Origin of the sequence: Kribbella sp. VKM Ac-2568 (assembly GCF_004345365.1) — a bacterium.
Taxonomy (GTDB): domain Bacteria; phylum Actinomycetota; class Actinomycetes; order Propionibacteriales; family Kribbellaceae; genus Kribbella; species Kribbella orskensis.
The window spans coordinates 566,077-677,348 of the sequence record NZ_SLVF01000003.1 but is presented as its reverse complement, the minus strand read 5'-3'; the positions used below and the strand labels follow the sequence as shown (position 1 = coordinate 677,348).

113 protein-coding genes and 2 tRNA genes (1 of these 115 running past the window's edge) are annotated in these 111,272 nt (G+C 68.3%); 62 read left to right on the top strand and 53 right to left on the bottom strand.

Translation table 11 applies throughout. The features are described from left to right. From EV648_RS10685 to EV648_RS10670, 4 genes are all read right to left on the bottom strand, one after another. A protein-coding gene (locus EV648_RS10685; RefSeq protein ID WP_241995027.1) for a phosphoenolpyruvate carboxykinase (GTP) crosses the window boundary here: on the bottom strand, nt 1-1,107 show its 5' portion. The gene continues 786 nt to the left of window position 1, outside the view; 1,107 of the gene's 1,893 nt are visible here — the first part of the coding sequence; its start codon is at nt 1,105-1,107; its stop codon lies off the left edge, out of view. 398 nt (nt 1,108-1,505) lie between these two features. Further along, nucleotides 1,506-2,720, bottom strand: coding sequence for a hypothetical protein (locus EV648_RS10680; protein WP_132288374.1), 1,215 nt, complete (start codon nt 2,718-2,720; stop codon nt 1,506-1,508). Continuing rightward, entirely contained in the window at nt 2,717-3,295 is a 579-nt protein-coding gene (locus EV648_RS10675) for a hypothetical protein (RefSeq protein ID WP_132288371.1), read from the bottom strand. The genes EV648_RS10680 and EV648_RS10675 overlap by 4 nt, the downstream gene beginning before the upstream one ends. Nucleotides 3,296-3,560: 265 nt before the next feature. Next, complete coding sequence (locus EV648_RS10670) at nt 3,561-3,974, bottom strand: hypothetical protein (protein WP_241995026.1); 414 nt, start codon at nt 3,972-3,974, stop codon at nt 3,561-3,563. Nucleotides 3,975-4,159: 185 nt separating this feature from the next. Between EV648_RS10670 and EV648_RS10665 the strand changes: the two genes are divergently transcribed. After that, nucleotides 4,160-4,232: transfer RNA gene (locus EV648_RS10665), tRNA-Arg, on the top strand. Between the two features lie 164 nt (nt 4,233-4,396). On the opposite strand, the gene EV648_RS10660 is transcribed toward EV648_RS10665, so the two are convergent. Beyond that, on the bottom strand, nt 4,397-5,128 hold the full coding sequence (locus EV648_RS10660; RefSeq protein WP_199234525.1) for a site-specific integrase: 732 nt from the start codon (nt 5,126-5,128) through the stop codon (nt 4,397-4,399). Between the two features lie 362 nt (nt 5,129-5,490). Between EV648_RS10660 and EV648_RS10655 the strand changes: the two genes are divergently transcribed. Beyond that, nucleotides 5,491-5,730: a hypothetical protein gene (locus EV648_RS10655; RefSeq protein ID WP_241995025.1), complete on the top strand. Its 240-nt coding sequence runs from the start codon at nt 5,491-5,493 to the stop codon at nt 5,728-5,730. A gap of 1,753 nt (nt 5,731-7,483) precedes the next feature. Here EV648_RS10655 and EV648_RS10650 read toward each other — a convergent pair. Continuing rightward, entirely contained in the window at nt 7,484-8,290 is an 807-nt protein-coding gene (locus EV648_RS10650; RefSeq protein ID WP_132288362.1) for a hypothetical protein, read from the bottom strand. Between the two features lie 341 nt (nt 8,291-8,631). Between EV648_RS10650 and EV648_RS10645 the strand changes: the two genes are divergently transcribed. Beyond that, a complete protein-coding gene (locus EV648_RS10645; RefSeq protein ID WP_132288359.1) occupies nt 8,632-9,174 on the top strand; it encodes a YciI family protein in 543 nt (180 codons plus the stop codon). Here the strand turns inward: EV648_RS10645 and EV648_RS10640 are convergent. Next, nucleotides 9,171-9,545 (bottom strand): hypothetical protein, encoded by a 375-nt coding sequence (locus EV648_RS10640; protein ID WP_241995024.1) that lies wholly within the window; start codon nt 9,543-9,545, stop codon nt 9,171-9,173. The genes EV648_RS10645 and EV648_RS10640 overlap by 4 nt on opposite strands. 92 nt (nt 9,546-9,637) lie before the next feature. Here EV648_RS10640 and EV648_RS10635 point away from each other — a divergent pair, with 92 nt between their 5' ends. Beyond that, nucleotides 9,638-10,123: a hypothetical protein gene (locus EV648_RS10635; protein ID WP_199234524.1), complete on the top strand. Its 486-nt coding sequence runs from the start codon at nt 9,638-9,640 to the stop codon at nt 10,121-10,123. A gap of 80 nt (nt 10,124-10,203) precedes the next feature. Further along, the gene (locus EV648_RS10630) at nt 10,204-11,094 is read left to right on the top strand and encodes a DUF72 domain-containing protein (protein ID WP_132288356.1); all 891 of its coding nucleotides are present in this window, start codon (nt 10,204-10,206) and stop codon (nt 11,092-11,094) included. Nucleotides 11,095-11,136: 42 nt separating this feature from the next. Here the strand turns inward: EV648_RS10630 and EV648_RS10625 are convergent, their stop codons facing one another. Next, nucleotides 11,137-12,027, bottom strand: coding sequence for a carbon-nitrogen hydrolase family protein (locus tag EV648_RS10625; protein WP_241995023.1), 891 nt, complete (start codon nt 12,025-12,027; stop codon nt 11,137-11,139). Nucleotides 12,028-12,575: 548 nt separating this feature from the next. On the opposite strand from EV648_RS10625, the gene fgd reads away from it, so the two are divergent. From fgd to EV648_RS10610, 3 genes are read left to right on the top strand one after another with little or no spacing between them, the layout of a single operon-like run. Next, nucleotides 12,576-13,580, top strand: coding sequence for a glucose-6-phosphate dehydrogenase (coenzyme-F420) (gene fgd / locus EV648_RS10620; RefSeq protein ID WP_132288350.1), 1,005 nt, complete (start codon nt 12,576-12,578; stop codon nt 13,578-13,580). Nucleotides 13,581-13,607: 27 nt separating this feature from the next. Then, nucleotides 13,608-14,201, top strand: a complete 594-nt coding sequence (locus EV648_RS10615; RefSeq protein ID WP_132288347.1) for a GNAT family N-acetyltransferase — start codon at nt 13,608-13,610, stop codon at nt 14,199-14,201. A 9-nt stretch (nt 14,202-14,210) separates the two neighbouring features. Then, entirely contained in the window at nt 14,211-14,612 is a 402-nt protein-coding gene (locus EV648_RS10610) for a VOC family protein (RefSeq protein WP_132288344.1), read from the top strand. Between the two features lie 6 nt (nt 14,613-14,618). On the opposite strand, the gene EV648_RS10605 is transcribed toward EV648_RS10610, so the two are convergent. After that, nucleotides 14,619-15,158, bottom strand: coding sequence for a GNAT family N-acetyltransferase (locus tag EV648_RS10605; RefSeq protein ID WP_132288341.1), 540 nt, complete (start codon nt 15,156-15,158; stop codon nt 14,619-14,621). Nucleotides 15,159-15,244: 86 nt separating this feature from the next. Here EV648_RS10605 and EV648_RS10600 point away from each other — a divergent pair, with 86 nt between their 5' ends. Further along, nucleotides 15,245-16,012, top strand: coding sequence for an SDR family NAD(P)-dependent oxidoreductase (locus EV648_RS10600; protein WP_132288338.1), 768 nt, complete (start codon nt 15,245-15,247; stop codon nt 16,010-16,012). Nucleotides 16,013-16,089: 77 nt separating this feature from the next. On the opposite strand, the gene EV648_RS10595 is transcribed toward EV648_RS10600, so the two are convergent. The 5 genes from EV648_RS10595 to EV648_RS42540 all read right to left on the bottom strand — a co-directional run bounded on the left by EV648_RS10595 (nt 16,090) and on the right by EV648_RS42540 (nt 20,410). Then, on the bottom strand, nt 16,090-16,692 hold the full coding sequence (locus EV648_RS10595; protein ID WP_132288335.1) for an FMN reductase: 603 nt from the start codon (nt 16,690-16,692) through the stop codon (nt 16,090-16,092). Next, nucleotides 16,689-17,819, bottom strand: coding sequence for an LLM class flavin-dependent oxidoreductase (locus EV648_RS10590; protein WP_132288332.1), 1,131 nt, complete (start codon nt 17,817-17,819; stop codon nt 16,689-16,691). Before EV648_RS10590 ends, EV648_RS10595 begins: the two co-directional genes overlap by 4 nt. Before the next feature lie 1,015 nt (nt 17,820-18,834). Next, on the bottom strand, nt 18,835-19,179 hold the full coding sequence (locus EV648_RS10585; protein ID WP_132288329.1) for a tetratricopeptide repeat protein: 345 nt from the start codon (nt 19,177-19,179) through the stop codon (nt 18,835-18,837). 97 nt (nt 19,180-19,276) lie between these two features. Then, on the bottom strand, nt 19,277-20,152 hold the full coding sequence (locus tag EV648_RS10580; RefSeq protein ID WP_132288326.1) for an aldo/keto reductase: 876 nt from the start codon (nt 20,150-20,152) through the stop codon (nt 19,277-19,279). Nucleotides 20,153-20,242: 90 nt separating this feature from the next. Further along, nucleotides 20,243-20,410: a hypothetical protein gene (locus tag EV648_RS42540; protein WP_158293958.1), complete on the bottom strand. Its 168-nt coding sequence runs from the start codon at nt 20,408-20,410 to the stop codon at nt 20,243-20,245. On the opposite strand from EV648_RS42540, the gene EV648_RS10575 reads away from it, so the two are divergent. Beyond that, on the top strand, nt 20,409-20,891 hold the full coding sequence (locus EV648_RS10575; protein ID WP_132288323.1) for a GNAT family N-acetyltransferase: 483 nt from the start codon (nt 20,409-20,411) through the stop codon (nt 20,889-20,891). The genes EV648_RS42540 and EV648_RS10575 overlap by 2 nt on opposite strands. Here the strand turns inward: EV648_RS10575 and EV648_RS10570 are convergent. After that, nucleotides 20,856-21,584, bottom strand: a complete 729-nt coding sequence (locus tag EV648_RS10570; RefSeq protein ID WP_132288320.1) for a phosphotransferase — start codon at nt 21,582-21,584, stop codon at nt 20,856-20,858. The two genes, EV648_RS10575 and EV648_RS10570, sit on opposite strands and share 36 nt — an antisense overlap. An 89-nt stretch (nt 21,585-21,673) precedes the next feature. Here EV648_RS10570 and EV648_RS10565 point away from each other — a divergent pair, with 89 nt between their 5' ends. After that, nucleotides 21,674-22,165: a hypothetical protein gene (locus EV648_RS10565; RefSeq protein ID WP_132288317.1), complete on the top strand. Its 492-nt coding sequence runs from the start codon at nt 21,674-21,676 to the stop codon at nt 22,163-22,165. Between the two features lie 42 nt (nt 22,166-22,207). On the opposite strand, the gene EV648_RS10560 is transcribed toward EV648_RS10565, so the two are convergent. Together EV648_RS10560 and EV648_RS10555 are read right to left on the bottom strand one after the other, a co-directional pair. Next, complete coding sequence (locus EV648_RS10560) at nt 22,208-23,647, bottom strand: diguanylate cyclase domain-containing protein (RefSeq protein ID WP_241995022.1); 1,440 nt, start codon at nt 23,645-23,647, stop codon at nt 22,208-22,210. A gap of 407 nt (nt 23,648-24,054) precedes the next feature. Continuing rightward, nucleotides 24,055-26,067, bottom strand: coding sequence for a DUF1906 domain-containing protein (locus EV648_RS10555; RefSeq protein ID WP_132288314.1), 2,013 nt, complete (start codon nt 26,065-26,067; stop codon nt 24,055-24,057). Between the two features lie 464 nt (nt 26,068-26,531). Between EV648_RS10555 and EV648_RS10550 the strand changes: the two genes are divergently transcribed. Beyond that, complete coding sequence (locus tag EV648_RS10550) at nt 26,532-26,816, top strand: helix-turn-helix domain-containing protein (protein ID WP_132288311.1); 285 nt, start codon at nt 26,532-26,534, stop codon at nt 26,814-26,816. Nucleotides 26,817-26,930: 114 nt separating this feature from the next. Further along, nucleotides 26,931-27,689 (top strand): collagen-like protein, encoded by a 759-nt coding sequence (locus tag EV648_RS10545; protein ID WP_132288308.1) that lies wholly within the window; start codon nt 26,931-26,933, stop codon nt 27,687-27,689. Between the two features lie 216 nt (nt 27,690-27,905). On the opposite strand, the gene EV648_RS10540 is transcribed toward EV648_RS10545, so the two are convergent. The 5 genes from EV648_RS10540 to EV648_RS10520 all read right to left on the bottom strand — a co-directional run bounded on the left by EV648_RS10540 (nt 27,906) and on the right by EV648_RS10520 (nt 32,770). Continuing rightward, complete coding sequence (locus EV648_RS10540; RefSeq protein ID WP_132288305.1) at nt 27,906-28,664, bottom strand: sugar phosphate isomerase/epimerase; 759 nt, start codon at nt 28,662-28,664, stop codon at nt 27,906-27,908. Between the two features lie 78 nt (nt 28,665-28,742). After that, complete coding sequence (locus tag EV648_RS10535; RefSeq protein ID WP_132288302.1) at nt 28,743-29,558, bottom strand: sugar phosphate isomerase/epimerase; 816 nt, start codon at nt 29,556-29,558, stop codon at nt 28,743-28,745. Beyond that, entirely contained in the window at nt 29,555-30,730 is a 1,176-nt protein-coding gene (locus EV648_RS10530) for a dihydrodipicolinate synthase family protein (protein ID WP_132288299.1), read from the bottom strand. The genes EV648_RS10535 and EV648_RS10530 overlap by 4 nt, the downstream gene beginning before the upstream one ends. Next, nucleotides 30,727-31,890, bottom strand: coding sequence for a Gfo/Idh/MocA family protein (locus tag EV648_RS10525; protein WP_132288296.1), 1,164 nt, complete (start codon nt 31,888-31,890; stop codon nt 30,727-30,729). Before EV648_RS10525 ends, EV648_RS10530 begins: the two co-directional genes overlap by 4 nt. Before the next feature lie 139 nt (nt 31,891-32,029). Next, nucleotides 32,030-32,770, bottom strand: a complete 741-nt coding sequence (locus EV648_RS10520) for a cupin domain-containing protein (RefSeq protein WP_132288293.1) — start codon at nt 32,768-32,770, stop codon at nt 32,030-32,032. Between the two features lie 240 nt (nt 32,771-33,010). Between EV648_RS10520 and EV648_RS10515 the strand changes: the two genes are divergently transcribed. The 4 genes from EV648_RS10515 (at nt 33,011) to EV648_RS10500 (ending at nt 37,479) form a co-directional block, all read left to right on the top strand. Beyond that, nucleotides 33,011-34,495 (top strand): threonine/serine exporter ThrE family protein, encoded by a 1,485-nt coding sequence (locus EV648_RS10515; protein ID WP_241995021.1) that lies wholly within the window; start codon nt 33,011-33,013, stop codon nt 34,493-34,495. Between the two features lie 188 nt (nt 34,496-34,683). Then, complete coding sequence (locus EV648_RS10510; RefSeq protein ID WP_132288290.1) at nt 34,684-35,145, top strand: STAS domain-containing protein; 462 nt, start codon at nt 34,684-34,686, stop codon at nt 35,143-35,145. Beyond that, nucleotides 35,132-36,505, top strand: a complete 1,374-nt coding sequence (locus EV648_RS10505) for a PP2C family protein-serine/threonine phosphatase (RefSeq protein ID WP_132288287.1) — start codon at nt 35,132-35,134, stop codon at nt 36,503-36,505. Before EV648_RS10510 ends, EV648_RS10505 begins: the two co-directional genes overlap by 14 nt. Beyond that, nucleotides 36,493-37,479, top strand: coding sequence for a B12-binding domain-containing protein (locus EV648_RS10500; protein ID WP_132288284.1), 987 nt, complete (start codon nt 36,493-36,495; stop codon nt 37,477-37,479). Before EV648_RS10505 ends, EV648_RS10500 begins: the two co-directional genes overlap by 13 nt. 18 nt (nt 37,480-37,497) lie before the next feature. On the opposite strand, the gene EV648_RS10495 is transcribed toward EV648_RS10500, so the two are convergent. Beyond that, on the bottom strand, nt 37,498-37,662 hold the full coding sequence (locus EV648_RS10495; protein WP_241995020.1) for a hypothetical protein: 165 nt from the start codon (nt 37,660-37,662) through the stop codon (nt 37,498-37,500). A 212-nt stretch (nt 37,663-37,874) separates the two neighbouring features. Between EV648_RS10495 and EV648_RS10490 the strand changes: the two genes are divergently transcribed. The 3 genes from EV648_RS10490 to EV648_RS10480 all read left to right on the top strand — a co-directional run bounded on the left by EV648_RS10490 (nt 37,875) and on the right by EV648_RS10480 (nt 40,605). After that, entirely contained in the window at nt 37,875-39,083 is a 1,209-nt protein-coding gene (locus EV648_RS10490; protein WP_132288281.1) for a riboflavin synthase, read from the top strand. Nucleotides 39,084-39,233: 150 nt separating this feature from the next. After that, nucleotides 39,234-39,641 (top strand): cyclic nucleotide-binding domain-containing protein, encoded by a 408-nt coding sequence (locus EV648_RS10485; RefSeq protein ID WP_132288278.1) that lies wholly within the window; start codon nt 39,234-39,236, stop codon nt 39,639-39,641. Further along, complete coding sequence (locus EV648_RS10480) at nt 39,622-40,605, top strand: adenylate/guanylate cyclase domain-containing protein (protein WP_241995019.1); 984 nt, start codon at nt 39,622-39,624, stop codon at nt 40,603-40,605. Before EV648_RS10485 ends, EV648_RS10480 begins: the two co-directional genes overlap by 20 nt. Before the next feature lie 3 nt (nt 40,606-40,608). Here the strand turns inward: EV648_RS10480 and EV648_RS10475 are convergent, their stop codons facing one another. Beyond that, entirely contained in the window at nt 40,609-41,058 is a 450-nt protein-coding gene (locus EV648_RS10475) for a MarR family winged helix-turn-helix transcriptional regulator (RefSeq protein WP_132288275.1), read from the bottom strand. 53 nt (nt 41,059-41,111) lie between these two features. Between EV648_RS10475 and EV648_RS10470 the strand changes: the two genes are divergently transcribed. After that, the gene (locus EV648_RS10470) at nt 41,112-42,131 is read left to right on the top strand and encodes a bifunctional NAD(P)H-dependent oxidoreductase/GNAT family N-acetyltransferase (RefSeq protein WP_132288273.1); all 1,020 of its coding nucleotides are present in this window, start codon (nt 41,112-41,114) and stop codon (nt 42,129-42,131) included. A gap of 9 nt (nt 42,132-42,140) precedes the next feature. Beyond that, nucleotides 42,141-42,860: a GNAT family N-acetyltransferase gene (locus tag EV648_RS10465; RefSeq protein WP_241995018.1), complete on the top strand. Its 720-nt coding sequence runs from the start codon at nt 42,141-42,143 to the stop codon at nt 42,858-42,860. A gap of 16 nt (nt 42,861-42,876) precedes the next feature. Here EV648_RS10465 and EV648_RS10460 read toward each other — a convergent pair whose 3' ends face one another. Beyond that, nucleotides 42,877-44,121: a hypothetical protein gene (locus EV648_RS10460; RefSeq protein ID WP_132288270.1), complete on the bottom strand. Its 1,245-nt coding sequence runs from the start codon at nt 44,119-44,121 to the stop codon at nt 42,877-42,879. After that, nucleotides 44,118-44,453 carry a PadR family transcriptional regulator gene (locus EV648_RS10455; RefSeq protein WP_241995017.1) on the bottom strand — a complete coding sequence of 112 codons (336 nt, stop codon included), beginning with the start codon at nt 44,451-44,453 and terminating at the stop codon, nt 44,118-44,120. The genes EV648_RS10460 and EV648_RS10455 overlap by 4 nt, the downstream gene beginning before the upstream one ends. Before the next feature lie 185 nt (nt 44,454-44,638). Here EV648_RS10455 and EV648_RS10450 point away from each other — a divergent pair, with 185 nt between their 5' ends. After that, nucleotides 44,639-45,571, top strand: coding sequence for an AraC family transcriptional regulator (locus EV648_RS10450; RefSeq protein WP_132288264.1), 933 nt, complete (start codon nt 44,639-44,641; stop codon nt 45,569-45,571). Between the two features lie 14 nt (nt 45,572-45,585). Here the strand turns inward: EV648_RS10450 and EV648_RS10445 are convergent, their stop codons facing one another. Continuing rightward, nucleotides 45,586-47,934 carry a glycoside hydrolase N-terminal domain-containing protein gene (locus EV648_RS10445; RefSeq protein WP_132288261.1) on the bottom strand — a complete coding sequence of 783 codons (2,349 nt, stop codon included), beginning with the start codon at nt 47,932-47,934 and terminating at the stop codon, nt 45,586-45,588. A 53-nt stretch (nt 47,935-47,987) separates the two neighbouring features. Beyond that, entirely contained in the window at nt 47,988-49,958 is a 1,971-nt protein-coding gene (locus EV648_RS10440; protein WP_132288258.1) for a Xaa-Pro dipeptidyl-peptidase, read from the bottom strand. Between the two features lie 148 nt (nt 49,959-50,106). Between EV648_RS10440 and EV648_RS10435 the strand changes: the two genes are divergently transcribed. The 3 genes from EV648_RS10435 to EV648_RS10425 all read left to right on the top strand — a co-directional run bounded on the left by EV648_RS10435 (nt 50,107) and on the right by EV648_RS10425 (nt 53,226). Next, the gene (locus tag EV648_RS10435; protein ID WP_132288255.1) at nt 50,107-51,120 is read left to right on the top strand and encodes a LacI family DNA-binding transcriptional regulator; all 1,014 of its coding nucleotides are present in this window, start codon (nt 50,107-50,109) and stop codon (nt 51,118-51,120) included. Nucleotides 51,121-51,154: 34 nt separating this feature from the next. Continuing rightward, nucleotides 51,155-52,069 (top strand): 1,4-dihydroxy-2-naphthoyl-CoA synthase, encoded by a 915-nt coding sequence (locus tag EV648_RS10430; protein WP_241995016.1) that lies wholly within the window; start codon nt 51,155-51,157, stop codon nt 52,067-52,069. Between the two features lie 179 nt (nt 52,070-52,248). Then, complete coding sequence (locus tag EV648_RS10425; RefSeq protein ID WP_132288249.1) at nt 52,249-53,226, top strand: teichoic acid biosynthesis protein C; 978 nt, start codon at nt 52,249-52,251, stop codon at nt 53,224-53,226. A gap of 56 nt (nt 53,227-53,282) precedes the next feature. On the opposite strand, the gene upp is transcribed toward EV648_RS10425, so the two are convergent. Next, nucleotides 53,283-53,924 (bottom strand): uracil phosphoribosyltransferase, encoded by a 642-nt coding sequence (upp, locus tag EV648_RS10420; RefSeq protein ID WP_132288246.1) that lies wholly within the window; start codon nt 53,922-53,924, stop codon nt 53,283-53,285. 189 nt (nt 53,925-54,113) lie between these two features. Here upp and EV648_RS10415 point away from each other — a divergent pair, with 189 nt between their 5' ends. The 5 genes from EV648_RS10415 to EV648_RS10395 all read left to right on the top strand — a co-directional run bounded on the left by EV648_RS10415 (nt 54,114) and on the right by EV648_RS10395 (nt 57,331). Continuing rightward, nucleotides 54,114-54,284: a hypothetical protein gene (locus EV648_RS10415; RefSeq protein WP_199234523.1), complete on the top strand. Its 171-nt coding sequence runs from the start codon at nt 54,114-54,116 to the stop codon at nt 54,282-54,284. A 181-nt stretch (nt 54,285-54,465) separates the two neighbouring features. Further along, a complete protein-coding gene (locus tag EV648_RS10410; protein WP_369410616.1) occupies nt 54,466-54,969 on the top strand; it encodes a tRNA adenosine deaminase-associated protein in 504 nt (167 codons plus the stop codon). Between the two features lie 28 nt (nt 54,970-54,997). Beyond that, nucleotides 54,998-55,432 (top strand): tRNA adenosine(34) deaminase TadA, encoded by a 435-nt coding sequence (tadA, locus tag EV648_RS10405; protein WP_132196425.1) that lies wholly within the window; start codon nt 54,998-55,000, stop codon nt 55,430-55,432. 13 nt (nt 55,433-55,445) lie between these two features. Next, nucleotides 55,446-55,536 (top strand) — tRNA-Ser (locus tag EV648_RS10400). 286 nt (nt 55,537-55,822) lie between these two features. Then, complete coding sequence (locus tag EV648_RS10395) at nt 55,823-57,331, top strand: potassium/proton antiporter (RefSeq protein ID WP_132288771.1); 1,509 nt, start codon at nt 55,823-55,825, stop codon at nt 57,329-57,331. Nucleotides 57,332-57,393: 62 nt separating this feature from the next. Here EV648_RS10395 and EV648_RS10390 read toward each other — a convergent pair whose 3' ends face one another. Together EV648_RS10390 and EV648_RS10385 are read right to left on the bottom strand one after the other, a co-directional pair. Then, nucleotides 57,394-57,957: a LytR C-terminal domain-containing protein gene (locus tag EV648_RS10390; protein WP_132288240.1), complete on the bottom strand. Its 564-nt coding sequence runs from the start codon at nt 57,955-57,957 to the stop codon at nt 57,394-57,396. Nucleotides 57,958-57,979: 22 nt separating this feature from the next. Then, nucleotides 57,980-58,273, bottom strand: coding sequence for a type II toxin-antitoxin system VapB family antitoxin (locus tag EV648_RS10385; protein ID WP_132288237.1), 294 nt, complete (start codon nt 58,271-58,273; stop codon nt 57,980-57,982). A gap of 374 nt (nt 58,274-58,647) precedes the next feature. Between EV648_RS10385 and EV648_RS43975 the strand changes: the two genes are divergently transcribed. Both EV648_RS43975 and EV648_RS10375 read left to right on the top strand, forming a co-directional pair. Beyond that, nucleotides 58,648-59,097, top strand: a complete 450-nt coding sequence (locus tag EV648_RS43975; RefSeq protein WP_241995015.1) for a L,D-transpeptidase — start codon at nt 58,648-58,650, stop codon at nt 59,095-59,097. A 141-nt stretch (nt 59,098-59,238) separates the two neighbouring features. Beyond that, nucleotides 59,239-60,798 (top strand): helicase HerA-like domain-containing protein, encoded by a 1,560-nt coding sequence (locus EV648_RS10375; RefSeq protein ID WP_132288234.1) that lies wholly within the window; start codon nt 59,239-59,241, stop codon nt 60,796-60,798. 84 nt (nt 60,799-60,882) lie between these two features. Here EV648_RS10375 and EV648_RS10370 read toward each other — a convergent pair whose 3' ends face one another. Further along, a complete protein-coding gene (locus EV648_RS10370; RefSeq protein WP_132288231.1) occupies nt 60,883-61,485 on the bottom strand; it encodes a TetR/AcrR family transcriptional regulator in 603 nt (200 codons plus the stop codon). Nucleotides 61,486-61,562: 77 nt separating this feature from the next. On the opposite strand from EV648_RS10370, the gene EV648_RS10365 reads away from it, so the two are divergent. The 5 genes from EV648_RS10365 (at nt 61,563) to EV648_RS10345 (ending at nt 66,739) form a co-directional block, all read left to right on the top strand. Then, nucleotides 61,563-62,600 (top strand): hypothetical protein, encoded by a 1,038-nt coding sequence (locus tag EV648_RS10365; protein ID WP_132288228.1) that lies wholly within the window; start codon nt 61,563-61,565, stop codon nt 62,598-62,600. Between the two features lie 311 nt (nt 62,601-62,911). Then, a complete protein-coding gene (locus tag EV648_RS10360; RefSeq protein ID WP_132288225.1) occupies nt 62,912-64,234 on the top strand; it encodes a diguanylate cyclase in 1,323 nt (440 codons plus the stop codon). A 125-nt stretch (nt 64,235-64,359) separates the two neighbouring features. After that, nucleotides 64,360-64,893, top strand: a complete 534-nt coding sequence (locus EV648_RS10355; protein ID WP_132288222.1) for a SigE family RNA polymerase sigma factor — start codon at nt 64,360-64,362, stop codon at nt 64,891-64,893. Next, nucleotides 64,890-65,741, top strand: a complete 852-nt coding sequence (locus EV648_RS10350) for a hypothetical protein (protein WP_132288219.1) — start codon at nt 64,890-64,892, stop codon at nt 65,739-65,741. The genes EV648_RS10355 and EV648_RS10350 overlap by 4 nt, the downstream gene beginning before the upstream one ends. A 98-nt stretch (nt 65,742-65,839) precedes the next feature. After that, nucleotides 65,840-66,739 carry a hypothetical protein gene (locus tag EV648_RS10345; protein WP_132288216.1) on the top strand — a complete coding sequence of 300 codons (900 nt, stop codon included), beginning with the start codon at nt 65,840-65,842 and terminating at the stop codon, nt 66,737-66,739. A gap of 56 nt (nt 66,740-66,795) precedes the next feature. Here EV648_RS10345 and EV648_RS10340 read toward each other — a convergent pair whose 3' ends face one another. Then, the gene (locus EV648_RS10340; protein ID WP_132288213.1) at nt 66,796-68,004 is read right to left on the bottom strand and encodes a hypothetical protein; all 1,209 of its coding nucleotides are present in this window, start codon (nt 68,002-68,004) and stop codon (nt 66,796-66,798) included. A 181-nt stretch (nt 68,005-68,185) separates the two neighbouring features. Between EV648_RS10340 and EV648_RS10335 the strand changes: the two genes are divergently transcribed. Both EV648_RS10335 and EV648_RS10330 read left to right on the top strand, forming a co-directional pair. Further along, nucleotides 68,186-68,704 (top strand): SigE family RNA polymerase sigma factor, encoded by a 519-nt coding sequence (locus EV648_RS10335; protein WP_132288210.1) that lies wholly within the window; start codon nt 68,186-68,188, stop codon nt 68,702-68,704. Further along, nucleotides 68,701-69,687, top strand: a complete 987-nt coding sequence (locus tag EV648_RS10330) for a hypothetical protein (protein ID WP_132288207.1) — start codon at nt 68,701-68,703, stop codon at nt 69,685-69,687. The genes EV648_RS10335 and EV648_RS10330 overlap by 4 nt, the downstream gene beginning before the upstream one ends. A gap of 44 nt (nt 69,688-69,731) precedes the next feature. On the opposite strand, the gene EV648_RS10325 is transcribed toward EV648_RS10330, so the two are convergent. Both EV648_RS10325 and EV648_RS10320 read right to left on the bottom strand, forming a co-directional pair. Then, on the bottom strand, nt 69,732-70,238 hold the full coding sequence (locus EV648_RS10325; protein WP_132288768.1) for a DinB family protein: 507 nt from the start codon (nt 70,236-70,238) through the stop codon (nt 69,732-69,734). Next, nucleotides 70,238-71,029: a helix-turn-helix domain-containing protein gene (locus EV648_RS10320; protein ID WP_132288204.1), complete on the bottom strand. Its 792-nt coding sequence runs from the start codon at nt 71,027-71,029 to the stop codon at nt 70,238-70,240. Before EV648_RS10320 ends, EV648_RS10325 begins: the two co-directional genes overlap by 1 nt. Nucleotides 71,030-71,146: 117 nt before the next feature. On the opposite strand from EV648_RS10320, the gene EV648_RS10315 reads away from it, so the two are divergent. Then, nucleotides 71,147-71,515, top strand: coding sequence for a nuclear transport factor 2 family protein (locus EV648_RS10315; RefSeq protein ID WP_132288201.1), 369 nt, complete (start codon nt 71,147-71,149; stop codon nt 71,513-71,515). A gap of 1,093 nt (nt 71,516-72,608) precedes the next feature. Here the strand turns inward: EV648_RS10315 and EV648_RS10310 are convergent. The 3 genes from EV648_RS10310 to EV648_RS10300 form a co-directional block, all read right to left on the bottom strand. Beyond that, nucleotides 72,609-73,856 carry an acyl-CoA thioesterase/bile acid-CoA:amino acid N-acyltransferase family protein gene (locus tag EV648_RS10310; RefSeq protein ID WP_199234522.1) on the bottom strand — a complete coding sequence of 416 codons (1,248 nt, stop codon included), beginning with the start codon at nt 73,854-73,856 and terminating at the stop codon, nt 72,609-72,611. A 70-nt stretch (nt 73,857-73,926) separates the two neighbouring features. Next, nucleotides 73,927-74,799, bottom strand: coding sequence for an aminoglycoside phosphotransferase family protein (locus EV648_RS10305; RefSeq protein ID WP_132288198.1), 873 nt, complete (start codon nt 74,797-74,799; stop codon nt 73,927-73,929). 22 nt (nt 74,800-74,821) lie between these two features. Further along, complete coding sequence (locus EV648_RS10300) at nt 74,822-75,649, bottom strand: SAM-dependent methyltransferase (protein WP_132288195.1); 828 nt, start codon at nt 75,647-75,649, stop codon at nt 74,822-74,824. Nucleotides 75,650-75,821: 172 nt separating this feature from the next. Here EV648_RS10300 and EV648_RS10295 point away from each other — a divergent pair, with 172 nt between their 5' ends. Then, on the top strand, nt 75,822-76,604 hold the full coding sequence (locus EV648_RS10295) for a methyltransferase domain-containing protein (protein WP_132288192.1): 783 nt from the start codon (nt 75,822-75,824) through the stop codon (nt 76,602-76,604). Here the strand turns inward: EV648_RS10295 and EV648_RS10290 are convergent. After that, nucleotides 76,601-77,218 (bottom strand): TetR/AcrR family transcriptional regulator, encoded by a 618-nt coding sequence (locus tag EV648_RS10290; protein ID WP_132288188.1) that lies wholly within the window; start codon nt 77,216-77,218, stop codon nt 76,601-76,603. The genes EV648_RS10295 and EV648_RS10290 overlap by 4 nt on opposite strands. Nucleotides 77,219-77,276: 58 nt before the next feature. On the opposite strand from EV648_RS10290, the gene EV648_RS10285 reads away from it, so the two are divergent. Both EV648_RS10285 and EV648_RS10280 read left to right on the top strand, forming a co-directional pair. Then, nucleotides 77,277-78,038, top strand: a complete 762-nt coding sequence (locus EV648_RS10285; protein ID WP_132288185.1) for an oxidoreductase — start codon at nt 77,277-77,279, stop codon at nt 78,036-78,038. 455 nt (nt 78,039-78,493) lie between these two features. After that, nucleotides 78,494-79,252 carry a hypothetical protein gene (locus tag EV648_RS10280; protein ID WP_132288182.1) on the top strand — a complete coding sequence of 253 codons (759 nt, stop codon included), beginning with the start codon at nt 78,494-78,496 and terminating at the stop codon, nt 79,250-79,252. Between the two features lie 171 nt (nt 79,253-79,423). On the opposite strand, the gene EV648_RS10275 is transcribed toward EV648_RS10280, so the two are convergent. From EV648_RS10275 to EV648_RS10265, 3 genes are all read right to left on the bottom strand, one after another. Beyond that, nucleotides 79,424-79,738: a hypothetical protein gene (locus EV648_RS10275; RefSeq protein WP_132288179.1), complete on the bottom strand. Its 315-nt coding sequence runs from the start codon at nt 79,736-79,738 to the stop codon at nt 79,424-79,426. Next, a complete protein-coding gene (locus EV648_RS10270; RefSeq protein WP_132288176.1) occupies nt 79,735-79,935 on the bottom strand; it encodes a hypothetical protein in 201 nt (66 codons plus the stop codon). Before EV648_RS10270 ends, EV648_RS10275 begins: the two co-directional genes overlap by 4 nt. Nucleotides 79,936-80,336: 401 nt before the next feature. Beyond that, entirely contained in the window at nt 80,337-81,629 is a 1,293-nt protein-coding gene (locus EV648_RS10265; protein ID WP_132288173.1) for an MFS transporter, read from the bottom strand. Nucleotides 81,630-81,816: 187 nt separating this feature from the next. Between EV648_RS10265 and EV648_RS10260 the strand changes: the two genes are divergently transcribed. Then, entirely contained in the window at nt 81,817-82,236 is a 420-nt protein-coding gene (locus tag EV648_RS10260) for a helix-turn-helix domain-containing protein (RefSeq protein WP_132288170.1), read from the top strand. Beyond that, nucleotides 82,233-82,520 (top strand): GNAT family N-acetyltransferase, encoded by a 288-nt coding sequence (locus EV648_RS45155; RefSeq protein WP_132288167.1) that lies wholly within the window; start codon nt 82,233-82,235, stop codon nt 82,518-82,520. The genes EV648_RS10260 and EV648_RS45155 overlap by 4 nt, the downstream gene beginning before the upstream one ends. Here the strand turns inward: EV648_RS45155 and EV648_RS10250 are convergent. Continuing rightward, nucleotides 82,454-83,692, bottom strand: a complete 1,239-nt coding sequence (locus EV648_RS10250) for an MFS transporter (RefSeq protein ID WP_132288164.1) — start codon at nt 83,690-83,692, stop codon at nt 82,454-82,456. The two genes, EV648_RS45155 and EV648_RS10250, sit on opposite strands and share 67 nt — an antisense overlap. Before the next feature lie 64 nt (nt 83,693-83,756). Here EV648_RS10250 and EV648_RS10245 point away from each other — a divergent pair, with 64 nt between their 5' ends. Together EV648_RS10245 and EV648_RS10240 are read left to right on the top strand one after the other, a co-directional pair. Next, a complete protein-coding gene (locus tag EV648_RS10245; protein WP_132288161.1) occupies nt 83,757-84,242 on the top strand; it encodes a helix-turn-helix domain-containing protein in 486 nt (161 codons plus the stop codon). A gap of 167 nt (nt 84,243-84,409) precedes the next feature. Continuing rightward, the gene (locus EV648_RS10240; RefSeq protein ID WP_132288158.1) at nt 84,410-85,186 is read left to right on the top strand and encodes a GNAT family N-acetyltransferase; all 777 of its coding nucleotides are present in this window, start codon (nt 84,410-84,412) and stop codon (nt 85,184-85,186) included. Nucleotides 85,187-85,490: 304 nt separating this feature from the next. Here the strand turns inward: EV648_RS10240 and EV648_RS10235 are convergent, their stop codons facing one another. The 3 genes from EV648_RS10235 to EV648_RS10225 form a co-directional block, all read right to left on the bottom strand. Then, a complete protein-coding gene (locus EV648_RS10235; protein ID WP_241995014.1) occupies nt 85,491-88,052 on the bottom strand; it encodes a Tex family protein in 2,562 nt (853 codons plus the stop codon). A 125-nt stretch (nt 88,053-88,177) separates the two neighbouring features. Next, on the bottom strand, nt 88,178-89,674 hold the full coding sequence (locus EV648_RS10230; protein ID WP_132288155.1) for a DHA2 family efflux MFS transporter permease subunit: 1,497 nt from the start codon (nt 89,672-89,674) through the stop codon (nt 88,178-88,180). A gap of 57 nt (nt 89,675-89,731) precedes the next feature. Then, nucleotides 89,732-90,367, bottom strand: a complete 636-nt coding sequence (locus EV648_RS10225) for a YesL family protein (RefSeq protein WP_132288152.1) — start codon at nt 90,365-90,367, stop codon at nt 89,732-89,734. A gap of 93 nt (nt 90,368-90,460) precedes the next feature. On the opposite strand from EV648_RS10225, the gene EV648_RS10220 reads away from it, so the two are divergent. The 10 genes from EV648_RS10220 to EV648_RS42535 all read left to right on the top strand — a co-directional run bounded on the left by EV648_RS10220 (nt 90,461) and on the right by EV648_RS42535 (nt 97,835). Next, nucleotides 90,461-91,537, top strand: coding sequence for a LacI family DNA-binding transcriptional regulator (locus EV648_RS10220; RefSeq protein WP_132288149.1), 1,077 nt, complete (start codon nt 90,461-90,463; stop codon nt 91,535-91,537). A 43-nt stretch (nt 91,538-91,580) separates the two neighbouring features. Beyond that, nucleotides 91,581-91,844 (top strand): hypothetical protein, encoded by a 264-nt coding sequence (locus EV648_RS10215; RefSeq protein ID WP_132288146.1) that lies wholly within the window; start codon nt 91,581-91,583, stop codon nt 91,842-91,844. Next, the gene (locus EV648_RS10210; protein WP_132288143.1) at nt 91,844-92,257 is read left to right on the top strand and encodes a hypothetical protein; all 414 of its coding nucleotides are present in this window, start codon (nt 91,844-91,846) and stop codon (nt 92,255-92,257) included. Before EV648_RS10215 ends, EV648_RS10210 begins: the two co-directional genes overlap by 1 nt. Before the next feature lie 251 nt (nt 92,258-92,508). After that, a complete protein-coding gene (locus EV648_RS10205) occupies nt 92,509-93,480 on the top strand; it encodes a hypothetical protein (RefSeq protein ID WP_132288140.1) in 972 nt (323 codons plus the stop codon). 326 nt (nt 93,481-93,806) lie between these two features. Further along, nucleotides 93,807-95,087, top strand: coding sequence for an extracellular solute-binding protein (locus EV648_RS10200; protein WP_132288137.1), 1,281 nt, complete (start codon nt 93,807-93,809; stop codon nt 95,085-95,087). Next, entirely contained in the window at nt 95,084-96,028 is a 945-nt protein-coding gene (locus tag EV648_RS10195; protein ID WP_132288134.1) for a carbohydrate ABC transporter permease, read from the top strand. Before EV648_RS10200 ends, EV648_RS10195 begins: the two co-directional genes overlap by 4 nt. Next, on the top strand, nt 96,021-96,926 hold the full coding sequence (locus EV648_RS10190) for a carbohydrate ABC transporter permease (protein ID WP_241995013.1): 906 nt from the start codon (nt 96,021-96,023) through the stop codon (nt 96,924-96,926). Before EV648_RS10195 ends, EV648_RS10190 begins: the two co-directional genes overlap by 8 nt. A 335-nt stretch (nt 96,927-97,261) precedes the next feature. Continuing rightward, nucleotides 97,262-97,444 (top strand): hypothetical protein, encoded by a 183-nt coding sequence (locus EV648_RS10185; protein WP_132288131.1) that lies wholly within the window; start codon nt 97,262-97,264, stop codon nt 97,442-97,444. Beyond that, a complete protein-coding gene (locus tag EV648_RS45150) occupies nt 97,390-97,662 on the top strand; it encodes an endonuclease/exonuclease/phosphatase family protein (RefSeq protein ID WP_370452704.1) in 273 nt (90 codons plus the stop codon). Before EV648_RS10185 ends, EV648_RS45150 begins: the two co-directional genes overlap by 55 nt. After that, a complete protein-coding gene (locus tag EV648_RS42535) occupies nt 97,659-97,835 on the top strand; it encodes a hypothetical protein (protein WP_158293957.1) in 177 nt (58 codons plus the stop codon). The genes EV648_RS45150 and EV648_RS42535 overlap by 4 nt, the downstream gene beginning before the upstream one ends. Here the strand turns inward: EV648_RS42535 and EV648_RS10180 are convergent. Further along, nucleotides 97,832-98,383, bottom strand: coding sequence for a TetR/AcrR family transcriptional regulator (locus EV648_RS10180; RefSeq protein WP_132288128.1), 552 nt, complete (start codon nt 98,381-98,383; stop codon nt 97,832-97,834). The genes EV648_RS42535 and EV648_RS10180 overlap by 4 nt on opposite strands. A gap of 78 nt (nt 98,384-98,461) precedes the next feature. On the opposite strand from EV648_RS10180, the gene EV648_RS10175 reads away from it, so the two are divergent. The 3 genes from EV648_RS10175 (at nt 98,462) to EV648_RS10165 (ending at nt 101,070) form a co-directional block, all read left to right on the top strand. Beyond that, entirely contained in the window at nt 98,462-99,124 is a 663-nt protein-coding gene (locus EV648_RS10175) for a 1-acyl-sn-glycerol-3-phosphate acyltransferase (RefSeq protein WP_132288125.1), read from the top strand. A 137-nt stretch (nt 99,125-99,261) separates the two neighbouring features. After that, entirely contained in the window at nt 99,262-100,200 is a 939-nt protein-coding gene (locus EV648_RS10170; protein WP_370452709.1) for a nitroreductase/quinone reductase family protein, read from the top strand. 63 nt (nt 100,201-100,263) lie between these two features. Next, nucleotides 100,264-101,070, top strand: coding sequence for an MBL fold metallo-hydrolase (locus EV648_RS10165; RefSeq protein ID WP_132288119.1), 807 nt, complete (start codon nt 100,264-100,266; stop codon nt 101,068-101,070). Here EV648_RS10165 and EV648_RS10160 read toward each other — a convergent pair. The 4 genes from EV648_RS10160 to EV648_RS10145 all read right to left on the bottom strand — a co-directional run bounded on the left by EV648_RS10160 (nt 101,059) and on the right by EV648_RS10145 (nt 105,097). After that, on the bottom strand, nt 101,059-101,562 hold the full coding sequence (locus EV648_RS10160) for a nucleotidyltransferase domain-containing protein (protein WP_132288116.1): 504 nt from the start codon (nt 101,560-101,562) through the stop codon (nt 101,059-101,061). The genes EV648_RS10165 and EV648_RS10160 overlap by 12 nt on opposite strands. A 254-nt stretch (nt 101,563-101,816) precedes the next feature. Continuing rightward, nucleotides 101,817-103,199, bottom strand: a complete 1,383-nt coding sequence (locus EV648_RS10155) for a sugar ABC transporter substrate-binding protein (RefSeq protein WP_199234521.1) — start codon at nt 103,197-103,199, stop codon at nt 101,817-101,819. A gap of 10 nt (nt 103,200-103,209) precedes the next feature. Further along, nucleotides 103,210-104,166 carry a carbohydrate ABC transporter permease gene (locus EV648_RS10150; protein WP_158293956.1) on the bottom strand — a complete coding sequence of 319 codons (957 nt, stop codon included), beginning with the start codon at nt 104,164-104,166 and terminating at the stop codon, nt 103,210-103,212. Nucleotides 104,167-104,176: 10 nt separating this feature from the next. Next, nucleotides 104,177-105,097, bottom strand: coding sequence for a carbohydrate ABC transporter permease (locus EV648_RS10145; protein WP_132288114.1), 921 nt, complete (start codon nt 105,095-105,097; stop codon nt 104,177-104,179). 185 nt (nt 105,098-105,282) lie between these two features. Between EV648_RS10145 and EV648_RS10140 the strand changes: the two genes are divergently transcribed. Beyond that, nucleotides 105,283-106,464 (top strand): ROK family protein, encoded by a 1,182-nt coding sequence (locus EV648_RS10140; protein ID WP_158293955.1) that lies wholly within the window; start codon nt 105,283-105,285, stop codon nt 106,462-106,464. 86 nt (nt 106,465-106,550) lie between these two features. Here the strand turns inward: EV648_RS10140 and EV648_RS10135 are convergent, their stop codons facing one another. Beyond that, a complete protein-coding gene (locus tag EV648_RS10135; protein ID WP_132288108.1) occupies nt 106,551-107,969 on the bottom strand; it encodes an FAD-binding oxidoreductase in 1,419 nt (472 codons plus the stop codon). A gap of 107 nt (nt 107,970-108,076) precedes the next feature. Further along, nucleotides 108,077-111,271: a BTAD domain-containing putative transcriptional regulator gene (locus EV648_RS10130; protein ID WP_132288105.1), complete on the bottom strand. Its 3,195-nt coding sequence runs from the start codon at nt 111,269-111,271 to the stop codon at nt 108,077-108,079. Between the last annotated feature and the right edge of the window lies 1 nt (nt 111,272).

The window sequence follows — 111,272 nt, the reverse complement described above, 5'->3', positions numbered from 1 at the left end:
GTTGGTGAAGAGCGAGTTGCCCTTCTCGATCGTGCGCATCGCGTTCGGGTTGGTCTTCCAGCCGGTGCCCGGGGCAACACCGAACAGCCCGAACTCCGGGTTGACGGCGTACAAACGCCCATCTGAACCGAAGCGCATCCAGGCGATGTCGTCGCCGAGCGTCTCGACCTCCCAGCCCTCCAGCGTCGGGTCGAGCATCGCCAGGTTGGTCTTGCCGCAGGCGCTCGGGAACGCGGCCGCGATGTAGTGGACCTTCTTCTCCGGCGAGATCAGCTTCAGGATCAGCATGTGCTCGGCCAGCCAGCCCTCGTCGCGGGCCATCGCCGAGGCGATCCGCAGCGAGTAGCACTTCTTGCCCAGCAGCGAGTTGCCGCCGTAGCCCGAGCCGTACGACCAGATGGTCCGCTCCTCGGGGAACTGCACGATGTACTTCTCGTCGTTGCACGGCCACGGCACGTCCTTCTGCCCCGGCTCGAGCGGCGCGCCGACAGAGTGCAGACACGGCACGTACTTCGCGTCCGTGCCCATCTTCGCCAGTACTTCGGAGCCGGTGCGCGCCATGATCCGCATCGAGGCGACCACGTACGCCGAGTCGGTGATCTCGACCCCGAACATCGGCTTCTCCGCCGTCAGCGGGCCCATGCAGAACGGCACGACGTACAGCGTCCGGCCCTTCATGGAGCCCCGGTAGAGCTCCGTCATCAGGGCCTTCATCTCGGCCGGCGCCATCCAGTTGTTGGTCGGGCCGGCGTCGGCCTCGTCGACCGAACAGATGAAGGTGCGCTGCTCGACCCGCGCGACGTCGGACGGGTCGGTGCGGGCCCAGAAGGAGTTCGGCTTCTTCTCGTCGTTCAGCCGGACCAGCGTGCCGCCGGCGATCAGCTCGTCGGTGAGCACCTTGTACTCCGCGTCCGAGCCGTCCACCCAGTGGATCCGGTCGGGCTGGGTGAGGTCGGCGACCTCGGCGACCCAGGCCAGCAGGCCCGCGTGCTCGGTCGGCGCGTTACTCAGGTCGAAGGTCGTGGGGGTGGTAGCTGCGGCCTCGGCGCTGAGGCCAGCCGTTGCGGATACGGATTCGGTATGGGCAGGGCTGGCGGTGGTCGTCATCGGCGGCTCATTCCCTCTCGCGATCGACCGACGGCTTGGACCCTCGACGCTGAGGGGGTACGACGTCGGCCGCCGGGGTCTCCGGCGGTTCGATTCAACTGGCTGGCGGTGTGATCTGTCGCATACCAGTATGCCTAGTGGGCGTATACCAGTGTGCAAGTGGTACTAACCGTACGCGACCGCGGAGGGTGCTGAAAACCGTTCAGACGTGAGGCCCGTCACAGATTTCCGCCGACAAGGGCTTTCCCAGCAAAAAAGACCGGCCGCGCGATGATCGCGCGGCCGGTTTCCGGTCCCAGCTGGTCTGAAAGCAACTTCTGTTGCTGGTGGGGCTCGTGATGAGCCCGACGCAGGCCTGTCGGGCGGTGCCGAAGTGGGTCGGTGGTGCTGGCGGTGCGTTACTGCGTCTGGCGCCAGATGTCGTTGAGGACTCGCTGGGTGGCGGGCTCCTCGCCGGTCAGGCCGGTCACCGTCACGCCGACCAGCCACGATCGGCCGGCGCTGGTGTAGGCGTGCGTCATCGTCAGCGTGTACGGCGACCCGTTGCGCACGGTCACCCAGGTCCGCGCGTCCTTCGCGGTGGCCGGCATCGGCGTCTTGAAGGCGGTCGTCCATTCCTTGTCGAACGCCGCCCGCTCGGCCAGGCACGTCGCCAGGTCCTTGCACGGCTGAACCGCGATCCGCGCGTCCAAGGTGGACTGGGTCGGGGTCTTCTCGGTCAGCACCCGTCGGTAGAGCACCGACGACGACTCGCCCAGATCGATCGTGATCGGCGGCCGCGGCCAGCCGAACGCGAACGGCAGCCCGACGTCTCCGACCACCTGTACATCGGCTCCGCGCTCGTACGTCGCGCCGACCAGACCCACCGCCGGGACTGGTGGCGCATAGGCAGCGGCCTCGGCCTTCGGAACACCCGGCAGGAGCGCCGGCGAGGGGAGTGGACCCGGGCTCACGGGTGCGGCAGCGGGGCCTTCCACCGGTGGCTGCTCCTTGACGGCACTACCGATCGCGGCACCCACGGAGTACAGGACGGTGAAGACGAGGAGCACGATGAGAACGACGACCAGGTAGGTCCACCGGCCGATCTTGCGCCGAACCTGCCTCGCCAGCTCGATCTTGTTCACCGGAGCCGCCGCTGCCATTTGGTCCACGGTCTCCGGCCTCTTTTGGTCTGTGGTCTCCGGCCTTGGCGCGTACGACGGGACGTCGGCCGGTTGATCCGCCGGCGGCAGGGGCACAGCGCCGTACTGGGCCAACTGACTTCGTACCGCGGCCAGCGACTCCTCGTCGTTCCCCAGGAGTCCGTCGAGTGAATCCAGTAGTCGTTCGGCGCCGGACTGGCCGGGGACCAGTTGGGTGATTGCGTATGGCCTGTCGGTGCTGAGGTTCGCCGCCCAGAGCGGGGTCTCCTGCTGGCCGGGTCGGAGCGCGGCGCCGCGGCTGGCCAGGTCGAGGCGGTCGCGGACCTGCGGATCAGCCGAGCCGGCCTCGCTCAGCACGAGCGCGACGACCTCCATGCCGGTGAACGAGCGGCCGCGCCAGATCTCCGCCAGCGGGTGGCCGAGCAGTCGCTGGTCGAGCTCGAAGCCGTTGATCTGCGGGGTGGGGTTCACTTCGCCTCCCAGATCGCCCGGTCGGCGAGGACCAGCGCTGCCTGCTCGGCGACGGCCCCGTCGATCGGGTGCGCCGTGTAGTCCACCTGGACGATGATGTCGGCCCGCAGTTCCAGCACCGAGATCCGCCAGCCCTGTCGGCTGAGGTCCCCCCGCTTGTCCAGCTTGGTCGGAAAGGGCCGGTCCTTGACGTCCTGCCAGGACTTGCGCTGGAAGGTCTGCCGGGCCACGGTGGCCGGCGTGAACGGCGGTTGACCCGCGCCCGCGGCCTTGCCGGCGTACGGGGTGATGTGGATGCTCACCGCTGCGGCGGTGTGGGTGGGCTGCGTCTGCTCGTCCGCCTTGGCGCTGCAGTTGACGGTCGACGTACCGGTCTGGACGAGTGTGGGTTTGGTGGCCTTCGGCAACAAAGTGGAGACGTCGCCGATCCGCGCGCACAGATCCGCCGGCAGTTTGCGCGCGGGGAGGATGTCGTCCGGACTGACCGGTTCCCCCAACGCGTATCCGATCCCGAGGCCCGCGATCGCGGCCACCCCGCAGGCGATCGCAGTACCCCGGACCAGTCGACTCGCCATACCCGCGACCCTAGCCACGCAAAGGTCCTCCCCTACCAATCAACGGTCACCCACGCGCGACCCGGCGCCTTGGACGTCACACACCCCCCGCCTGGTTCCGTAGATCTCCAGACGCAGGGCAGCAGTGCGTCCGTGGAACTGAGTCAGCACTCATTCGTGGATCCGTGTTGTTGGTAATCGTTTGCGTAACACCGCGATCCACGACTGGGCGGCCTGTGCTGCCGTTCGGCGTATGAGGGAGGCGTGGTTCAGCTGATCAGGGTCTTCACGGAGCCGCCGACTGGGTCAGCTTGGTGCCGAGGCCTGCGAGCGCCTCGCCGACGTTGGCGAGGATGCCGGACAGGTCCCGCAGGTTGCCCGCGAGGCTCTCGATCTCCGACGCGACGTCGCCGATCATGCCGCTGCCGTCGTTCAGCCGCTTGGCCGCCGCGTCGCCGATGCCGGGGATCTTGTCGAGCTCGCCCGCGAGGCCGGCCAGCATCCCGGCGGCGTCCTTGAGCTTGTCCCTGGCCGAGTTCATCAACTCCGGCAGCCGCCCGATGTACCCGAGCGCGTCGTCCGGCACACCCCGAACCAGCTTGAGGATCCTCTCGAAGTCGTCCGAGTTCTCCATCACGAACCCGACCGCCTTCTTCACATCGCTGAGATCCCGCCCGCCCAGCAAATCCCCGATATCCATCCCCGGATGCTATTGCCCACACCCCCTCCCCCACCTACTTTCCACCCCCACCCACCCCGGCGCGTCGCCCTCTCAAACCCCGGATCCCGACGCCCCCAGACCGCAGTACAGCCCGCCCAAACCCCACCCAACCCCCGATTGGCACCCAACCCCCCAGCCCGTGTATCGTTACCCAACGTTGTCCGGCGCTCGTAGCTCAACGGATAGAGCATCTGACTACGGATCAGAAGGTTGGGGGTTCGAATCCCTCCGAGCGCGCAGACGAAACCCCAGGTCATGAGGTGGATGACCTGGGGTTTCTTCTTGTCTGAGGCTGTTCTTGCTAACACTTCTGCTAACACGGCATCACCGCTGACGGGTCTGGTCCGTCGTCTTCGTCATCCTGGTCCTCGTCGACGTGGTCAGCAGCAGCAGCGAACACATCAGCGATTCCGGCCGCGTGGCGAACGGATCACATGGGCGTACACCCGGAGCGTGATCGACGGGTCGGCGTGCCCCAGCGGGTCCGCGACGACGTGCACCGGTACACCCGCGACCAGAAGCAAGGTCGCGTGCACGTGCCTCAGATCGTGCAGCCGAGCATGTGGCAGCGGGACCTCTGGAGCATCACCGTCGTCGGCAGGCTCGTTGTAGGCCTTGATCGTCTTGGCCATGAGCTGGCTCACGGTGTCCGGGTAGATCGGCTGGCCGAACCCAGTCGTGAAGACGTGGCCGGTGTCGACCCAGGACTCACCAGCGAGCCGAAGGTCCTCCAGTTGGCGGCGGCGGTGAGCCCGGAGCACTTCGACAGTCCCAGCGTCCAGGCTGACGACCCGCTCACGACCACCCTTGGTTGTGCCTTCGACCCTTGCGCCGTCGACCATGCCCACCGGCCCGCGAATCCGCAGAGCTGGTGCCTTCCAGTCAACGTCAGGCCAGCGGAGGTTCAGCAGCTCCCCGCGCCGAGCACCCGAGTAGGCAGCCAGGCGGTAGAACGCGAACAGCCGGTGATCACTCATCAGGTCGAGGAAGCGGCGCAGCTCGTCGGCGGTCCAGATGTCGACTGGTCCACGGTGCTCACGCCGAGGCCGCTTAGCCCGCTCAGCCGGGTTCGACGAGAGGAGTTGCTCCGACCGGACGGCATCGTTGAGAGCCTTGCGCAGAACGGCATGCACATAGTCGACAGTCCGTCGAGACAGCGGTGCCCCGTTCCTCCCTCCACTGGCGAGGCTCTGTTCCAGCGGAAGGCGACCGATAGGCATCAGCCTCAGCCCGACGCGGCGATCACGGAGCTGGCGCACGACCTGCCGACCCAAAGCCAGCCGGAGACCTCAGCTCGCCGGGCGCGGATCACTCTCATTCCGTCATCGCCTGACGCCGTCCAACTGGCTGGGCATCAACGGCAGCATGGAATGCTGGAGGGATCTTTGGCTCTTGAAGGGTGTCCATGTCCAACGTGCCGGTTGCTCGCCCGAAGATCGTTTGTCTGTGCGGTTCCCTCCGCTTCAGCAGGGAGTTTGCGACCGAGCGCACGCGCTTGACGCTCGATCTGGCGATCGTCCTGGCTCCGGAGGCCACCGAGGCGCCTGTGCTGGACCCTTTGCTCGTGCGGGCCTTGGGCGAGCTGCACCTCCGCAGGATCGACCTCGCAGATGAGGTACGAATCGTGAACCCGGGTGGCTACATCGGGGAGGCCACCCGCCGCGAGATCGCGTACGCCGACGCATTGGGCAAGCCCGTCACGTACTTCCACGAACTGGCGATGGGGGACAGCTAGTCGGTTTCTCTGACCCGACCGGCAGTACATCACCTAGTGTCGCGGATCTCCTGGCGGATCACACCCTCCCGCCGATCCCAGTTGCCGAATTTGGCTCTTATGGATCAAGGCGCGGACGTGCGCATGCGGCCCCCGGCCGTTCACCGCCCGCGCCCGCTCTCGGTGTCTTTCCTCAGTATCAAGGGGCATTGCCTCCGGAGGGGGGGCCTCACGACTCCGGGATGACGGGTCGATTTGGCCGGCTAGGGCGGAGGCGGGGCGGGTGCGTCTTCCCGTCTGCCGCTCAGCCCAGTCAGAGACCATCAGGAGCCACCAGCGGGGTCAAGGTCGTTCGTCCAGCGGGGCGCTCCACCTTGACTCCTCTGGTGGCTCCTGATCGCGCTACGCGTGGGCTGAACGGCAGACGGGAAGACGCCAGGCAGGAGTTGTGCGCGGAGGCGCTTTGCTAACGGGCTTGCTAACAGCGGCCACGGATCGGACCGGACACCCCTGGACAATCCACTAAATCGGTGTGTGTCCTCACGCGTGCTGTGGTCAACGATGGACGCCTCGAACCCGACTACGGATCAGAAGGTTGGGGGTTCGAATCCCTCCGAGCGCGCCAGCAAAACCTCAGGTCAGCCAGGTGGATGCCCTGGGGTTTTCGCGTTCCCGAGGTTGGTTGACTCAACGGTGTCAATTTTCACCTGCCGTCGACAAACGGCTGGTCCCCACGTCACTCGCCGTCCTGCTGGCCTGGGTAGGCAGCTATCAGGGGACGTCGCAGGTGCGGTGGCGACGCCGTCATGGCGCGCGATAGTGAGGAGCTGACTGCAAGCTGAGAGGGCTGTAGCCAGGGTCGAGATGAATGTGCCTCCGTCTGGTACCGATGGGTCCGACAGTGAGAGAAACCAGCGCGCCGGATCACGAAGACCAGCGGGCGCGCCAGACAGTCGGAACGCACCATCGACGACCTCGACGTGCACCGTCCCGCCCTAGACAGGTGCGACGACTCCGACATCTCGGCGATAGCGCGGAACCGACAGAGAGATCTCATCCACCGCGACAGTATGGCTCGCCGGCGGCGCGGACCGACGATCCGTGAACTCTGGATGACCGCTTCGAGTTCCAGGCGGCCCGGGCTGGTCCAGCTCGGACGCAGGGCCGCACTCCTCCTCAGCCGCTATTGACCAGATCCGCGACGCTGGACGAAGCGGCCGCCTGGGCTGCGGTGGACCCGAGGCGAGCCCTTAGGCGACAGAACCGCCTTGAATGCCGTGACCCTGCCGAGTTGACCCCTTATGGTCAAGGCGCGCGCGCCGGCCCAACGGGCAGAATGCTTCCTCCGGTTACGCATGACCAACTATCTCGAGCGACCTGTTCGGCATCTGATCGTCGGCCGGTAGGCCACGTCCCCTGGCCGCTCGATTGCCCAGCCTTCACGACACAGGTCAAGAGCGCAGAGCGTCCCGACGGGATCGAACAAGTGCGACCCTTGACCTGCGCCGCGCTGATCTGGGCTTGTAGCTATCAGGGAGACAGGGCAGGAGTGGACGGGTGTGTCACCTCGCAGTTGGGGAGGGCTTTGCCTTGGAATCTGGTTTCGAGCGCCCGCGCGCGGCGCGCCGTTCCTCGGCGTTCTTGGCTACCGCGCGTAACACGCGTTGATCAGCTCCCATGGTCCTGAGTACCTCTTGATAGAGAGCTGCTGCTTCATCCGCTGAGTACGTCTTATCGCCCATGCTGACCCCTCCCAGCTGGTTCTAATGCGAGGCTAGCGTCCATTGACAAGCTCGGCGAGGCCTGCCGCCGTGTCGTTGACGACGACTTTCACCGGTTGGCTGTCCAATAGGATCTTGTGCTGGCTCTGGTCGTCGTAGATGCGGTCGACCGCCAGACACCCTATGAAGTCACCGGTAGGACCCTTGATCGGCATTGCGAAGACCTCCGCGTATTTGCCAACCACTTCAATGAACTCCTGGCGACTGAAGCCACACTTGGTCCCGTCAGGGATCTTCGACCATTGCTCCTCGGTGATCTCCTTGGAGGCCCACCGGCGCGAACGTGGGAACAAGTCGACATGCTCGGGACGGTTCGAGTCCCAACACTTTCCGATCGCACCTTTTCCCCTGGCAAATCGCACCGACGATGGTTGTGGATAGTCGGACAGTCTCACTCGCTCGATGCGGTGTAGACGGGCCTCGCGTCCCACACGTAGGCCACTCCGGACGAAGCCTTTCCTTACCACGTAGACGTTTCCCCCGAGCTCCGTCACCTTCTCGTCGATGACGATCGAGAGCGCAACCAGCATCCCAAGGACCGGCTTGTGTACCGCTAGACGCCTTTCGTTGAGTGCAGGTCGCCTGAATTCCGTTCTGGCCTTAAGGACGCTGTCTATGCACACCAACGCCGCCGTGGCGACCAGCGTCCACGTGAGTACGCCCTTCACTGGGGGCCACTTAGCGTCTGTTAGAACCTTCTGGTCGTATAGCACCTTGAATACCGCGGCGATAAATACCGCCACCGCCACGGCCGCGGGACGCGTCCACCGCCAAGCGTGCCACCATTTTTTTTCGATCATCTGTCCCCCCCCGAGCCTATGTGTAGCGGAGAGTCGACGATCGCGCTACCCCTTGTTAAGGCGGCAGCACGATTTGTGAGGATTTTGGTGCTGAGGGTGTCCTCGAGCCGCTCAATCGGCGCAGTATCCGCTGCGACCACCAGTCACTCAGTGCGATCAGCGCGCGACTTGCATCCGGTGCTAGCCCAAGCTTCCACCTGGTGAGCCAGGTGCCTTGCTACCAGCCCGCCAACAGCGAGTTGGAGTAGATCGGACAACTGTGGACGTTGGGCAGTGTCGACGGCAGCCGTGAGTCAGGCGACGGCGCTGGTCGATCTCCTGACGCCGATTAGGGTGCGGGAATGGAGTTCTTTGTTTATGGGCGGGATCGGGTTGCGGCGGCTGGGCTCAAGGGGAGGTTGACCGGGGAGCACTGGGATTTTATGGATAGGTATGGGGAAGTGTTGGTTGCTCGGGGGCCGACGTTGACTGGGCAGGGGGACGAGGCTGAGTCGACGGGGAGCATGCACATCGTCGAGCTTCAGGATGTGGGGGCTGCTCGGGCGTTTGCCTATGAGGAGCCGTACTACCTGGGCGGGGTTTTTGAGTCGGTGTTGTTGTGCGGGTTTCGCAACGTGTCGGGGCGGACCATGTGGGACTTCGCCGACGCGGTTGATGGGTATGGGCGGTTCCTGGTGATCAGGATGGATGCGGGTGAGATCGCGCCGGTGGTGTCGGAGCACGTGATCTTGTACGGCGAACTGCTCGAGCTCGAGGGTGACGGGCGGCTTGGGTGGGCGGCGCTTGTGGAGGCGGCGGACATGGAAGACGCAGCGGCGGTGCTACCGGGCGGTGACGGCCGTACGGAGGTCCATCACTGGTGCTTCGGGGGTAGGTCCTCTTAGGTGGGGATCCAGGTGGGCCACCAGGGAGGGACGTTGCCGGGGCAGATGCCGGGCGACGAGGCCGGCGTACCGGCCCAGGAGTACAGAGCCAGGTCGGCGATCGTGATTGCGATGGCGGCGGCGAGAAGCGGGCTGAAGAAGCCCTTGCCGCCTCTGGTGAGGCGGTAGACGAGGGTGAACAGGGCGACGTTCACCACCACCGCGACGGGGAGCCCGACGTAGAGCAGGGTGGGCCCGTTGGCGACCTTGCCGATGTCGACCTGGCACGCGTCCCAGCTCCGCCGCGTCAGCGTCAGCAGCGCGATCGCCGCGCCGCCGCCGATCACCCAGGCCAGGAACGTCTCGCCGCGGCTGCCCTTCGAAATCGCCATGCGGTCACGGTAAGTGCTCTCGGGTTCCTCGGCCCGCTTGAGCGCGCCGGGCGGGTTGACCTTCGAGTTGGTCGAAGGCCGAGCATCGAGGGGTGACGGACGCACAGGCGACTCAGGCGTTGATGGAGCAACTGGCGGCCGCGGTCGAGGTGGGGCGTGGCGGGGATCGCGGAGCGGCGCGTGATCAGCTCGAGGCGCTCTGGGCTGACGTGGGCGAGGATGCGTTCGGTCGCTGCACGGTTGCGCACTACCTGGCTGATCTGCAGGAGACCACCGAGGACGAGTTGGACTGGGACCTGCGCGCTCTGCGGGCGTCCGAGGAGTTGACGGGCGAGCACGCGGGTCTGCAGGTGGAGGCGTTCCAGCCGTCGTTGCAGCTCAACCTGGCCGACGACTACCGGCGGCTCTCGCGGACGGACGAGGCGCGCCACCATCTCCGCCTCGCGCGTGAGCGGCTCGCAGTACTGGGTTCGGATGCGTACGACGACCTGATCCGCGGTGCCGTGGATCGAGTGGGTGAAGCCCTGGACTCCGGCTCGACCGAGCCTCTGCCGACCAACCCCTCCACCGTCGGCTAGCAGCCTGTACGGCGAACGTGGTGCCGGCCGAGACCGCGGTGTTGCGGGACGTCGGCGAGGGGCACTGGCAGAGTGTGCGCATGGATCGTTGGGTCGCCTCGCCGTTCCGGGTCGGGATCTCCGGGTGGAGGTACCCGCCCTGGCGCAAGGTGTTCTACCCGGACGGCTTGCCGCAGCGCGCGGAGCTCGAGTACGCCTCGCACCGGTTGAACTCGATCGAGATCAATGGGTCGTTCTACTCGCTCCAGCGGCCGTCGTCGTACCAGAAGTGGTACGACGAGACGCCGCCCGGGTTCGTCTTCACGGCCAAGGGGCCGCGGTTCGTCTCGCACATGAAGAAGCTCGCCGACGTGGACGCCCCGCTGGCCAACTTCTTCGCCTCCGGGGTGCTCGCGCTCGGCGAGAAGCTCGGGCCGATCCTCTGGCAGCTGCCGCCCACCCTGGGCTACGACCCGGACCGGCTCGCCGCGTTCTTCGAGTTGTTGCCCAGGACAACGGCCGAGGCCGGCGAACTGGCCGCCAAGCACGACGAGCGGATGAACGATCGGGCCTTGCTCCACAGCCCTGTGGACATCCCCATGCGCCACGCGATCGAAGTACGGCATCCTTCCTATGAGAAGGCGGAGTTCGTCGAACTACTGCGGGAACACGACATCGCGCTGGTCTGCGCAGACACTGCGGGCAAGTGGCCGATGCTCGACGACGTCACCTCGGACTTCGTCTACGTCAGGTTGCACGGCGCCGACGAGTTGTACGTCAGCGGTTACACCGACGACGAGCTCGACCGCTGGGCCGCGAAGATCCAGACCTGGCAGAAAGGCGGTACGCCGACCGACGGCCGCACGGTGGCTCCGCCTGCGCGGCGCAAGCGCCGCGACGTCTACGTGTACTTCGACAACGACGTGAAGGTCCACTCGCCGTACGACGCCGAGGCGCTCGCCGCCAGGCTCGGCGTCAACCCGCTGACCTGAGGCGGGGAACCCACGCTGCCGGATTCCCCGCCCAAGCCAAGATCAGAAGCCGGTGCGAACAGTACTGCGATCGTCGGCCAGCGGTACGTCGCTCAGACCCGCGCGGGTCTTGTTGCGCCAGGTTCGGGCGAGTGGTGAGAACGGGTGGTCAGCCGTGCGCCCCATATCGAGCACCGCGATGGACGAACTGCCGTCCGTGACGCACTGCGCGGCCCATTCGCCGTAGGGGTTGATCACGCCGGACGGGATCGCCGGGCTGTGATTGGCGATGACGGCATAGCTGATCCAGTAGGTGTTGGTGGCAGCGTGCCCTCGGGCCTCGGTGGGGGTCCCTGTGTTGGGCTCGGTCCCGGCGGTGTTGTGCGACACCAGGACACAGTCGACGTCGAGGCGCTCGTACGCGTGGAACAGCTCCGGGAAATGCACGTCCATCCCCAGCGCACAGCCGAACCGGAACCCATCGACCTCGAAGGTCACGGGCGCCGAGCCCGGGGTGTACATGTAGGTGATCTTCGTGTTCGACAAGGTGCGCTCGTCGTACCGCGTCGCGACCGCTCCCTGGTCGGAGATCACGTACTGGCTGTTGTGCGGCCTGGTCGGTTCGGTCAGGCGGTGGACCGAGCCGAGCACGGTCCACAACTTGAGCTCACCGGCCAGCGCTGCGATCGAGGCGAGCTCTTCGCGGAGCACGTCCCATTCGAAGCGGCTCCAATCGGCGTCGCCGACCTGGTCGGGTCCGTCGACGGACATCACGTACTTGCTGGGGAAGCAGGTCGCTCCCTCGGTGAAGTGCACGACCCGAGCGCCGGCGGCGCTGGCCTGCCGCATGAGCCGCCGCAGTTCGTTGCCGCTGGCGCGGAGTTGATCGATGTCGCGCGGGTCGTCGTAGCTGCTCGTCTGAGCGACGGCCAGGCGCAGGGTGGATTCCGGCATCACGTCTCCTGGTGGAGTCGGCCGGAAGTGCCTCAGAGCAGTCGTGTAGGACTCGCCGGTCTTGGCGGCACGGGCTCGAACCCGTCGCTTGAAATTCCCGTTGGCTGTCATCTGGCCTTCCACGTCCCGAACGGCAGTTCCCCAGCAACCACGCCCGAGACGATCGGACCATGACAATGACCTGAGACGGCAGTCCCTTTGCCTCCCGATGGACCGCGCTGGGGACGATCGCCGGAGGTGACGCGGAGGACACGCGCGCGACCATGCTGCCTACGCCCCCACCCCGCCGTCAAACCAACACGCCCACGAACCCGGTACTCCGAAGGCCGCGCCGCCTGCGGTCCGCAGTACGGCGCGCGCCCGCGTCCGGAGTACGGGGGCGCGCCGCGTCCGGAGTACGGGGCGCGCCGCGTCCGGAGCACGGGCGGGGATTCTTTTCGGGGCGGGTGCGAGTCTCAATCGGGGGCGGTCGGGTGGAACATCCGCCGGCGTGATCGGGTTGGGCTGAGAGAGTGGGGTTGACGGTTCGTGACGAGTTGGGAGTTCAGGTGAGCATTCGCGTCGGGTACAAGGCGTCCGCGGAGCAGTTCGGGCCGCGGGAGCTGGTGGAGTACGCGGTCCGGGCCGAGGAGCTCGGGCTCGACAGTGTGACGGTGTCGGACCACTTCCTGCCGTGGCGGCACGAGGGTGGGCACGCTCCGTTCGCGCTCGCGTGGATGGCGGCCGTCGGGGAGCGCACGAACCGGGTGCTGATCGGCACGTCCGTGCTGACGCCGACGTTCCGGTACAACCCGGCCGTGATCGCGCAGGCCTTCGCGACCATGGGCGTGCTCTACCCGGACCGGATCATGCTGGGTGTCGGCACCGGTGAGGCGCTGAACGAGATCGCCGTCTCGGGCCGCGAGTGGCCCGAGTTCAAGGAGCGGTTCGCGCGGCTGCGGGAGGCGGTCGACCTGATCCGCAACCTGTGGACCGAGGAGGGCGTCAGCTCCGACGGGCCGTTCTACAAGACGGTCGACGCGTTCATCTACGACCGGCCCGAGACGCCGCTGAAGATCTACGTGGCCGCCGGTGGACCGCTCGTCGCGAAGTACGCGGGCAGGGTGGGCGACGGGTTCATCGCGACCTCCGGCAAGGGCATGGACCTGTACACGGAGAAGCTGATCCCCGCGGTCAAGGAAGGCGCCGAGAAGGCCGGGCGCACCTTCGACCAGGTGGACCGGATGCTCGAGGTGAAGCTGTCGTACGACCGGGACCCGGAGCAGGCGCTGGAGAACACCCGGTTCTGGGCGCCGCTGTCGCTGACGTCCGAGCAGAAGCACAGCGTGCACAGCGCGACCGAGATGGAGCGCCTCGCCGACGAACTCCCGATCGAGCAGGTGGCGCAGCGGTGGATCGTCGCGTCCGACCCGGAGGAGGTCGTCGCGCAGCTTCAGCCGTACCTCGACGCCGGCTTCAACCACCTCGTGATGCACGGCCCGGGCAACGACCAGGAGCGGTTCCTCACCCAGTTCTCGGCGGACGTACTGCCGCTGCTGCGCAAGCTCGGGTGAACCCGGGCCTGCAGGACAACCGGCTGGATGCCTGACTTCGAGTTCGTTCGCGACGACGATCCGCGCCGCGCAGTACTGGAGCAAGCCGGCTACACCGTGGTCGGTGAGTCGTGGGGCGCGCGTTTGCGCGACCCCGATCGTGCGCTGCTGGAAGCAGCCGTACTCCGGGCTGCCGCGGCCGGGTTGTCCGTCCGCGAATTAGGCCCGGAGTACGCCCAAGCCCTGCGCGACTTGGAGACGACGAACGCGGCGGACTACCCGTACACGCCCGCGACAGCCCACACCGCACGGGACCTCGCTGGCACACAGGACCTCTGGCTTGAAGGCGGCCGAGTCTTCGGAGCCCTCGACGGCGAGCGGTTGGTGGGCGCAACGGTCATCCGGGCCGTCGAGGATCGCGCCGAGACGGCATTCACCTCTGTCTTGCCCGAGTACCGCGGCAAGGGCATCGGCCAAGCGGTCAAGGCCGCCTCGATCCTCGCCCTCCTGGCCGACGGCTGCACCCTCTTCGGCACCGGCGGAGCCGGCCTGAACGCCGCCAGCCTCGGCGCCAACGAAGCCCTCGGCTACACCGTCGAAGAACGCTGGTACAGCTACGCGCCACCAGGCGCGAAACACTAGCCTCGGACGATGCCGGACAACTCCCGTACTCCGCAGTCCTACGCGCAGGGTGAACTCGTCATCGTGGTCGACGTAGCCGATCTGAAGCGGGCGGCCGACTTCTGGACGCAGGTGCTCGGGTTCGTCCAGGAGGGCGATTCGAGTGGGCGTTATCTGAGTCTGCTCCCGGCGGACGGCAACGGCATCGAGGTGCTGCTGCAGAAGGTCGACGACAAGAAGCACGGCAAGAACCGGCTGCATCTCGATCTGCGGACGCACGATCTCGATGCGGAGGTCGACCGCGTCTGTGCTCTGGGTGCGTCCCTGATGACCGAGGAGCCGATCGTGGAGTCCTGCTGGACCTGGCACGTGCTCGCCGATCCCGACGGCAACGAGTTCTGCGTGCTTCAGTCGCCGTCCCAGCAGACCTGAACGGTCTCAGGTGGTGATGGTCACCGGGCGCTGAGGAGTCTGGAGCGGGTCAGAGGCCAGGCGGGCGTGGCGTTCCACGTCGAACCGGGTGCCGTCGTACGCGAGGCGCTGGCGCTCGAGGCCCTCGAACAGGAAGCCGGCGCTCGCTGCGACGCCGCAGGAGGCCGGGTTGTTCGTGCGGTGGCCGAGCTCTAACCGGTAGAGCCCGGCGTCGTGGTGGGCCCAGTCGACGAGAGCCCGCAGGGCATCCCGAGCGACTCCTTGGCCGCGGATGTCCGCGATGGTCCAGTACCACGTCCAGCCGACCTGGTGGCGGTCGATGTTGGTCACCGCCACACAGCCGATCGGGTGATCGTCGGCATCGGCGACGGCGTACACGTGTCCGTTGTCGAGGTCCGCGACCCGCCCGATCCAGTCGACCGCGGACGCGGTGTCGCGGATGCCGCCCTGGTTGATCATGTCGGGATCCTGATGAGCGGCGGTCAGCCGTAACGCGTCCGCCACGCGCCAGCGGCGCAGATCAAGCCTCGCCAGGTCATACCCCATTCAACGAGGCTACCGCCGCGCTCGCGCCGCGAAACCTCCAGACGGCGCGTACGCGATGACGCAGAGTGGCCCCATAGGGTTGGGGCATGACTTTCCTCGATTTCACGAATCAGGTTGTTCTTGTCACCGGAGCGAGTAGTGGGATCGGGGCCGCGGCCGCGGTGGGTTTCGCGGAGACCGGAGCCACTGTCGCGTTGCACTACCACCACAACGAGGAGGGTGTCCGGCACACGCTGAACGCGGTCGCGAGCGCGGGCGGGCAGGCGACGATCCACCAGGCCGATCTGGCGAACCCGGACTCGGCCGGCGCCCTCGTCGACGAGGTGCTCGCGCGGCACGGGAAGATCGACCTCCTGGTGAACAACGCCGGCGACCTGGTCAAGCGCGCGCCGGTGGTCGACGTACCGGACGAGGAGTTCCGCCGGATCATGGACGTGAACCTGACCTCGGTCTTCGCGATGAGCCGCCGGATCGTGCCGGTACTGCGGGCCCAGGGCGGCGGCGCGATCGTCAACGTCACCTCGATCGCGGGCCGGCACGGCGGAGGCGGCGGCTCGGTCGTCTACGCCACCAGCAAGGGCGCGGTGAGCACGTTCACCCGCGGCCTCGCGAAGGAGCTGGCGACCGACAACATCCGCGTCAACGCGATCTCGCCGGGCGTCATCAAGACCCCGTTCCACGACCGCCACACCGGCGAGGAGCAGATGCAGGGCATGCTCGCCACCATCCCGATGGGCCGCGCCGGCACCCCGCACGAATGCGTCGGCACCATCCTCTACCTGGCCTCCGACTCCATGAGCAGCTACGTAACCGGCCAGATCGTCGAGGTCAACGGCGGCCAGCTGATGCCGTAGTACAGGCCGCTTGCAGCTCCGAAGCCAGTACGCCGTACCGCGGTTAGACGGTACGGCGTACTTGGTGCGGCGAGTTGTCAGCCGTTGAGGAGGTCTTCGAACGGGGTCGGGGTGGTGTAGGGGTCGACCGAGGCGGTTTGGTCGTTGCTCATGGTGTTGACCAGTTCGTTGGCGGCTCGTTCGATGCGGGCGTGAAGCTTGGTTGCTCCCGCGCCCCAGTCGGTCGAGGCGGCGTAGACGCCGGTCGGGATCGGATTCGCTTGCAGGTAAGCGAAAAGCGGACGCAGTGCGTAGTCCAGCACCAGCGAGTGGCGCTCCGTCCCGCCCGTTGCCGCGAGCAACACCGGCTTGCCGGCCAGGGCCTTGTCGTCGACCACGTCGAAGAACATCTTGAACAGCCCGTTGTACGACGCGCTGAAGGTCGGCGTCACCGCGATCAACGCGTCGGCCGCGACGACGGTGTCCAGGACCTTGCGCAGGCTCTCGGTCGGGAACCCGGTCAGCAGGTTGTTCGTCAGGTCGTGCGCGTGGTCGCGCAGCTCGATGATCTCGACCTTGTACGGCGTCCCGCGGCCGTCCAGGGCATCCCGGACGGCGGCGGCCAGCTGGTCGGCAAGCAGCCGGGTGGACGACGGGACGGTCAGTCCGGCCGTCACCACGGCGATGATGCGTTCCTTCATCGGGTCCCCTCCAGCCCCACGACCTCCGGGCTCACGGTCTCCAGTTCGCGGGCCTGCTCGGCGGCCGCCTTCAGTGAAGCATGGGTCGGCGCCTCCGGCACCTGGGCCGGGCGCTTCGCCTCGAACTCCTTACGCAGGACCGGAACGACCTCGGAGCCGAGGATGTCCAGCTGCTCCAGCACCGTCTTCAGCGGCAGGCCGGCGTGGTCCATCAGGAACAGCTGCCGCTGGTAGTCGCCGAAGTGCTCGCGGAACGACAGTGTCCGCTCGATCACCTGCTGCGGGCTGCCCACGGTCAACGGGGTCTCCCGGGTGAAGTCCTCCAGCGAGGGCCCGTGGCCGTAGACCGGCGCGTTGTCGAAGTACGGGCGGAACTCCTTGACGGCGTCCTGCGAGTTCTTCCGCATGAACACCTGTCCGCCGAGTCCGACGATCGCCTGGTCGGCGGCGCCGTGCCCGTAGTGCTCGAAGCGGCGGCGGTACAGGTCGATCATCTGCTTGGTGTGCGAGATCGGCCAGAAGATGTTGTTGTGGAAGAAGCCGTCGCCGTAGTACGCGGCCTGCTCGGCGATCTCGGGGCTGCGGATCGAGCCGTGCCACACGAACGGCGGTACGTCGTCCAGCGGCCGTGGCGTCGAGGTGAAGCCCTGCAGCGGGGTGCGGAACTTGCCTTCCCAGTCGACCACGTCCTCGCGCCACAGGCGGCGCAGCAGCGCGTAGTTCTCGACCGCCAGGGCGATGCCGTTGCGGATGTCCTGCCCGAACCACGGGTAGACCGGGCCGGTGTTGCCGCGGCCCATCATCAGGTCGACCCGGCCGTCGGCCAGGTGCTGCAGCATCGCGTAGTCCTCGGCGATCTTCACCGGGTCGTTCGTGGTGATCAGCGTGGTCGAGGTGGACAGGATGATCTTCGACGTCTGCGCCGCGATGAAGCCCAGCATCGTCGTCGGCGAGGACGGCACGAACGGCGGGTTGTGGTGCTCGCCCTGGGCGAAGACGTCCAGGCCGACCTCTTCGGCCTTGACCGCGATGGCGACCATCGCCTTGATCCGCTCGGCCTCGCTCACGGTCCGGCCGGTGGTCGGATCCTGGGTCACGTCGCCGACGGTGAACACACCGAACTGCATCTGAGCTCCTTGGTCTCTTTCAGTGACTATTCAAGATTAAACTATCTTGCCCTCCTCAACGGCAACCCGGGGTGCGGTATTCCATCCTCGCGTACCGGCCGACCGGCCCCGACCTCTTGTCAGATCCCGGTCCACCTGGTGAAACTAGGTCCCGCCACGCGAAACCTCACCGTCCCGAGGAGCATCACCCATGCCACAGAACCACCCCAAGCTCAGCCGCCGCCTCCTGCTTGGCCGGGGATGTCGCCGGGACGCGGGAGTACGACTGGCCGACGAAGGCGCCGCAGCTCACGACCGGGTCGGGTGGTCAGTACATCCAGTACGCGACCCTGCAGTGGCCGGTGCGGATCGAGGCTGTGCTCGGTGATCGATTGGTGAGGTTGGCCCAGCCGGTGCGGTACGACCTGCGTCCGGCCTGGCCGTCGCGGCTCCGGGAGATCGGGCCGACGGTGCACGACGTCGGGGTGGAGTCGCTGACGATCCGCAATGAGCTCCGGCCGATGACGATCCACAACCGCCATCCAGGGTCGAACGGCCTTTGTTTCCAGGCGGTTCACGACTGCTGGGCCGACGACGTCCGGGTGGAGAACTGCGATCTCGGCTTCGGTTTCACCACCACCAAGGCCGTCACGCTGACCGATGTCGTGGTCGGCGGCCGGTCCGCGCACCACAGCTTCGCCTGCCGGATGCAATCACACGACAATCTGGTGGACGGCTTCGAGATCGAGCAGTTCACCGTCCCGCTGCCGACCGGGGCCCTCCATCACGGGTTGAACCTGGAGGGCCTGTCGGCCGGCAACGTCTGGCGCCGCGGCCGGATGGCCGAAGGCACCTTCGACACCCACCGGGCGATGCCGTTCGAGAACGCGCGGACCGACATCACCCTGGTCAACAACGGCCGCGTCGGCGGTTCAGCTGCCTCCGGCCCGCTGTTCGGCGCGCGGATCGCCCACTGGAACGGTCGCCGACCTGGAGGCCGCCCAACGAGCCCGTCGCCAGGACTGACGGACTGGGCTCAGAGGCTCTGGGAGGCCAGGAGGGATTCGTCGCCGGTCAGGGCGGCGGCGATCCGGCGGTGCTTGGTGGCCTCGTCGGCCCGGGAGAGGCGTTCGAGGGTGCGGGCCATCAGCAGGTGGGCGTAGGACTCGGTCGGCGCACGGTCGAGGATCTCGACCAGGTGCTCCTCGGCGGGCTTGAGGAGGGCGGAGTGGAAGTAGGCGCGGGCCAGGAGCAGCCGCGTGCCGATGTCGTCCGGGGTCTCCTCGACGATGGGGAGCAGGGCCCGGATCGCGCCCCGGTAGTCCCGCTCCTCGAAGTACTGCTGGCCGAGGCCGTAGCTCAATGCGCGCATGTCTTCCATGGTCAAACCTCCGTCTCGGCTGAAGAACAACGGCAGCCGTAACGCCCCGCAGTACCGGCCTATTCCACCGGTACTGCGGGGCGTGGGGCAGAGGTGATCAGGCGGCGTCGAGGGCGGCGACCTGGTCCGGGGTCAGTGTCACGTCGATCGCGGTGTAGGAGTCGCGGATGGTCTCGGGACGGCTCGAACCGGGGATCGGGATGACGTGCGGCGACTTGGCCAGCATCCAGGCCAGCGTGAGCTTCTGCGGGCTGATGCCGAGCTCGGTGGCGATGCGGTGGAAGGCAGGGTGCTTGTCGCCCAGGTCGCCGGCCTTGCTGATGCCGCCGAGCGGGGACCACGGGAGGAACGCGATGCCGAGCTCGTCACACAGCTCCAGCTCGGGCTCGCTGGACCGGAAGGCCGGCGAGAACTGGTTCTGGACCGAGACGAGCCGGCCGCCGAGGATCTCGTTGGCCTGGCGGATCTGGTCCGGGTTCGCGTTCGAGATGCCGGCCATCCGGATCTTGCCCGCGTCGAGCAGGTCCCGGATCGCGCCGATCGACTCCTCGTACGGCGTCTTCGGGTCCGGCCGGTGGAACTGGTAGAGGCCGATCGCGTCGACCCCGAGTCGCTTGAGGGACGCCTCGGCCGCCTGCTTGAGGTAGTCGGGCGAGCCGTTCAGCGTCCAGGAGCCGTCGCCCGGACGGAGGTGGCCGCCCTTGGTCGCCACCAGCACGCCGGACGTGTCGCCGCCGTACGTGGCGAGTGCCTTGGCGATCAGCGTCTCGTTGTGGCCGTCGTCGGTCGCGGTCAGGTGGTACGCGTCGGCCGTGTCGATCAGCGTGATCCCGGCGTCCAGCGCGGCGTGGATGGTCGCGATCGACCGGTCCTCGTCGGGCCGGCCCTCGATCGACATCGGCATACCGCCGAGCCCGATCGCGCTGACCTCGACATCGCCGATCCGGCGGGTCTTGTTCGTTTCAGATGCCATGCGTCTAGCGTTGCGCGGCGCGAATCAGTATTCCAACAGGAAAAAACACTAAGAGTCAGTGCTGTTGACGATGAATGCTTCCGGGGAGGCTCAGGCGAGGTGCACGTGCGGGTTGCGGTCCTCGACCACGTAGGTCGCTCGGGTGCTGATCGGCGCATCCGGCTGGCTCACGAACGGAACGACCCGGAAGTCCGAGCGCCAGCGGTGCTGGTCGACGGTCACCCGGACGTAGCCGCGACACGGCAGGATGGGGCGCATGCAGAACGATGAGCGGATCCGCCGGGCCCGGCCGGACGACGTACCGGCGATCGTCGACCTGGTCTACGGGCTGGCGGAGTACGAGCGGGCGCCGCAGGAGTGCCGGTTGACCGCGGAGCAGTTGCAGGGGGCCTTGTTCGGCGACAAGCCGGCCGTCTTCTGCCATGTCGCGGAGACCGGTGGCGAGGTGGTCGGCTGCGCGCTGTGGTTCCTGAACTTCTCCACCTGGCGCGGCGTGCACGGCATCTATCTGGAGGACCTCTTCGTCCGCCCGGAGCAACGGGGTTCCGGCCTCGGCAAAGCCCTCCTCATCGCTCTCGCCCAGGAGTGCGTCAGCAACGGCTACGAACGCCTCGAGTGGTCCGTCCTCGACTGGAACACGCCCGCCATCGACTTCTACAAGTCCCTCGGCGCTCTGCCCCAGGACGAGTGGACCACCTTCCGCCTAACCGACACCGCCCTGACGCAGCTCGGCAGCTAGTACTGCGGAGTTGGTGCGGGTCCACTCCTCGGTCTGGCGGAGCTGGGCTGGGATGTCCAGGGCGACAAGGCGGGCCTTTGCCGGGTTGCCCTCGGCCGCCTCGGTCTCGATCCCGGTCCAGGTGCGGTGTTGCCACCAGAGGATCGTGTCGATCAGGTCTGACGTGTCGGCCGGGCCGTAGGCGTCGAGCAGGGCGCGCCATTGGGTGGCGACGTGGGCCGGGCTGCCGGGAGTGGAGTACTGCCAGCAGATGAAGGCGATGTCGTGGATGCGGCGGCCAGGGGCGGCGATGTCCCAGTCGATGAAGGCAATCGCCTCGGCGCCGTCCGCGGAGTACACGGTGTTCTTCGGGGAGAGGTCGTTGTGGCAGACGACCTCCTGGTCGCCCGCCAGCGCAGTACCGGCGGTGAGGTCGTGGAACTCGCGGACCAGGCGGCCGACGGAGCGCAGTACCGGGTCGGTGGAGATCGCGGGCTTGTGCGGCTCCTGCCAGGCGACGTACCCGTCGATGAAGCTGAGGATCTCCCGGCCCTCGTCGTCGATCCCGAGGAACCGCGGGGCGCCGGGCCACTCGTCGAGGGCCCGGAGCAGGTCGTGCACGAAGGCGGCCCGCGCGGCCGGCTCGCGCCGTACGGTGTCGCCCTTGCGGATCACCACGGTCACGAATCCACCCGGCAGCGGTTGCTCGTCCACCGCACCACCCTCTCCCAGCCGTGACGTTGACCGCACTTCCTTTCTCCCCCGGTACGCCGAACCGGGCCGGCCGTGATCTAGTCGGACCCGTGGAACGACCTGGGAACGAGATGAGCCAGCAACTGATCAGCCGGATCGCGCAGGTGCTGTTCTGGCTGGCGCTGGGTGGAGTCGTCGTCGGCTACCTGATCGACACCCAGGGGCCGGAGCCGCTGATCCTCGGGATCGCCGCTCTGGTCGTGGCGCTGAGCGCTTTCCTGGCGCTCAGGAGCTTCCGGATGGGCGTGCGGTACGGAGCTGAGGGGATCGAGGTCCGCGGCTTGGTGCGGAGCCGGCGGATCCCCAGGGACCGGATCATCCGGATCACCGACTTCCCGGCGGTCCGCTGGCAGTCGGCCATCGGCAAGGCCCGCTGGACCCCGATCTTCGCGTTCTACGGAGTCGGCCAGCTCGCCTCGATCGAGCGCTACAACCAGTTCTGCATCCTCCGCCTCAAGACCTGGGACGACGATCGCCACAGCAAGCCCCGCCCCAACCCCAACAACCCTCGCCGCCCCCGCAAACCCCGTCGCGACAAGTAGCCGCCGACGGCCGGGGCCCACGTCTCCCGCGCCGCCTCGTTGTCAGCGGCGGTGGCGTTTTGCTTCGTACATGGCGTTGTCGGCGGTGCGGAGGAGTTCGTTGAGGTCGGAGGCGTAGGGGCTGACGATGGCGGTGCCGATGCTGGCGGTGACCGCGACGTCGACGCCCTCGAGCGGGCGGCTGATCGCCTCCTCGAGGCGGTTCGTCAGCATGTCGAGGGCGTCGCCGTCGATGTCCTCGGCCAGGATCGCGAACTCGTCGCCGCCCAGTCGCGCCACGGTGTCGCCGTGCCGGACCTCGGTGAGCAGGCGGTCGGCGATCTCGCGGAGCGCCTTGTCGCCGGCCTCGTGCCCGTACTTGTCGTTGACCTGCTTGAAGTGGTTCAGGTCGCAGAACAGCAGCGCCCCGCGCCGCCCGGTCTGCCGTGATCTCTGCAGCGCCGAGGTGAAGTGGTGCTGCAGCAGCCGCCGGTTGGGCAGGCCGGTGAGCGGGTCGTGCGCGGCGTGGTGCCGCAGCTCGCGCTCCTCGTCCTTGCGCGCGGTCACGTCGTCGATCTGGATCAGGATGATCCGCGGCTGATCCTTGCCCTGGTCAACGATCGCGGCGGTGCCGCCCAGCCAGATGTCGTTCCCGTCGGTCCGCCGGAAGGTCCGCTCGAACCGGTACGGGCCCTTGCCGGTGCTGAGGTGCTCGATCTCGCGCTCGGTCTGGTTCGAGTCCTCGTCGCGCAGGTAGTCCACGAAGGTGGTGCCGACCAACTGGCCGGGGGTGTACCCGGTGATCCGGCAGAAGGCGTCGTTGACCCGCAGTACGCGACCGGCCTCCGGGCCGTCGAAGGCAATCGTCGCCATCCCGTTGCCGGCGCCCTCGAAGACGAGCCGGAAGGTGGTCTCGCTGGCCTCCAGCCGGGCCTTCTCGGCGAGCAGCTGGTCCGTCAGCCGGGCCTTGTCGATCGCCAGTCCCGCCTGGGTCGCGAAGATCTCCAGCAGTTCGCGGTGGATCGGCCCCGGGCGGCGCTGGTCCTCCGGCAGGTCTACCGCGAGCATGCCGACGAGCTCGCCGTTCGGGGAGTACAGCGGCGCGAACAACGCGTCCAGCGGATGCCAGGCGGCGGGATCCTCCGAGACCGGGATCTCCGGCACCCAGCCGATCACCTCGCCCTCGGGCAATCGCTCGTGCGGGACGAACCGGAGCCCGCCCCACTTGTCCGCGATCTCGAACTCGGCGTCGAAGATGTCGGCGGCGCTGACGGTGCCGAGCAGGGCCTCCCGGGCTTCGGGCGACCCCGCGACGGCGATCACCTCGAACTTCCCGTCGGGGTGGCGCAGGTTCAGCACGGCGATGCCGAAGCCCAGGCCGGTGACGACTCCGTCCACCACCGCCTGCAGGGTTTCGCCCAGGCTCCGCCCGGCGCCCATCCGGGCGCTCACCTCGTAGAGACGGCGAACTGCCGTCATCCGCACGGTGGGCTCGTTCTGCACGTGTGTCTCTCCGGCGTCACGGCGATCGGCGGCCTCACGGGGCCCCGCCGTGGTGAGGGTCCCTTTACAGAGTGACAGATCGAGCCAGCCGGACAACGTTCTCCGACACGCCGAGGTCGACCGATACGCCGGACGGAAGTCGTAACCCCTGCTGTCAGTGACGAGAATACGCCTGCCGCCACGGACGGTGAGCTTCCGTGGCTTAAGGGGATTCGGACCTCACACCTGCGGTCGCCGCAGGCCGCCGTCCAGCCACTCGGGCCCTCATCCGGATCATCGGTCACCGGGGATAACTGAAGCGGCGGCCGTCATCGCTCCGCGAGAGAAGTCAGACGTTCCACGCCGCACGAAACGCCGTCGAGCCCCGCTCCACCGACTGGAGGGGGCTCGACGGACGTACGAGCGGGTCAGCTGACGGTGAGGACCTTCGAGACGGTCTGGGTGCCCTGGTGGTCGGCGTCGGCGTACCAGACGACGCGGTAGGTGTAGGTGCCGCGGGTGGTGGGCTTGATGCCGAAGGCGTACCTGCCGTTGGTGGACAGCTTGACGTTGGCGACGTTCAGCCAGCTGGTACCGGAGCGCCGCTGGAGGTAGACGCTCATCCCCGTGTGCGGCGGGTTCAGGTACCCGTAGAACGAGGTGGTCGCGCCCAGCCTGATCGCCGCCGGGCTGAGGTACGCCGACATCGCCGGGCGGACCTCGACCATCACCGCGGCACTCCGGGAGCCGAGCAGATCCCCCGAGCCGTTGTAGCCCCACATGTAACTGGTGGAGACGGCGGGCTTCACCACCCGGGTCACGTCACCCGTCGCCGACGAGGTGGTCGTCCCGACCGTCGTCCAGCGCGTGGAATTCTTCGCCTTCGAGTACAGCGTCACCGGTACGCCGGCCACCGCGGCACCGGTGTCCGTCCGAGTGACCTTGGTGGACAGTGTCGCAGAGCCGGTGTAGATGAGCACCGAGGCGGTGGTCGCGATCGAGACCTTCGTGCCGGCGAGGTAGGTGTCAGCCCCGGGGCCGTACTTGCCGTAGTTGTCCTTGATCCAGGTCCGGAAGGTGTAGCTGGCGCCGTTCGCCAGGCCGGTGACGTAGGCAGTACTGGCGGTGCCGGTGTAGACCGTCGTGCCGGATGTCGGGAGCGCCGGCGGGGTCGTGCCGGTGTTGCGGCGGACCAGGATCTGGCTGACCTTGGTGCCGATGGGGACCGTCCACCGCAGTGTGGCGGTGGTGTTGCTGCCGGTGGCGTCGAAGCCGGTGACGGCAGGAGGCGGCGCGGTCAGGTTCAGCGCGTTGCCGTCGATGTTCATGGTCACGCCACCGTGGGTCTCGGTCACGTTGCCCACGTTCTGGTGCACGCGCTGGTGCATGTTCCAGTAGGTGGCCGGGATGAATCGGCTGGTGCCGGCCGGCGTCGAACCCCAGTGGGCGAACCAGAGGTTGTCCGGCCGCGTGTACGCAGTACTGGCGTAGGCGCTGGACAGGTCGACCCCACCCGACCCGGCCGCGACGTACACGCCGCCGACGTAGCCGCGAGTGTTGAGCTCCTGCGTCCAGCCGCTGACGTAGGACAGCACCGAGGCCTTGCAGGCAGTCGTCGAAGGATAGGCCTCGATGTCGCTGTAGATCGCGCTGCGCTGCGCGAAGCCGAGTGCCTGCGCCTGGGCGACCGCGTTGGCGGCCGCCGCCTTGCCCTGCGCCAAGGCCGTCGCGGGGACGGTCGACATCTTGCTGCTGAAGGTGGTGCACGGTGCCTGCATGCCGACGTCGATCAGCAGGAACTGCCAGCCCTTGGCGTGGTTGGCAGCGACCCAGCCGGCGGTCAGGTTCGGCTGGCCGCAGGCGCGCAGCCCGCCGCTGATGTAGATGCCGACGGCACGGTAAGGCGATGCCGGGGACAACCACGCGTCCATTGCGGCCTGGCTCGGCGCAGCGCAGGCGTCGAAGCCGGGAGACGCGATGGTGCCGGTGGCAATGATCGACGGCGCGGCCGCCTGTGCCCGCTGGGTGCCCTGGCTGCTCGTGGTCTTGGCGGTCACTCGTCCAGTGGCGAGCACCTTCCGAGCGGCCTGCTCCGCGCCGGGACCGTAGTACGCGGTCGCCAGCACCGCGGCGTCCTTGACCGCGACCTGGATCTCGCCGTCGGCCGACCGGGCGGCGGTGGTGAGGGGCTCGAGCACGAGCCCCTCGCTCCGGCCGACCTGGTGCGCCGGGCAGTCAGCCTGCGCCGTACTGCGGCCCAGGTACACCGCCGGGCGGTCGAATCGCACGCAGGCCGTCGGGTCCTTGGCCAGGTCGATCACCGGCCAGCCCGCCGGGACAGTCACCTCGTAGCCGCGGTACGACACGGTCTGGAGGTCGGCCGCATCGGCTGCCGCCCCGGCCGCGACGCCCCCGATCACGGCGACGACAGTAGCCAGCACAGCAGGACCCTTTAACCTCACCAAAGCTCCTCACGAAGACGAACGGCTGCCCCAGAATGTGACCGCCCGCCCCACATCCCCAGCCCCGGTCAATCCAAGGCGAGCGTGCGGTGGTCTGTCGAATAGCCCCCAGCACTCGCCCCGATCCGCGAATGCTATCGACAGACCACCGCCGTCAGCGCTCCGGGTCGTTGCAACTTCCTGCAATTCTTCGGCAACAACTCGTCAAACTACTCGGGGCCTACTCGGGTACCCAGAACAGGCCGAGCCGCTTGACCGTCTGCTTGCCCGCGATGCCGTCGGCGTCCTTGCCGCGCCAGCTCTGTACATCTCACCCCCAGATCGCTGTGGTGGATTTCCCGTTGTCGGAAAGCTAATATCTCTATCTCAAATCCGCACGCTCTGTTGCCCAGCTACGATCATCGAGGTAGCGGCATTAGCGAGTCGCGGACGGGAGGAGGACTGTGAACGATGACGCTGTGCCCGCCAAGCCTGATCCGATCGACGCGCTGATTGCGGCGAACGTGCGCGCTGTTCGAGCGCGCCGGCAGGAACGCCAGGCCGACCTCGCCGCCGATCTTGGCTGGTCTCCTCCAGTGGTGGGCGACCTGGAGAACGGGCGTCGGCGAGTAACGATGGCCGACATGGTGAAGCTCTGTCGGGCGCTCGACGTGGACCTGCAAGAGCTGCTCCGCGGCCTCGATCCGGAAGACATGCGACGCCTGGGGCTCGACCGCCGACGCGACTGAGAGTCAGCCTGGATTTCCCGTGGCGAGAGTGGGTTCCCCATTGCGGTCTGGTCCTGATAGCGTCCTCCCGCACCCAGTCCGATTGGGGTGACTGGGGCTCAAGAGGGGACGCACGTGAAGCTGTTCAACAGCAAGAAGAAGAAGCTCGTCGCGGGGTTTGCGGCAGCCGCCACGATCGTGGTCGGGGGAGCGGTTGCTGCAAACGCGGCCGGGGGGACTGGGTGTCGGACCCTGACGTACCCCCTGTGCGCGAACTCCGTGGCATCGGGGCAGGTCGTGAACAACAGCCTGACCGGGGTCGACATCAAGACCAACTCGCTCGGGTGGACCGATCTCGACGGGAACACGCAGACCCTCATCAAGTCGGGCGGTGGCACCGTTGGTCCGGCTGGCAAGGACGGCGCTCCGGGTGCTCCCGGCAAGGACGGTGCCGATGGCAAGCCGGGTGTCGCGGTCAGCGTGAACAAGACGTTCGCCCCGACCGTCATCGAGAAGATCGGGGGCTCCTACGGGGCCAACGCGACCCAGATCACTACGGTCAGCCTCCCGTCGGCCGGTACGTACCTGGTCAACGCCCGAGTCGTCTTCGACCGCAAGGACAAGGGCAGCGAGGGCTACGAGCAGCCGACCACCGACACCATGCCGCAGCTCTCTCTGCGGTACGGCAGCGACGGTGACGCGGGCACGATCATGGGCACCGCGATCTCTCGGGCGGGCTTCACCGAACTGACCGGCTCCAGCGTCGCGACCGTCACGGTGGACGGGGCCACCGAGATCACCGTGCGCGGCTTCGGCTACAACGAGGACCGCAGTTCCTTCGGTGGCGGCCAGATCTCGGCTTCCGGGCAGGTCACCGCAGTCAAGATCGGCTAACCACCCGCAACGACAAAAGGCCCCCGACCTCGGACGGCGGGTTCACGTGGTCGTCGCAACACCTCGATCTGAGGAGTTGCGACGGCCATGTCGTTTTTGGAGGATCTCGAGCCTCACGGTGGTGCCTTGCTGCGGATGGTGGAATCGGGGGTTCCGGTAGCCGCTGCGTGTGTGGCGTTGAGGATCAGACGTCGCCGCGCACCGGGCTGGACTTTTTCAGTACCTGAGGTCCGCCAGCGACCGGTAGCTCGTCCGGGCCGAGACCCAGGGATCCGTCGGTGCGTCGTGCTCGACCAGCCACTGCTCGACGCCGCCCTGTCCGGCCAGCGCGAAGATCGCCCGGAAGTCCAGCCGGCCGGCCCCGACGTCCTCCCACGACCCGTCCGCCGCCATGTCCTTGACGTGCAGCGCGGGGAACCGGCCCGGGTGGTCGCGGAAGTAGTCGACCGGGTCCTTACCGCCGTTGACCACCCAGTACAGGTCCAGTTCGAAGCCGAGCAGATCGGGCTCGACCTCGTCCAGCAGGATGTCGAACAGCACCTGGCCGTCGACCTCGGCGAAGTCGTGGCCGTGGTTGTGGAAGAGCAGCTTCAGGCCCGCCTCCCGCGCGGCCTTCCCGGCCAGGCTGAAGGCGGCCGCGGCCTCCCGGAAGCCCTCGACCGTGCGCAGTTCCGTCGGCAGCGAGGGGACGACGATCCACTGGCCGCCCAGCGTCCGTACGTCGGCCAGCGCGCCGTCCCAGTCCTCCGTCAGGCGGTTGTACCCGACGTGCTCGAGCACGATCTTCAGTCCGGCGTCATCGGCGAAGGACCGGATCTCGGCCGCGGAGTGACCGAACCGGCCACTCACCCCGACTGTCCGGTAGCCGATCTCCGCCAGCCGCTCCAGGGTGCCGGGGTAGTCCTCGGCGAGGGGGCCGCGCATGGTGTAGAGGTGCATGCCGATGCCGTCGGCGGGAATGGTCCGGTCGCTCATACGGAGTGCGCTCCTTCGAGTGAGAGGATTCTTGTATCGCTGCGGGGATGGTTCGGTGGCATGGTGAAAGTTGTTGCGTCAGGCAACGTGTTCCCGGTAGCGGGCGAGGGCCAGGTCGAACACCTCTTGCCCCGGCGCGTCCCAGAGGTCCTGGTTGAAGATCTCCACCTCGACCGGGCCGTCGTACCCGGCGGCGTCGCAGGCCTCGCGCAGCCGGCGCAGCTCGATCGCGCCGTCGCCCATCATGCCGCGGCCGAGCAGGGTGTCGGCCGGTAGCGGGACCACCCAGTCGCTCACCTGGTAGGAGCAGATCCGGTCGCCGGCCCGCTCGATCTGCCGGTACACGTCCGCGTCCCACCACAGGTGGTAGGCGTCGACGATCACGCCGACCTGCGAGGACGGGAACTGCTCGGCCAGGTCGAGCGCCCCGCCTAGGGACGACACCACGCATCGGTCGGAGCAGAACATCGGGTGCAACGCCTCCACCGCGAGACGCACGCCCCGCTCCTCCGCGTAGGGCGCCAGTTCGGCCAGGCCGTCCCGAACCATCCCCCGGGCGCCGTCGAGATCCCGTGATCCGGCCGGCAACCCGCCGCTGACCAGCACCAGTACGTCGGTGCCGAGCGTGGCGGCCTCGTCGATCGCGCGGTGGTTGTCCTCGATCTTGGCCTGCCGCTCGGCCGCATCGGTCGAGGTGAAGAACCCGCTCCGGCACAAGGAGGAGACCCGCAGGCCCGCGTCGGCGACCAGCTTCGCGGACCGCTCGACGCCGTACTCCTGGATCGGTTCGCGCCACAGGCCGATCCAGGACAGCCCGGCTTCGGCGCTCGCGGCGACGACCTCCTCGAGCGACCAGTACTTGGTGGTCGCCTGGTTCAGGCTGTAGCGGTTCATGCGTCGACCCCGCCCACCACCAGCAGCTTGCGGAAGCGGTCAACCGCGAGCTCGGGATTCGTCAGTACTCCGGCCGCATCGGCCAGGCGGAAGGTGTCCGCGAGGTGTGGCAGCGACCGCCCGGTCTGCAGCCCGCCGACCATGCCGAACCCGGGCTGGTGCCCGTTCAGCCAGGCCAGGAAGGCGATCCCGGTCTTGTAGTAGTACGTCGGCGCCGAGAAGATCTGCCGGGCCAGCGGCACGGTCGGCGCGAAGATCTCGTCGTACTGCGTGAGGTCGCCCTCGTCCAGCGCCTTCAACGCGGCGGCCGCGGCCGGGGCGATCGCGGCGAAGATCCCGAGCAGGGCGTCGCTGTAGCGCTCACCGTCCCCACGGATCAGCGACGGGTAGTTGAAGTCGTCACCGGTGTAGAGCCGGACGCCCTCGGGCAGGCGGTTGCGCAGGGCAACCTCCTTCGAGGCGTCGAGCAACGAGACCTTGATGCCGTCCACGTGGGCCGCGTTCTCGTTGATCAGCTCGACGACCATGTCGGCCGCGGTGTCGAGCGAGTCGCTGCCCCAGTAGCCCTCCAGCGCGGGGTCGAACATCGAGCCCAGCCAGTGCAGGATCACCGGTCGCGACGACTGGCTCAGCAACCGGTCGTAGACCTTCCGGTAGTCGTCCGGCGATCCGGCGGCCGCGCACAACGCCCGGCTGGCCATCAGGATCGGCTGCGCGCCGGCCTCCTCGGCCACCGCGAGCTGCTCCTCGTACGCCGCGATCACCGCGTCCAGCGGATGCATGCCGGCCGCGAGCTGATCGGTGCCGACACCCACCGCGATCCGCTTCGTCGCGTCGTCAGCGCGGGTCGGCGCCTCGGCGGCTGAGCGGCGGATCAGCTCCTGCGTGGCGGCCCAGTCCAGCCCCATCCCACGTTGGGCGGTGTCCATCGCCTCGGCCACGGACAGGCCCAGCGACCACAGGTGCCGCCGGAACTCCAGCGTGTGCTCCCAGTCGATCACGGCGGGCGCCCCCGGCGAGTTGTCCGCCAGCGGATCCGGGACGACATGGGCCGCCGCGAAGGCCATCCGGCTGGTCGCGGGTGCATAGTTGCCGTGGGCAATGGGTTGACCGACGAGCAGGTAGGTCTGCCGACCACCGGCACCGTCGGGCAGGCGCAGGGACAGCGTCATGCCTTGCCCTCGAGGTCGAGCGGGGGAACCTCCAGCTTGCGGCCCTCGCGCCACGACTGCAGGCCGAGCTCCGCGAGCTGGACGCCCTTGGCGCCCTCGACGAAGTCCCAGGTGAAGGGCGCATCCTCGACCACGTGCCGCAGGAACATCTCCCACTGCACCTTGAAGCCGTTGTCGAACACCTCGTTGTCCGGCACCTCGGCCCACTGGTCGCGGAACGAGTACGCGGCCGGCAGATCCGGGTTCCAGATCGGCTTCGGGGTGGCGGAGCGGTGCTGGGCGCGGCAGTTGCGCAGCCCCGCGACCGCGCTGCCCTCGGTGCCGTCGACCTGGAACTCGACCAGCTCGTCGCGGAACACCCGGGTGGCCCAGGATGAGTTCAGCTGCGCGACGACGCCGCCCTCCAGCTCGAAGATTCCGTACGCCGCGTCCTCGGCGGAGGCGGTGTACGCCTGCCCCTGCTCGTCGTACCGGGTCGGGATGTGGGTGGCGCCCTGGCAGTAGACGGACTTGACCGGGGCGAAGATCTGGTCGAGCACGTACCTCCAGTGGCAGAACATGTCGACGACGATGCCGCCGCCTTCTTCGCTCTTGTAGTTCCAGGCCGGGCGCTGCGCCTCCTGCCAGTCGCCCTCGAAGACCCAGTAGCCGAACTCGCCGCGGATCGAGAGGATCTTGCCGAAGAAGCCGCCGTCGACGAGCCGCTTCAGCTTGCGCAGGCCCGGCAGTGACAGCTTGTCCTGGACGACGCCGTTCTTCAGCCCGGAGTCGCGGACCAGCCGGGCCAGGTCGACGGCCGCCTGCAGGCCCTCGGCGATCGGCTTCTCGCAGTAGATCGCCTTGCCGGCCTCGACCGCCGCGCGCACCCCCTTCTCCCGCAGCTGGGTGAGCTGGGAGTCGAAGTAGATCTCGACGTCCGGCTCGGCCAGCGCCTCGGACAGGTCGGTGGTCCAGCGGGTCAGCCCGTACTGGTCCGCGATCCGGCGGAGCTTGAGCTCGTTGCGGCCGACCAGGATCGGTTCGGGGATGATCATCGACCCGTCCGCGGCCGGGAGACCGCCCTGCTCGCGGATCGCCACGATGGAGCGCTCCAGGTGCTGGCGCAGGCCCATCCGGCCGGTGACGCCGTTCATCACGATGCCGACGTGTCGATCGTTCACTGTGCTGCCTCTCTTCGGCGCATCGTCTGCGCTGGTCTGTTACGGGGCGGTCGAGTCAAGGAATCGGTACGCCGGTCCGCCGATCGCGAGTGTCGCGTGGGGGCGAGGGCCGCGGAGGCGGGTCGGAGCGTGGGCGGGCTCATGGGCGGTCGCCTACGTCGTAGACGTCGAGGCGGCCGCACATGCCGTGGCGGCCGAGCTCGGTGGGCGCGGGGATCTGGTGGAGCTCTGCCGTCTGGAGGTGCGGTGCCTTGCCCGCCTCCAGCGCGTCCAGGGCTGCACCCGTCTCATCAGCCAGTCGGCGAGGCCCTTGCTCCCACCGGCGCCGCCAGTCCGCCAGCTGTGGCCGGACGATCCCGATCGCCGCCTCGTAGAACGGCTCGAGAGCGGCGGGACCGTCAGCGTCGTACGCGGCACGCAGAGCGGCGAAGCCCTGCAGCGCGAGGTTGCGCCGGGCCATCGCGGACGGCGTGCGGGCCTCACCCTCGCCGGTGAGCGTGGTCGCCTTCAGATAGGTCTCGCGGTCGGTGAGGTGCTCAGGCGGCAACGTCAGTACGGCGTCGCCTGCCTCGGGGAGCCCGGAGTTCGACATCAAGGTCAGGATCTGCAGGCCGCCGCCGTTCACCAGGCGGTGGATCGTGCCGGGGTCGAACCACACCACGGTGCCCGCCTGCAGCGGGGTCTCGGTGAACCCCTTCGGGTTGAGGGTCTGGACCGCGCCGGAGCCGGCGATCACGTAGTACCCCTCGGAGCAGGCCAGGTGCACGTGCGGGGTGCCGCCGACGAGTCCGTCGGGGGCCTCGATGTCGTACACCTTCAGGAGCGAGATGCCGATGCCGCCGGGCAGTGCCGTCGCCGGGCCGGGGCCGTACTCGCACATGCCAGTCTCCTCGTCCGTTGCCTTGGAAAGGGCTTTCCCAGGCTTGTGATCGCAACCTTAGGTGGGCCTTCACAGTGAGTCAACCTGCTGGGAAAGAAGTCTGGAAAGCGGTTGCACCCCCAAATGTCCGGAGTTGGCCAGCACCGCGTCCGGAGTCGGCCGGCGCGGTGTCCGGACCGGCGGATGGGGTACGCCGTACCGACGGGCGTTAGCGTCGTCGCACGAGACGGAAGGAGCACAGTGGCCCAGGGCGGTGAGCCGGTGAACAAGCGGGTGCAGGACGAGATGCGGGACGAGCGGCGGGACGGCGCACGGGCCGAGGCGCGAGACTGGGCGCGGGATGCGGGGCGAGACGGGGCGCGGGATGAGGCGCGGGATGAGCAGGTCGAGGTGTATCGCACCCTCGATCTGGCCCTCCGGGTCGGCGAGGTCGTGCTGTCCAGCGGCGCCGGTACGGCGGACGCTACCGCGACCATCCTCGCCGTCACCGCGGCCGGCGGGTTGCGCGGCTGTGAGGTGGACATCACGTTCACCTCGATCGCGATCTCCTACCAGGCCGGGCCGGACGTAGCCCCCGAGACCCACGTGCGCGTCGTCCGCTACCGCGGCCAGGATTTCTCCCGCCTGACCGCCGTCGACCTGCTGGTACGCCGGTTCGCCCGTGGTGACATGACCCGTGAGGAGGCGAGCCGTGAACTGGCGCGGCTGGTGTCCGCGGGCCCGCCGTTCCCGCGCTGGAGCTCGGTGATCGCCTGGGGTGTGATGGCGGGTGGCGCGACCCTGCTGCTCGGCGGTGGCTGGCTGATCACGCTCGTCGCCTTCGTCACCGCGATGGGGATCGAGTTGAGCAACCGCTGGTTCAGCCGCCAGCGGCTGCCCGCGTTCTACCAGCAGGTGGCCGGGGCGTTCGTCGCGACCGCGGTGGCGCTGATCCTCTATGCGCTGCACGCGCCGGTGAAACCTTCGCTGGTCGTTGCCGCAGGCATCATCATGTTGCTGGCCGGGATCGCCCTCACCGGTGCCGTCCAGGACGCCATCACCGGGTACTACGTGACCGCGGCCGCGCGAAGCCTGGAAGCGATGTTGCTGACCGGTGGAATCATCGCCGGGGTCTCGCTCGGGATCAGCCTCGGGATCAAGCTCGGGTTGCCGGTGGCGATCGAGGCGCAGACGATCCAGCTGGCCAACCTGCCGATCATGGTCGGCTCGGGTGCGCTGATGGCAGTGGCGTTCGCGTACGCGTCATACGCGCCGCTGCGGTCTCTGCTGCCGATCGCGATCGTCGGTGCACTGGGCTCGCTGGCGTTCACGCTGATGACGCGCGCCGAGTTCGGCCCCGCCTGGTCGACCGCGGCCGGCGCCTTCGTGGTCGGTCTCGGCGGCTACTCACTCGGCCGTCGTTCGGGTGTCCCGCCGCTGGTCGTGGTGGTCTCGGGAACGGTGCCGTTGCTGCCCGGACTGACCATCTACAAGGGCATGTACGAGTTGACGACCCAGGGCAACCTGATCGGCATCGTCACTCTCGCGACCGCCGTGGCCATCGGGGTCGCCCTGGCCTCCGGGGTCATCCTCGGCGAGTACGTGGCCCAGCCGATCCGCCGCGAGGCCCGCCGCCTGGAAGACCGCCTGGCCGGCCCACGCTTGGTCGGACCACGCCGGCCGGTACGCCGGCGTACTCCCCGCTCACGATCGAGCACCCGCCGTAAGCGTCGGGCCGCGGTCTGAGGGTGGGTTGTTGCTCGTGCCGTCCGCGAGTGATATTCCTTGCAGTCGGTCCGGACGGTTCTGCCAGTAGCCGTTCCCCACCAGCCCGCGGTGGTGAATCCCGCCGGCGGCGATAGCCACTGCGCCCCAGCCGCCAGCCCCGCTGCGCGAGCTGTCACCAGAGGTGACAGAGCGAAGGAGTCGCGCTCGTGCTCGACGAAGAAGCCCCGTTCAGCCTGACGGTCGACACCACCGGTCCCGCGCCGGTGGTCCGGGTCAGCGGCGATCTCGACCTGGAGACGTCGCCCGAACTGACCGATCAGCTCAAGGTCCTGCTCGGCCCACACCTGCTGGTCATCGACCTGACCGATGTCGAGTTCATGGACTCGACCGGTCTGGGCGTCCTGGTCGGCGCCCACAAGGAGTCGAGCTCGCGCGGCGGCTCCCTGGCCCTGGTCGGCGCTCAGCACCGTGTCCAGAAGATCCTCCGCATCACCAAGCTGCACAAGGTCTTCACGCTCTACCCGACCCTCGACGCACTCGCCGAGGACCTGGCCACCCAACTCCTCGTTCCCGCAGCCGACGGCCCCCTCCCCACCACGCCCCCGGCTCCGCCCGTCGAACCCCTCGCCGGGACAGATCGGAGTACAGGGACCGATGACGACCGGTGACGGCTCGTGGGATGCGGAGTCGTTGAGATCCGGAGACCTGCGGGCGGGTTTCGGCGCGGACCTGCAGGCGTCTTCGGAGCTGGCCGACGACGGTACCCGGACGCCGCGGGCTGAGATCGTCGAGGCGATTTCGCTGGCTATGGCCGGGTCGCTGAATCTGCGGCGGTGTGTCCTTCAGTTGCTGACCGCGGTCCGGCCGGAGCTCGCCGACTGGGCGATGGTCGTACTGACCAACCCGCGGACCGGTGCGCTGACGCTCTACGGCGGGGACGACCCGTCGGCCACGGGGAAGGCTTCGCGGCGGTCCGTGGCGGGCCAGGCACTGGATCGCATCCTGACCACCGGCCGCACCGAGTTGCTGCACGTCTCACCCGACACGGCCGTGGCCGACGGCCTGGCCAGCATGGTGCCGACCAAAGTCCTTCGCGAGCAGGCGGCACAGCTCCGGCCGGTCGACGTCCTCGGGTTGGGATTGACCGCCCGCGGCGTCACCCTGGGCGCTCTCGTGGTTGTCCGCGGCCAGGGTCGTGGCTTCAGCCAAGAGGACGTTGCCCTGTCCGAGTTGCTCGCCTCCCGCGGCAGCCTGGCGCTGGACTCCGCGCGCTTGTACGAGCAGCGCAGCCGGGTTGCTGCCGCCCTGCAGGCCAGCCTCGTACCGGCCGCGCTGCCGGTGGTTCCCGGAGTGGACGTCGCGGCGCGGTACCGGCCGGCGATCGAGCAGTTGGACATCGGCGGCGACTTCTACGACATGTTCGGCGCCGAGGACGACTGGCTGGCCGTGCTCGGCGATGTCTGCGGCAAGGGTGTCGACGCCGCGGTGCTGACCGGTCGAGCCAGGCAGAGCCTCCGCACCGCCGCGCACTTCGAGCGGCGGCCTGGCGCGTTGCTGTCAGCCTTCAACACGGTCTTCCACGAGGACACCTCCGACCGTTTCATCACCCTCGTCTGCCTCCGGTTGAGGCCAGCCGCAGGTGGCCGGTCGGCGGACGTCGAGATCGCCGTGGCGGGCCACGCCGGTCCTGTCGTAGTCCGTGCGGACGGCCGAGCCGAGCAGCTCGAGATCGAGGGAACGGTGGCGGGCGTGCTTCCCGACGTCGACTACCCGACCACGACCGTTCGGCTGGAACAGGGTGACGCCCTGCTGCTGTTCACCGATGGAGTCGAAGAAGCCCGCGGTCAGGAAGGTTTCTACGGCCTGGATCGCCTGCTGAACCTGCTGGGGGAGTACGCCGGAGCCGGCGCGGACGCGATCTGCGGAGCCGTCGAGCAGGATGTCGTCGAGCACCTCGACGGCCGGTCCCACGATGACATCGCCCTGCTCGCGATCAGCTGCGGAGGCCCGACCGGATGGCAGAACTGACCGAGTCGCTGGCGGACTTCGAGGCGGCCTTGGCGGCGGTGGACACCTCGGCGGCGATCGGAGTCGTCGACGACCTGCTGGTGGCAGGGGTCGCCCCGGTGACTGTGTTGACCGGCGTCATCGCGGCAGCGCAGCGGAACGTGGGCGCCCGCTGGCAACGTGGCGACTGGACGGTGGCCGAGGAGCACGCCGCGACGGCGGTGGCGGCGGCCGCGACGGAAGCCGTTGCCAGGCATGCCCGGCTGACCCCGATCACCCGCGGCAAGGCGCTCGTGGCCTGCGCAGAGCGCGAGTGGCACGCCCTGCCCGCGATGATCATCGACTGCGCGCTCAGAGCAGACGGGTGGGACACCACGCTGCTCGGTGCTTCCACGCCACCGCTCCGCCTTGGCCAGTATCTGCAGGACCTTGGCCCGGATGCCCTCGCGGTCAGTTGCTCGATGCTCGGCGCACTGCCGACGACCAGGCGGTTCATCGAGGCGAGCACGACCGCCGGCATCCCGATCGTCGTCGGTGGTGCGGCGTTCGGCCCGGACGACCTCCGTGCCCGCGCGCTGGGAGCGGCGGCCTGGGCGCCCGACGCCCCGAGCGCTGTCGAGGCCGCCCGCGCCCTGCCGGCCGTAGTACCGGCGGTGGCGCCGCTCCCGGATGCAGCAGTTGCCGAGCAGGCCGCGCTCGAGTTGTCCCACCGGGAGTTGGTGGCAAGCCTGCTCGCGGACTGGCAGGTCGATCCGGGGCTCGAGGTCGCGGAGGACGCCGTCCAGCAAGTGCTGCACGCAGTGTGGGCCGGACTGATGACCGGTGATCCGCGAGTGGTCCCGCAGACCGCCGCCTGGATCGCCGAGATCCTCCGCTCGCGAGGTGAGGACCCGGAGAAAGTCACCGCGCTCGGAGGGCTGCTGCGGACCTGCCTGCGCGACTATCCGCTGGCCCACTCGCTCATCGACAACTCCTGGCCGGCCTTCGTCCACTGAGGTCTGAAGGCCGGCGCATCACCGGAGCTCCTCGAGCACCACGTCGTCGAGCTGGAACCAGACGTCCTGGCCGTGCCCGAAGAAGCCCGCGTAGAGCTGGATCAGCGACTCACGCCCGGTTTCGACCTCCACACTGACCTTCGTGTACTCCGGATGCGCGCCACCGGGCTTCTCGGCCAGCACCTCAGTCGGGTCGCCTGCGCAGGGGGCTGTGCTTTACTGCTGCTGGTGCGATTCCAAGGTGTGGCGGCAGGGAGTGATCCCGGGCCCGCCGGCTCCGTCCGGTCGACGGAGTGACCCGGCAACGACCGGGGCCATGCGGTGATACCCCGCTCCTGCTCGGATCCGCCCGGGTCCCTGGTTGATGATCTCTCTCACCCAGAGGTAGCGAACGCATGTTCACAGGACTTATCGAGACCACCGCCACCGTCGCCGAGGTGCGCGCGGACTCCCTCCGGATCAGCGTCGATCCGGAACTCCCACTGGCCGCCGGGGGCGCCGTCTGCCTGGACGGCGTCCGGCTCACGATGGAGTCGGCAGCCCCGGGCGAACTGGTGGTCACCGTCACCGATGAGACCCGCCGCCGGACCGCTCTCGACCAGATCACCGCCGGTACTGCGGTCCACTTCGAGCTGCCCCTGGTCGCCGGTGACCGGATCGACGGTCATCTCGTCCAGGGGCACGTCGACGGCGTCGGCAAGGTGCTCCGGGTCGATGACGAGCCCGCGGGGCGCCGGGTCTGGATCAAGCCCGGCGACCGGTTGCTGGCCCGGCTGGTGGCGAAGTCCTCGGTCGCGCTGAACGGAGTGAGCCTCACCGTCGCCGAGGTGCTGAAGGACCGGTTCTCCGTCGTCCTGGTGCCGAACACCTTGGCCAAGACGAATCTCGGCAATCTCGGAGCCGGTGATCGGGTCAACCTGGAGAGCGACCTGCTCACCCGGATGGCCCGCGAAGGACACGGACCCGAGCTGATCGAAGCGGTTGCTCGCCTGCCCTGGGCGGGCCACCTGAGTGGGCCGGTCGGAGTACAGAAGGTGGTCGCGCAACTGGCTGCCGGTGGTGGCGTGGTGGTCTGGGATCCAACGCTGGAAGGCGAAGGAGATGTGGTCTTCGCCGGCGAGCGGTTCCGGCCGGAGGCGATGACCTTCCTGCTCACGCAGGTCTGTGGACATACGACGATTCCCTGCGCTGCCGAGGTCCTGGAACGGCTGGAGATCCCGAGGATGCCCGGGGAAGGGGACCGGCAGGGCACCGCGATGCATGTCCCGGTCGACCTGGCGTCGCTGCCGGGCACCGGGGTGAGTGCCGCTGATCGGGCGGCGACGATCCGGCGGCTGGCTGATCCGCACGCCAAGGCCGAGGACTTTCTGAAGCCTGGGCATGTGTTCCCGTTGGCGGCCCGGCCCGGGTTGCTGGCCGAGCGGCGCGGCCACACGGAGGCGACCGTCGCGCTGTGTGTCGCGGCCGGGCTGGCGCCTGTCGGCGTGTGCTGCGAGGTGATGCGGCCGGACGGGGTGATGGCGGACGCGGCCGACCTCGAGCAGTTCGCGCTGCGCTGGGACCTGCCGATGATCGACGTGCACGACCTGGCCCGGTGGCTGTGATGAAGGGGTCCGACCTGTACGACGATCCGGTGTTCCTCGCGGGGTAAGCGGTCCGGCAGTGACCCTGGACTGAATCAACCGTTAGAGTTACCGACTGGAAACATCGGCCTGCTATCGCTGGGTCACCCCCGGCGGGCTCGGAGGATCGACGTGGCACTGGGTAGGACGTCCCCGCGGGACCTGCCGCTGTTCGCGGACCTGTCCGGACGGGAGATCAAGGACATCTTCCGCGCCGGTGAGGAGGTCTCGGTGCCCGCCGGCTGGTCACTCATCCTGGAACAGACCCCACCGGATGCCGCGTACCTGATCCTCAGCGGTACTGCGGCGGTCCGGGTCAAGGGCGACGAGATCGCCGAGCTCGGCCCGGGCGACATCGCCGGCGAGGTCGCGGTCCGGCAGAACCGGTTGCGGACGGCAACCGTGACGGCGAAGAGCCGGCTGCAACTGCTGCACTTCACCCGGGAGAAGTTCGACGACCTGACGAACCGGTTGCCGAACTTCCGGGACGCCATCGACGCGACCATCGCCGAGCGGCGCGGTGACAAGTCCAGCTCCTGAGCCTGATCTCGGGGCGCTGCAGAAGGACTTCGAGCAGGCGCTGCTCGGCGGCGAACGCAAGTTCACCCGGATCGAGGTGTCCGAGCGGGCCGGGGTATCGAGCGAGCGCGCCGAGCGGATGTGGCGCGCGCTCGGGTTCGCGACCGTGCCGGACGACGAGGTCGCCTTCACCGACGGCGATGTCGAGGCGCTCCGGCTGGTCGCCGCCCTGGAGGACGACGGCTTCATTGACCCGGCGGTCGAGTCGTCGCTGGCCCGCAAGCTCGGCCAGACCCAGTCCCGGCTGGCCTCCTGGCAGTCCGCGATGTTCCTCGAGCTACTGGGCGCCTCGAAGCTGAAGGCGGACGACGCGATCGAGGTCGCGGCTTTGTTGCTTCCGGCAATGGAGCGGCTGCAGACCTACGTCTGGCGGCGGCACCTGGCCGCCGCGGCGGGCCGCGCGGTGGCCGGCTCGGACGAGCTCGCCCGCGGCGTCCGGGTGGTCGGCTTCGCGGACATCGTGAGCTTCACCCGGTTGACCCGGCGACTGTCCGAGCCCGAGCTGGGCCGGCTGATCGAGCGCTTCGAGGGCCTGGCCGCGGACGTGGTCGCGCTGAACGGCGGCCGGGTGATCAAGTCCATCGGCGACGAGGTCCTCTTCGTCACGGACACCCCTGCGCAGGGTGCGGCGGTCGCACTGGCCCTGCAGGACAAGATGCGCGAGGCCGGCGACCTGCCCGAGCTGCGGATCGGCCTCTCCTACGGCAGCATCCTGATCCGCCTCGGTGACGTGTACGGCGAGGTCGTCAACCTCGCGTCGCGCCTGACCTCGGAGTGCAAGCCCGGCCGCGTCCTGATCGACCGCGAACTCGCCGCCGCCCTGGACGGCCACCCGTCGTACCGGCTGCGCAGGCTCCGACGGGTCTCCGTCCGCGGCTACCACCACCTCACGCCGTACGCCCTGCAGCGCACTGACGAGTCCTGACGCTCAGTCGGGCAGGTCCGCGATGCGGGTGGAGATGCGCTCAAGGAGAGCCAGTTCCTCCACGCTGAGGTGGTCGATGAAGCGGCTCCGGACCGAGTCGAGATGCCCGGGCGCCGCGGCCGCCAGTACTTCGAAGCCGTGGTCGGTCAGGTGGTAGATCGAGCCGCGGGCGTCGGCGGGATCCGGCTCGCGCTCGATCAGGCCGCGGGCCTCCATCCGGGCCGCGTGGTGCGACAGCCGGCTGCGTGACCACTGCATCTTGTCCGCGAAGTCCTTCAGGCCCCAACTGCGGCCGGGCTTCTCCGACAACGTGCTGAGCACCTCGTAGTCGGCGGTGGACAGCCCGAGCTGGTTGAGATCCCGCGCGAGACGGGACGGAACGACGGTCAGCAGCCGCCGGACAGCCCGCCAGGCGCGTTCTTCGTCGGTGTCGAGCCATCGGGTCCCGGTCACGGCTCCGATCCTACTTCTTTGACATATCAAAGAACATGGATAAGATCTTTGACATGTCAAAGAAAGTGCTCGTGGTGGTTGCCAGCACCCGGCCCGGCCGGCTCGGTCCGGCAGTGGCGTCGTGGTTCGTGCGGGCCACGGCCGGTACGGCGATCGATCTGGGCGTCGAGGTGGAGGTGGCCGACCTCGCCGAAGTGGGGCTGCCGTTCCTCGACGAGCCGGAGCACCCGGCGACCGGCATCTACCAGCACGAGCACACGAGGGTCTGGAGCCGGCGGGTGGCGGCCGCGGATGCTCTCGTGTTCGTGACGAGCGAGTACAACTTCGCGATGCCCGCCACGCTGAAGAACGCGTTCGACTACCTCAGCGCGGAGTGGGCGTGGAAGCCCTGCCTGTTCATCGGCTACGGGAACACCTCGGCCGGGACGCGCGGCGTACAGATGGCTCGTGGTGTCGCCACCTCGCTGCGGATGCTCTCGATCGGTGACGACATCTTCCTGCGGATCGCGGACGACCTGAGCGACGGAGAAGTGATCGAGACCGAGCGACTGGCCGCCCGAGCGAAGGACGCGCTGACCGAGCTGGCCCGGGTCGCCGACGTACTGCGCCCGCTGTACCGGGCCGACCTGGAGATCGTCCCCGCGGTGCCGGGTGACGCGCCCGAGTTGCTGGTGTTGCAGCGGTGCTGCTGGGTGGACGAGGCGATCGCCAACGAGACGCTCGATCTCCCGGCGCTGGTGGAATCCGAGGACGAGGTGCGCGCGGCGTTACGGACCTGGACGACCTGGTGTGTGCGGTCCGGCGGGCGGCTGGTCGGTTCTGTCCGCGCCAAGCGGGACGGAGATGCCTGGAGCATCGGGCGACTGATGGTGGCTCCCGATCAGCGTCACAGCGGACTGGGTCGCCGGCTGCTCAGCTTCGCCGAGAGCCAGGCGCCGGCCGGAGTCACCGAGGCGACGCTGTTCACCGGCGCCCGGAGCCAACGCAACCAGGCGCTCTATCAAAAGGCCGGCTATTCGCTGTTCACCGAGGATGTCCCAGCGGGTGCGGTGGGCTTGAGGAAGCCCCTTTAAGCTGGCCCCGTGCGGGAGGTTTCGACAACAGCTGACCTGGTCCGGGTATCCGACGACGACCCCATGATCATCTGGTCCGGACAAGGAGACCTCGGGCGCTCCGTGAGGGCCTGGTACGACGGGGACGCGGTGGCAGTGGCATCGCCCGAGCTGTCGAAGCGGGATCGCCTGTCAGTGCGCGGGCCGATCGATCAGCTGGCTCCGCTGGTAGAGCAGGTGCTCGCCGAGGTCGGGACGAGCTTCCGCCCGTTCGGCGACGAGCAGGTCATCCGTGAACTGGCCGAGCGGGTGCCGGGGATGACGTTCGCGGCCGCATTCGGGTGGATGGACACCGCGGAGGTGCCGGTCCAAACGACCACGGCCGCCTGGCTCGACGGCGACACCGGGGTCGAGGAACTGCTCGCCGAGGCGGCCCCCGGGTCCTATGCCTGGCCCGGACGTCCCGGCGTACTGCGCTGGGCTGCTGCCACGGGTGAGGCCGGGGAGTTGCTGAGCATCGCGGCTGATGCGTGGAGTGCGCCCGAGGTGGGTTTCCTGGCCGGAGTGGCGACGCGGCCGTCCGTGCGGGGACAAGGGTTGTCGCGCCAGGTGTGCGGGTTCGTGACGGCCGAGTTGGTGAAGCGGCACGGCCGGACCGGACTGATGGTCGACCGGGACAACGCGGCCGCGATCTCCGTCTACCGCAAACTGGGCTACACGTACCGCGGTGTCGCAGCGGCGCACGTGTAGCCCAGCTCTGGTGCCTTCAGCGGGTCGGCGAGATCGTCAGCGTCACACTCGGGCGCGGTGAGTTCGGCGCGCTCGCGCTGGGACTGGTCGTGGGGGTCGTCGACGGCTTGGTGCTGGTGCCGGCCGACGGGGTCGGCGTTGTCGTCGCAGTGGGCGGGCTGGAGACCGGCGCGGCCGGTGGGATGAACGGCGCCTTGTCGCTGTCCTTGCAGTTGTCCGCGCTCGTGTTGCCCTCGGAGTCCGGGAGGATCATCGCCTGCGGGAACTGATTGCTCTCGGACGGGCGGGTGCTTGACGGATCCGTGCCCCAGTACCCGACGCAGTCCTGGATCTCGACCTTGAGCGGTTTGCCGTCCTGGTCGTAGAGCCGGACCTTGACCTGCCGGCCCTGCTCGTCGAACGGGTAGATGTTCTCGATCCTGTTGCCGTCCATGGTCAGCCCGGACGCGTAGGCGTAGTCGGTGCCCGAGCTGCCGCGGTAGTCGTTGTAGCCGCCGAACAGGCCGTAGGCGGAGCCGCCGACGAAGCTGAAGGCCAGCCAGGCCGGCACGATGACCGTGGCGACCACGTTCAGTGGGACGACGTACCAGAGCCAGCGGCGGTCCTGCTGGGTCCGGCGGCCGATCCAGACCGACACCGCGGCGCCGGCCAGGGCGCCGACCACCGCGACCGCACCGGCGCCGAACAGGGCGAAGAACCCGCCGCCACCGACGACGCCGCGCGCCACCCACCAGACCGGCTGACCGATGCTGACCAGCTCGTGCCGCAGGTTCGGCGGGATCTGGTCGACCAGGTTGCGGATCGAGGCGGCCAGCCGCTGGCCCTGGGCGGTCTCCAGCACGATCCGCGGGTCGTTGCCGTGCAGCGCCCGGACCCCGAAGAAGGCGGCGCCGAAGAGCGTGATCAGACCGAGCAGGATGAAGACGGGCGAGATCCCACCGATCACCACCAGGAACGGCCCGACGGTCGCGGCGATCAGTCCCCAACGCAGGGCGGGCCAGCCGGCCTGGTCGGACGACTGCTCGGCCCGGGGCGGATACCCGGCCGCGGTGCGGAGCTCGTCGGCGTACTGCCTGGGGGTGCCGAGGCGATCCTGCAGGGCCTCGGCGGTCGGCTCGGCCTCGGACTCGGCGGCGACCTCGGCGAGGTGCCCGCTAACGTCGTCGAGCACGTCCTCGAGCTCACCCGGAGGCAGGTCGCTCAGCTCGGCGCGGACCTGAGCCAGGTACACCGCGACCGCTCCGGTGAGTGTGCTGTTCACGTCGCCTCCTCGATCAGCAGCACCGACATCGTGTCGGCGAAGTGGTTCCACGTCTTGGTGGACTCCGCGAGCAGGTCGCGGCCGATCTTGTTCAGCCCGTAGTACTTGCGGTGGGGCCCTTCCTCGCTGGGCTGCACGTACGACGTCAGGGCGCCGGCCGCGAACAGCCGGCGCAGCGTGCCGTACACCGAGGCGTCCGCGACGTCCTCGAGCCCGGCCGAGCGCAGCCGGCGGAGCACGTCGTACCCATAGCCGTCCCCGTCGCGCAGCACCGCCAGAACGGCGAGATCCAGCACGCCTTTGAGCAGTTGGCTCGTGTCCAACGCGTCCACCTCCGCCGTCCGTGCACCGCAAGGACCGGACCCCTCAGACCGATCCTCGCGGTGCTCTGCCAAGCACACTACTACACATCGCGGAGTACTCCGCCATCCTGTTGTACTCGCCGCGTTGCCGGGCCGTGGGGAGCTGAGCACAATCGATCAAGTCCGGGAGCCACCGGAGCGGGCAGAGTGAGGACATGAACTCAACGGACGTGTTCGCGGCCTTCGTCGAGGTCGTCGCCGAGAGCCTGGACGAGCCGGCGACGAAAGGCGCCGACCTCGCGCGCCGGGCCTACCTGTCGCGCTGCCACCTGACCCGGGTGGTCACCGCGGCGATGGGCGAGTCACCGTCGGCCTTCCGGCGCCGGGTGCTGCTCGAACGGGCGGCGTACCGGCTGCTCGCGGAGGACGTCGGGGTGCTCGATCTCGCGATCGACGCCGGCTACGGGTCGCACGAGGCGTTCACCCGCGCGTTCAGCCGGGCGTACGGGATGTCACCGCGCGAGTGGCGCCGGGAGCCGTCGCGGCGGTTCTTCCTGGCGGCGCCGAGCGGGGTTCACTTCCATCCACCGGCAGGCCTGCGCCTGCCCGCACGGAAAGAGGCGAGGGGAATGGACGTACTGGTCAGGATGGTGGAGCACCACGTGTGGCTCACCGGCGAGATGATCGAGCGCGGGAGCCAGCTGGACGCGGCGACGCTGGATCGGCCGATCGAGCTGTCGGTGGAGGGCATCGACGACGACGTGTCGATCCGGTACTTGCTGGACCGGCTCGTCTGGCAGGAGGAGATGTGGCTCGCGTCGGTCGCCGACCGCCCGTTCCAGGTGCCGGACTGCGAGCAGCCGGTGACTACGCCGATCTCCGAGCTGCGCACCCGGCACGCCGACGCGGGGTCGCGGTTCGTTGCCCTGGTCACCGCACTCAACGAGGAGGGTCGCTTCGACGAGAGCTTCGTGGACACCACCTGCGAACCGCCGCGGGTGTTCACCTACGGCGGCATGGTCGCGCACGTGCTGACCTTCGCGGCCCACCGCCGGTCGCTGCTGATCGGCGCCTTCTACACCGCCGGTATCACCGACCTCGGGTTCGGCGACCCGATGCATTTCGTCGCCGACGGAACTCCCAGCTAGGCGCGACCTCCCGGCTAGGCAGCGGTGATCTCCACGGTCGCGCCCGCGGTGATGGTGACGTCGAGCAGCTCGTCACCCTGACGGACCCGGACACTCGCCTCGTGGGGGTTGGTGATCCGGGCCGTCACCAGCCGGCCGTTCTGCCAGGTGACGTCGACGACGAATCCGCCGCGAGCCCGCAGGCCGTGCACCGAACCGTCACGCCAGCTGCTGGGAAGCGCGGGGAGCAGTTCGATCTCCTCGCTCGTCGACTGGACGAGCAGCTCGGCGATTCCGGCGGTGCCGCCCGCGTTGCCGTCGAACGAGTAGATGTTCTGCTCCGCGCCGGCGATCCCGCCGGCGGAGTACGACATCAGGTTGTGTTCACTTGCGTCACCGATCAGGCCGAGCAGGTGCCGCAGCGCGAGGTCGCCGTTCAGCAGGCGGGCGTAGTAGGTCATCAGGTTCGCCTCGACCCACTCAGTCTGCTCCCAGCCCTCGGCGTTCTGCCGCCGTTCGAGGGCGACCTCGGCGGCGCGCGCCAGCTCGGGGGTCAGCCGCGGAGTGATCTGGCGTTCCGGGTACAGCGCGATCAGGTGACTGGTGTGGCGATGGCTGGGCACTGCCTCGTCGAAGTCGACCAGCCACTCCTGCAGTTGGCCGTGCTTGCCGATCTGGAAGGACGGCAGCTTCTCGCGTGCGGCCTCCAGCCGGCTTCGCAGTTCTTCGTCGACGCCCAGCAGGCCGGAGGCCTCCGTGCAGATCCTGAAGAGTGCCTCGATCAGCACGGTGTCGCAGGTCGCGCCCATCGAGAGCGAGCACTGATCGCCGTCGGGCGAGCGGTACCAGTTCTCCGGTGAGTCCGACGGGCCGCTCAGTAGTTGGCCGGTCGCCGGGTCTTCTGTCAGGTAGGCGAGGAAGAACACGGCCGCGTCGCGGAGTACTGGGTAGGCGCGGTCGGCGAGGAAGCCGAGGTCGCGGTTGTACTCGAAGTGCTCCCACAGTTGAAGGGAGATCCAGATCCCGCTGGTCACGTGCAGACCCCAGCCGAGTCCCCAACCCGGCGCGGAGTACCCCCAGGCGTTGGAGACGGTGTGCGAGACCCAGCCCGGTGCGCCGTACAGCTGCGCGGCGGTCTTCTGCCCGCTCGCGCGGAGTCCGTCGATCAGGGTGAACAAGGGAAGCTGGCACTCGCCGAGGCCGGTGATCTCGGCGGCCCAGTAGTTCTGCTGGGTATTGATGTCGAGGTGGAAGTCGTTCGTCCACGGACCACCGGCCGCCCGGCCGTCGTTCCAGGCTCCCTGCAGGGCAAGGGGAAGCGGCGAGTGGGCGCGCGATCCCGCGATCGTCAGATAGCGCCCGTACTGGAAGTACAGCGCGAGCAACTCCGGGTCCTCGCCACCCTTGGCGAGCAACGCTCGCCGCTCATCGGTAGGCAACTCCTGTACTGCGCTGTCGCTGCGGCCGAGGTCGAGACCGACACGGCTCATCAGCGGGGCGTAGTCGTCGAGGTGTGCCTGCTTCAGTGCCTCGTAGCCGACAGCGGAGGCGTGCTCCAACAGGCGGGTCGGACGCTCGGTCGGATCCTCGCCGAGCCAGTCGGAGCCGACGGCGACCAGGATCGTTGCAGCGGTGGCATTCCGTACGACCAAGTGATTGCCTTCGGCTACAACCGTGCCGTCGTCGGGCAACACCTGGGTGCGGAGGTCGAGCGTCGTACCGACCTTGCCGTTGCTGTGGAGTTCCTCGAACGCGTTGCCCTGCAGGCGAATCGTGTCGCCCTCGGCCGTCACCACACCCGGGATCACGTCCTCGGTGAACGACAGCTCGAAGCTCAGAGCGCCGGTGGTGTTTGCTGCCAGGCGCACGACGATCACCCCATCGGCGTGTGACGCGAACACCTCACGCTCGAAGGTGATCCCGCCCCGCTGGAACGTCGTCCGAACGACCGCGTCGTGCAGATCGAGAGACCGCTCGTACCGCGTCGGCTCACCTTCGGCGTCGAAGGTCACCTGGAGTTCGGGGAGCGGGACGTTGGTACCGAAGGAAGTCGGCGTACCGAGCAGGTGTTCGCCGGCCAGGGCTTGCGCCTCGGCGTACCGGCCGGTGAGGAGGAGTTCGCGGATCGTCGGCAGGTGCTCGAGCGCGGTCGGGCTCACGTCGGTGTCCGCGGGTGCGCCGGACCACGCGGTGGACTCCGACAACTGGATGCGCTCGACCCGGTCGCCCGAGTAGACCATCCCGCCCAGCCGGCCGTTCCCGATCGGCACGGCCTCGAACCACCTGGTCGCGGGGCGGGAGAACCACAGCCGACCCGGAGTGCTCGACTGCTGTCCCGGCGCACTGGATCCGGCTACGGCGTGAACGACCTCGTGCTGGCGCATGCGACCTCGGTTCCCATCGTGGAGGGATTTACTTCACCGAGGTAAGTATGACGTCAGTGCAGCGGGTCGTGCAGGTCGGGGCGCTCGCTCGGGGTGGTGATCCGGACCTGGATCGGCTCGGCCTTGGTCGGGGCGGCGACCTTGCCGACGGTCATCGGCAGGTTCAGTTTGCTGTTCGCCAGATCGATGTCGATGGATGCGCCGGTGTCGTTCGGGGTGGTCCACTCGGTGTCGCTCAAGGTCACCGCGAGGCCGAGCACCCGGCCCTTCGGGATCACCTGGTCCTGCGCCCGCAGCGGCACCGTGACCGTGGTCCACTTGCCCGGCGTCAGCGGCTTCGGCTTGCTCAGCGAGTCGCTGTGGGCCGCGTCGATCCAGCCGCGGCTGACGATGCCGTGGTCACTGTCCTCCGTCAGTTTCTGCACGGTGAAGTAGCACGCGTCGTCGTACTGCGACTGCGGCGCGACGCACGTCTCGACGCCGGTCCGGCGGACACCGGAGTACCGCTCGGCCTGTCCGTACTCGACCAGGCGCGCGGTGATCGGAGTGGTGGGCGAGTCAGCCTTGATCCGCAGCGTTACCGTCGGCGTGCCACTGACCCGGATCGCTGCCGGCAGTGGCGCGGACAGGAACATCTGCCGCCCGGCGATGACGTCGGACGGCGTGGCAACGATTGTGTCCTCGGTCAGTGTGGGGTCGTCCGTCACCGTGACGGTTCCCTTGCCGGAGGCACCTAGTTTGCCGGCGGCCAGCGGCACCGGCACGGTCTTCGGCGAGGCGGGCCAGGTGTTGTAGTTCTTCCACACGTCCGGCGCCGTCTCGACGGTCGCGACCGGCTCGCGCATCACGTTGTTCTGCAGGCCCTGCAGCCAGTAGTCGAACCACTTGTGCAGTTCGTCCACCCACTCGTCGCGGCGGAACTCGAACGGGTCGACGTGGTCCTCGAGGCCGAGCCAGATCTTGCGCGGCACCTTGTTCTTGCCCAGGGCATCCCACCACTGCGCGAAGTGGTTGGTCTGGACGTTGTAGTCGCTCAGGCCGTGCGTCAGGAAGACCGACGCCTTCACGTTGCGAGCGTCCTTCAGGTAGTCCCGCTCGGCCCAGAAGGCTGTGTAGTCACCGGTTTCGTCGTCGTCCTGCTCGCCCAGATCGGCCCGTACTGCGTCGCATGCGGGCGTGTCGTGACCGACGTAGCCGCCGAGCCAGGGCATGTAGTCGACCGAGTACGGCACGCCGCCGGAGCGGGAGTAGTCGTACCAGGAGGAGATGGCCGAGATCGGCACGATCGTCTTCAGCCCGCGCACGCCGGTCGCGGCGACCCCGTTGGCCAATGTGCCGTCGTACGACTTGCCGATCATGCCGACCGAGCCGTTCGTCCAGGTCGCCTTCACCGGCCGGCCGTCGCCGGTGCGGGCGGTGTTCCGGCCGTTCAGCCAGTCGATCACCGCGACCACCGAGTCGATCTCGTCCTTGCCGCCGACGTCGCCGCAGCCGGTGGAACGGCTGGTGCCGACGATGTCCACCCCGACCACCGCGTACCCGCGCGGGACGAAGTAGTTGTCGTAGTACAGCGGCATCTTCTGGATCACGCCGGACTCGTCGTAGGTCTTCTTCTCGCTCTCGTTGCCGCGTCCGCAGCAGGAGTAGTACGGCGAGGCGTCCATGATGACGGGGATCCGCAGCCCGGCGGCCGCGGTCTCACGCGGCCGGACGATGTCCACCGCGATCACGTCGTCGGCGCCGTCGGAATCGGTGTCCATCGTGGTGTCGACGTAGACGGACTCGCGGATCGCGCCCGCGTAGTCGTAGACCGGCTGGGTGCTGCGCGTGCGCGGATCGACGTGCGCCGGGACACCGGCGGCCGCACTCGCGGCAGCGGCGTCGTCGGCGACGGTAGGGGCGGCAACGCTTGGCGCGTCTGGCCCGTCCGGGATCCGGGCGGCTGTTGCGGTACCAGTTGCGGTTCCGAGGCAGAGCACGGTGGACGAGACCAGGATCGTCACCCTGGCACGGACGGTCGTCATGGCTGGGAAGGCTAGTCATTCCCGGGCCGCAAAGCCAGGCTCTGGGAACATTCCCCGCCACTTCTCAGCGACGCAGCGTGATGATGACACCACTTCCGATAGTGTGACCGCCACCCAGGGGGAGCTGTACGGAAGGTGGGTATCCCAGATGAACATGCGAGCACCGGTGACACTGCTCGATGTGGCACAACGCGCGGGTGTGTCCGTGGCGACCGCTTCACGCGTGCTGAACGGCGGCGACCGGGTCCCGCGCCCGGAGTTGCAGGAGCGCGTCCGGGAAGCCGCCGCCGCCCTCGGATACACGCCGAACGCGCAGGCGCAGGCGTTGGCGAAGTCGTCCACCAACGTGGTCGGCATCCTCGTGCACGACATCGAGGACCCGTACTTCGCGGCGATCGCGAACGGGGTGATGCGCGCCGCGGACGAGCGCGGTCTGCTGGTGATGATGGCCAGCACGTTCCGTGATGCCGACCGCGAGATTGCTTACCTGTCCTCGTTGCGTGCACAGCGCGCCCGGGCGGCGGTGATGATCGGTTCCCGCCGTACCGACGCCGAAGGACTCGCCCGCACCGCGACCGAGATCGAGACGTTCCTCAACTCCGGCGCCGGCCTGGCCCTGGTGAGCCAGTCGGGCATGCCGGCGCACACGATCGAGCCGGACAACCGGGCGGGTGCGGCCGAGCTGGCCCGCTCGCTGGTGGGACTCGGCCTGCGGAAGTTCGGCATCCTCGGCGGGCCGGAAGGACTGGCCACCGCGCGGGACCGGCGGGACGGATTCGTCGAGGGTCTGGCCGAGGCCGGCCTGCAAGCGGTGGCCGTGCAGTACGGCGAGTTCACTCGCGACGGCGGACACGCGGCGGCCCTGGAACTCCTTGACAGCAAGGCGGATCTCGACTGCCTGTTCGCGGTGAACGACGTGATGGCCGTCGGTGCGATGTCCGCCCTGCGCGGCCGCGGCATCGACGTACCGGGTGATCTCGGGGTCGCCGGTTTCGACGACATCGCCACCCTGCGCGACGTCTGGCCGGGGTTGACCACGGTGCGGCTGCCGCTGGAGCAGATGGGCCGCCGGGCTCTGGAGCTCGCCATCGGTGGCGGCGAGCCGGAGACCGAGACGTTCAAGGCCGAGGTCGTCCTCCGGGAGAGCACCCGACGGCGCTGAGGTGCGCCGGCGGAGCTGAAATATGCTCGGGCTCGTGACCGAGCCCGTGCACGTCTCCGAGATCTTCGACCCGTCGGCCTGGAAAGAGGTCGACGGGTTCGACCTGTCCGACATCACCTACCACCGTGCGGTCGACGCCGGGGTGGTGCGGATCGCGTTCAACCGCCCCGAGGTGCGCAACGCGTTCCGGCCGCGGACGGTGGACGAGCTGTACCGGGTGCTCGACCACGCACGGATGTCGACCGACGTCGGCTGCGTGCTGCTCACCGGCAACGGGCCGTCCCCGCGCGACGGCGGCTGGGCGTTCTGCTCCGGCGGCGACCAGCGCATCCGCGGCAAGGACGGCTACAAGTACGCCGAGGGCACGACGGCCGACACGATCGACCCGGCCAAGGCGGGACGGCTGCACATCCTCGAGGTGCAGCGGTTGATCCGCTTCATGTCGAAGGTGGTCATCTGTGTCGTTCCCGGCTGGGCCGCCGGTGGCGGACACAGCCTGCACGTCGTGGCCGACCTGACCCTGGCCTCGGCCGAGCACGCGCGGTTCAAGCAGACCGACGCGGACGTGGCCTCCTTCGACGGCGGCTTCGGTTCGGCGTACCTGGCCCGGCAGGTCGGACAGAAGTTCGCGCGCGAGATCTTCTTCCTGGGCGACGAGTACTCGGCCGAGGACGCGTACCGGATGGGCATGGTCAACAAGGTCGTGCCGCACGCTGAGCTGGAGGCAGTCGCGCTGGAGTGGGGCAAGAAGATCTGCGCGAAGTCGCCGACGGCCCAGCGGATGCTGAAGTACGCGTTCAACCTGATCGACGACGGCCTGGTCGGCCAGCAGATCTTCGCGGGTGAGGCGACGCGGCTCGCCTACGCCACCGACGAGGCCGCCGAGGGCCGCGACTCCTTCCTGGAGAAGCGGCCCGCCGACTGGACGCCGTTCCCGTACGCCTTCTGAACCGCTCGGGGTTCAGGCCTTGCGGACGGCTGGCCGAGCTCGCCGTACCGACAGCAGAACAGTTGGTCAGGCCGAAGGCGATAGAGCTGCGAAGTTCTAACGCTATTTCCTGAGTAGTTCTCGGAAATCTTTGTGCGAGGTACTGACAGTGCGCGGTAAATCTCTTACCGTCACCCGGTATGGACAACCTCTCTCGTCGTGGGCTGCTCGCTGGGGCCGGTGCGCTCGTCGCCGCCGGAACCGTGGGAGCCCCTACCGCCTCCGCCCGCCCTGTCCGTGCCGCCGCGCTGCCCGCCACCAAGCGGTTCAAGATGAGCGCGACTACCAACGAGTTCTTCCGCCACAAGCCGTTGTGGGGCCCGACCGTCATGCAGTCGATGGCGTTCGACACCCCGAACAACCGGATCTTCACCGGACAGTTGCGGTCGGGGACCCCGGCCAACAGCGGTGACCTGACGCTGAGCCAACTCAACTTCTCGGGCACCGTCGTCGGGCACATGTACCTGACCGGGTTCGGCCACGCCGTGTCGATCGGCGTCGAGGCCGTCGGTGGTACGTCGTACCTGTGGACCGAGACCGACGTGGACACCACGAACGGACGCGGCCGGCAGATCGCCCGGTTCCCCTGGCAGAACGGCGCCACCCTGAACAAGGACTCCGCCTCGCTGAAGAAGTGGAAGCCGGTCGCGAACGGCAGCGTCTTCACGCCCGCGGTCGACCAGCGGTACGGCCGGATCGGCGTGCGTCACTCGCTGTCCGACGGGATGCACATCAACGTCTACAGCCTGGCGGCCGCCGCGGCCGGCGACTACTCGACCGTGCTCGCCTCCTTCAAGCAGCCGGACCTGACGCCGGGGATCGACTTCCAGGGCTGGGCGCTGTACGGCTCGTACGCGTACTTCTGGGAGGGCGAGGCCTACCCGGGGGAGCCGGACGAGACCAAGGCCAACTCGAAGCTGTGGTGCTACGACATCAACCAGGGCAAGATCGTCGACTCGTTCCTCACCCTGGCCGGCAAGAGCCTGACCTACCGCGAGGCCGAGGGGATGGCGGTCTACGGCTCCATCGACGCGACCGCCCGGCTGTACTTCGGGTTCGCGTCCGGCGTCACCGGCGACCGCCGGGCCAACTTCTTCTACCGCAACACCCTGGTCTGAACCCTTGCGTCCGAAGTACCGAGGTCTATAGCCCTCGGTACTTCGGACGCAAGCGGTTACTGGGCGACGCCGTACAGGCGGTCACCGGCGTCGCCCAGGCCGGGGACGATGTAGCCCTTCTCGTTCAGGTGCGAGTCCATCCCGGCGATCACCAGGTTGCAGGGGATGTGCAGGTCGGCGAGTTCGCGCTCGATCCGCTCGACGCCCTCGGGAGCCGCCAGCAGGCAGATCGCGGTGATGTGGTCGGCGCCGCGGTCCACCAGGAACTGGATCGCCGCGGCCAGCGTGCCACCCGTCGCGAGCATCGGGTCGAGGACGTAGCACTGCCGCCCGGACAGGTCCTCCGGTAGCCGTTCGGCGTACGTCGAGGCGGTCAGAGTCTCCTCGTTCCGGATCATGCCGAGGAAACCGACCTCGGCCGTCGGGAGCAGCCGGGACATGCCCTCGAGCATGCCGAGGCCGGCCCGCAGGATCGGCACCACCAACGGCTTCGGGGCGGTCAGCTTGATCCCCTGGGCCTCGGCGACCGGGGTGGTGACGGTGATCGGGCCGGTCCGGACGTCCCGGGTCGCCTCGTACGCGAGCAGCGTGACGAGTTCCTCGGTCAGCCGCCGGAAGGTGGGCGAATCCGTCCGCTCGTCCCGCAGCGCGGTGAGCTTGTGGGCGACGAGCGGGTGGTCCACGACGAGGATCTGCATGGCCGGAACGCTACCGTCGGCGATTCGCTGCCGGGAACCCTAGTCCTCCGTGTCTGCCGTTCGGCCAGCACACGCCGGACGGCCGACCCGGAGTACGAGCCCGCTGTTAGCGTTGAAACGCAGTCGATTTAGGTCAGCCGGCCCCCGCCCCAGGGCGGCCTCTCCCGAACCGACGAGGACGTGGCGCCCGTGAGCGAGAACACTGGCAAGTCACCCGAAGAGCTCGATCGGTTGCGCCGCCGCGCCGCCTTCCTACGTGAACTGGAGGAAGCCCGCGCTCTCCGCGACCGGATCACCCCCCGAAGAGCCCGGGTCCGGCAGATCCGCGCCGCCATGCGCCGCGCTACCTACCACCACTGACCCTCGTACGCCGGGCCTCCCGTACCGCGCTCGGCGGCTCCTGCCGCGCGTCCGGAGACGCCTGCAGCCGGGCCGGCTGACCCGCCTACGCCGGGTGGGGGTGGGTCTCGGAGTGGCACCGATCTGCTGGTGAATGTGTGAACATCTCCCGCCTGGCGCGGGAGTCTGCGACGATGAGCGCGTGTCTGATCCCACGGCTGGGCCGATGACCACCACCACAGAGCTCGACTTCGCAGTCGCTGCTTACACCGAGGATGGGGACTGGCTCGTCACGCCGCTGGTGCTGCGCGGGGAACCCGACCTGTCCGCGCTGGTCTCCGCGCTGCGGCGCTACCCCGGGGACCAGGGGGTGCTCGGGATGATCTCCGTCGACGAGGACTTCTTCATCCTGCTCCGGGTGATCGGCGGCCGGGCCCGGCTGCTGATCTCGGACGTCACCGCCGCGACAGAGTGGCCGCTGGCCAAGCAGGTGGTCGACGAGCTGGACATCCCGCTGGCCGATGACGACGACGAGCAGGTGCCTGCCGGGGACCTGGCCATCATCGCCGATCTGGGCATGAGCGCGATGGACCTCGGCGCGCTGATCGACGACGTCGACCTGTACCCCGAGGAGATGCTCGAGGAGATCGCCGAGGCACTCGGCTTCGGCAACCAGTTCCACGAAGCGCTCGAAACCATTGGCTAACCCGGCACACGCGGCCTGGGCCCGGCTGATGCGGCTGGCGCTGGACGAGGCGGAGCTGGCGCGGGGGAGCGCCGACGTACCGATCGGGGCGGTCGTGGTGGACCCCGACGGACAGGTGATCGGGCGCGGGCACAACGAGCGCGAGGCGACCGGGGACCCGACCGCGCACGCCGAGGTACTGGCGATCCGCGCGGCCGCCGAGCACGTCGGCGAGTGGCGGCTGACCGGCTGCACGCTGGTGGTCACGCTGGAGCCCTGCACGATGTGCGCGGGGGCGATCGTGTTGTCCCGGCTGGACCGCCTGGTCTTCGGCGCGTACGACGAGAAGGCGGGCGCGGTCGGGTCGCTCTGGGACGTCGTGAGGGACCGCAGACTGAACCACAGGCCCGAGGTCGTGGGCGGTGTGATGGCCGACGAGACGGGTGCGCGGCTACGCGATTTCTTCACAGGCCATAGGTCTTGATAGCCTCTGCGGCGGTGGCGTGTCCGAGCGGCCGAAGGAGCGCGCCTCGAAAGCGCGTGAAGGGTATCCCCCTTCCGAGGGTTCAAATCCCTCCGCCACCGCCATGAGTTGGGTGGGTTCCGCACGAAGTGTGGGACCCACCCAACTCATATCAAGTGCTGTGGGATCTGGGAGGAGCCTGCGACGGTTCCCTCCGCCACCGCCAACCACCCTTTGGGTGGGAGTTACGCCGGGGACCCTGATGCTGTGTGATGCGTCAGGGTCTCCGTTCTTTTCCGGCCGGTGGCGCGGTGGCCGGTTCTTTTGTGACATGAATCAGTTCGGCGCCGATGATTCGTTGCCGGAGGCACGGCTCCACTAAGCTGCAGACCCCCGACCTTGAGGGCCGCTGTGGACGTCCATGATCTCGACAGGATCCTGCTCGCCGGTGCCGCGGTGCTGCTGGTGGCGATCGTCGCTGTCCGGCTCTCCGGCCGCCTCGGTCTCCCGTCGCTGCTGATCTACCTCGGCATGGGGTTGCTGCTCGGCGAGTCCGGGCTGGGGATCCAGTTCGAGGACGCGGAGCTCGCGCACGCGCTGGGGTTCGCCGCGCTGGTGATCATCCTGACCGAGGGCGGCCTGACCACCCGGTGGAACGAGGTCCGCCCGGTGATGCCGCTGGGCGTCGTTCTCGCGACCGTCGGCGTCGCGATCAGCGTCGGCGTGGTCGCTTGCGTGGCCCACTTCATCCTCGGCCTCGACTGGCAGATCTCCGTCCTGCTCGGCGCCGTCACGTCGCCCACCGACGCCGCCGCCGTCTTCTCCGTACTCCGCAAGGTCCCGATCCGGCCGAGGTTGCGCGGGGCTCTGGAGGCCGAGTCCGGTCTGAACGACGCCCCGACGGTGCTGCTGGTCACCCTGGTCAGCACCGGCGGCCTCGGCGACCACGGCCTCCCGTACTTCGCCGGCCTGGTCGTCTATGAACTCGTGTTCGGCGCGCTGTTCGGCCTGCTGATCGGCTGGGCGGCGGTGGCCCTGCTGCGCCGGGTGGCGCTCGGCTCGGCCGGCCTCTACCCGCTCGCGATCGTCTCGACCGCCTTCCTCTCGTACGCCGGGGGCACGGTGCTCCTGCACGTCTCCGGGTTCGCCGCGGTGTACGTGACCAGCCTGGTGCTCGGGCGGGCGGAGTTGCCGCACCGGATGGCGACCAGGTCGTTCGTCGACGGGATCGCCTGGCTCGCCCAGATCGGCCTGTTCGTGATGCTCGGCCTACTCGCGTCGCCCAGCATGTTCCGGCTGAACGATGTCCTGCTGGCGCTGGTGATCGGGATCGCCGTCACCGTGGTCGGGCGGTTCGCGGCAGTGGCGATCTCGGCGACGCCGTTCAGGATCCCCTGGAACGAGCAGACCTTCCTCGCCTGGGCCGGGCTGCGCGGCGCCGTACCGATCGTGCTGGCGACGATCCCGCTGGCCGAGCAGGTCCCGCAGGCCGATCGCATCTTCAACGTGGTGTTCGTGCTGGTGCTGCTGTTCACGCTGCTGCAGGGGCCGTCCCTGCCGTGGCTGGCGAAGCGGCTGGGGGTGCTCGACGACAACGCGGCCCAGGAGGTCGACATCGATGTGGCGCCGCTGGAGTCCCTGGGCGCCGACATGCTGCAGGTCCGCGTCCCGAGCGAGTCGAAGCTGGCCGGCGTCGAGATCGGCGAACTCCGCCTGCCCCAGGGCGTCTCGATCTCCCTGGTGATTCGTGGCACCCGCGCCTTCGTCCCGGACCGCCGTACGGTCCTGAGAGCCGGGGACGCCCTCCTGGTCGTCGCCCCGAGCAGCCTCCGCGAACAAACAGTCCGCCGCCTCCGAGCAGTCAGCCGGGCAGGCCGCCTAGCAGGCTGGTTCGGCGAACGAGGCCGAGAGAATCTCTGACCACCCGCACGCCAGGCTCCGGCAGGTCGGAGTACAGGGTGTGGCTGGACCGGCCGCGGAGGTCAGTTGGGGTTCTGTCCGGAGGGGATGGGTTGGGTGCCTCGGACGATCGGGAGGCAGTGGGTGCTGCCGGCGGGGACGCCGATCGACGGGGTGCCCTTGACCTTCAGCGTCTTGTAGCCGCGGCCGACGATCAGGTCGACGGTGTGGTCCGGCCGGTTGTCGCCGACGGGCGCGGCCTTCTGGGTCAGCTGACCGGCGACCAGCTGCAGCTCGGGCGACTTGTCGGTGGTGCCGCGGACCGCGACGACGTCGACCTTGTCACCCTTCGGCTCGTTGGCGATCTTGCCGATGTTGAACCCGCGCTTCTTCAGCTCCTCCGCCACCGCGGCCGCAGTACCGGCCTTGGCGCCGCCGTTGTAGACGTTCACCACGACCTGCTTGGGCACCATCCGGTTGTTCGGCAGTGTCTGGTCGACGCAGTTCGCCTCGGCGCTGCTCTTGGTGAGCGAGTTCCACCCCCACCAGGCGCCACTGACCAGCAGGCCGAGCAGCACCACCATGGTGACGGGCGTCCGCCAGTGGATCCGCGAGTGTGGCCTCGGCTGCGGCTGGAGAGCGCTCATCTGGTCCCCCGACTCATTCGACTTATTCCACGACCAGTACCCGTGCGTGCAGAACCAAACGCTGTTGCAGGGCCGCGCGGAGGGCCCGGTGCAGCCCGTCCTCGAGGTACATCTCCCCCTTGAACTCGACCACGTGGGCGAACAGGTCGCCGTAGAAGGTCGAGTCCTCGTCCAGCAGCGCGTTCAGGTCGAGAGTGCCCTTGGTCGTGACGAGCTGGTCCAGCCTGACCTGCCTCGGTGGCAGCACAGACCAGTCCTTCGGCTTGTACCCGTGATCCGGGTACGGCCGTTCCTCCCCGACGCGCTTGAAGATCACCCACCGAAGTCTAGCGGGGGAACAGGTCCTACGAGATGGTCAGGAATGTCACCGGGAAAGTCGTGACCAGGACTCAACCTTCTGAGCCTGGTGGGCGTCCCACAGGGATCGGCACTAGTAGGGGGCAAAGATGAGAGTTCTGACCAGGCTAGGGGTGGGGGCCGCGACTCTGGTGGTCGCGGTCGTGGGGATGACGATCCCGGCGGACGCGCTGACCATCACCCAGAACAAGGCGGCGCAGACCCGGTTGAACCGGCTGGGCTGCACAGCGGGACCGGTGGACGGCAAAGTAGGGGCGATGACCCAGGCGGTTCCAGTCCGCGAACAAGCTGTCCCAGAGCGGCAAGCTCGCCGGTACGACGTACACCCGGCTGATGGCATCCACGGCCAAGCGGTGCGACGTACGGCCGGTACCGGCGGGGACCGGTGGCGGTCGCCGGATCGTGATCAGCCAGGGCCAGAACTGGGTCTGGCTGATCGATGCCAGGGGCAAGGTCGTCCGGCAGGCCGGCATCATCGACAACCCGCGCTACCTGAAGCCGGGGACCTACAGGAGCGGCGCCAAGTGCGGACGGGCCGCCAAGATCAGGAAGAACACCGACGGCGCGAGCCTGTACCTGAACAACTTCGTCCGCTTCGCCCCGTGCGGGATCGGCTTCCACCAGATCCCGACGTACAAGCGGGGCGGCGCCCAGATCCACGCCGACTGGCTGCTGGGCACCAACGCCAAGGCCTCGCACGGCTGCATCCGCGTCTCCAAGGCGATGTCGTCCTACATCTGGTCGTTCACCACCACCGGCACCCGAGTCGTCGTCATCCGCTGACCCGGGCCCGTCCAGCCTCGTGCTCTGAGCCCGGAGTACCAGCGACTCCGCGCTCAGGGCACTGTTTTGCCGGTCCGGGCACTAGCATCTCGAACGCACGGGGAGTGTGTTCCCTTCGTTCGTTCGAAAGGCATCACTGACATGGCCGAGACAGCCGACGTCGTGGATACCGTCAAGCAGGGGTACGCGTTCGAGGGGCCGGCGATCGAGCTCGGCGCACTGCTGGTCGACGGTACGCCGAACCCGGCGGCCGCGGTTCGGATCCCGCTGTCGATGGTGAACCGGCACGGCCTGGTCGCCGGCGCCACCGGTACCGGCAAGACGAAGACCCTGCAGTTGATGGCCGAGCAGCTCTCGGCAGCCGGGGTCGCGGTGTTCGCGGCGGACATCAAGGGCGACCTGTCCGGCGTCTCGCAGCCCGGCGAGGAGAGCGAGAAGCTGCTGGCCCGGACCAAGACGATCGGCCAGGAGTGGACCGCCACCGGCTTCCCGACCGAGTTCTACGCGCTCGGCGGCCAGGGCTCCGGCATCCCGATCCGCGCCACCATCACCTCGTTCGGGCCGGTGCTGCTGTCCAAGGTGCTCGGTCTCAACGACGTCCAGGAGTCCTCGCTCGGGCTGATCTTCCACTACGCCGACAAGCAGGGGCTGACCCTGCTGGACCTGAAGGACCTGCGCGCGGTCATCACCCACCTGACCAGCGACGAGGGCAAGGGCGACCTGAAGGAGCTCGGCGGGCTGTCCGCCGCGACCGCCGGGGTGATCCTGCGGGCCCTGATCGGGTTCGCCGACCAGGGAGCCGAGGCGTTCTTCGGTGAGCCCGAGTTCGACACCGCGGACCTGATGCAGGAGCGCAACGGCAAGGGGGTCGTGTCGCTGCTGGAGCTGCCGAACCTGCAGGACCGCCCGGCGCTCTTCTCCACCTTCCTGATGTGGCTGCTGGCCGACCTGTTCCACGACCTGCCCGAGGTCGGCGACGTGGACAAGCCGAAGCTGGTCTTCTTCTTCGACGAGGCGCACCTGCTGTTCAACGACGCGTCGAAGGCATTCCTGGACTCGATCGCGCAGACCGTGCGGTTGATCCGCTCCAAGGGCGTCGGCGTCTTCTTCGTCACCCAGACCCCGAAGGACGTGCCGGACGACGTACTGGCGCAGCTCGGCTCCCGGGTCCAGCACCAGCTCCGGGCACACACCCCGAACGACGCGAAGGCTCTGAAGGCCACGGTCTCCACCTTCCCCAACTCGTCGTACGACCTGGCCGAGGTGCTGACCCAGCTCGGCATCGGCGAGGCGATCGTCACGGTGATGAACGAGAAGGGCGCCCCGACCCCGGTCGCGTGGACCCGCCTGCGCGCACCCCAGTCCCTGATGGCACCCGCCTCCGCCGAGCAACTCACCGCCACGGTCCAGGCGTCGCCCGGCAACGCGAAGTACACCGAGGTCATCGACCGCGAGTCCGCCTACGAGAAGTTGGCCGCCAAGGTCCAGGCAGGCGCCGCCCAAGCCGAAGCCGAAGCTGAAGCTGAAGCTGAAGCTGAAGCCAAGGCTGAGCCGCAACCGAAGGCCGCCCCCCGCTCCCAAAAACAAGAAAAATCCATGGTCGAGCAGGTAATGGGCTCCTCCGCCTTCAAACAATTCGCCCGCTCCGCCGGCCGAGAAATAGTCCGAGGCCTCTTCGGCGCCGCCCGCCGCAAACGCTGACCCCCGCCGGCCGGCTTGCAGACCTCCTGCGCCACCGACTGCTTTCATCCGCCCTGCGGATCAGTCGACTGAACTCTTCGGCGGTTACCGCACGACGGCTGCTTCGGTCGCGAGCGCGTCGAGGTGATACGTGATGGCGGCTGTCAATTTCTCGGCCGTGTAGCTGTCCGCTCGCATGGCCGCGTGCACCGCGAGGCCGTCGAGCCAGGCGTGCAGCCGCTCAGCCTCAGCCGGTACGTCGGCCGGGGCGAGACCGGCTGCCGAGAGGTCAGTGAGCATCGCTCGACAGCCGGCCCGGAGCGCGTCGTATCCCTCGTCACGCAGGGCCCGAAGCGCCGGGTCGACCATGGCCCGGGACGTGAAGGCCAACCAGACCTCGTTCTCGGCGCGCCGGTCGTCATCGAGCGGGAGCAGTTCAGCCAACACGCGCTCTGCTCGTCGCCTCGGGTCGGGCTCGGGCTCCAGCCTCGCGAGGCGGGACTCGATCCGATCGATGACCGTCCGGAACGCGAAGACCATCAGCTCGGTCTGACTCACGAAGTAGTGGCGCAGCGATCCCATCGACAGCCCCGCCTCACGCGCGACATTGCGCACCGAGGCCTGCTCCAGGCCATCGCGGCGTACCACCCGCAGTACCGCCTCGACGAGCTCGGTGCGGCGCTCCACCGGATCCACAACCTTAGGCACTGGCTCTTTATAGCACAGTCGTGCTACGTTGCGGTGGTAGCACAGTCGTGCTACTAAACGTGTCGGAGACCCCCACCATGACCCTCGTCAACAAGCCAGAAGCAGAACCAGGGCACCGCCGTGGCCTCACCGCGCTGCTGCGCCAGCGCAGCGTCCGCCTGGCCGTCTTGGGCTGGGTGGCCTGCAACGGACTGGCTCTTGCGGTGGCGGGAGACACGTTGCCGTTCGACTGGCCGAGCGCCGCCGCCCGGACACCGCTCGGTCGGGTGGTGGACGCCAACCTCGTCCTCATCGAGGTGCTGCTGCTCACCGCACTGACCTACTGGGTCTCCCGCAAACGGGCGATGCCTGACCTCGCCAGTCGCGCACCGCGGCGATCCTTGGCCGCCCGCGAAGCGCTGTGCCTGCTTCTCTACGCGGCAGGCGCGTTGGGCCTCGGCTTCGCCCTTGCCCGACTCGCCGGATGGCATCCCTTCGGTCTTCACCTCGCGGGCTCGATCTACGGAACACACGAGCATGTCAGCCCTGGCGAGGCCATCGCCTGGGCGAGCTTCAACCTGGTCATCTACGCGGTGGTTCCCCTGCTGTACTTCCGCCGGCGCTACTCGGCCGAGGCGCTCAACCTTCGCTCGGGCAACCGCCGCGCCGACGCCCTACTCATCGGAGTGATCCTCAGCGTCGAATCACTCGTGCAGATCGCCACGCTCGATCCGGAGATCTTCGACCTCCCCGCCCGTCAGATCCTGCTCGGTGCTCCGCTGACCTTCACGCTGTACCTCGCCGGCGCCGTACTGCCCGCCATGGTCTTCATCTACGCGATCTTGGTGCCGCGCTTCCTCTTGCTCACCGGCTCGACCACCGCCACGGTCATCCTCGGTGGGCTCACCTACACGGCGCTGCATGTCTGGGACGCGTGGACGATCTTCGATTCACCAGGCAACGCCGCCCTGTCGGTGGCCTTCCTGATCCTGACCTACTTCGCACCGGGAATGTTCAAGACCGTCCTCACGGTGCGAACCGGCAACGCGTGGGTTCACGTCTGGGCCTACCACGCGTTCGCACCTCACACCCTGGCCGATACGCCACACTTGGTCCACGTCTTTCACCTCAAATAGGGCGGCGCCGGCCGCCGAAGCGCGCGAGCCGCGACGTGCTGGGCTGCTCAACTTCCGCACCTCCACGCTGGCTGGCGGCGGCCTGGGTCCCGGCCACCGCCGAGCCCGCCGGGCGCATGGATCCAAATCGTGCACAGCACTGAGGGTGTTGTTTTCGAGCAGGATCGAAATGGTCACGCTAGGTGGTTCGATCGTTGATTGTTGATCAAACGACTGACCTATCAACGGGTTGACTTCGTTTCCAACTGGTTATCCACAGCGCGCCGTCGCGGATTGGGACTGATCCCTCACTCGTCGTACCGTGAGGGGTAATGGTTGCGCAGAGTAGGCGAGCGGTACGGCATTGGGCGCTCTGGACCCTGACGGTCCCGGCGTTCGGGTTGGTGGTGCTCGTGGACCTCGCCGCCATCTCCTACGGGATAAAAGCCTTCGCCGAGCTCCCTTCCTGGCGCGGCATCGACGTCGTGTTCGCCCTGACCGTCTCGGCCCTGATCGCCGTCGAGGGCGCCCGTCGGGTCGAGAGCCGTCGCCGGCGCGGCGGTCCACTCCACAAAGACCTGGCCCCTGCCTGGATGATCGCTGCCGCCGTCGTGCTCCACCCGGCCTTGGCGATCCTCGTCGCACTCCTGCTGCGGATCTGGTGGCGGATCAGAGCCGGCAAGTGCATCCCGTACCGCTGGGCCTTCTCCACCGCGGTCCACGTGCTCGCCGTCGGTGCCGCCCACGCCGTCTTCGTCTCCGCGCGAGACCTCACCGGCTCGAGCGGACTGGGCCTGGTCGCCTCGATGGGCGCCGCCGCGGCCGTGTACGTCACCGCGGACACCCTGCTCTGCGGCCTGGCGATCTCGCTGATCGTGCCGGGCAGCAGTCGCCGGGACACCGTCGGCGGCAAGGACGACCTCTGCGTCGACGCCACCGCCGCCACGCTCGGCTGCCTGCTAGCCGCCGCGACGCTGGTCAGCCCGTGGTTCGCGTTCGTCGCCATCCCGATCACCCTGAGCGCCCAGCGCGCGTTGCTGCTCGGCCAATTGGAGTCCGAGGCGCAGACCGACCCGAAGACGAATCTCGGCCGGGTCGACTGGTGGCGCCGCCGGACCGAGGAGATGCTCCGCCGGTCGCGGACGCAGCGCGAGCCGATGGCGGTGCTGCTGATCGACATCGACCACTTCAAGCAGGTCAACGACCGGCACGGCCACCTCGTCGGCGACGAGGCCCTGCGCGCGGTGGCGACGATCCTTCGCAGCGCCATCCGGACCAAAGACGTGATCGGACGGTTCGGTGGCGAGGAGTTCGTCATCTCGCTCCCCGACACCGATCTGGACGACGCGACCGTCACCGCCGACCGCCTCCGCTCCGCCGTCGCCGCGAGCCCACTCGCCGCCATGTGCGCGGGAGCATTGGACGAGCCCGACCTGGATCCGGACACGTTCGGGCTGACCGTCTCGATCGGCGTCGCCGTCTACCCCGCCGACGGCACCACCGTCGACAACTTGCTGCTCCGCGCCGACCGAGCCATGTACGCCGCCAAGGCCGCTGGCCGCGATCGCGTGCGCCTGGCCGCCGACCTGCTCACCGCCGACCTGCGGCGCCCCACCCTGCACCAGACTCCCGCCGACACCCTGCAACCCCGCTGACGTGCCGCCGGGCACCGAGCCCGCTGCCGGATGCCGAGCGAGAAACCGTGGGTCGCTGAGCGGCGGCAGAACCTTTTCGGGGGTGGGGGCGTCTTCAGCAGCGGAAGGTGACGACGGGAGAGGGTATGCAGCGGTCTGAGAGCCGCGACGAGGACTTCACGGCTTTCGTGCTCGCACGGTCCGCGCGGTTGGTGCACATCGCGCGGATGCTGTGCGGCGACGCCGCGCTCGCCGAGGACCTCGTCCAGACCGCGCTCGAGAAGGCCTATCTGCGCTGGGACCGGATCGAGCTGGGCGACCCGTTCGGCTACGTCCGCCAGGCCGTGGTCAACCAGCACCTGTCGTGGGTCCGGCGCCGGCCGTGGCGGGAGCGGCCCAGCGGTCACGCGGCCGAGCTGGACCAGAGCCTTGGCTCGCACGTCGTCGACCCGGGCGCGGCGGTGGATCGCAAGCTGGCGATCGCCGGCGCCCTGCGGGTGCTGACCAGGAGGGAGCGGGCGGTGGTGGTGCTGCGGTACGTCGAGGACCTGACGGAGGCCCAGACCGCGGCGACCCTCGGTGTGGCGGTCGGGACCGTGAAGAGCGCGAACTCCCGCGCCCTCCAGAAACTCCGCGCTGCCCCGGAACTGAGCGGCAGTTACGTGGGAGAGCAGTCATGAACGACGACGAGATCAGGGACGCCCTCCGCCCGGACGACGGCATCGAGCCGCTCGATCCGGCGAAGGTGATCACCGGCGCCCGGCGACGTCGCCGTAAGCGTGAGCTGACGACAGGCAGCCTCGCGGCGGTCGCAGTACTGGCTGTTGTCGCGGGCGGCATCATCGCGACCGACGGCGCGAACAGCGGTGCGCCCGTCGACCCACCCGTCGTCGGTACGCCGAGCAGCACCCCTTCGGCCCGTACTTCGACGCCGCGCGCGACGAGTACTACGGCGATGTCTGCCGCGCAATTGCTCGCCAACTGCAAGGTGGCCCTGGCCGAGGCGAACCCGAAACCCGGCGCGAACGCGACACAGCAAGCGTTGCTCGAATCACCTCAGGGGTCGGTGATGGTCATTGCTGACAGCAAGTATTGGGCGGCCTGCGACAACGGGTACAGCTCCGAGGGCGAGGCCCAGGTGTCCGCGCGGCGCCCGGCCGGCCTGGTTGCGCCGAGTCCGCAGGACAAGGACGCCTTCGCCGTCGCGCAGAATCGCCTCACTCAGCCGAGCGGGAACTACGACGACTTCGAGTACTACTGGGCCGCGGGTCGCCTGCCGACGGGTGTGAAGACGGTCAGGTACTCGTTTCCCGACGGCAGGACCGTGGATGCCACCGTGCAAGGCAAGTACTGGTTGATGCACTACTGGTCGTTGCAGCAGACGCCTGGTGGCTCGGAGGGAGGCGCGACCCCGGGTGCCACCGACAAGATCCGGGTCCGGCTGGTGGCCGCGGACGGCACGGTGGTGAACGACTTCCGGCTGGCGGAGCCCGAGCAGATCTGCGCGCAGATCACCCACGGCTGCTGAGATCCCTGCCAGCACGGAATCCTCCAGCGCAGAACCTTTCCGAAGCCGGTCGCGTCCTTCAGCCCGAGACAGCGAGCAAACACTTGCGGAGGGCAACGATGAAGAACGACGACCTGACCGAGGAGATCGCGGACGGCGAAGGGCCGGCGGACCAGCCGGTCAGATCCCGCCGGATGCTGCATCTGGCGGTGACCGGGCTCGCCGTGGCGGCCGTCGCCGGCATCGCGATCGCCGGCTCCGCCGCAGCCCGAACCGGCAAGGCCGGCAACCCAACCGGTACTGCGGTAGCCGGCTCCGGCCCAGCCGCCACCCCCGGCAACCCCATCCCCCCAAGCGCCACCCCCGACAACACGATCCCGGGCCGAGCGACATCCGGGCAGGCGACGCCTGGCCAGGTGACGAAGAGCGAGGGGCGGGTGGATCCGAGGTCGATGCCCGAGCCCAAAGAGCAGCCGCTGCCGGGAGATCCGGTGGCTGCGTGCAAGAAGTTGGTCGCGGAGTCGGCCGGGCACCCCGGACAGAACGCAAAGGTAGTCGCGCGGCTCGACGGAGCTCCGGGCGCCGTGCTGATCCTTGCCGATAGCAAGTACTGGGCCGGCTGCGACACGGCGTACGCGCGGCACGACGGCCAGGGCTCGCTCAGGGAACCGGCCAGGATCGCCAAGCCGTCCGCTACGGATGCCGGCGCCTTCGCAGTGGCGAACAACATCATCCCGACCGCCGGCAAGAAGTACGAGTACTACTGGGCGGCCGGAATGATGCCGAGCGGCGTCAGCAAGATTGCCTACACCTTCCCCGACGGCGTCACCGCCCAGGCCGTTGTCAAGGGCAACTACTGGGTGATGCAGTATCGGCAGGCCAAGCCCTGGGTCGAGGGTGCCGACGCCGACCAGCCGAAGATCAAGGTCACCCTGTCCCGCGCGAGTGGCACGGTGGTCAAGTCCTACAAGCTCGTCTGGGGCGAGCAGACCTGCGCCCAAATCTCCCACGGCTGCTGACCCCACGCCGCGTCCGGGGGAACCGCGGTCGCCCACGGTTCCCCGGACGCACGCGATCAGCAGGCGGCGAAGGTCCCGGCGTTGATCCAGGCCTTTGCGACGTACATGCCCGGGTGGACGCGGAGCCAGACGTTGCTGGTGCCCTGCGAGCCCGTCACGCTCTGGCCGGTGGTCTGGCACTCGACCGTCACCTGGGCCGACTTGCCCGCCATACCCACGACAGCGCCAGTGGAGCTAGCGGCATTGCGGATGTTGAGGTAGCCCGACGAGATCGACACAGTGCCGCGACCGCCGGTCCCGGTCCACAGGTACGTCGCGTCGACCCACGCGTTGTTCGTCAGCTTCAGCGCGTCCCAGAACACGCCGTCGGCCAGGTCGATCCCGGCCGGGTTGGCGACGGTCCGGCCGAACTGGTCCTTCCCGCCGTTGTAGCCGTTCTGGTACGCCGCTTGGGCTTCCGGCTTGCCCTGCGGAAGGTCCTTCCACATCTCCCGGGTGGCGCTCGGGTTCCAGTAGTCGTCCTTGGTGTTCCACGGACCGACGTCCCAGACCGGCTCAAATGCGCATCGGGTGGCCGTGCACACCTTGACCGAGTAGTTGCCGGAGCCGTTGTTCGCGAGGCCCCGGCGAGACGGCAGCGCGACGAAGTGGTCCCGGCTGATGATCACGTGCCCGTTGGCCGTCGTACCGCCGACCAGGCCTTCGCGGGTGGCGAAGACGTGGGACGTCAGCGGCGCGGCCTGGACATCGATCCCGCTCGGGTCCGCCTGGTTCGTGGGCTGGACGCTGACGTCGCTCACCCACGGGCTGCCACCCTGTGGCGGCGCGATCACGATGATCCGGAGCTGGACGAGCTCACTGGCCTCTGGGAGCACGGTCGGCGATCCATTCCTGGCCGGTGTCCATTCGGTCCACTGGTCCTTCACCAGTGCCCGTACGTCGACCTCGGCCGTCGAGTTGTCCGGCGTACCGGTCTGGTAGTTCGCGATGACGGCTGAGGTGGCCGCCGGGAAGCGGATCGGGTCGAGGTTGGCGATGCCCGACCGTTGCCGGACCTCGACCGACCCCATGGACGCGGGGGCGTCGCCGAGGATGATCCGGTTGCCGTCGACCTTGACGTTGGTCGAGCCGTCGGCGGGTTGAGCAGCGACTCTGACGGGATCGGGGGTGGCTGCGGAGCTCGGAGCCACCGCGAGAGCGAGCGGTGTGATGGCTAGGGCGGTGGCCAGGCCGGCTGCCACTTTCGCGGTGAGGGTGATACGCATGGCGATACCTCCGGGGCGGTGAAGGTCACCGGGTGCGCTACCCGGCTCACCTAATGTGACAAACAAACCGTGCCCCTGTATAGCTCGTGAATAAATTTCTTCCGACGAATCGGTGACCGGACAGAACCTGGTGCGGCACCCAGCGGGTTAGGACCGGTGTGACAGAGGCAGAGGAGATTCGATGACCCGGGCCGCGGACGCCGACTTCGAGCGCTTCGTGCAGGCAAATTCGACCCCGTTGCTCCGCTTCGCGGAGATGTTGTGCGGTGATCGGCACACGGCCGAGGACCTCGTGCAACAGGCGTTGATGCGGTCCTATCCGAAGTGGCACCGGCTGGACGGTGATCCCCTGCGCTACGTCCGCCGGGTGCTGGTGAACCGCTTCCTGACGTCCGCCCGCCGTCGCTGGTCCAACGAGGTGCCCAGCGACCCGGTGGACAACGACTGGGACCAGCGGTCCGTCGCGGACTTCGCCGGTGAGGTGCAGACCCGCGAGGCCGTGCTCGGCGCGCTCGCCGGGCTGACCGTCCGGGAGCGCGCGGTGGTGGCGCTGCGGTACTCACAGGATCTCTCCGAGGCCGAGACGGCCGAACTGCTCGGGATGGCCGCCGGGACCGTGAAGAGCACCGCGTCCCGGGGCCTGGCCAAGCTGCGTCTGGCACCCGACCTGATCGATTCCACCGTTGGAGGACATGCATGACCGACGAGCAGCGGGTGCGCAGCGCGCTCGAGTACGACCTGGAGCCCTGGCAGCCCGACCCGGCCGAGCTGATGCGTCGCGGCCGGCGGCTCGCCTGGCTCCGCCGAGGACTGGCCGCGGCGGGCGTGACTGCCCTCGCCGGCACTGTCGCGACGGTGTCCGCCGCGGTCGGGGGACCTGGTGACGTGCGGAACCTGCTGGCCGGTGGCGGCAAGCCGTCCGTACCGGCCGCGGTGCCCACCGCCCTGCCGTCGGTGGACCCGACCTGCCTGCCGACCGTGCCCGCGAAGGTGCCGCACAAGGTGAAGGTCGAGGTGGAGGTGCCCGCCGTACCGGCAGGCAAGCCGAAACTGCCGCCGGTCCCCAAGCCGTCGCTCCCGGCCAAGCCGACCCTGCCGAGCAAGCCGACGCTTCCGAGCAAGCCAACGCTGCCGGAGAAGCCCAATGTGCCGACCACACTGCCGAGCCTGCTGGGCAAGCCGTCGCTCCCGACCGCAAAGCCGTCCCTGCCGGGCAAGCCTTCCTTGCCTCCGCTTCCGACGACCAAGCCGTCGCTGCCGGGCAAGCCGAGCTTGAGCCTGCCGCCGGTCCCCACTGCCAAGCCGTCGCTCCCGAGCAAGCCCAGCATGCCCCCGGTCCCGACGACCAAGCCGAGCCTGCCGAAGCCCGCAGTACCGGCGAGGCCGACTCTGCCGCCGTGCGTGCAGGTTCTGGTCCCTAGCGCAAAGCCGTCCCTGCCTGGCAAGCCTTCGTTGCCTCCGGTCCCGATGACCAAGCCGTCGCTGCCAGGTAAGCCGAGCTTGAGCCTGCCGCCGGTCCCGACCGCCAAGCCCTCGCTCCCGGGTGAGCCCAGCCTGCCCCCGGTGCCGACGGCGAAGCCCACCTGGCCGACCACGAAGCCCAGCCTGCCGACGACCAAGCCGAGCTGGCCCGCCACGCCCCACCCGACGTTGCCGACCGGTATCCCCTCCTCCCACCGGTAGGCAGTCGCAGTCACCGGCGAGTAGAGCCCTCCACCGATCGACGTCTACTCGCCGGTGACCCCATCGGCCAGCTCGCGGGCGATATCGAGCTGGCCGATGTGGCGTGCGTACTCCTGCAGGACGTGGAAGAGGATCCAGTTCAGCGTCGGCGACTCGTCGTCCGGGCCGAACCGTCCGCCAACCGCGCCTTTAGAGGCCAGCTCGGCCCCGGCGACGATCTCCCGCGTCCGCTGACCGCCTGACCGCAGCTGATCGATAAGGCCTGCGAGAGTGTCCTCGGGATCGAGCTGCCAGGGCGCGTCGTCGACCCCGCCGGAATCACCCCACGGCCGGTCGACCGGCTCCGCGGTGTATCCCCAGCGCAACCAGCGTCGCTCCATGAACACCAGGTGTTTCAGCAACTCCAGCGGTGACCACCCCGACGGCAGCCTGCTGCTCCGGAGCTCCGCGTCGCTGAGGCCCTCGAGCTTCCGCACGACCGTCTGCCGGTAGTACTCGAGCCAGGCCAGGTGCAGCTCGCGCGTGTCTGCGAGTTGGTCGTCGGGCAGCATCACAGTTCCCGAAGGTACTCGGCGGTCTCGTCGTCAGCCGGGAAGAACGACTCGATCATCAGCTCCGACACCGTCACGTCCAGCGGTGTCCCGAAGGTGGCGATCGTGGTCAGCAGCGACAGCTCGCGGTCCCCGTGCCGCAGTCGCATCGGTACGACGACCTCGGCCGGCCCGGGCGGTTCCACCCGCTCGCCACCGGCGTACCCGCGCAACTCGTCGTACAGGTCCTGCAGGTCCGGGTCCGCAGTACTGGCGACCTGGCGGTGCAGGCTGGTCAGGACGCTTGCGCGGATCTCGGGCAGATTGGTGATCCGGCTGCCCAGGCCGTCCGGGTGCAGGGTGAGGCGGAGCGCGTTGATCGGGGCGGTGAGCAGCTCGGGCGCGACGCCGTCGGTGAAGAGGCGGATGCCGGCGTTCCCCTCGACGATGTTCCACCAGCGGTCCACCACCAGCGCCGGGTACGGCTCGTGAGCCCTGAGCAACCGCCGCAGCGCCTCACGGATCGCCAGCATGGCAGGCGAGTGCAGCGACGCCTCGCTGTAGATCGGCGCGTAGCCGCCCGCGAGCAGCAACTGGTTGCGATCCCGCAGCGGTACGTCGAGATGCTCCGCGAGGCGCAGCACCATCTCCCGGCTCGGCTTCGACCGGCCGGTCTCGACGAAGCTCACGTGCCGGGTGGACACCTCCACCTGGTTGGCCAGGTCCAGCTGGCTGAGTCGGCGGCGCTCCCGCCAGCCGCGCAGCAGCTCACCCACCGGGCGCTGGAACGTCTCCTCGACTGTCGCGGTCATGGCTTAGACCGTAACCGCTGAGGTGTTCACTGCCATTACCTGTGACGTCATCGACCATCGGCGGACTCCGGCGGCAAGGTTCTGGGCAACGAGAACTTCCACCACGAGGAGAACACGATGACCACCACCCCCGCCGCTCTCGCCGACCAGTACTTCGCGATGTGGAACGAGGCCGACGCCGACCGGCGCGCCGACATCATCGCGGCGGCCTGGTCCATCGAGGGCGTCTTCGTCGACCCGAGCTTCGAGGTCAGCGGTCACGAGGGCCTGACCAAGATGGTCGAGACCGCGCACCAGATGTTCCCGGGCCACAGCTTCTCCCTGACCGGCGAGATCGAGCAGCACCACGACCGCCTCCGCTGGAGCTGGCTCCTGGCCGCGGCCGGTCAGCAACCCGTTGCCGGGGGCACCGATGTCGTCAGCCTCGATACTGACGGCAAGATCCGGGAAGTGATCGGCTTCCTGGACTTCGCCCCGGCCCACTGAGCACGACCAGAACGATGAGTCGGAATACCGACTGATGTTGATCCAGGGCGGAGGTGGTTGCCACCGGCACCGGCTCGGGTGGTCGCGTCCGGCATGGGCGGAGGTGGTTGCGTCCCCGGGCTGCGTGATGGTGCTGGTCGGGGTGGTGTGCGTCAAGAGCGCTTCGCGTCCCTTCGGGATCGGAACGAGTTCCGACTCTGGACCCACACCACCCCGACCAGGGAAGGAACGCAGCTATCCCGGAGCCGCTCAGAGGTATGGGGACAAGGGCCGGGAAGCTCCTCCGCCCAAACGTCGGGCAGTTCCTCCACCCAAACGTCGGGGAGTTGCTTGCCCAGACGTTCGGGGAGCTGCCTCGCCCGGACCTTCGGGAGTTGCCCTACCCGGAACGGCAGCAGGGCTCCCGAAACCGGCACTTTGTGCACCACCTGAGCAGATCCCGGCGATCCGGACGCTCAATCGGTGCACAAGGTGGAGCCTCAGACACCAAGTCGGGACCTCGGACACGACATGACCTGTCCCCGCAGTCCCCGCAAGGTGTCCCAGGTCCCCACAACCCCACCGCCACCGGCGCTCGGCGCCCAGTGGGGGCGTCCGATGACGGGTCGTTCGGCCGCTGGCGCCTTACAAACCGCCAGCCGCCTTACAAACCGCCAGCCAGCGAATAAGCCGCCAGCGGTGCTCGCCGCAGCTCGCCGCCGCCCGCCCAGCCGCACGTCCCGCCGCACGTCCCGCCGCAGATTCGAGGGGGGTTACCCACTCCAGTTGTGGGTTACCCCTCCAACGCCCGGGGGCACAACCCACAACACCAGCAGGTAACCCCCGCAGTGAACCCCCACCCGCGCCCGGCCGGCAGCAGATCGCCGGCGTCTGAGGGGACAACCCCTGAGACGCAGGGATGCCCGCCCAGAATCCGAGGTGGCAACCCACACCCTCAGGGGTCAACCCTTCAGACGGCACGCCGAACACCGCCAGCCGCCAGCATCGGGGACGCGCAGGTGAACGTGCAGGTGGAAGGGAGAACCGAGCGCACCGGCGAGTGCCCCGCGGCACGGGTGGTCGTTGCCGTCGGCATCGTTGGCGCCGGGGCTGCTCAGCCTGCCAGTGACTTCAGGAGTTCGAGGGTCTTGGTCCAGCCCTGCAGCAGGGCGGACTCGTTGATCTGCCTGGTGCCGCCGTACTGCAGGAGCCGGCTGACCACCGGATGGATGCCGCTGGTCCCTCTGGGCAGGTAGGGCGGACCGCCGATCGTGTGCCCGGCCTGCGGGATCACGAGGGCCTCATGCGGATAGCGGTTGTTCGCCTTGTCGAGCTCCTGCACGATCAGCGGCGCCGCTGTCCACGACTGCCAGAGTTGGTCGTCCGTGCCGGCGACCGCCAGCACCGGACCGTTGACGCGGTCGACCGGCATCAGGTCACCAGCCGCGATCGGCCTGCCGTGCAGGGTCCACGCGCTGGTGTCGGGCAACGGGAAGGACGCGTTGGTGACAGCAGTCGGCGCGTAGAGGATCGCGCCGTGCACCAGGTCCGGGAAGTTCTGCGCCAGCAACAGTGCGGCCTCGGTGCCACGGGACGCGCTCATCACGATCACATGCGCCGGGTTGACGCCGGGCTGTCGCGCGAGCAGTCGGGCTGCCGAGGCGAAGTACTCCAATGGGATGTTGCGCAGGTTGTCGGGGACGCCGGGCGCGTGGAAATACGCGAGGTCCAGCACGGGGTAACCGTGTGACGCCAGCAGACCCGGTGCGGACAACGCACCCACGCCGCCTTCTGAGCCACCGAAGTACAGGACCGCGGGACGCTTCGGCTGACCGGGTGGTGGGAGAACCAAGGATCCCGTCAGTTGGTCGTTGGCCATGGTCAGTGGCTCGAGGGTCACCCCGTCGGCCATCCATTGCCTGGTCAGGGCGGTGTCGGCCAAGGTCTTGCCGTCCTTCCGGACCGAGACCTTCACGTCCTCGACCGGCTTCCCCGCCTTGGTCGGTGGGATGAAGGCCTGCTGGTCCGGATCGCCGTCCGCCGGGTTCATGGACCAGAAGAGGCCCATCCCGTCGACGGATTGGTAGGTGCCGTTCGACGGGCTCGCGTGGTCGAGGTCGACCACGCCGTGGTCGTCCGCCTTGAAGGTCGCCTCTCCGTGCCACTGCTTGCCGCCGACATCGACCGCCTGTGTCCCGACCTCGACGCTCTCGCCTGCCTTGAGCCCGCTGACCTTCAGGTGCACGGCCTGGTCCGCCAGCGAGACCGGATGGTCCACCTCGATAGTCGCGTGGTCACTGGAGCCTGGGGAACAACCCGCCAGGACAAGGGTCAGGGCAACGACGACGACCGGTCCACGCACAGGCACCACCACCCCATCGATCGCTTTCCGTTCTATCACCGCAACGGATCAGCGGCCGGTGCATCACCGGTCAGTCGAGGAAGGCGGTCAGCACCCTCTGGCAGCGAGGTGGATCCTCCGTCAGGCCGACGTTCAGCCCCCACAGCCAGTAGTCCACCGTGCGGAAGACGACCCAGTCGCGGGCGTACTCCCGGTCGAGCACGGCCTCGGACACGACGGTGTCGAAGTGCCCGACGATCTCGGCCGCGTCCGCCATCTCGTCGACCCGGGTCCACAGGATCCGGGCCAGGTCGTGCTCGATGTCGCCTCGATAGAGCACCGGGTCGACCGCGAGCCACGCCTCGCGCGTGCCCCGGAGTACCTGGTCCGCGTGCAGGTCTCCGTTCACCGCCGACTCCGCAGTACTGCGGGCGAGGGCGGGTGCCACCTCGAGCGCGGCGGCCAGGAAGCGCTGGTCGAACGGGCGTCCGAGGGCATTCCATTGGTCCTCGAGTTGGGCGCCCCGATCAGCGGCGATCTGGGCCGTGGAGTGTGCGTCCGCCGGAGCGGGTACGGCGAGCCGGCGCATCAGCCGGCCCATCACCGCGACTGCTTCCCCGACGGGACGAGTGCTCAGCGGTTCGCCCAGTCGCTCCAGGAGCATCGCCCCGCGACCGGCGTCGGCGTCGTACAGACGGACCGTTCCGCGCCCGTCCCACCACTGCAACGCACGGACCTGATCGAGCACCTCGGCACCCGGTGGCGACATCCGCAGGATCAGCGATTCGCCGTCCCGTTCGACCGGTACCGCGATCGCGTTGGAACCGTGTGCGAGCTCGCCGTCGACCTGCAGGTTCCACGCCTCACACTGAGCCTGTACGGCGGCAGGCAGTCCCTCGAGCCACGCCTTGCCATCGGTCCACCAGCGAGGCATGTCGAGAAACGTCTGCGGCAGTTCGATCATGCCGCAGACGCCAAGGCGAGGATCACGGCTTCTTGGCGACGCCCACCCACAGGCTGCACATCACGTCGGTGAACTCGCCCTTCGCCACCATGTCCTGGGTCTGCTGGTCCGGGTGCCACTGGAACGGCACGGACACTCCCGGCTCCACCAGCTCGAGACCGTCGAAGAACCTGGTGACCTCTTCCTTGCTCCGGACCTGGGCGTCTCCACCGTCGGCCTTGTAGACCTGGATCGCCCGCTCCCACAGATCGGGAGCGAAGTCCGGCGTGCAGTGCGAGAAGATCAGCAACGAGCCCGGCGCCAGCGGCTCGACGAGCTGCTTGACCAGGTCGTACGGCTTCAGCGCGTCGGGCAGGTAGTGGAACACGCCGACCAGGCTCAGCGCGACCGGCTTGCTGAGGTCGAGAGTCTCCCGGACCTCGTCCGACTCCATGATCGAGCGGGGGTCGGTGACGTCGGCCTCGAGGTAGGCGGTCTTGCCTTCCGGGCCGCTGGTCAGCAGAGCCCGCGAGTGGCTCAGCACGATCGGGTCGTTGTCCGCGTAGACGATGCGTGCCTCGGGCACCACCTCCTGCACGACCTCGTGCAGGTTCGGGCTGGTGGGAATACCGGTGCCGATGTCGAGGAACTGGGTGATGCCCTGCTCGGCCGCGTACCGCGCGGCGCGGTGCATCCACATCCGGTTGGACAGCGCCGCCGTCCGGAACCCCGGGAAGGCCTCGAGCAGATGCTCGGCCGCCTGCCGGTCGATCGCGAAGTTGTCCTTGCCGCCAAGGAAGTAGTCGTAAACCCGGGCACCGTGGGGCCGATCCAGTTGGAGGCGTTCACGCGTGGCGGCGTCGTCGGTCATCGATGGCTCCATCCGAAGGGAAACGGTCAGCGCGGCAGTCGTGATCGTAACCGATCTGCGACGCCAGGTGATGCCCGGTTCGGAGGATTTTACGAACCGGAGTGCCAGGGCTCCCCGTTCGGCGCGGTGCGGACGATGATGTGGTGCATGGGCGGAAACCGGAGGACCGGGAATGAGTAACTTGCAGTTCGATCCCGAGGTGTCGCGACAGATCGAGTCGGTCTACACGACCCCCGACGTGATCGAACAGCGCCGCGTGGTGCGCACCGCGCTGGCACTCCGGCCCGGTGACCGCGTCCTCGATGTGGGAGTGGGACCTGGGTTGCTCGCGGCCGAGATGGCGGCCGAGGTCGGGCCTCAGGGCCGGGTTTGTGGGATCGATATCAGTGACAGCATGCTCTCGATCGCCGGCACCCGCGCCCAGGTGCCCGGCGGACCGGCGGTCGAGCTGGAACTGGCCGACGCCGGCCACATCCCGCACGGCGCCGAGAGCTTCGACGTGGTCGTCTCCACCCAGGTCTTCGAGTACGTCGAGGACGTGGCGGGCGCGCTCGACGAGATCCGCCGCGTACTGCGGCCCGCCGGCCGGGTGGTCCTGCTGGACACCGACTGGGGGTCGATCGTCTGGCGGTCGAACGACGACGTCCGGATGGGCCGGGTGCTGACCGCGTTCGAGGAGCACCTCGAAGACTCGCACCTGCCGCGCTCGCTCGGCGACTCGCTGGAGAAGGCCGGCTTCACCCTCACCCATCTGCAGGTGGTCCCGATGCTGAACGTGGGGTTCGACCCCCGGACGTACAGCGCGGGCCTGATCGACATCGTCGCAGGCTTCGTCCCCGGCCGCGCGGAGGTGACCGAACAGGAGGCCCAGGCCTGGGCGAACGACCTCCGCGGCCTCGGCGCGGGTTACTTCTTCAGCCTCAACCGCTACCTCTTCGTGGCGTCCGCCCTCTAGCTCACCGCAGCAGGCAGCGGCAACAAGCGGTCGACGGTCGCGCGGCCGATCTCCCGCATCGCCTCGGGCGTCATCTCGGTCTTGGTCAGGAACTGCAAGCCCTGCTGGATCGTGAGGAGCAGCCGGCCGAGCTCGCGCGGATTCGTGTCCTCGGGCAGATCCCCGTCGGCGACCGCCTGTGCCACCGCGTGGGTGAAGCAGTCCTCTACCGCCTGGTACGTCGCCCGCGCGCGTCCCGTCACCTCGGGGTCCCGAGCGGCCAGTTCGGTTGAACTGTTCGCGAGGAAGCATCCCCGGGTGGGCGCCACCGGTCCGTGGTGCTCGGCGACCGCATCCTGCGGACCGGGGACGAAGAAGCCGCGCAGCACCTCGATCGCGCGATCACCGCGGGCGACCGCTCCGCAGACCCCCTCCGCCGTCTCGTGGGCGTAGGCGCTCAGCACCTTGAGGAACAACTGGCGCTTGTCGCCGAACGCGCCGTACAGGCTGCCCTTGCCGAGCCCGGTCGCTTTCATCAGGTCGTCCAGCGAGGTGGCCGCGTACCCGTTCCGCCAGAACTCGTCGCGCGCCGCCCGCAGCACCTGCTCCTCGTCGAACTTCCTCGGCCTGCCCATAAGAGCCAGCGTACCGGGTTATTTGACCGATCGGTCCTGAAAGGTTTTACTGGACCATATGGTCAATAACTCGCTGCAAGGCAAGCGCGCACTCGTCACCGGCGGTACCCGCGGGATCGGCGCGGCGATCGTCGCGAAGCTCCTGGCGGGCGGCGCCTCCGTCGTCACCACCTCCCGCACGCCCGTCGACAACCTCCCCGAAGGTGTGCACTACATCCAGGCCGATCTCGGTACTGCGCACGGCGCGACCCGTCTCGCCGCGGAGACGCTCCAGCACTTCGACGGCGGGCTCGACATCCTCGTCAACAACGCCGCCTCCGGTCAGGCTCACCCGAAGGGAGCCGCCTCGATCCCCGACGAGGAGTGGCAGTCGGCGCTGAACACGTCGTACCTGAGTGCGGTCTGGGTCACCGCACGGCTGCTGCCGGCACTGCTCGACGGCAAGGGCGCGATCGTGAACATCTCATCCGCGGTCACGCTCGACGTGGTACCCGCGCTGGCGCACTACGCAGGCGCAAAAGCGGCGCTGGAGAAGTACAGCCAGACCCTCGCGGCCGAACTCGCGCCACAGGGCGTCCGCCTCAACGTCGTCATCCCCGGAAACGTGGCGACCCCAGGGGCCGACAAGATCCGCCAGGACCTCGCCGACGCGGCCGGCATCCCGGTCGAGGCGATCACAGCCGGTACGCCGCTGGGTCGCGCCGGCATCCCCACCGACATCGCAGAAGCAGTCGGCTTCCTCGTCTCCGACCAGGCGCAGTGGATCACCGGCACCCAACTCCTCGTCGACGGCGGCGCCTCGGTAGGCCTAGCCGCCTGACACTTCTGGCCCACAGCGCTGCGGTCGAGTGGTCACGGAGGGCGGCCAGGGGGCGGGCGTATCGTGGGATACGCCCGCCGCCGTCGGTCGTTCTCCCGCCCCTCAGTGGGAGAACTCGCGGCTCGGTGAGCGCCACCCATGCCCGAATGGGGCCGACTGAACCGCGGGACTCTTATTTCGTACCCCACCATCGTGACCTCACACCCGGCCTGGCGAGAAACTTGACGTTCCTCATACAAGCGCCGACTCTGCGTGGACGGATGAACCCGCAGACCCCTACCCTGAAAGGCGATTCCGGTGGCCGGGGGAGGCGGCCGGACGTCAGGGGGAAGGGGAATGGGCGATGTCGGACGTCTTCGACGAGATCCTCGACGATGAACTGACCGAGGACGACCTGGACGAGCTGGAGGCTCTCGGCGCCGCGGAGGACGCGGACTTCCTGCTCGGTAATTTAGATGCCTGAGGCAAGGATCGTCTGGCGCGGGTTCGCGCTGAACAAGCGCACGGTGGCGATGGTCCAGGCGGCGGAGAAGCAGTACCGGTCGAAGTTCAAGATCATGCAGGGCTCCTACAACAAGGGTGGCGTCGAGGCCTCGGCCGGCACCCATGACGGTTGCGGCGCGGTCGACATCGCTGTGGCCAAGCTCGCACCCGCACAGCGCAGGGCCGTCGTGCTCGCCCTCCGCCAGGTCGGATTCGCCGCGTGGTTGCGGACACCCGCCCAGGGCCGCTGGCCGTACCACGTGCACGCGATCGCCTGCGGCGACAAGGACCTGTCCCGGGGCGCGGCGATCCAGGTCGCGGAGTACAGGCGCCGCCGGAACGGTCTGGCGAATCGCGGCAAGGACGACGGTCCGACGGGCTGCCACGGAATGACCTGGGAGCTGTACCTGAAGGCCCACCCGGCTCCGGTCCCGGTGGCCGTGCCGGACTCGACGATCTCGCTCGGCGCGATGTCGTACGCGCGGACCCACGACGTGATGACCGGCGTCTGGGGTGCCGACCGGGCCCGGGTGGTCGCCTGGGCCGCGCATCCGAAGGTCGGCGCGATCACCAAGGCCGAGACGATCCCGCCGGCCGGGGTTCCCTGGCACCTGCACTTTCAGCGCGTACTGCGGAAGGTTCAGGTGAAGTTCAAGCTGCCGGAGACCGGGAGCTTCACCGAGGGAGTCGCCGCGGTGATGAAGCGCTACGGCTACAAGATCACCGCCTGAGCCGGCCGGCCGCAGTACCGCGAGCAGGCACGACGACAAGGCCCCACCGGTAGCAGCCGGTGGGGCCTTGATTGGTCCACTACCGCCCGGGGTCCCGGTGCAGCTGTGGAGGTGGAGAGCGGAACCGACGCCGATGCAGGGGTCAAGACGTCAGCTCCGCTTGCTGAGGGGTTATCTCGTGTCGACCGCCCATGCCTGAGCCTGGTGGAACTCGAGGTGCTGCTGCATCGCGGCCGGTGTGCCGACCGATCCGAGGTGCTGCAGCGTCGGTACGACGACCGCGCGCACATCCGTCCGCTTCACTTCGTCCAGCAGCGCGTTGAACGCGGCGGACTGCGCGGCGTCACGCTCCGTGTAGACCGTGCCGAGGGTGTAGCCCTCGGCGTAGGCGAACTCGACAAGCGAGTCGGTCGCCGCGGCGAGCTCCTCGGCGCAGCTGAGCGCGTCGGCCCGGACGTAGCCGAGCAGCGTCGGGCGGGTGGTCATAGTGTCCGGTCCGGGGCGGCCGTGCTGCCGACGAGAACGGGCTCGCTGGTCACCCGGAGGGAGGCGAACCGGCGGCGCATGGCCTCTTCGTACTGCGCGGCCTGGTCCGCGTCGGCGGTGTGATCCGCGATCGGGTGAGCGCCGAACCAGACCCGCACGCGGCGGTGCGAGGCGGTGGTCTCGAACGACTCGGTCATCAGCGGTCCTTCAGCTCTCAAGTAATGTCCGGACGGCCCACAGGTGCACGATTCCGGCGGTGAGGTTGCCGGTGATCGATACTCACGGGTCCGCGTTGCTTAAGGAAAGAACACCTTAAAAAGTCTTCCCCCGGAATAGACTGGCAGGGACCTTTACAGAGGCCTTACGCGGTCCGGCCGGAGCGGTGAAACCGCTGGTCAGAGCGGCCGGGAGCGGTTTCGGACCAGCCCGTTTCGCGGTGTCAAGATATGGCAAGGCGTTGGCTGAATCGTTATGGACAAATTAGTGCAAACATTCGGTTCGAAGGCGAAATGTAGGGCTTCCTGCTAACGCTCGGCAGCCGACCGGCCACGCAAAGACAAATCGGCGCCCCACCGGCTTCGGTGGAACGCCGATCTGCTCAGGCTGCCGGCTGTCGAGCGGGCCGTCGGGTCAGCCCCGGCAGTGCTGCGAGCAGGCCGAGAGCGGCGGCGACCAGCGGCACCAGCAGGGCCGAGCGGAAGCCCTCCACTGTCAGATCGTCGGCCGCCGCGAGCACTGCGGCCACAACTGCCAGCCCAAGTGCGGACCCGAACTGGAAGGACGTTGTCAGTACTCCGCTGGCCAGTCCCTGTTCCTCCTCGGCTACTCCGTCAGTGGCGGCGATTGTCAACGGCCCGTAGGCCAGGGCGAACGCCAGCCCCAGGAGAATCAGCGCCGGCAGCATCGCTGCGTAACTCCAGTCGGTATCCAACGGCAGGAACAGCGCGTACGCCGCCGCGGCGAAGGTGAAGCCGCCGAACACCACTCGGCCGTTCCCGAAGCGATTCACCAGCCAAGGAGTCAGCGTCGGGGCCAGCACCGAGTCGATCCCGATCACCATCAACGCCAGACCGGTCTCGAGCTCGGACCAGTTCCGCAGTTCCTGCAGGTAGAGCACGGCGACGAACTGGAACCCGACGAACGAGCCGACGAGCAGAACCGCGCCGAGGTTCGCCCGCACCAGTGGACCACTGCGCAGGATGCCCAGCCGGATCAGCGGCGACGCCACCCGCTGCTCGATCACCACGAACAGCCCGAGCAACACAAGCCCGGCCACGAGGGTCACGGCGGTCTGCCCGGCGGCGACATCGGGTGCCCGTACGACGGTCGACACCAGCAGCAGCATCGACCCCGTCAACGTGAGCGCTCCGCCCAGGTCGAACCCGCCGGCGGTCTTGAGGGGCTCGGCCTCCCGTGGGATGAGGGCGATCGCCGCGACGAGAATCACCGCCGCCAGCACCACCGGGGCGAAGAAGACCCAGCGCCAGTCGATCGCCGTGAGGAGACCACCCGCAACCATGCCGAGGGAGAACCCGCCGGCGGCAGTACCGGCGTACACGAGCAGGGCTTTGTTGCGTTGCGGGCCCTCCGGGTAGGTCGTGGTGATGATGGACAGGCCGGCGGGCGTCATGAAGGCGGCGGCGATACCGGTGACGAAGCGGGCCACGATCAGCACCCAGCCTTCGGTCGCGAACCCGCCGAGTCCGGAGAAGGCCAGGAACACGACGAGCCAGCCGATGAACATCCGCCGCCGGCCGAGCAGGTCCGCCGCTCGCCCACCGAGCAGGACGAAGCCGCCGTAGCTGAGCACGTAGGCGCTGACGATCCACTGCAGTTCACTGGTCGACAGCCCGAGCTCGGCCCGGATGGAGGGCAGCGCGACGCCCATCATCGAGACGTCGATGCCTTCCAGGAAGATCGCGCCGCAGAGTACGAACAGGACGGCCAGGCCCGTCCGGTCAGGCGGTCCTGGGCGGTGGTGGCTGGCACGGGAGCTCTCCTCGGGTTCCTGGCGGTTCTCGCCGATGTGGTCGGTTACCTCTTGTAACTGATCTCATCCTGGGGAACTATCGGGGATTGTGGAAGAAGGCACTTCAAAGGAACCGAGTCACTCCGAGTGCACCGAGGACGCGTTCCAGTGGGACACCCGCGAGGACTGCGACGTACGGCAGATCCTGGACCGGATCGGCGACAAGTGGTCCCTGCTGGTGATCGCACTGCTGGACAACCGCGTGCTGCGCTTCACCGAGCTGAAGAAGACGATCGACGGGATCAGCCAGCGGATGCTGACCGTCACCCTGCGCCAGTTGGAGCGCGACGGCCTGGTCCGGCGCACGGTCCACCCCGTGGTGCCGCCTCGGGTGGACTACGAGCTCACCCCGCTCGGCGTCACCCTGCACGACACGATCCAGGCGCTCGTCAGCTGGACCGAGAAGCACCAGAACGAGATCGCCACCGCCCGCGCGACCTACGACTCCCGCGACGCGGTGGTCCGATGAGTCTGGGGCTGACGACCGACCTCGACGAGTCCCGCGCCCGCCTCGACCGCGAGTTCGGCGACAACGGCGGTCTGACCTGGGTACTACGGCTGCGCCCGTCCGACCGGGCGATCGGTGTGGTCGGCGTCTACTCCGACCAGGGAACGCCGATCCGCGGGGTGGGCTGGTATCTGCGGCGCGACTACTGGGGCCAGGGGCGCCGAAGGGCACCTACTGACTATCTCTGGTCCGACACTTCCCGATCGGCCTTAGTCAGCCTCATCCGGGTCAGGTGCGCCGGATGAGACGGTACTGCGAGCAGCGTCACGGGCGCGGCCAGTACTGCGAACGCGGCCAGCAGGTTGAGCGTCAGCGGCAGGCCGACGAGTGTCGTCATGGCGGGGGCGGCCAGGGCGCCGATGACGACGGTGAGGGAATCGACGGCGAAGAAGAGTGCGCCGATTCGTCCGAGTAGCTCGGTCGGTGAGATCCGCTGCACAGTGGTCTCGGCGGTGATCAGTAGCACGCTGCCGGGTAGTCCGATCAGGGCTGCGGCCACCATCGCCCAGGGCAGGCTTGGCGCGTTGACCAGGGCGAAGAAGGCGCAGCCGGTGGCGACCTGAGTGGCGATGAGCAGGTCGCGAACTCCCAGCCAGGTAAGGGCTCTCGAGCTGATCGCTGCGCCGAGGAGATACCCCATGCCTAGTCCCGAGATGAGGTAGCCGACGGCGTAACCCGGTGCGTTGAGGCGGTCCACCGTGAATGGGACGAGGAGGGCGGTCAACCCGGCGTTGGCGGTGAGGAAGACGCCGTTGGCCAGCAGGATTCCGCGGAGCACCTTGCTGCGTCCGACGTATCGGAGTCCTTGCTTGAGTTGGCTGAATCCGTTGCCTGGTTGGGGTTCTGGTCTGACCTGGCGGCTGATCGTGGCGATGATTGCTGCGGACAACAAATAGCTAGCGATGTCGACGGCGAGGACGAAGTCGATGCCTGGGCCGGCGAGCAGGAGTGCGCCGAGAGGTGGTGCGGTCAGGCGGATCACGCTGCCGGAGACGGCGGTGAGGGCGTTGGCGGCCGCGAGTTCCTTGCCGGTGCCGACGACTGTCGGGGTCAGGGCGCGGGCAGCGGGGCGGAACACGGTGGTGGCCAGATTCTCTGCCAGGACGGCGATGTAGACGAGCCAGACGCGTTCTGCCGAATCGGCGAACAGGATCAAAGCGACGGCCGCCGCGCTGGCGAGATCCGCGAGCCACATCGCGCGGGAGAGGTTCCAGCGATCCAGCAGGACGCCGGCCCACGGGCCGACAATCAGCGCGGGGAGTGCTTCCAGTGCGAGCGTGAGGCCGGTCGCGACGGCAGAGCCGGTCAACTGGAAAACGTGAAATGGGATCGCCACGACCAGCAACCAGGAGCCGATCCCCGACACCCCGTTGCTGATCCAGAGCCGCCGGAAGTCGCGATGCGCCAGGATCCTCACCCGGTGAAACTATCTCCACAGAAGAATCCTTGGCAAGACTATTTCCTCAGGATAGTCTGTTGCCGTGGAACTGAGCGCCGAACTGAGGGACCGCCGCAAGGCCGCCGGCCGCACGATCGCCTCCGTCGCCGTCGACGCAGGCCTGTCCGTCCCCTACATAGCCAACCTGGAAAACGGCCGAGGCAACCCCACCCTCGCCGCCCTATCCCGCCTAGCCACAGCCCTAGACGCCCACCTCCAAGTCACCCTGGAAGACGACCCCCCACTCTCTGCCGACGCCACCACAGGTACCTCAGCCGACGAGGGGCTGGGCAGGACCTCCGGCCGGGCCCCGGGCGGGACCTCCGGCGCGGCCTCAGCGGCGCTGCTTGCAACCTCACCTCGAGCAACCAAGGTGATCGCCACCCTCGCCTCATCCCAGGGCCGCACCCGCCGCTCCGTCGAGCGCCAACTCCTAACCGCCCTCGAAGCCCTGACCCCGCTCCTCCCAACCCCACCCACCGAACCCGACCTCAACCGCCTCCTAGACCTACTCCTCCTCGCCGACTAACCGCCCCGCCAGGTTGACCACCGGCCAGCCACCCCCGGCCGGGTGATCACCGCCTAGCCGCCACCGCCGACTGACCGCCAGCGGCCACCGGCTAGTGACCACTGTCGGAAAGGGACCGCCGTCGGAATGGGGGCGCGGTTGGTTGGGGGCGCGGTTAGGGTTTTGGGGTGGAGATTGCTGCGCGGATCGCGTCCGCTCAATTGCAAGGGTTGGCTCGTTCGCGGCGGCAGATCGTGGCCGGGCCGCTGGTCGGGTTGCTGCATGACGAGGACGTCTGGTTCCTCTCCGGCGCGGTGGCCGCCGACCCCGGCACGCCCTTCGATCCGACCGAGGTGCCGTGGGCGGTGGAGACGATCCGCAAGGCCTTCGCCGCGGAAGGACGCTGGCTGCACGCCGAACTGATCGACCAGGCCAACCCCGGCCTGGCGGAAGCGCTGGAAGCCGAAGGTATGACGATCGTGTCGCGTCCACCGCTGCTGGTCGTCGAGCCCGGCGACCTGCAACTGCCCGAGTGCCCCGAAGGCGCCACCGCCTCGGTGGTGACCACGGCCGAGGAGCAGGACGCCGCGAACGCAGTAGCCGCAGACGCCTACGAGACCACGGACACCGCAGCTCCGTTCCAGCCCGAGCCCGCCAATGGAGCCGCCGTACTGATCCGACTGGACGGCGTACCGGTGGCAACCGCATCCTGGACGGCCGTCGCGGATGGCGTAACGGAGATCGCCGGCGTCGGCACGCTCCACTCGCACCAGCGGCGAGGCTTCGGCGCACTGGCAACCGCCTACGCCACCCAGCAAGCGTTCGAGCTGGGTGGCGCAAACCTCGCCTGGCTGACACCGGGTGACGACGGCGCGGACCGCATCTACCGCCGCATCGGCTACAAGCCCAAGGCAACAGCCATCCACCTCGGCGACCCCGGCGGCCACCTGGAAGACCTGCGCTAGAACACTCGTTGCCAAAGGCAACATGCACTCGTGCCATTGCCCCACCCAGCCCACAAGTCACCGGAAGGGCGGCCACTGGATCGAGGGCTGGGGCTGGGGCGCCGGCAGGTAATCCTGCGGCCGCCCAGCAATCAGCTACCTGGGGTGCATTGTGGACACCGGAGACACCATCTGGGGGCCTCGGTCACGGCATTTGCTGTCCGAGGACCCGCGACGGTGTCCGAGGACCCCGGGGACGCCGGTGGGTTGACCATAAACCGCCGGCCGGCAACTTGGGGTTGCCGGCCGGGGTGGAGGGACGGGGTTAGCGGACGGTGAAACCTGCCTTGCGGAAGGCGTCGGCTAGGGAGCCTTCGTCCATGGGGGTTTCGGCTTGCTTGCCGCCTTGGTTGCCGGGGTTCTGGCCGCCGCGGCCGCCCTGGCCACGACCACCGCCCTGCCCCCGACCTTGGCCGCCGCTGGGACCACGGCCCTGGCCTCCGCCCTGACCGCCGGGACCACGACCGCCGCCTCCGCCCTGACCGCCGCCTCCGCCCTGACCGCCGCCTCCGCCCTGACCGCCGCCGGGGCCGCGGCCGCCGCCGGAGCGGGCGGAGCGGCCTTCGCCGCCTCGGCCGCCTGAGGTGGGGGCGCCGGGCTCATCGTCCAGGCGGAGGGTGAGGGAGATGCGCTTGCGGGGGATGTCGACCTCGAGGACCTTGACCTTGACGATGTCGCCGGGCTTGACCACCTCGCGCGGGTCCTTGACGTAGTTCTTGGACAGCGCGGAGACGTGCGCCAGACCGTCCTGGTGGACGCCGATGTCGATGAACGCGCCGAAGGCCGCCACGTTGGTGACCTGGCCCTCCAGCCGCATGCCCGGCTTCAGGTCGGCGATCTTGTCGACGCCCTCGGCGAAGGTCGCGGTCTTGAACGCGGGCCGCGGGTCACGGCCGGGCTTCTCCAGCTCGGCCAGGATGTCCGTCACGGTCGGCAGACCGAACATGTCGTCCACGAAGTCGGCCGCCTTGAGCGACTTCAGCGCGGAGGACCCGATCAGCGACTTCAGCTCCTGACCCGTGGCGTCGAGCATGCGCCGGACCACCGGATACGCCTCGGGGTGAACGCTGGAGGAGTCCAGCGGATCGGCGCCGTCGGGGATCCGGAGGAACCCGGCCGCCTGTTCGAACGCCTTCGGGCCGAGGCGCGGTACCTGCTTCAGCGCGGTCCGCGACTTGAACGGGCCGTTCTGGTCGCGGTGGACGACGATGTTCTCCGCCAGGCCCGGGGTGATGCCAGAGACCCGAGTGAGCAGCGGCGCGGACGCGGTGTTCAGGTCGACGCCGACCGCGTTCACACAGTCTTCGACGACCGCGTCGAGGGACCGGGACAGCGAGTTCTCCGAGAGGTCGTGCTGGTACTGCCCGACGCCGATCGACTTCGGGTCGATCTTCACCAGCTCGGCCAGGGGGTCCTGCAGCCGCCGCGCGATCGACACGGCGCCGCGCAGCGACACGTCCATGCCGGGAAGCTCCTGCGAGGCGAAGGCCGACGCCGAGTACACCGACGCACCCGCCTCGGAGACGACCGCCTTCGTCAGCTTCAGCTCCGGGTGCTTCGCGATCAGCTCGGCGGCGAGCTTGTCCGTCTCGCGTGACGCCGTCCCGTTGCCAATGGCAATCAAGTCGACCTTGTGCGCGGCGGCCAGCGCGGCCAGCTGGGCGATCGACTTGTCCCACTGGTTCTGCGGGACGTGCGGGTAGATCACGCCGGTCGCGGTGACCTTGCCGGTGGCGTCCACGACGGCCACCTTGACGCCGGTCCGGAAGCCCGGGTCGAGCCCCATCGTGGCGCGCGTGCCGGCCGGGGCGGCGAGCAGCAGGTCGCGCAGGTTGGCCGCGAACACCCGGACGGCCTCGTCCTCGGCGGTCTGCCGCAGCCGGGTCCGCAGGTCGATGCCGAGGTGCACGAGGATCTTCGTCCGCCAGGCCCAACGGACCGTCTCGACCAGCCACTGGTCGGCCGGACGGCCCTGGTTCTCCACGCCGACCTTGCGCGCGATGGTCGCCTCGTACTCCGTCGGTCCGTCGACCTGCTCCTCGCCGGCCGGAGCGGGCTCCACGGTCAGCGAGAGCACCTCTTCCTTCTCGCCGCGGAACATCGCCAGGATCCGGTGCGACGGCATCTTCGTGAACGGTTCGTCGAAGTCGAAGTAGTCCGAGAACTTCGCGCCGTCGGTCTCCTTGCCGTCGCGAACTTTCGAGGCCAGCCGGCCGCGGGTCCACAAACGCTCGCGCAGCTCGCCGATCAGGTTAGCGTCCTCGGCGAACCGCTCGACCAGGATCGACCGGGCGCCGTCCAGCGCGGCCTGCGGGTCGGTCACCTCGTCGTTCACGAACACCGTCGCGGCGGCCAGCGGTGGCACCGACGGGTCGGACAGCAGCCCGTCCGCCAGCGGCTCCAGCCCGGCCTCGCGGGCGATCATCGCCTTGGTCCGGCGCTTCGGCTTGAACGGCAGGTAGATGTCCTCCAGCCGCGACTTGGTCTCCGCGGCGAGGATCGAGGCCTTCAGCGCGTCGTCCAGCTTGCCCTGGCTCTCGATCGACTCGAGCACGGTCTGGCGGCGTTCCTCCAGCTCACGCAGATACCGCAGGCGCTCCTCGAGGGTGCGCAGTTGCGCGTCGTCGAGCTCCCCGGTGACCTCCTTGCGGTACCGCGCGATGAACGGAACCGTCGAGCCCTCGTCCAGCAGGCCCACGGCGGCCCGGACCTGTCCCACGCCGACTTCCAGCTCCTCGGCGATCCTCTGCTCGACCGACTGCAACACCACGTCCCGCATCCCCTCTACGTCCGATGACAGACGAGCATTCTGTCCCGCTCGCCGCATCACACATCCTTCCCTATCCCCCGGACAGAAGACGACCTCCGCCCCCACCCTGTGGACAACCACCCCGACACGCCAGTACTGCGGAACTCCCCGCGTCCGGGGCGTTCCGCAGTACTGGGTGTTCGTCAGGCGGCGTCGAGGGCGAGCTCGTCGCCGGACTCCGCGGCCTCGGCGGCCGAGGTCTCGGGCGCCGGGCGCATCACGGTGCAGGCGATCACCACGGCGGTCGCGACGATCACGGCGGCGACCGCGAACGAGAGGTGGAAGCCACTGGTCAGGGCCTCCAGCGCGGGCTTTCCGGCGGCCGCGAGGCTCTCGGTGCGAGTCGCGGACAGCGTGGCCAGCACCGCCAGTCCGAGCGCGGCGCCGACCTCGGCGGTGGTACCGACCAGACCGGAGGCGAGTCCCGCGTCCTCGGGCTTCACGTCGGCCATCGACAGGCCCATCAGCGCCGGGAAGCAGATGCCGCCACCCAGCCCCAGCAGGATCAGCACCGGCAGCACGTGGACGAAGTAGTTGCCACCGACCGGAGCCTGGGTGAACAGCGCCAGGCCGACCACGATCAGCGCCAGACCGGCGATCAGCGGGCGGCGGGCACCGAACCGCATCACCAGCTTCTCCGAGTAGCGGACCGACAGCAGGCCCATCAGCACGGTGGTCGGCAGGAACGCCAGCCCGATCTCCAGCGCGTCGTACCCGAGCACCCGCTGCAGGTAGAGCGAGCCGAGGAAGAAGATGCCGAACATGCCCGAGGCGGACAGCGCCTGGATCAGGTTCGCGCCGGTCAGGTTGCGGGACTTGAAGATCCGCAGCGGGACCAGCGGGTTGGCCGCCGTCGCCTCGCGAACGATGAAGCAGGCCAGCAGGGTCAGCGTCAGCAGGCCCAGGGCGATCGTCCGCGGCGCGGTCCAGCCGAGTTCGGCGGCCGGCTTGACGATGGTGAACACGCCGACCATCAGCGCGGCGGTGATCAGCACGGCGCCCGGTACGTCGGTGCCGCGGCCCATCCCGAGACCCTTGTCCTTCTCGATCAGCTTGACTGCCAGGACGCCGGTGACCAGGCCGATCGGCAGGTTCACGAAGAAGATCCAGTGCCAGTTGATCGCCTGTGTCAGCACGCCACCGGCGAGCAGACCGATCGAACCGCCGGCGGACGCGACGAACGCGTAGACGCCGATCGCCTTGGCCTGCTGCCGCGGCTCCGGGAACAGCGTCACGATCATGCCGAGGATCACCGCGGAGGTCAGCGCGCCGCCGACGCCCTGGACGAAGCGGGCGGCGACGAGCATCTCCTGGGATCCGGCGAGGCCGCACCACACGGAGGCGATGGTGAAGACGGTCAGGCCACTGACGAAGATGGTCCGCCGCCCGAGCAGGTCGCCGAGCCGGCCGGCCAGCAGGAGCAGCCCGCCGAAGGCGATCAGGTACGCGTTCACCACCCACGCGAGGCTGGAACTGGTGAAGCCGAGGTCGTCCTGGATGGCCGGCAGCGCCACGTTCACCACGGTCACGTCGAGCACGATCATCAACATGCCGGCGCAGAGAACGTAGAGGGCCAGCCAGCGCGAGCGGCCGCCCTGCGCGGCCGGCGTCGTCGCCAGGGTTTCGGTCGTCGCGTACATCGGGGTTTCTCCTTCTGGTCCGGTTGGCCTTTCACTGACACGTCGGACCAGATGGGCTCAGATTGACACGTCCCCCGGATCTTTTTTCGGCCGAGTGGTCGTGGTGCGCGAGATCCAGTGCGCGATCAGCGCCGGGATCAGGCCCGAACCGATCACGAACAGTGTCGGCAGCCTGGCCAGCAGGAGGAACCAGGTGGCCAGGCCGATCACGCCGCCCGCGACAGCGAGTGATCGCCTGAGCAGGAAGAGGTTGGCCGCGCGGAACAGGCTCTTCGGAGTGCTGTCCTCCGGCTCGTCGGGGAGGACTGCGAGCGCGCTGAGATAGAGGCCCACGATCATCCCGGTCAGCGGGACGAGCACCGCCAGCGCGAAGATCCGGACCGGGCCGTCGGTGGAGGCCCAGAAGAGCAACCCGAACGCCAGGGCGATGCTGCCGACGTACAGGATGAGGCCGGCCGCCCAGAAGCGGCGGAATGCCCACTTGAACTCGGTCCAGAACCGCCTCATCAACGACGGGTGCTCCTGGCCGATCGCGTACGGCAGCACCCGCTGCAGCGCGAAGGCGGCCGGGTAGAGCGTGACCACGCCGACGCTGCAGACCAGGAACACCAGCTGCAGCATCAGCAGGTCGCCGATCAGCGAGAGCTTCGAGAGCACCGCGTTGGTCCGGCCGCCTCCGGTGGTGTCGCTCACAGGCCATCCCTCACGTCGGCATCCTTGCTTCGGCAGTCATGATCGTATGATCACAAACAATCACGTCCGGATAACAGTCCCCGGAGGTCCCGCATGCTTGCACCGGAACGCCACGAGCTGATCCTGCGCAGCCTGCGCCGCCACGGCCGGCTCCGGGTGGCCGAGCTGTCCGCGGAGCTCGGCGTTTCCGCGATCACAGTACGCCGGGACCTCGCGGAGCTGGATTCTGCCGGACTGCTCCGCCGGGTGCACGGGGGCGCGATCGGCACGAGTCCCGCCGCCGGCCCGAGCCAGGGCAGCCAGCTGACCATCGGCATCGTCGTACCGAGCTCCACGTTCTACTACACCGACGTGATCCGCGGCGCCGAGGCGATGGCCGACCGGTACGGCGCTCGCCTGGTGCTCGGGGTCTCCGGGTACGACGTGGCGGTGGAGCAGGAGCGGCTCGAGAAGGTGCTCGGCATCGGCGTCGCCGGGTTGCTCCTCAGCACGGCCCTCGGGGACGAGCGCGCCGCCGAGATCGGGGCGAGGCTGGACGGCATCGACGTACCGGTGGTGCTGATGGAACGCGCGTTCGGCTTCCCGCACGCGCAGCGCGAGTACGACCACGTCCGCACGGATCACGCCTACGGAGCGATGCTCGCGCTGCGGCATTTCCGCTCGCTCGGTCACACCCGGATCGGCATCAACCTCAACGCCAGCGTCACGGCGTACTGGCTGCGGCAGGGGATCGCGCAGGCGGCAGAGACGCTCGGCGTCGACCTGCTGATCTCCCCGGTGGTGCTCCCGGCCCGCGGCGAGGACCCGGACACGATCGCGCAGCTGGACGCGTTCCTCGACGAGTGCGAGTCGTACGGCGCCCGCGCGATGCTGGTGCACTCCGACGAGCACGCGGCCCGCCTGGTCGAACGCGCGATGGAGCGAGGCCTGCGGATCCCCGAGGACCTCTCGGTGATCGCCTACAACGACGAAACCGCCGCCCTGGCCGCCGTCCCCCTCACCGCCGTCTGCCCACCCAAGCTGATGATCGGCGAAACCGCCTGCGAACTCCTCCTCCGCAAACTCCAAGCCGTCCCCGGCCGCACCCCGGCCACCCAGCACCTCTCCCTCCTCCCCACCCTCAAAACCCGAATCTCCTGCGGCGCCCTCACCACCACAGCCAGGCCCTAGTCACGGGTTAGATTTGGACACCGACGATCACGGGGAGGGTCCGATGGACTACGAGCAGTTCAAAGCGGAGTACAGACCGGTCTTCGATGCCTTGGACACCAACAAGCCCTCGGCAGACTTCGCCACCGACGTCGCTCGCCTCAAAGACCTCGCCGCCACCACCGAGGACCTGGCCGAGATCGGCCGGATTGCGGAAGCAGCCGGACCGAGCGAGGAAGCGGCGATCATGAACCTGAACGAGTCGCTCTACGTGCTCAGCACAGCCCTGCAGCCAACAGACGCCACCGCCCCAACCAGGAGCACCTGATGGACTACGACCAGTTCGACGCGGACTTCACCCGTGTCTATGACGCCGCAGGAGCGGGGCTGAGTACCGAAGATCTGAAGGCGGAGATCGAGCGGCTTCAGCGGGTAGCCGAGGGGATCGAGAACGCCGCCGATCGGGAGCGGGCGGGCCACGACATCGCCATGCTGGAGGATCTGGTTGCCCACGACGACGACCCTCCGCCTTCGCCCGCGATGATCGAGGCCTTCGGGGCGTACAAGGCGGCCATCCTGGACGAGGGCACCGCTGCGGAGCGGATCGCTCGGGCGGAGAAGGGCATCGAGGAGATCGAGCGGATCGCGGACAAGGCCGACCCCGAGGAGGAGTTGTCGATCGGTGGGATGGCCGAGACGCTTCATATGCTGATCGGCTCCTTGCGACCTGACCTGCAATGAAGGTCGGCAGCTATCGAGAGCTGATGGCCGAGCAGGCGAAGTCCGCCGTCCGGATCTCCGGAGCCCACCACTCATCCTGGAACGGTCGTCTGCAGGCGATCGACCGGAAGAGCAGGACCGGTGGCGTTGCCGGCTGGGACCACACGATCCAGTACAACCCACGGGTTGTCGACGAGCCGCTCCAGGAGATGTTCCGGAATGCCCGGGCGCACAACCAGGATCCGGCCACGTTGCGAAGCTATCGCGAGGCGATGAAGGTCGTCCTGCATGAAAACGTTCATCTGCTGGCTCCCGAAGGCCATGACCACGGTCAGGCGCAACATGTCTTCCGTAAGCCCGGGGTCAGGGCGCTGGAGGAGAGCGTTACCGAGCTCTACAGCCAGCAAAAACTGAACGACTACATCGACGATCTCGGTCTCGACCAGGTCGCACCGGGCATCAAAGAGGCCCGCTCGAAGCCGGTCTACAGGCCGTTCCTACCAGCGGCACAGGCCTTCTCCAACACCATCGGGAGTCGCAGCGGGGTCGGCAGCGACGAGGTGGTCCAACGGCTCGCGGTCGTGCCCGCAGACCAGAAGTTCCAGGCCGCGGCCGAGATCATCTATGACAACAGCGACCTACCTGGCCTGGTGCCGTCGGACCAGCGAGCCGCCTCGGTCGACCGGATCGCGGAGGCAATGCGGCCGGCTTTCGCGGAGATCGATGAACTGGACGAGAACGAACCTGACCGGCCGCGTCGCAGGATCGGCGGAGAATCCGCCAGAGACGGATACAGGGAGGTCGACGCCCTGCGCAAGCAGTGGGCGCAGCCGGCGCCGCAGCTCCTCCAGGATCGCGGTCAACAGGCCCTGCGAACGCAGCAGACCAACCTGACGCAGCAATCGCAGCAGGATCGGCAGGCTGGACCGGGCCAGCAGTCTCAGCCGGATCCAGACAACAGTCAGCCGGGCGTGCTCGTCCCGCCATCTCCGAACGGGACCCAACAAACTGGAACCCAGCAGGCAGGTGCGCAGCCTGTGGGTCAGCGGCAGACCGGAGCGCAGCCTTCGGGTGTTCAGCGGCCGGCGTCATCGCCGGGTGACCTCGATCAGGCAATGCGGGCTGGGCTGAGTGGGACGGCGCCGATGTCGTCGGCTAAGCCGTTGGGGACGGGTGAGCAGGGTTCCCGTCGCTCTGGTCTGCAGACTGGACAGCAGCGGCAGGGGCCTGAGCGCGAGAGCTGAAGCTGCCGCTGAGCAAAGGCCTGGAGTCGCTGATGGAGTACGAGCAGTTCTACGCGGAGTACACGCGGGTTGTCGAGGCGGTAACGAGGCGTTGCGCATGTTGGTCGGGGCGCTCAAGGGCCAGTGGCTGAAACTACGTACGGTGAGGTGTGTGGTGGGTCCGGTGAATGGAACTTTGATCGTCGGAGTTCCGTTGGTGATCGAATTTGATCATTCGAGCGCTGGGGTATTGACGAGGAAAGCCCTTTCCCATACTTTCGCTGCACTCGGTGGTCTGGTCGTCACGACTTGGGCGCCGATCCGCTCGGCAGCGAAGGAGTTCCCCTGTGAGACGTGGCGCCCGGAGTGGACTGGTGGTGCTGGCCGCGATGCTCGGCCTGACCGCCAGCAGTTGTGGCAACGGGGTGATCGACAAGAGCACGGACGGCGTCCCGCCGGCTGAGGCGACCGGGACATTGCGCGTGCTGCTCCCGTCCTTCCCACCCAGTACCAAGGGCCGGGAGGAGTTCGACAAGGTCGTCGCGGACTTCCAGAAGACCTATCCCAAGATGAAGGTCGAGCCGGACTTCGCGACGTACAACAACCTGAACGAGAAGATGTCCACCTCGATCGCGGCCGGCATCCCGTACGACGTGATGGTCACCGGCGTCGGCTGGATCCAGCCGTTCGCGTCGAAGCGGATCTTCGCCGACCTGGCGGCGTACGGCGTGACTCCGGAAGTGATCAAGGAGAAGAGCGTTGCCGCGCTGATCGAGCCGGCGACGTACGACGGCAAGCTGTACGGGTATCCGCTGGTTGCCGACGCCCGCGCCGTCGCGCTGCGCAAGAGCGCGTTCCGCGAGGCCGGCCTGGACCCGGACAAGCCGCCGACCTCACTGGCCGAGATCAAGGTCGCGGCCGAGAAGCTGACCGAGCGGGACGAAGGTGGGTCGATCACCCGCAGCGGGTTCGACCTCGCCTCGGCGACCGGCTTCCGGCAGTCGTTCACCACCTTCCTGGCCTCGACCGGTACGCCGCTCTACGTGAACGGCGGGCCGAACTTCAGCAACCAGAAGGGCCTGGAGACGCTGGAGTGGATCAAGTCGATGATCAACAACGTCCAGCCGTACGGTCAGCAGAACGCCGCCCAGCAACCCCTCGTGCTCACTGGTGAGGCCGCGATGGGCATCGTCGGCGGAGCGGTCGACTGCTCGGACAAGGGCATCGGCCAGAAGAACTGCGACGACCTGAAGTTCTTCCGGTTCGACAGCGGCCAGGAGATCGAGTACGTCGGTGGCGACCTGGCGTCGATCGGGTCACGCAGCCGGCACAAGGACGCGGCGTGGGCCTTCATCCAGTCGCTGACCGTGCCGACGACGTTGGACGCGATCGCCAAGCTGAACAAGAAGCTGCCGGCCTACAAGGACGCCGGCAACTCGCCGCAGGCGAAGTCCAACCCGCTGAGCAAGTTCGTCGCCGACGGACTGGTGTACGCGGTGAACGAGAACAGCCCGCCGACCAACTGGCTCGAGATGCGCGGCAACTTCGACATCCAGCTCACCCAGGCGGTCCTCGGTCAGAAGGATCCCGCCAAGGTGCTGGCCAACCTGGCAGGACAGTCCCGATGAGCGCCACACTCGAACACCCCACGAAAACCGCCGCCGCGCCACGCGGGGCCGCGCCGGTCAAGGAAAGCCGCGAGCTGATCCGCAGCCAGGTCCGAGCCGGCTGGATCTTGCTCAGCCCGGCTCTGCTGCACTCCGGGATCTTCATCGTGATCCCGGTGCTGGCCGTGCTCGTGCTCAGCCTCACCGACTACAGCTTCGGTGATTCCTGGTCCTGGGTCGGCCTGGGCAACTACGCCGACCTCTTCCGCGACGTCGACTTCCAGGCATCCCTGGTCAACACCGTGCTGTACGCCGTCGTGGTGATTCCGATCTCGATGGCGATCGCGCTGGCGGTCGCGGTCGGGCTGAACCAGAAGATCAAGGGCCTCGGCTTCTTCCGGACCGCGTTCTACATCCCGACGGTGACCGCGACGGTCGCGATCGCCACCATCTGGCTGTGGATCTACAACCCGGGCTCAGGTCTGGCGAACGGCTTCCTCAGCCTGTTCGGCTTCGCGCCGAACCGCTGGCTGGCCGACCCCGCGACCGCGTTGCCGTCGCTGATGGTGGTCGGTATCTGGCAGGGGCTGGGGACCAAGATCATCATCTACCTGGCCGCCTTGCAGGGGGTCTCCCGTGATCTGCTGGAGTCGGCCGACCTGGACGGCGCGAGCCGCTGGCAGAAGTTCGTCAACGTCACCCTGCCGGCCCTCAGCCCGGTGCAGTTCTTCGTCCTGATCACCTCGATCGTCGGGACCTTCCAGGTCTTCGACCTGGTCTACGTGATGACCAGAGGTGGGCCCGGCACCGAGACCCGGGTGCTGGTGCTGGACATCTACCAGAACGCGTTCCAGGACCTGAAACTCGGCTACGCGTCCGCTGAGACCGTGATCATGATGATCGTGATCGCGCTCTTCATCGGCGCCGGACGCCTGCTCCAGAAGGCGGATGTCAATGACTAGCGCAACGATCACCGGCCCCATCGCGAGCCAGAAGCCGTCCGGGCTCCGAATCGGCCGGATCCTCCTGTACGTCGTGCTCAGCCTCGGCGCGGTGCTGATGATCACGCCGTTCCTGTGGATGGTGCTGACCGCGTTCAAGAACGACCTGGAGATCGCCACGTTCTCCTGGCTGCCGACTGAGCTGCGGTGGCGGAACTTCGTCGAGGCGATGCAGAGCGCGCCGTTCCTGCGGTACTTCCGCAACAGCCTGTTCATCGCCGTCGGCGAGACCGCGTTCACCCTGGCGGTCTGTACGACGGCGGGGTACGCGCTGGCGAAGCTGCCGATCCGGGGCTCCAAGGCGCTGCTGAGCTACTTCATCCTGCTCCTGCTGGTGCCCTTCCAGATCATCCTGGTGCCGCTGTTCCTGATCGTGAAGTCGATCCCGCTGTTCGGCGGCAACAACATCCTCGGTCAGGGCGGCATCGGCTGGCTGAACTCCTGGTGGGGCCTGATCATCCCGCTCGGCGCCGCGCCGCTGTTCACCTTCCTGGCCCGGCAGTTCTACGTCTCGATCCCGAACGAGCTGGCGCAGGCGGCCCGGGTCGACGGGCTGGGTGAGTTCGGCATCTTCTGGCGGATCATGACGCCGCTGGTCAAGCCTGCCCTGATCACCATCTGCGTGTTCCAGATCGAGGCGGCCTGGAACGGATTCCTCTGGCCGTTGATGATCACCACGTCGGACTCGATGCGACCACTGCAGCTCGGGCTGGCGATCTTCGCGCAGAACCCGGCGGAGATCCAGTGGCCCTACCTGATGGCCGGTACGGCGCTGGCGACGCTGCCGATGATCGTGATGTTCGTCTTCGCGCAGAAGCGCTTCGTCGAGGGAATGGCCAACGTCGGGATCAAGGGCTGAACCAGGGCCGGTCGGACTCACGGCCGCGGAGGTTCCCCTTCGCAGGTGCTCGCCCCGCCCCGGGCGAGCACCTGCTGGGGCCCCCTCCACAATCACCGGTGGTCCCGAAGAAACACCGGAGCGTCCACTTGCCCCCCTCAAGACCAGGCCGCTCAACCGTTTATCGTCACAACCTGAAGGGCGTTACAGCTTTCGTCCGGCCTTTTGCTGACTTTCCGGACGATTTCTGCCGGATCAGCTAATCCACCGCATTTCTGCTACCCGTCGAGTGCGGTTGTTGACTATCCGTAGCGGAATTAGGGGAAGTCCGCGTGCCGGATTGTTTCGCCGGCCGCATGGGCACCCGATGGGCGATGCGAGTCCTCACGCTGAATGTCCAGAACGACGGCCACGGCACCGTGATCGCCACCCGGTGGCCGCATCGCGTGGTCGAGGTTGTCGAGCACCGCGGCGATCCGCATTGGTGGACCTGGCCGTTGTTGTGGAGATTCCCGGCCGCGGCGACCAGTTGTTCGTAGTACCGACGACGCCGTGGCGGTTGGAACACGAAGAAGCACGTGAGAAACAAGCGCACGACATCACGGATCTCGACGCGCGCCACCGCACTGAGTTGCCGACAATCGTGGCCGGCGACTTCAATGCCGGACCTTCTTCGCCGACCATCCGCTATCTCACCCATACTTCGACGACGCGTGGGCTGAGGCGGGCGACGGACCCGGCTACACGTGGACTGTGAACAACCCGGTCGCGGCGCTCGAGATCGACCGTCTGCTGGGCGATCCCACTCATCGGCGCCGGGTCGATCACATCCTGACCCGGGCGCCCGTCTTGTCGGTCCAACTGGTCGGCGATCGCCCGGTCGATGGCGTCTGGCTCAGCGACCACTACGGCGTACTGGCTGAGCTCTAGGACAGGTGCGCGCGGACCATCTTCGGGACCAGGTGCTCGACGCCGCCATCCGGGTAGACCAGGTCCAGGGTGTGGGCGGCGCGCAGCGTGGCCAGGCCGTGCAGGTTGGTCCACAAGGCGATGGTCCGCTCGCGGGCGTCCTGCGGAACCGCCTCTTCCACCAGGGCGATGATGGTCCCGAACAGTGGCACCGACGTCTGCCGCAAGTTGCCCCCGGCCCCCGCCAGCAGGTCGTGCCGGAAGATCAACTCGAACATCGCCGGCCGCTCGGCAGCGAACTCCAGATAGCTGAGTCCGAGGCGAACCAGTCGCTCCTCGGCTGGTTGGTCGCCCTCCGGTGGCGTCATTCGCGCGGCCAGATCGGCGAGCCCGGTGGCCGCGATCGCCGCCAGCAGCGCGTTGTGGGTGGGGAAGTAGCGCCGCGGGGCGCCGTGCGAGACGCCGGCCCGCCGGGCGATCGCGCGCAGGGTGAGCTCGGCCAGGCCGTCCTCCTCGAGGAGTTCGACGCCGGCCGCGACCAGCCTTTCGCGCAACGGGGAGCTGTCCACGGTAGACATTGTCTACCCGGATCAGGTAGACAGTGTCTACGACGCGCCGTAGACACTGTCTACTTCCTGGAGGCTTCCGTGTGGTACTGGCTGTTCAAGTACGTCCTCATCGGCCCCGTACTGCGGGTCCTCGGCCGGCCGACGATCGAAGGCGCGCACCACCTGCCGCGATCCGGGCCGCTGATCCTGGCCGGCAACCACCTCGCGGTGGTGGACTCGTTCTACCTGTGTCTGCTGGTGAAACGGCGGATCACCTTCGTGGCCAAGAACGAGTTCTTCACCACCGGCGGGCTCAGCGGCCGCCTGCTGCGCGGGTTCTTCAGCGCCAGCGGGCAGGTGCCGATCGACCGGTCCGGCGGCCGCGCGGCCCGGAACGCGCTGGACGCCGCGACCGCGATCCTCGAAGCGGGTGGTGTCTGGGGGATCTACCCGGAAGGCACCCGCTCGCGGGACGGCCGCCTCTACCGCGGCAAGACCGGCACGATGCGCGTCGCCCTGGCCACCGGCGCCCCCGTCGTACCGGTCGTTGTCAAAGGCACCGACCAGGTCAACCCGGTCGGCTCCCGCCGCTGGCGTTTCGGCCACGTCCACCTGATCATCGGCGAGCCCCTGGACCTGACCCCCTACCTGAACCGTCCGATCAACCAGCAGGTCGTCCGAGCCGCCACCGACCACCTCATGCACACCCTCCAGCACCACTCCACCCAGGAGTACGTCGACTCCTACGCTGAGGCTTCCTGAGTTGTGGGTTCTTTCTGACCTGGTTGGCGTTTATGCTCTTCGGGTGACTGCCGGGTCGGCCTTGGGCCAAGAAGAGTTTGGGTACCCGGCTGCGCTCTGAGCGCCGGCAGGGCCGCTAGAGGCCCGCCTTTCCTTGTATCGCACGGGTTCTGCCGTGCTGTCGTGAACTTCCAGCCTGCCGCGCTGCCGGCGGCTTCCCGTCCCGTACTTCCCTACGGGCATTTCGTCGTGCCCGGAATCCAGCGAGAAAGAACAGCGTCCTGAACAATTTCACCCAGCAGATCATCGAGGAATTCCGTGCCAATGCGGGGCGGGTCGGTGGTCCCTTCGACGGGGCCCGGCTACTCCTGCTCACCACGACCGGGGCGCGCTTCGGCAAGCCGCATACGACCGTCCTGGGCTACTACCCGGATACAGCGGATCGGGTTCTCGTGGTCGGCTCGGCAGGTGGCGGGGCCAAGCACCCCGACTGGTACCACAACCTCCTTGCCAACCCACGCGCCACCGTCGAGACCGGCGTCTTCACCTACGAAGCCGAAGCCCTTGTACTGCGGGACGCCGAGCGCCACGAGACCTTCGCGCGATTGGCTGAGGCGGATCCCGGCTGGGCTGAGTACCAGTCCAAGACCACCCGGATCATCCCGGTGGTTGCACTCACCCAGGTCGCCGGTGGTCCGCCGAATGCGGGCTCGTTCGGTGCGGCGCTGCGCCTGATCCACGGCGCGTTCCGGCGCGAGTTGGCCCTGGTCCGGCGAGAGGTCGCGTCGTCCGGCCCAGGCATCGGCGCACAGCTGAGGATCAACTGCCTGACGCTCTGCCGGGGTCTGCACATTCACCACACCTTCGAATCCGGAGGCCTCTTCCCGTCGATGCTGGAACGCCACCCTGAACTGGCAGCCACCATCACCACCCTCGAAGCCGAGCACGCCAAGATCGCCGGGCTGCTCGAGGCACTGCAGACCCTCGTGTCCACACCGAGCACCACCTCGGTGCTGGCCGCGGTCGACGAGCTCATCACGGAATTGACGCAGCACCTCGACTACGAAGAGGAGCAGTTGATCCCGCTGCTCGACTGATTCACCACCTCGGGCTGATCGTCAGGTAGGAAGGAGGTCTGACGATCAGCTCGAGGAGTTTCGATGCAACTCGGTGCGATGCAGGTGCACGCGATCAGCGACGGCACGTTCAGCGTGCATCCGAAGTACTTCGGTGCGGAGGTGCCGGATGACGCGCGGCCGGAGTTCTTCGCGCGGGACGACAAGGCCTGGCTGCCGATCGGGTGCTTCCTGATCCGGTCGGACGACCGGGTGATCCTGGTCGACGCCGGCCTCGGACCGGACCAGGACGATCTGCCGCACGGCATGCGGCTGGTCGGCGGGCAGTTGTTCGTCGGACTGGGTGCGCTCGGAGTGGGGGCCGGCGACATCACGGACGTCGTCATCACGCACTTCCACACCGACCACGTCGGCTGGGTGTTCGACCTCGCCGCGGAGCCGGTCTTCCCGAACGCGATGATCTGGTACGGCGCCGCCGACTGGGACTACTTCGTCAACGGACCGGGCGACATCCGCCCCCACATCCGCGACGGATTCCTCACCAACGCCCCGCGCCAACGCCCCCTGACCCACGACACCACCGTCGCCCCGGGCATCACTGCCATCCTCACGCCGGGCCATACCCCAGGCCACCTCAGCGTCTCCCTCACCTCCGGCCCCGCCCACCTCCTCCTGCTCGGCGACGCCATCACCTGCCCCATCCAGCTGGCCGAGCCCACCTGGCGCTCCTTCGGCGACGTCAACCCCACCCTCGCCCACCAAACCCGCCACCGCCTGTGGTCCACCCTCCAGAACACCCCCGGCCTAGGCGCCCACTTCCCCACCCTCACCCCCGGCCAGGTAGTCCCCGCCTCAACACCTCACTGGGAATCCCGCGACCTACTGCGGTAGCTCCTTCAGCAGCTCGAGATCGTGGTGGTCCTGAGGCCTCAGCTCGTAGCCGGCGTGGGTCCGGAACTGAGTACTCAACGGCATGCAGCGGATGGCCCGACCGCCGATGCGCCCGGCAACTGGCGGCGGGATGTAATAGGTGTTCCCGTCGAACTCGGTTTGCTCGGTACCACCGCCGGCAACCGGCGTACTGGGATGCAGATCAACCCGATGCCCTTCCGCGTGGGTCAACTGAACGGTGACCTGCCTGTACCGGTCATCGGTGACCAGGTAGCCGACGGTGCCGAGCAGGTCGATAGCTGCACCGAGGTCGGGGCGGACGATTCCGAGGTCCAGGTCGCCGTGGTCACGAGTCTGGTACCCGACCAGGGCGTCGACGCCCCAGCCGCCGTCGACCCAGACGTCGAGACCGGCATCGGTCAACAGGCTCAGCAGGGTCAGCGCGCGATCGGCGGACATGATCGGCGGAGGAGGCGGCGCGTCGAGACCCATCCCGCGGACGGTAGCTGATGTTGCGGCGCGTTTCCGCGGATCACGTCGGCATGTCCATGGACTACCAGCGCTCGCAGCAGACCATCACCCTGTTCCAGGGCAGCACCCAGCTCGGTAAGGGAACGGGAACCGTGGTCGGCGGAACGGCGCCCAGCGAGGGCGACCTGCCGTACAGGTTGGTGGTGGACAACAGTCGCGACACCCTTGCCCGGGCGGCTCTCCCTCCAACGAGCCGCCCGGGCGTCACGGGTGCACTACTGGGCGACTTTGAAGAGGTCGTTCAGTTGGCTGTTGAGTTTGGTCAGCGAGCCGACCGGTTCGCTGCCGATGTAGACCGCGTCGAAGCGGGGTGCCATCAGGGCCGCGATGTCGGCGGCGTTCGTCGTCACCGGGAAGAGGAACGTCGTCTTGTCCTTCACCTGCTGGGTGAACGGCGTGACGTCGAGCTTGCGTTCGTTCTTGTTGTAGGCGATGGCCAGGTCCGTACCGGCCGGACGGGCCGGGAAGACCACGCCGGACTGGCCGACGATGTTCTGGCACTCCGCACCGGACAAAAACTTCACCCACTTCGCCGCACTCTCGGGCTGCTTCGACAAGGTGGTGACGGAGTCGGCGAGACCGTTGAACATCGACGCCCGCTTGCCGCTCGGTCCGATCGGGGTCGGCGCGAGCCCGATCTCGAGTTTCTTGCCGGCGGCATCGGTGAGCTTGGTGAAGGTCGAGATCATCCACGAGCCGCTGAGCCCCATCGCGGCCGTGCCGGACTGGATCTGCTTGTCCGTGCCGATCGCGTTGGCGCCGCCGATCTCCTCGTAGCTGGCCATGTACCCCTTCTGCACGAGCCCGAAGTACCAGCTCAGCGTGTCCTGCAGTTCGGGCTGGTCCAGGTTGAACTGGGTGCCCCAGGGGTTCTTGTCGGTGGCCTGCCAGCCCGCGCTGCCGGTGAACGCCGACCACTGGGTCTGACCCCAACCGCCGCCGCCCGAGCCTTCGGACGCGAGCCCATGCGTCTTGACGCTGGTCCTGTCGAAGCCCGGCTCGTCACCGCGAACACCCTTGGTGTCGATGGTGAGGTGCGCGACGAGCTTCTCGAACGTGCCGCCGTCCTGGGCGTTCCAGGTCAGGCTCTGCAGGTCGGCGGGATCCACGCCCGCTGCCTTCAGGGCGGCAGCGTCGTAGAACATCGCGATCGTGTCCCAGTCCTTCGGGGCGCCGTACCGCTTGCCGTCCTGGCCTTTCCAGAGCTCGGCCAGGCCCTCCTGGTAGTCGCCGTCCTTGATGTCGCTGGTCGGCGCGAGGTCGTCGAGCGGCCGGAGCACCTTGAGATCGACGTACTGCGCGAACTTCGACAGGTGGTCGGTGAAGACGTCAGGTGCCGTGTCCGCGATGAACCCGGCCGTGAGCTTGCTCCAGTAGGCGTCCCACCCGTACTGCGAGATGTGGATCTTCAGGTCGGGGTTCTGCTTCTCGAAGGCGTCCGCGCACTTCTGGTATCCCGGCTGCTGCGCGGAGTCCCACAGCCAGTACTCGATCGTCCCGTTCGCGCTGCCACCACTCGTACCGCCACAGGCGGCCAGGGCGGTGACGGTCACCAGGGCGACGGCCGCAGTACGGATTCTTTGCCGGAAGGTGATCATCGGTGCCTCCTCACTTGATCCCGCTGAAGCCGATGGAGTTGACGATGCGCTTCGCGAAGAGCATGAACAGCAGCAGCATCGGAATAGCGGCGACCAGGGTGGCCGCCATCAGGCCGGCCCAGTCCGGGCCGGTCTGCGGGGTCTGCGACTTGAACACCCCGAGCGCGACGGTGAGGACGCGCGACCTGTCGGTGTAGCTGACCATCAGCGCCCAGAAGTACTCGTTCCAGGCGGCGATGTAGGTGAGGATCGCCAGCGTCGTGATCGGCGCCACCGACATCGGCAGGATCAGCCGGAAGAAGACCCGGACCTTGGAGGCGCCGTCCATCAGCGCGGCCTCCTCCACCTCGCGGGAGATGCCGAGGAAGAACTGGCGCAGGAAGAACACCGCGAACGGTGTCATGAACATCGTCGGCAGCGAGATCCCGAGCAGCGTGTCCACCAGGCCCAGCTGCTTGATCAGCACGAAGTTCGGCAGCAGGGTGAAGATCGCCGGAATCATCAGACCGCCGAGGAAGAAGGCGAAGACCTTCTCACGGTGCCGCCACTGCAGCCTCGCGAAGGCGTACGCCGCCATCGCGGAGAAGAACACCTGGCCGACGGTGATGAGGGTGGCGACGACGACCGAGTTGAACAGGTAGCGCCAGAAGTTGATCGCCTGTCCGGCGCCACCGGCATCGATGGCCTCCTGCCCGGTCTGCAGGCCGAAGACCCGCTCGAATCCGCCGGCCGAGGGTTGCACCGGCAGCAGGCTGTCGGACCCGGCGTACAGGGCGTTGTTGCTGGAGAGCGCGGTACGAAGCATCCAGTAGAAGGGGAACAGGCTGACGAGGATCACCAGGATCATGAAGGTCCACGCCAGCGCGCGGCCGAAGTTGAAGCTCCGGCTCTCGGGTGGCGGCGCATCCCGCCGTACTGCGACGTCGGGCGCGGCGGTAGCTACCGTCGGGGTGATGTCGGTGGTCATGGTCGCCTCCTCAGGCCAGGTCGGACGACTCGGCCCGGCTGAGCCGGTACTGGACGAAGGTGATGATCACCAGGACGACGAGCAGCGCCACCGACATGGCCGACGCGTAGCCGAACTGGAAGCGGCTGAACGCGACCTCGTAGATGTAGTACTGCAGGACCCGGGAGGAGTCGACGGGTCCGCCGCGGGTCGCGATCGCGACGGTGTCGAAGACCTGGAACGAGCCGACCACGGTGATGATGAGGACGAGCGAGAGGATCGGCCGCAGCAGCGGGACAGTGATGCTGCGGAACATACGTACTTCGCTCGCCCCGTCGATCCGCCCGGCCTCGTAGACGGTCTCCGGGATCATCTGGAGACCCGCGAAGATCAGCAGCGCGGTGTAGCCCACGTGCCGCCAGACGTTGATGAACGCGATCGTCGGGATCACCCAGGCTTCGGAGGACAGGAACGGGATCCGTTCCAGGCCGAGTCCGGCGATGATGTTGTTCGCGATGCCCAGCTGGTAGTCGAGGATCCAGAGGAAGACCATCGCAGCCACCACGTTCGAGACGAGGAACGGCGTGAGCACGATGCCGCGCAGCCAGGTCCGCTGGGTCAGCCGCTGCATCATCACGGCGATCACCAGGGCCAGGACGGTCTGGAATCCGATGTTGAGGACGACGTAGTACAGCGTCACCTTCATCGCGTTCCAGAAGACCGGGTCCTGGACCATCCGGACGTAGTTGTCCAGGCCGTTGAACTCCGGCGGGGTCAGCAGGTTGAACTTGGTGAAGCTGAGATAGATCCCGCGCAGCGTCGGCCAGATCAGGAAGACCAGGAAGCCGATGGTGGCCGGAAGGATGAACAGCAGGGCGAGTCGGGTGTCGTCGTGTGGACCGTTGCGGGCGCGGCGGAATCTCGCCGGCCGGGCGGGGATCGTGGTGGCCATCGTGGCTCCTTCACCGGGGAGTGCTGCCTGCCAGCAGGTGCCGGTCGCTCACGACGGGGCCAGGTCGGAGGGCGGTCGGCGGTGGTCCGAACATGGGTCGCTCCGAACCTCAGGTATTTGCAGTCAGATTGAAAATAATGCATGCTGGCGAGTGTGACAAGGGTCACGCCCGTATCCTTTGGCAGGTGGTAGCGACGAGCACGTCCGCGCGGAGGGGAACCGGGGGAGAACTGTCCGCCGGCGAGCTCGCCGTGACCCGGCAGCTGCTGATCCACGGACCGGCCACCCGCGGCGACCTGGGAGACCGACTCAACCTGTCCTACGCGTCGATGTCCCGGCTGGCTCGCTCGCTGATCGGCGGGGGGATCGCCTCGGAGGATCTGGAGCCGCCGTCCGCCGTCGGCCGGCCGCGGCAGATCCTGACCGCCGTACCCGGTGCTCGCCATGTCGTGGGGTGCAAGCTCACCTCGGACACGGCGTACGCCGTCGTGTGCGACATGTTCGGCGAGGTCAGCGCCACCGCGCGTGCGGCGCTACCCGCGGCGGTGGACGGCGTCGTACCGGTCGAGGCGACGGCGAAGATCGTCGCGCAACTGGCCACCAAGCTCGGCCGGAAGGTTCCCTCGCTCGACGGGATCGGCGTGACCGTCGGCGGGGTGGTGGTCGACCGGACCGTGGTGCAGGAGGGCACGTTCCTCGGCTGGCGCGACGTCGACATCGGTACGCCGTTGCGTGAGCGCACCGGGCTGCCGGTGATCGTCGCGAACGACGTGGCTGCCTTGGCTCGCGAGCAACTGTGGTTCGGCGCGGGGCGGACCCACTCGACCTTCGGGATCATCACCGTCGGCGCCGGGCTGGGCTTCGGCGTCGTGCGTGAAGGTGTCGCCGTCGAGCAACTCATCGACAACGGCCACCTGCTGGCGCATGCCCCCATCGACACCCGCGGCCCACGCTGCAGCCTCGGCCACCCTGGTTGCGTCGCCGCCTACTTGAATCGCGAAGACGTCGAGGCACAGGCCTCCGCCGCGGCCGGCCACCCAGTCACCTTCGACGATCTGGTCCGCGCTCGCGCCTCGGGCGACCCAGCGGCTACAGAGCGGCTGAACGCCGCGGCACGGGCCCTGGGCCACCTGATCGTCACCTTCGCCGGCGCCCTGCAGACGACGTGCATAGTCCTGGCCGGCGAGGACCTGGCCGCCTTCACCGGCTCGGCCCCCCTCAACGAAGTCATCGACGACCGCCTCCGCCCAGGACCCACCGAATCCCAGCGCTGCAGCCTGGACATCCTCACCACCCCGCTGACCTTCACCGACTGGGCCCGCGGCGCCGCCGTCACCGGCATCCAGAACGCCCTCGGCGCGCACTGATCCCGGGACGGAGGACGCCGGGGCGGCTCCCCCCGAGCGGGAGCCGTCCCGGCGTTGTTGTGCCTACGGTTGCTGGACCTTCCGGGTTAGCGACCAGGCGCGGCCGACGGCGTGATGTTCTGGTTGAGCCGGAACAGGTTGGTCGGGTCGTAGCGGTCCTTCACCGCCACCAGCCGGTCGTAAGTGGACGACGGGTAGGACGCGCGCACGCTTTCCTCGCTCCCCTCCCCGGTGAAGTTCACGTACGACGCCGCGTCCGGTCCGAGCCCGGCGGATGCCGAGCGGGCCCACTGGGCGACCTCGTCGAAGCCGTTCCCGTCGGGCGTCCGCGCCACCGCGTTGAGGATGAACTCGTGGTCGCGCGTACCGAAGGCCGTGCCGTCCGCCGGTACGCGGCCCATCGCGCCGCCGAGGTGGTGGACGTGAAGCTCGGACACACCGTTCGGCACCTGGGTGTGTGACGAGACGAGCGCGTCGACGGTCTTCTCACCGAGCTCGGTGAAGAACGCCGACCGGAAGTAGTTCCACATGCCCCGCGGGAAGAGCGGATCGAGCAGTGTCTGCATCGCGTTGTACGGCATCGGGCCGAACAGATCGGCCACCACCGGCGCCAACGTGCGGAACGGCCGCGTTGCCTCGTCGCCGTCCTCGGTCTGCCCCGACCACATGCCCAGTACTGCGACGATCGGCTTCCCGTGCACGTCTTCCGGGAGGAACGGCAACGGTGGCGCGGTGGTCAGGTTGACCGCCAGCGACAGCTCGTCGGGTGCGTGGGCTGCTGCCTCGCCGAAGCCACGCAGTACGCGGGCCGCCTCGTCGCCGGGGTAGAAGACCAGGCCGGCGAAGACGGTGGGGCCGACCTCGTGCGCCTGGAACTCGAACGACGTGACGACGCCGAAGTTGCCGCCCCCGCCGCGCAGAGCCCAGAGAAGCTCCGGGTTCTCGTCCTCGCTGGCATGCAGGTACTGGCCGTCGGCGGTGACGATGTCGGCGCCGACGAGGTTGTCGCAAGCGAGTCCGCACCGACGGACCAGCCAGCCGATCCCGCCACCGAGGGTGAAGCCGGCGACACCCGTCGTCGACACCAGGCCACCGGTGACAGCCAGCCCGAACGCCTGGGCCTCGGCGTCGACGTCTCCCCAGACACAGCCGCCCTGCGCGACGATGCGCTGACGGTTCGGGTCGACCCGGACCGCGTTCATCGGCGACAGGTCGATCACCAGGCCGCCGTCGACCGTCGAGAAGCCGGGGATGCTGTGGCCGCCGCCCCGGACTGCCAGCGAAAGGCCTTCGCTGCGGGCGAATTCAACCGCCCGGACTACGTCGGCAACTCCGTGGCATCGCACCACGAGAGCCGGTTTCTTGTCATGCGCGGCGTTCCAGATCGACCGGGCTTCGTCGTACGAAGGGTCGGTCGGGCGGACCAGCTCACCACGCAGTCCTTCGGCGAACTCGCCGAGCGTGGCTTCCCCCAGAGTGTCCTGCCGCGTTTCCGTCGTTGTCATTGCCTACTCCTACTCGTCGTACCCCCAAGGTGTTTCCTTGACCAGCACGACGCTAGGAAGGCGGCCTTCGCAGCGGCTTAGCGCGACTTAGCCGGTCGTGAGCGGCGTCAGGGTTGGAGCTGCAGGGCGGCTGCCCGCGCCGTACCGATGCGGCAGCCGAGCCGGGCGAAGATCTCGGCCGCCGTACGGCCCTGCCTGGCCAGTACTTCGGAGTCGCCGTCGTCGCGGGCGAGTTCGGCGGCAAGGAGCCGCGCCCAGGCCTCGAGTCGCAGATATCCCTGCGGGTGGAAGGCCTCCACCGCTTGTTCGGCGAGCGCCCGGGCGGCCTGCCGTTGACCGGCGAACAGCTCGACGATGACGAGATCCAGCAGCGCTCCCGCCACCGCGGGCACATCGTCGACCGCCTCGCCGCGGTCGAGGGCGATGCGGGTGAACCGGCGTCCCTCGCCGGGATCGCCGGCGGCCGCGGACAGCAGTCCGAGGTTGGCGAGGGTCAAGTTCTCCCCGCGACGATCTCCCAGTTGCTTGCGGATCCGCAGGGCTTCGCGCAGATGCGTCTCGGCCGGCTCGAACAGGCCCCGGTCGCGCTCGATGCACCCCAGATGGTTGAGAGCGTGGCCGAGCCCCACTGTGTCGTCGATGTCGGCGAACCCGTCGACAGAGCGACGTACGGCCGCGAGGGCACTGTCGAGGTCTCCCGTGAGCCGGTATACGTCAGCGGATGCCGACAAGGCGTAGCCATACGCCTGCACGGCGCTGACCCGCCGGCCGAGCAGAAAGGTCTCCTCGAACACCGGAACCAACGTTCCATCCACTGGCATGAGCGGCAGGCAGATCGTCACGGCTGGGAAGAAGGGGACAGCGGTCGCGTCGATCAGACTCAGCCGGCGAAGACATTCGTCGAATCGCTGCTGTGCCGGCTCCACGTCTTCGCGGAACAACGAGACCATGGCGGCAAGCCCCTGGGCGGCAGCGGCCACCGGCGCCGCTCCGAGCGAGTCCGCATCGGCAATCGCTGCCGTGGCGGTCCGCTCGACCTCGTCGAGGTCTGTGCTGCTCAGCAGCAGGGTGCCGCGAAGGACCCGGGCGGCCACGACGTGGGAGGGGTCATCGGACTGCTCGGCGACAGCGACGCCCTCGTCTCCCAGGCCCGGGAGTCTCTCGCTCAAACCACTCCTCGCGTCCAGGGTCGCCAGCGCGAACACTGCTCGAGCCCGCGACCGTGAGGGCTTGACGGCCACTTCGAGAATGCGTTCGAGCCAGTCCGCTCCTTCGACGAAATGCCCTCGCGCCAGCCAGTACTGCGAGAGGCTCACTCCGAGCACCAACGCCTGGTCTGGGTCGTTCCGCAGCGCCCAGCCGAGGGCGGCGCGGAGGTTGTCGTGGTCGACGTCGAGCAGTTGCGGGCGTTCGACGACGACGCTGACCCGCTCGGGGTCCTGATCGAGCGCGAGCTCCAGGAAATGCGCGCAGTGTGCGGCCTCCAGTGACTCCGCCTCTCCTGCTGCAACGAGTCGCTCCCGGGCGAACTGCCGGATGGTCTCCAGCAGGCGGTAGCGCGAGCGGGGACCGTCGTGATCGACCAGCAAAAGGGATTTGTCGACCAGGCGGCCAAGGCAGTCCAGCACATCCGGGCCGGGAATCCGCTCATCCGCGCAGACCTGCTCGGCTGAGGGAAGCGAGAAGCTGCCAGAGAAGACCGCGAGGCGGCGCAACAGCACCTTCTCATCGTCCGAGAGCAAGGCGTGACTCCACTCGAGCGCGGCCCGCAGCGTCGCGTGCCGGGTGATCTCGCCGCGCCGGCCGAGCAGGGGAAGAGCCTCGCTCAGCCGGTCGGCGATCTCCGCCGACTCAAGATGCGACATCCGGGCAGCAGCCAGTTCCAGGGCGAGCGGGATGCCGTCGAGGCGACGGCAGATCTCCACGACGGAGGCCGCATTGTCCAGGTCGAGGACGAAGCCGGGCCGCACGTCCTGCGCGCGGTCGACGAAGAGCCGTACGGAGGAGTGAGTCACGAGCCGGTCCGGGTCGCCGGCTTCCTCGGGCTCCGGCAGTTCGAGCGACGGCACCCGGAAGGTCACCTCACCCGGAACATGCAGAGGCTCCCGACTCGTCGCGAGCACCGTGACGCCGGGGCAGTTGCGCCGTACGGCGTTGGCGAGTGCGGCACAGGCGGCGAGGAGGTGCTCGCAGCTGTCGAGCACGAGCAGGAGGTTGCGTGTTGCCAATTGGGCGACCAGCGTTCGCAGCGGGTCGGAGCCCGCGCCGGGATCAAGCCCGAGTGCGGCGGCGACGGTGTCGGCGACGAGGTGCGGGTCGGCCACCGGCACCAGGTCCGCGACCCAGACTCCGTCGGGGTAGGCGGGGAGCAGCCTGCGCGCCGCCTCCTCTGCGAGCCGCGTCTTGCCTGCACCGCCCACGCCAGTCAGGGTGACCAGCCGGCCTCGTTCGAGGAGGCGGTGGACATCGCTGATCTCGCGCTCGCGGCCGACGAAGCTCGTCAGTGCGGGGATGAGGTTGTGCCGGGGTGGTTGCGTGGGCTCCTCGACCTCGATGCTGTCGGTGAGCAGGTCGCGGTACATGCGTTGGGTCTCTGGATCGGGGTCTGTGCCGTACGTCGCGGCCAGATCGCCGCGCAGCCGTTCGTACAGGGCCAGGGCTTCCGATCGCCGGCCCATCGCGGCATGGCGGCGCATCAGGCTTCTGACTGCGCGTTCGTGTAGTGGGTCGATGGTCAGTGCGCGCTGGAGTGCGTCGAGTGCTTCGATCTCGCTGCCGGCGTCGGGATCGGCTGTTGTGGCTGTGTCGGCGAGGTCGACGAGGAGGTCGCAGAAGGCGTGGCGGAGTTCCTCGCGCGGCTGGGTGGCCCAGTCCTCGAAGCGGTCCTCGGGGAGCAGGTCGCCGGTGTATGCAGCCACCGCGGCACGGAGGTCGGCGAGGTCACCGCTGGCCCGGCCATGCGCCGCCAGTTGCTCGAAGCGCCGTACGTCGACGTCGACCAGACCGTCGGCGCACAACGCCACGACATCGTCACGCAGCTCCAGTAGACCGTTGGTCGGTCTGTCGTCGGCGAGCACCCGGCGGGCGACATGCAGTGCCTGATGGAGATTGTTGACGGCCGACATCGGAGTACGGCCCGGCCACAGCGCGTCGAGGAGGACGTCGCGGTGCAACCGCTGGTCACGCTGCAGTGCCAGCAGTTTGACGAGCGTGCGCGCCTTCCGCAGCCGCCACGCCCGGGCATCGACAGGCCGGCCGTCCTGATCGACGCCGAACCCACCGAGTAGCCGAATCTGCACCATC

Bases quoted from the DNA above. Each gene is read 5' to 3' on its own strand.
- EV648_RS10155 (WP_199234521.1), bottom strand. From the start codon at position 103,199: ATGATCACCTTCCGGCAAAGAATCCGTACTGCGGCCGTCGCCCTGGTG.
- EV648_RS10195 (WP_132288134.1), top strand. From the start codon at position 95,084: ATGAGCGCCACACTCGAACACCCCACGAAAACCGCCGCCGCGCCACGC.
- EV648_RS10645 (WP_132288359.1), top strand. From the start codon at position 8,632: ATGGAGTTCTTTGTTTATGGGCGGGATCGGGTTGCGGCGGCTGGGCTC.
- EV648_RS10145 (WP_132288114.1), bottom strand. From the start codon at position 105,097: ATGGCCACCACGATCCCCGCCCGGCCGGCGAGATTCCGCCGCGCCCGC.
- EV648_RS10265 (WP_132288173.1), bottom strand. From the start codon at position 81,629: ATGATGGGCGTCGCGCTGCCCTCCATCCGGGCCGAGCTCGGGCTGTCG.
- EV648_RS10345 (WP_132288216.1), top strand. From the start codon at position 65,840: ATGAAGAACGACGACCTGACCGAGGAGATCGCGGACGGCGAAGGGCCG.
- EV648_RS10215 (WP_132288146.1), top strand. From the start codon at position 91,581: ATGGACTACGAGCAGTTCAAAGCGGAGTACAGACCGGTCTTCGATGCC.
- EV648_RS10590 (WP_132288332.1), bottom strand. From the start codon at position 17,819: ATGCAGTTCGGTGTGTTCACCGTCGGCGACGTGACCCAGGATCCGACC.
- EV648_RS10320 (WP_132288204.1), bottom strand. From the start codon at position 71,029: ATGACCGCGACAGTCGAGGAGACGTTCCAGCGCCCGGTGGGTGAGCTG.
- EV648_RS10285 (WP_132288185.1), top strand. From the start codon at position 77,277: ATGGTCAATAACTCGCTGCAAGGCAAGCGCGCACTCGTCACCGGCGGT.
- EV648_RS10305 (WP_132288198.1), bottom strand. From the start codon at position 74,799: ATGATCGAACTGCCGCAGACGTTTCTCGACATGCCTCGCTGGTGGACC.
- EV648_RS10670 (WP_241995026.1), bottom strand. From the start codon at position 3,974: ATGGATATCGGGGATTTGCTGGGCGGGCGGGATCTCAGCGATGTGAAG.
- EV648_RS10610 (WP_132288344.1), top strand. From the start codon at position 14,211: ATGCCGGACAACTCCCGTACTCCGCAGTCCTACGCGCAGGGTGAACTC.
- EV648_RS10130 (WP_132288105.1), bottom strand. From the start codon at position 111,271: ATGGTGCAGATTCGGCTACTCGGTGGGTTCGGCGTCGATCAGGACGGC.
- EV648_RS10535 (WP_132288302.1), bottom strand. From the start codon at position 29,558: ATGAACCGCTACAGCCTGAACCAGGCGACCACCAAGTACTGGTCGCTC.
- EV648_RS42540 (WP_158293958.1), bottom strand. From the start codon at position 20,410: ATGCGCCCCATCCTGCCGTGTCGCGGCTACGTCCGGGTGACCGTCGAC.
- EV648_RS10390 (WP_132288240.1), bottom strand. From the start codon at position 57,957: ATGAGCGCTCTCCAGCCGCAGCCGAGGCCACACTCGCGGATCCACTGG.
- EV648_RS10450 (WP_132288264.1), top strand. From the start codon at position 44,639: ATGAACTCAACGGACGTGTTCGCGGCCTTCGTCGAGGTCGTCGCCGAG.
- EV648_RS10600 (WP_132288338.1), top strand. From the start codon at position 15,245: ATGACTTTCCTCGATTTCACGAATCAGGTTGTTCTTGTCACCGGAGCG.
- EV648_RS45155 (WP_132288167.1), top strand. From the start codon at position 82,233: ATGAGTCTGGGGCTGACGACCGACCTCGACGAGTCCCGCGCCCGCCTC.
- EV648_RS10425 (WP_132288249.1), top strand. From the start codon at position 52,249: ATGGACAACCTCTCTCGTCGTGGGCTGCTCGCTGGGGCCGGTGCGCTC.
- EV648_RS10235 (WP_241995014.1), bottom strand. From the start codon at position 88,052: ATGCGGCGAGCGGGACAGAATGCTCGTCTGTCATCGGACGTAGAGGGG.
- EV648_RS10190 (WP_241995013.1), top strand. From the start codon at position 96,021: ATGACTAGCGCAACGATCACCGGCCCCATCGCGAGCCAGAAGCCGTCC.
- EV648_RS10315 (WP_132288201.1), top strand. From the start codon at position 71,147: ATGACCACCACCCCCGCCGCTCTCGCCGACCAGTACTTCGCGATGTGG.
- EV648_RS10220 (WP_132288149.1), top strand. From the start codon at position 90,461: ATGCTTGCACCGGAACGCCACGAGCTGATCCTGCGCAGCCTGCGCCGC.
- EV648_RS10435 (WP_132288255.1), top strand. From the start codon at position 50,107: ATGAACATGCGAGCACCGGTGACACTGCTCGATGTGGCACAACGCGCG.
- EV648_RS10210 (WP_132288143.1), top strand. From the start codon at position 91,844: ATGGACTACGACCAGTTCGACGCGGACTTCACCCGTGTCTATGACGCC.
- EV648_RS43975 (WP_241995015.1), top strand. From the start codon at position 58,648: ATGGCATCCACGGCCAAGCGGTGCGACGTACGGCCGGTACCGGCGGGG.
- tadA (WP_132196425.1), top strand. From the start codon at position 54,998: ATGCGGCTGGCGCTGGACGAGGCGGAGCTGGCGCGGGGGAGCGCCGAC.
- EV648_RS10520 (WP_132288293.1), bottom strand. From the start codon at position 32,770: ATGTGCGAGTACGGCCCCGGCCCGGCGACGGCACTGCCCGGCGGCATC.
- EV648_RS10335 (WP_132288210.1), top strand. From the start codon at position 68,186: ATGACCCGGGCCGCGGACGCCGACTTCGAGCGCTTCGTGCAGGCAAAT.
- EV648_RS10605 (WP_132288341.1), bottom strand. From the start codon at position 15,158: ATGGGGTATGACCTGGCGAGGCTTGATCTGCGCCGCTGGCGCGTGGCG.
- EV648_RS10580 (WP_132288326.1), bottom strand. From the start codon at position 20,152: ATGGCATCTGAAACGAACAAGACCCGCCGGATCGGCGATGTCGAGGTC.
- EV648_RS10280 (WP_132288182.1), top strand. From the start codon at position 78,494: ATGCCTGAGGCAAGGATCGTCTGGCGCGGGTTCGCGCTGAACAAGCGC.
- EV648_RS10640 (WP_241995024.1), bottom strand. From the start codon at position 9,545: ATGGCGATTTCGAAGGGCAGCCGCGGCGAGACGTTCCTGGCCTGGGTG.
- EV648_RS10650 (WP_132288362.1), bottom strand. From the start codon at position 8,290: ATGATCGAAAAAAAATGGTGGCACGCTTGGCGGTGGACGCGTCCCGCG.
- EV648_RS10625 (WP_241995023.1), bottom strand. From the start codon at position 12,027: ATGCCGGAATCCACCCTGCGCCTGGCCGTCGCTCAGACGAGCAGCTAC.
- EV648_RS10270 (WP_132288176.1), bottom strand. From the start codon at position 79,935: ATGACCGAGTCGTTCGAGACCACCGCCTCGCACCGCCGCGTGCGGGTC.
- EV648_RS10575 (WP_132288323.1), top strand. From the start codon at position 20,409: ATGCAGAACGATGAGCGGATCCGCCGGGCCCGGCCGGACGACGTACCG.
- EV648_RS10365 (WP_132288228.1), top strand. From the start codon at position 61,563: ATGACCCTCGTCAACAAGCCAGAAGCAGAACCAGGGCACCGCCGTGGC.
- EV648_RS10490 (WP_132288281.1), top strand. From the start codon at position 37,875: ATGTTCACAGGACTTATCGAGACCACCGCCACCGTCGCCGAGGTGCGC.
- EV648_RS10505 (WP_132288287.1), top strand. From the start codon at position 35,132: ATGACGACCGGTGACGGCTCGTGGGATGCGGAGTCGTTGAGATCCGGA.
- EV648_RS10375 (WP_132288234.1), top strand. From the start codon at position 59,239: ATGGCCGAGACAGCCGACGTCGTGGATACCGTCAAGCAGGGGTACGCG.
- EV648_RS10355 (WP_132288222.1), top strand. From the start codon at position 64,360: ATGCAGCGGTCTGAGAGCCGCGACGAGGACTTCACGGCTTTCGTGCTC.
- EV648_RS10360 (WP_132288225.1), top strand. From the start codon at position 62,912: ATGGTTGCGCAGAGTAGGCGAGCGGTACGGCATTGGGCGCTCTGGACC.
- EV648_RS10295 (WP_132288192.1), top strand. From the start codon at position 75,822: ATGAGTAACTTGCAGTTCGATCCCGAGGTGTCGCGACAGATCGAGTCG.
- EV648_RS10595 (WP_132288335.1), bottom strand. From the start codon at position 16,692: ATGAAGGAACGCATCATCGCCGTGGTGACGGCCGGACTGACCGTCCCG.
- EV648_RS10440 (WP_132288258.1), bottom strand. From the start codon at position 49,958: ATGACGACCGTCCGTGCCAGGGTGACGATCCTGGTCTCGTCCACCGTG.
- upp (WP_132288246.1), bottom strand. From the start codon at position 53,924: ATGCAGATCCTCGTCGTGGACCACCCGCTCGTCGCCCACAAGCTCACC.
- EV648_RS10205 (WP_132288140.1), top strand. From the start codon at position 92,509: ATGAAGGTCGTCCTGCATGAAAACGTTCATCTGCTGGCTCCCGAAGGC.
- EV648_RS10630 (WP_132288356.1), top strand. From the start codon at position 10,204: ATGGATCGTTGGGTCGCCTCGCCGTTCCGGGTCGGGATCTCCGGGTGG.
- EV648_RS10445 (WP_132288261.1), bottom strand. From the start codon at position 47,934: ATGCGCCAGCACGAGGTCGTTCACGCCGTAGCCGGATCCAGTGCGCCG.
- EV648_RS10185 (WP_132288131.1), top strand. From the start codon at position 97,262: ATGGGCACCCGATGGGCGATGCGAGTCCTCACGCTGAATGTCCAGAAC.
- EV648_RS10160 (WP_132288116.1), bottom strand. From the start codon at position 101,562: ATGGGTCTCGACGCGCCGCCTCCTCCGCCGATCATGTCCGCCGATCGC.
- EV648_RS10290 (WP_132288188.1), bottom strand. From the start codon at position 77,218: ATGGGCAGGCCGAGGAAGTTCGACGAGGAGCAGGTGCTGCGGGCGGCG.
- EV648_RS10135 (WP_132288108.1), bottom strand. From the start codon at position 107,969: ATGACAACGACGGAAACGCGGCAGGACACTCTGGGGGAAGCCACGCTC.
- EV648_RS10325 (WP_132288768.1), bottom strand. From the start codon at position 70,238: ATGCTGCCCGACGACCAACTCGCAGACACGCGCGAGCTGCACCTGGCC.
- EV648_RS10165 (WP_132288119.1), top strand. From the start codon at position 100,264: ATGCAACTCGGTGCGATGCAGGTGCACGCGATCAGCGACGGCACGTTC.
- EV648_RS10150 (WP_158293956.1), bottom strand. From the start codon at position 104,166: ATGACCACCGACATCACCCCGACGGTAGCTACCGCCGCGCCCGACGTC.
- EV648_RS10330 (WP_132288207.1), top strand. From the start codon at position 68,701: ATGACCGACGAGCAGCGGGTGCGCAGCGCGCTCGAGTACGACCTGGAG.
- EV648_RS10230 (WP_132288155.1), bottom strand. From the start codon at position 89,674: ATGTACGCGACGACCGAAACCCTGGCGACGACGCCGGCCGCGCAGGGC.
- EV648_RS10530 (WP_132288299.1), bottom strand. From the start codon at position 30,730: ATGACGCTGTCCCTGCGCCTGCCCGACGGTGCCGGTGGTCGGCAGACC.
- EV648_RS10470 (WP_132288273.1), top strand. From the start codon at position 41,112: ATGTCAAAGAAAGTGCTCGTGGTGGTTGCCAGCACCCGGCCCGGCCGG.
- EV648_RS10340 (WP_132288213.1), bottom strand. From the start codon at position 68,004: ATGCGTATCACCCTCACCGCGAAAGTGGCAGCCGGCCTGGCCACCGCC.
- EV648_RS10350 (WP_132288219.1), top strand. From the start codon at position 64,890: ATGAACGACGACGAGATCAGGGACGCCCTCCGCCCGGACGACGGCATC.
- EV648_RS10500 (WP_132288284.1), top strand. From the start codon at position 36,493: ATGGCAGAACTGACCGAGTCGCTGGCGGACTTCGAGGCGGCCTTGGCG.
- EV648_RS10585 (WP_132288329.1), bottom strand. From the start codon at position 19,179: ATGGAAGACATGCGCGCATTGAGCTACGGCCTCGGCCAGCAGTACTTC.
- EV648_RS10300 (WP_132288195.1), bottom strand. From the start codon at position 75,649: ATGACCGACGACGCCGCCACGCGTGAACGCCTCCAACTGGATCGGCCC.
- EV648_RS10540 (WP_132288305.1), bottom strand. From the start codon at position 28,664: ATGAGCGACCGGACCATTCCCGCCGACGGCATCGGCATGCACCTCTAC.
- EV648_RS10675 (WP_132288371.1), bottom strand. From the start codon at position 3,295: ATGGCGAGTCGACTGGTCCGGGGTACTGCGATCGCCTGCGGGGTGGCC.
- EV648_RS10615 (WP_132288347.1), top strand. From the start codon at position 13,608: ATGCCTGACTTCGAGTTCGTTCGCGACGACGATCCGCGCCGCGCAGTA.
- EV648_RS10275 (WP_132288179.1), bottom strand. From the start codon at position 79,738: ATGACCACCCGCCCGACGCTGCTCGGCTACGTCCGGGCCGACGCGCTC.